An 85419-nucleotide genomic window follows, 5' to 3' on the forward strand; every position below is an offset into this window, starting at 1 on the left:
CGCCACGGTGCTGGTGAGCGCCCAGCGGCGGTAGCCGTCGAGCGCCATCGCCGACGAAGCGGCGGCCACGTAGTTGAGCAGTTGCGCCTGTTCGATCACCACGCCCTTGGGCTTGCCGGTGGAGCCGGAGGTGTAGAGCACATAGGCCAGGTCGTGCGGCGCGGCCGGCACATCGGGCGCCGAAACATCGAAGGCCGACAGGTCAATGCCGCCGGCCATGGCCACGCGCCATGCCGACGCATCGACATCCTGCACGGGCTCGGCCTGCAGCAGCAGCGCGGGCTTGGCGTCGGCCAGCACCGCGGCGCGGCGTGCCGCGGGCCATTCGGGTTCGAGCGGCAGGTAGCCCGCGCCCGCCCGCCAGGCTGCGAGCATCGCGACCAGCAGGTCGAGCGACCGCGGCAGCGCCAGCGCGACCAGCCCGCCGCGCTGCACGCCCTGCGTCCGCATCCAGTGCGCCATGCGGTTGATGCGAACGTCGAGTGCCGCGTAGCTCAGGCGTTGCTCGCCGTCCTCGATGGCCGGCGCATCCGGCGTCGTCCGCGCCCAGTGCGCGATGCGCTCGGCGATGCCCTGCGTGCCCACGTCCAGCCGTGCGCCGTCCAGGGCGAGCAGGGCCTTGCGTTCGTCGGCATCGATGAGCGTCAGGTCCTGCACTGGCGTTGCGGGACCGTCGGCCACAGCCTGCAGCAGCACGAAGAGCTGCTGCAACAGGCGTTCCAGCGCAGGCGCGGCATAGCGGCCCTCGTTGGCATGCAGCGCGAACACGGCACGCTGCGCCGACCATTCGACTTCGAGCGCAAGTTCGAAGCAAGGCAGCGGTCCCGGGCGCTGCGCCACTTGCCACGACGCAGGCAGATCGTCGGGCGTGCGCAGCGCGAAGCCAGCGGCGAGATGGGCCGCATCGGCCGCCGCATCGAGTACGCCGTATTCCTGCGCCTCGACGTGCGTGCGGGCCTGGGCCGCGAAACGCGCCAGCCAGTCGGCAAACGGCTCCTCGGCGCCGATCTCCACCCGCAGCGGCAGCACCTTCTCGTAGACGCCGATGGCACCCTGCATCACCTCGTAGTCGAGGCGGCAGTCGTGCTGCCAGCCGCCGGTGAAGCGCGTGAAGCCCGTGAGCCGCGCGAGCAATGTCCACCACGCGGCCTGGAGCAGCTCGGACACCTGCACGCCGTGCGAGCGGCCCAACGCTTCCAGGCGCGACAGCAGTGCCGGATCGAGCGTGCGCTCGACGACACGGCGCGCCGGAGCGGCCACATCGCCCACATCGCCCTGTCGCGCAGCAAGGCGCGGCGCGGCAAGCGCTTCGCCGCCGGCCAGATAACCCGCCCAGTAGGCGCGCCCCTTCACCGCGTCTTCCTCGTCGTCGTGCGCGAGCGCATCGCGCCACGCCGCGAACTGGGTGTACTGGAACGGCTCGGCGTCGGCCGTTCCCTCGTTGCCGTAAACCTCGGCAATCCGCGCGACCAACGCCGCAAGGCTGGCCGCATCGGCCGCCAGCGGATGGGCGGAAAGCGTCAGCCGGTGATGCGATGCATCGAGACGGTCCAGCCCGATGCGCACCACGCCGCCTTCTTGCGGCTGCATCGACGCATCGGCCTGCGCATGGCTGGCGGACAGCGTGGCACGCGGTTGCTGGCGCCATGCGAACGGATCGGCAGCATCGCGCATCGCCAGGCGCATCGCCTCATGCGCCTGCAGCACCTCGGCCGCCACGGTCCGCAGACGCGCCTCGTCGAGCGCGCCCTCGATCGTCACCGACACCGCAAGCGGCGGCAGTGCAGCGCCGCGGTGCATTGCGAGCACGGCGCGCTGCTCGGGGCTCAGCGGCAGAGCCGCCTCGAAATTCTCGAACCGGTCTTCCATCGTCATTCGCTCCCCACCGCTTCGGCGGCCAGCAGCGTCGAGCGCTCGAACATCGCGCCCATGGCCACGACGATCTTGCGCGGCCCTTCGTACGGGTCGCGCGCATGCGCCGCGAGCATGTTGTCGAGCATCACCACGTCGCCCTTGCGCCAGTCGAAACGCACCGCGCATTCCTCGTAGGTGCGGCCCACGATGGCCATGGTCTCGTCGTCGATCGGCGTGCCGTCGCCGTAGCAGACGTGGCGCGGCATGCGTTCGGCGCCGACCAGCGCGAGCAGGTCCTCGCGCACGTCGGCCTCCAGGCAGGCGGGATGATGCAGCTGCACCTGGTTGAAGAACACGCGTTCGCCGGTCAGCGGATGCTTCATCACCGCCGGGCAATGAGTGCGCGTCTGCAGCGTGTCCTCATCGAGCCAGCGCCATTCGATGCCGCCGGAAGCCAGCCGGGCTTCGACCTCGGTACGCTGGTCGGTCTTGAAGAAATCGCGCCAGCTCACGTCCAGGTGCGGCGTGAACGTGCGCACATAGGTCAGCGCCTTGCGCTCGAAGGCATCGACGATCTCTGCCGGCAGGCGCCGCAGCATCTCGCGGCAATCGACGATCGGCGTCGCGCCGCCCACGCGCGAAGGCAGCTCGCAGTAGAACCACTGCTTGCGAGGCCAGCGGTCCATGTGCGAGCTCTCGTTGTGGTACAGGATCATCTGCCGCTCGGGGTACGGCGTCGAGCGGTAGGTGCGGCGTCCGCCCTCCTTCTTGGGCAGGTCGCCGTAGCTGCCGTAGAGCTCGGGCTCAACGTTCTCGGCGAAGGCCTCGAAGTCCTGCGGCGTCTCCAGGCCGAAGTTGCGGAACAGCAGGCCGCCGTGGCGCGCCAGCGCGTCGTCGACGAAGCCGCGGTTCTCGCGCACCCAGGCGAGCGCGTCGAAGCCGGCGCTCTCGGGTTCGACAACGAGCGGGAACTGGCGCGCATCGGACAGGAACGAGGTCTTGACCTGCGCGCGCGATGCCTCGGCAATGCCAGCGGTGGCAGCAGGGGCAGCCGGCGGTCGGGCCGCGAATTTCTTGAGCTTGTCCAGCTTGCCGAGCTGGGGCGATGGCATCGGATTCATGGGAGATTCCTTGCGAACAGGTGTTGAAAAGAGTTGCTCGACCCGCGCCTCGGGCGAGATGACCAGTTGCCGCAGCAGCGCGCACCAATCGGCGGCCCAGCGCCGGATCGATTCGCTGCGGTAGAGGCCGGTGTCGTAGACCCACTCGGCGGTCCACTCGCGCGGCCCCTCGTGGATGAAAACAGCGATGTCGAATTTCGAATGCCGCACGCGCTGCGGCACGACATCGATGCGAAGCCCCGGGATCTCGAAGTGACCGGTGGGCGTGTTCTGCATCACGAACAGCATGCGCACCGGCGTGCCTTGGGCGCGGCCGAGGCCGGCCAGATCGAGGATGCGGTCCAGGGGAACGCCGCCGTGCGCCAGCGCCGATTGCGTGCCCGCATGCACCGCCGCCAGCCAGTCGGTGAAGCGCGCCGCCTCGTCGCGGCGCGAGCGCAGCGGCACCACGTTGACGAAGAAGCCCATGAGCTTCTCGAGCTCGGGGTGGTCGCGTCCCGCGACGTCGGTGCCGACGACGATGTCGTCGGTGCCGGCTTCGCGGTGCACCAGCGCGAGGAAGGCGGCCAGCATCACGGTGAAACGCGAGGTCTTGTTCGCCCGGGCGAGCGGCGCCAGTGCCTCCACCAGCGCGCCTTCGACCGGCACGCGCAGGCTGTCGCCCGCATGTCCGGCAACGCCCGGCAGCGGCGTGTCCACCGGCAGGCGCGAACCCTTCGGCGCGTTGTCGAGGTAACGCTGCCAGAAGGCGGCGTCCTGCGCGCGGGTGGCCTCGAGCATGCGTGCATGCCAGACCGCGTAGTCGGCGTACTGCACGCGCAACGGTGGCAGCGTCGAGGGAAGGTCGGCGCGCAGCGCCTCGTAGGCGGCCACGAATTCGCGCGCGAAGATCGCACCCGACCAGCCATCGAAGGCGATGTGGTGCACGCACAAGAGCAGCGCATGGCGTCCCGGGCCCAGGTGCAGCAGCGAGGCGCGCAACGGCGCGGCGTTCGCCAGGTCGAAGGGCTGGGCGACCATGGCCTCCAGCGCCGCATCGATGCGGGCGGCATCGGCCTCGGGTGCCACCGGCGAAAGATCGATCCACGGCAGATCGAAGGCCGCCACCGGTGCGATCGTCGCGACCGGTTCGCCGTCGTCGTTCTCGGGGTAGGCCATGCGCAGCACCTCGTGACGCGACACCAGCGTCTCGAGTGCGCGGCGCAACACGGCCGGATCGAGCGGCCCTTCGAAGCGCAGCGCGGTCGCCATGTTGTAGGCAGTGCGCGCGGCAACGTCCGACAACCTGTCGACAAGCCACAGGCGGTGCTGCATCGGCGACAGGGGCATCTGCCCGACGCGTGCCACCGGCATCAACGCCGGCAGCGATGCGCCCGCACCCACAGGCGCAAGGCGAGTGGCCATGTCGCGCAGCACCGGGTGATCGAACACCTCACGCAGCGGCAATTGCAGCCCCGCCCCTGCGCGCAGGCGCGAAACCAGTTGCGCAGCCATCAGCGAGTGACCACCCAACTCGAAGAAGTTCGCCTCGCGGCTCACCTCCACCGTGCCCAGCAGTTCGCTCCAGATGCGCGCCAGCGCCTCTTCGAGCGCGCCGCTCGGCGGTACGTGCGTGCCGGCATCGGCGGCCTGGATCGGCGGCAGCGCCTTGCGGTCGATCTTGCCGTTTGCATTGAGCGGCAGCGCCGGCAGCTTCATCAGCAGCGACGGCACCATGTACTCGGGCAGCGTGCGGCCGAGCCATTCGCGCAGCACCTGTGCATCGGCCTCCTGGCTGTCGCCCTGCGCGGTGCGCAGCGAGACATACGCCGCGAGCCGTGCGCCGCCGGCCGCCTGCTGCATCACCACCACCGCTTCGCGCACCTGCGGATGCGCGAGCAGCTGCGCCTCGATCTCTCCGAGTTCGATGCGAAAGCCGCGGATCTTCACCTGGTGGTCGAGGCGGCCGAGGTAGTCGAGCTGGCCCTGGCTGTTCCAGCGCACGAGGTCGCCGGTGCGGTACAGGCGCCCGCCGCCGGTCGCATCGAAGGGGTCGGCCACGAAGCGCTCCGAGGTCAGCCCCGGTCGCTTCGCATAGCCGCGCGCAAGCCCGATGCCGCCCAGGTACAACTCGCCCGCCACGCCGGGCGGCACGAGGTTGAGCGACGCATCGAGCACATGGGTCTGGATACCGGAGATGGGCTGCCCGATCGCGACCTGGCTGCGGCCGTCGTCGCGGCAGGTCCAGTGGGTCACGTCGATGGCCGCCTCGGTCGGGCCGTAGAGGTTGTGCAGCTTCGCCTGCGGAAGGCGCCTCAGCACCTCGTTCTGCGCCTCGGCGGGCAGCGCCTCGCCGCTGCAGACGATGCAGCACAGGCTGGTGCAGCTTTCCACATCGGGCTGCGTGAGGAAGGCCTGCAGCATCGAGGGCACGAAATGCAGCGTGCTCACGCCGTGCCGGCGAATCAGCTCGACCAGCCGTGCCGGATCGCGGTGGTCGCCCGGCGCCGCCACGGCCAGCCGCGCGCCGACCATCAACGGCCAGAAGAACTCCCACACGGAGACGTCGAAGCTGAACGGCGTCTTCTGCAGCACCGTGTCGCCGGGGCCGAGGCCATAGGCCTCCTGCATCCAGGCCAGCCGGCTGTGCAGCGCGCGATGCCGGTTGGCCGCGCCCTTGGGCTTGCCGGTGGAGCCCGAGGTGTAGATCACATAGGCGAGGTTCTCCGCGTCCAGCGCCACGGCCGGGTCGCTGTCGGGAGCGTCGGCCGCGTCGGCGGCATCGATGACCAGCACCGCCACGCCGGCGTCGGCGGGCAGCCGGTCGCGCAGGCGCTCCTGAGTGAGCACGAGCGCGAGCCCGCTGTCTTGCACCATGTAGGCGATGCGGTCGGCCGGATGCTCCGGGTCGATGGGCACGTAGGCAGCGCCGGCCTTCATGACCGCGAGCAGCGCGATCACCAGTTCGTTGCTGCGTTCCAGCGCCACGCCGACCAGGCTTTCGGGCCGCACGCCGCGGGCAATGAGCCGGTGCGCGAGGCGGTTGGCGCGGCGTTCGAGTTCCGCGTAGCTCAGTGTTTCGTCGCCGAAGACCAGCGCCTCGGCATCCGGGTGCGCCGCGGCGTGGCGCGCGATGAGGTGATGCACCGGCTCGGCCTCGCCATGGCTGTGCGTGTTGACGCCCCATGCCGCGAGCTGCGCATGCTCCGCATCGTCGAGCAGCGCGAGCGCACCCAGCGCCTGGCGCGGGTCGGTGGCCAGTGCGGCGAGCACGCGGTGGTAGTGGCCCGCCAGCCGCGCCATGGTGGCGGGCTCGAAGAGTTCGGCGGCGTAGCGGAAGGCGGCGCGGATGCTGCCGTCCTCGCGCTCGATGGTTTCCAGCGTGAGCTCGAAGGGCGCGGCGCGCTCCTCCAGGTCGATGCGCCGCACCGCCAGCCGAGGCCAGCCGCGCAGCGGGCGGTCGCCTTCGCCGAGGTGGTTGAACATGACCTGGAACAGCGGCAAGCCCGCATGGCCGCCGTCGGCGCGCAGCGCCTGCACCAGCCGCTCGTAGGGCAGCTCCTGGTTCGCCTGCGCCTCGAAGGCGGTGTCGCGCACCTGCGCGAGCAGATCCGCCAGCGGCATGCGCGCGTTCAGGCGCGCATCCATCACCACGGTGTTGATGAAGGCGCCGACGACGCCCGCGGTCTCGGGACGGCTGCGGCCCGCGACCGGCACGCCGACGCGGATCTCCTCCTGCCCGGTGTAGCGGAAGAGCACCGCATGGAAGGCCGCGAGCAGCACCATGAAGAGCGTGCCGCCCTGCGCGCGCGCCTGCTGCCGGAGTTCGCGCGCGAGCGGCGCGGGCAGGTCGAGCGCATGCTGAACCGCGCTGTAGCCGGACTGGCCCGAGCGCGGGCGGTCGGTCGCGAGGTCGAGCACCGGCTGGCTGCCGCCGAGCCGCTGTCGCCAGTAGGCCAGTTGCCGCGCGCCCTCTTCCCCTTCGAGCCACCGGTGCTGCCAGCGCGCGAAGTCGATGTAGCGGATCTCGGGCCCGGCCTGCGCCGCACCCTCCGGGTCAGCGGCGCCGTCGACCTGCTGCGCATAGAGCCGCGCCAGCTCGTCGAGGATGAGCTCGACGGTCCACGCGTCGGAGACGATGTGGTGCAGCATCAGCAGCAACTGGTGCTCGCCCTCTTTCATCTTCAGCAGCGCGCCGCGCAGCAGCGGGCCGGTCGTCAGGTCGAAGGGTGTGCGGCAGACCTGGAGCACTGCTTCGCGATGGCGCACCGCGCGGGTCGCCGCATCGAGCGTGCTCAGGTCGGCAAAGGGAATGTCGACGCGCGCGGCGGGGTCGATGCGCTGCTCGGGCAGGCCTTCCGCGCCGGTGCCGAACACGGTGCGCAGGCTGTCGTGGCGCTGCACCAGGCGATGCACCGCCTCCTGCAGTGCGGCCACGTCCAGCGAGCCCGAAAAGCCGAGTCCACCGCCGACGTGATACGCCGTGTTGCCGGCGTCGAGCTGCCAGAGGAACCATTGGCCCTGCTGCATGAAGGAGACCGGTGCGGCGCTGCCGTCGTCGGTGCTCTTGGCGATGCCCTCGCGCGAAGGACGCGGCGCGGTGTCGGCCGTCTCGGCCGCATCGTTGCCGTTCCCGCGTTTCAGGCGGCGCTGCAGCAGGCTCAGTTGCGCTGGCGTCAGTTTGGCGCGGCGCGCGGTGATGTCGTTGCCCTGGCTCATGATGGAAAACTCGCGGTGCTGCGGTCGAGGCGATCGTTGTCGTCGCCCTCTTCGCCGGCTTCGTCGTCGAGGCCGGCCGCTTCGATGTCCTCGATCAGCCGCAGCTCGACCAGTGCAGCCAGCCCGGCGACGGTAGGCGCCTTGAAGAAGGCGGCGGGCGCCAGATCCACGCCGTAGGCCTTGCGCACCTTCGACAGCAGGCGGATGGCGAGCAGCGAATCGCCGCCCAGTTCGAACAGGTTGTCGTTCACGCCCACGGGCGCGATGCCGAGCGCCTCGGTCCACAGTTCGGCGAGCCCCTCTTCGAGATCGCCTTCGGGCGCGACAAAAGCCGTCTGCAGCACCGGGCGCGGATGGCCGGCGCGCGCGGGCGCGGCGGCCTCGGGCTCGTCATCCATCGCATCCAGCAGGCCGAGAAGCGGGCGCAGGCGCGGCGCGAGCGGCGATGCGGACACCACGACCTGCGGCAGGTCGGGCCCGTTGACGATGCGCTCGAAAGCCAGCACGCCGGTGCGCTCGTCCAGGCCCATGCCCTCGGGCATGTCCTTGCCGGCCGCGGCGCCCACATCGCGCCAGGCATCCCAGTTGACCGAGAACACCGGCAGCGCCGACGAACGGCGGTGCGCGCTCGCGAAGGCGTCGAGGTAGTCGTTGGCCGCGGCGTAGTCGCTGAGGCCGAGGCCGCCGAGCAGCGTCGCGATCGAGGAGCAGAAGAGCACGAAGTCCAGCGGCTCCGAAGCCACCGCGTCGAGCAGTGCGCGCGTGCCCGCCACCTTGGGGGCGAACGCCGCCTCGACCTGCGCCTCTGTGCGCTGCGAGACCATGCCGTGGTCGGGTTCGATGACGGCGTGGACGACGCCGTTCACCGCGCCGAAGCGCGCATGCGCCGCCGCCAATGCGCTGCGCAGTTGGGCGGGGTCGGTCACATCGGCGGCCACGGTCAGCACCTCGATGCCGGCCGCCTCCAGTTCGATGAGTTGCTGCAGCCGGCGGCGCAGCGCCAGTGGCTGGTCGGCTGCTTCAGCAAGGCGCGCCCACTCGCTGCGCTCGGGCACGGGCGTGCGGCCCAGCAGCACCAGCCTGGCCTGCCATGTCTTGCCGAGGTGGCGCGCGAGCGCGAGGCCCACGCCGCCGAGCCCGCCGGTGATGAGATACACGCCGCCCTTGCGCAGGCGCTGCACGCCCGGCGTGTCGGCCGCGAGCGCTTCGTAGCCCTTGGTCCAGCGGTGCGGACCGCGGTAGGCGACGACGGCTTCGTCGTGCGATGCCGCCGCCTCTTCGGCCACACGGCGTGCGAGTTCGCTCTCGGCCGCGCTCTCGGGGGCCGGCAGCACCACATCCACGATGCGGCAGGCGATCGACGGCGACTCCTGGCCCAGCACCTTGGCCAGTCCGCGCAGCGTGGCCTTCTCGGGCGAAAGGGCCTCGGTGCCGGCGACGTCCTCGATGCCGTCGGCGATCACGGTCAGCGCCAACGGCGCGCGTTGCGATCCACCGGCGTCGTCGAGCGCCTGGGCCAGTGCGAGCAGGCTGAAATAGCCGCGCTCGAAGACCTCGGCCTGCGAGGCAGCGGGGCGGCCGGCGTCGAGGCTCCACAGATGGAACACCTGCGTCACCGCACCGGCCTCGGCTTCGGCCTCGTGCAGGAGCCGCGCATGGTCGGCGCGCTCGGCGGGCCGCAGCGTGTACTGCAGCGCGGCGGTGCGCGCAAAGGCCTTGCCGCGCAGCGCGACGACCACCTGCGCGCCCTGCGCACGCAGCGTGCGCGCGAGGCGGTCGGTGAAGCTGTTCGTATCGCCGAGGATCAGCGTGCAGCCCGTGCGGGCCGCTGCGAGCTGCTCGGCGCGCGGCGGCAGTGCCGTGCGCTTCCATGCGGGCACGTAGAAAGGACTTGTGGGCCCGGCTTGCACAGGCTGCTGCGAGGCTGCCGCGGGATCGACCCAGAACCGCTGGCGCTGGAAGGCATAGGTCGGCAATGGCACGCGGCGCCGGCTCTCGCCGTTGCGGCAGGCCGCCCAGTCGATGTCCACGCCCACGGTCCACAGGCCCGCCACCGCATTCGCCAACTGCGGCGCATTGCGCGCGAGCTGCTGCGGATGGGCCTGACTGGCCCAGATGCCGGCGGCCGAAGTGCTGTCGGCATGCAGCCGCGCGAGACCGGCGAGCGTCTCGCCCGGACCGACTTCGAGCACCGCGCGGCCGGGCGTCGCGAAGATCTCGCGCAGGCCGTCGGCGAAGCGCACCGCGCCACGCAGATGCCGCCCCCAGTAGGCAGGGTCGGTGGCTTCCTGCGCCGTGATCGGCTTGCCCGAAGCATTGGAGAGAAAAGGAATGGCGGGTGCGCTCCTCGGTACCCCCGCCACGACGCGCTCCAGCTCCGCGACCACCGGATCGACGAGACGCGAATGGAAGGCAATGGACACATGCAGGCGGCGCGGCACATGCTGCTTCGCGCGCAGCGCCTCCTCGACGCGCTCGATCGCCTCCACCGGGCCGGAGAGCACACAGAGCGCCTCGCCGTTCACCGCGGCAAGATCGCAGCCCATGGCGAGCCAAGGCGCCAGCTCCTTTTCGGGAAGCGACACGGCGGTCATCGCGCCCGGCACCACCGTCTGCAGCAGGCGGCCGCGCGCGGCCACGATGCGCAGTGCGTCCTGGAGCGAGAACACGCCGGCCAGGCATGCCGCGACATATTCGCCAAGGCTGTGGCCGAGCATCAGCGCGGGCTTGACGCCGCAGTGCATCCACCAGCGCGCCATCGCGTAGCCGACGACGAAGAGCGCGGGTTGCGCGAACTCGACGCGCAGCAGGCGCTCATTGGCGGCCGACTCCCCGCCCGCTGGCGGAAACAGCAGCGGCTGCAGGTCGACGCCGCTGTCCTTGCGCAGCAGCGCGAAGCAGCGGTCCATCTCGTCGCGGAACACGGTGCTCTCGCGGTAGAGGTCCGCGCCCATGAGCGCGTGCTGCGTGCCGCTGCCGGGAAACAGGAACACGACTTCGGGCGCCGTGGTCACGGGCTTCGGCGCGAGCGCGGGGGGTGCGGCGAGCATCTCGGCGGCCATCGCAGGCTGGTTCGCGACCACTGCGCTGCGCCATGCGAAGGGTTTGCGTCCTTCCTGAAGCGTGAAGGCGACGTCCGCCAGCGACTGCTCATCGCCGGATTCGCGCAGATGCACGGCCAGTCGCTCGCGGCCTTCCTTGAGCGCGCCCGCGTCCTTGGCCGACAACGGCAGCACCTGCCACAGCGATGCCTTGCCTTGCGCGGAGCGCGCGCGCGGCGCCTCTTCGAGCACCACATGCACATTGGTCCCGCCGATGCCGAACGAGCTCACGCCCGCGCGGCGCGGCGTGCGGCCTTCAGCCCAGGGCTGGCGCTGCGCGTTCACATAGAACGGGCTGTTCGCGAAATCGATCTGCGGATTGGGCTTCTTGAAATGCAGGCTGGGCGGCAGCACGCCGTGCTTGAGCGCCAGCGTGGCCTTGATGAGCCCCGCCACGCCGGCCGCCGCATCGAGATGGCCGATGTTGGTCTTGACCGAACCGACGGCGCAGAAGCCGCGCCGCTCGGTGTCGGCGCGAAAGGCCTGCGTGAGCGCCGCGATCTCGATGGGGTCGCCCAGCGTGGTGCCGGTGCCGTGCGTCTCGATGTAGCCGACGGTGTCGGCCGAGACGCCCGCGATCAGTTGCGCCGCGCGAATGACTTCGGCCTGCCCGTCGATGCTGGGCGCGGTGAAGCCGACCTTGGCCGAGCCGTCGTTGTTGGCCGCGGTGCCCTTGATGACTGCGTGGATGGTGTCGCCGTCGCGCAGCGCTTCATCGAGGCGCTTGAGCACGACCACGCCGGCGCCGCTACCGATCACCGTGCCGGCCGCATCGGCGTCGAAGGCGCGGCAATGGCCATCGGGCGAAAGGATCGCGCCGGCCTGGTAGCGATAACCGCCTTCTTGCAGCAGGTTGAGCCACACGCCGCCGGCCAGGGCCACGTCGCAGTCGTGGCTCAGCAGTGCCTGGCAGGCGGTGTGTACGGCAGTGAGCGAGGTGGAACAGGCGGTCTGCACGCTCACGGCGGGGCCGCGCAGGTTGAGCTTGTAGGCCACGCGCGTGCACAGCGAGCCGCTGCCGTTGCCGTTCATCAGGCCGAGCAGGTCGGCGATGCCCGTGTGCGCGCCGAGGCCGAAGGACGGCAGCAGGTTGCGGATCAGGTAGACGTTGGCGCCCTCGCCCGCATAGACGCCGACCTTGCCCGGCCAGCGCTCGGGATCGCAGCCGGCGTGTTCGAGCGCCGCCGAGGCGCATTCGAGAAACACGCGCTGCTGCGGGTCGAGGTTCTCGGCTTCGCGGGGCGTGTAGCCGAAGAAGCCGGCATCGAACTGGTCGAAGCCTTCGAACATCACGCCGGCCTTCACGTAGTCCGGGTCGTCCAGCAGGCTCTGCGGCACGCCGCGTTCGCGCAACTGCTCATCGGTGAAGCGCGACACCGATTCCACGCCGTTGCTGATGTTGCGCCAGAAGGCGTCTACGTCGTCGGCACCGGGGAAGCGGCCCGAGAGGCCGACGATGGCGATCTCCAGCCCGGTGGGTTCGGCGGATTCGTTGAAGGCGGTGGTCATCAATTGACTCTCTCTGCCACTTTGCGGCGTTGAAGCATGGCGGCGCGCTGGCGCAGCGCGCGGTCGTCGGCGGCGGCGGAAGATGCGGACGCGGCCTGGGCCCCTCCCTGCTCGATCCACTGGGCCAGCGACTCGACGGTGGGGTACTTGAAGAGATTGACCAGCGGCAGCGCGACCTGCAGCCGGTCTTCCAGCAACCGGTGCGCGCGGATCAGCAGCAGCGAGTGCCCGCCGAGGTCGAAGAAGTTGTCGTGCAAGCCGACCTGCTCGACCTGCAGCACCTCGGACCAGATGGCCGCGAGGGTCCGGGCGACATGGCCTTGCGGCGCTTCATAGGTGGCAGCGCGCCCCAGACCTTCGGGCTCGGGCAGCGCCTTGCGCTCGACCTTGCCGTTGGCGTTCAGCGGCAGGGCCTCCAGCACCACGATGGCCCTTGGAACCATGTAGTCCGGCAGCGTCTGGCCGAGGCTTTCGCGCAGCGCGGCCACGTCGACGGACTGGCCCGCATGCGGCGCGACGTACGCCACGAGCGATGCGCCCGCTGCGCCTTGCTTCGCCACGACGACGGCTTCGCGCAAGGTTGGCTGCGCGAGGAGTTGCGCCTCGATTTCTCCGAGCTCGATGCGGAAGCCGCGGATCTTGATCTGATGGTCGATGCGACCCAGGTACTCGATCTGGCCTTCGGCATTCCAGCGCACGAGGTCACCGGTGCGGTAGAGGCGCCCGCCGCTGCCGAACGGATCGGCCACGAAACGCTCGGCGCTCAGGCCCGGCTTGTTCAGATACCCACGCGCCAGGCTCACCCCGCCCAGGTACAGCTCGCCCGCCACACCACGCGGCACCGGGTTGAGCGCCGCATCCAGCACCCAGGTCTGCGTGTCGCTGATCGGACGGCCGATAGGCACCAGGCTCTGGCCGTCGTCGCGGCAGGTCCAGCGCGTGACGTGGATCGTCGTCTCCGTCGGGCCGTACAGGTTCTGCAGCGTCGCGCCGCTCAGGCGCCTGAGCGCTTCTCGCTGCGTCTCCGCGGGCATCGCTTCGCCGCCGACGATGATGTGCTTGAGGCGCGTGCTCGCCTCGATGCCCGGGTGCGCAAGAAACGCCTGCAGCATCGAGGGCACGAAGTTCAACGTCGTGATCTGGTGACGCTGGATCAGTTGCACCAGCCGCTCCGGGTCGCGGTGGTCGCCGGGGTTGGCGATCACGAGGCGCGCGCCCGTGGTCATCGGCCAGAACATCTCCCAGCACGAAACGTCGAAGCCGAAAGGCGCCTTGTGCAGCACGGTGTCGTCGCCGCCGAGGCCGTAGGTGTCCTGCATCCACGCCATGCAGCTGCGAAGAGCCTCGTGGCGCACGGCCGCGCCCTTGGGCTTGCCGGTGGAGCCGGAGGTGTAGATGACATAGGCGAGGTGATCGCCGTGCAGCGGCACTTGCGGATCGGCGTCGGATTCGCCGGAGACGTCGAGGCTGTCGACCTCCAGCCGGGTGAGGCCGGCACGCGGCGCGATGAGCTCGCGGGTGGCCCCGTGGCTCAGCAGCAGTTCGATGCCGCTGTCTTCCACCATGTAGGCCAGGCGCTGCGCCGGGTACTCGGGGTCGAGCGGCAGGTAGGCGCCGCCGGCCTTCAGGATGCCGAGGATGCCCACGACCATCTCGAGGGAGCGCTCCATCACGATGCCCACGCGCATGTCGGGCTGCACGCCCAGGGCGATCAGCCGATGGGCCAGCCGGTTGGCACGCGCGTCCAGCTCGCCGAAGCTGAGCGACGACTCGTCGAACAGCAACGCCGTCGCATCGGGTTGTTGCCGTGCATGCCGTGCGATGCTGTGATGCACCAGCTCCGCACCCGGCTCCTGCCGCGCGTTCACGCTCCACTGCGTGAGCTGCGACTTCTCGGGCGCAGCAAGCAGTTCGACATCTCCGACCGCGCGCCCCGCATCGGCGGACAGCGCATCGAGCACCGTCACGTAGTGCTGCGCCATCCGCTCGATGGTCTCGGGCTCGAACAGGTCCGCCGCGTAGATCACGTCGAGCATCAGGCGCCCGTCGGGCCGCTCGCGCGCTTCCAGCACCCAGTCGAACTGCGTCTGCAGATCGGGCAGCGCATGGTCGCTCACCTCGATGTCGCTCAACCGCTGCAGTGCGCGGTGATCCTCGAACAGGTGGTTGAACATCACCTGGAACAGCGGGCTGTGGCTCATGCTGCGTTCGGGCTGCAGATGCTGGACCAGCTGTTCGAAAGGTAGGTCCTGGTGCGCCTGCGCGCCCAGCACCGTCTCGCGGGCCTGTGCCAGCACCTCTGCAAGGCGGGTGCGGCCGTCGATCGGATTGCGCAGCACCAGCGTGTTGACGAACAGGCCGATGACGTTCTCGACCTCCACGCGGTTGCGGTTCGCAATGGCAGCGCCGACGCGGATTTCCTGCAGCCCCGTATAGCGATGCAGCAGCGCCTGCAGGCCCGCCAGCAGCACGACGAAGAGCGTGGAGCCCTCGGCCTGCGCGAGTCCGCGCAGCCGGCCGAGCAATGACGCCGGCAGCTCGAAGGCATGCCGCGCCGCGCTGTAGGCGGCCTGTGGCTTGCGCGGGTGGTCGGTGCGCAACTCGAGCACGGGGTGCTCATCGCCAAGTTCCGCACGCCACCAGTCCAGTTGGCGCTGCGCCTCGCCGGCCGCCAGCCATTCGCGCTGCCACACCGCATAGTCGGCGTACTGCACGCGCGGCACGGGAAGTGCCGCCGCCCTGCCCTGCAGGCGGGCCGCGTAGCCGGCTGCGAGTTCGTCGATCAGCACCTGCATCGAAGCGCCGTCGGAGACGATGTGGTGCATCACCACGGTGAGCACCTGTGCGTTGTCCGAGATGCGGATCAGCGCAGCACGCAGCAAGCCGCCCTGCGTGAGATCGAACGGCGCGGCCTTGAGGCGCCGGGTTTCATCGGCGAGGCGGCTGTCGCGTTCGCCGGCAGGCACGCCGCGCAGGTCGATCAGCTCCAGGGGCAGCGTGTCGGTCGGTTTGATCCACTGCGCGGCGATGCCGTCGCTGCCGGCGCGGAACACGGTGCGCAGCGACTCGTGGCGCGCGACCAGATCGTCGAGTGCAGCACGCATTGCGTCGGCCTGCAGCGCGCCGGTGAGGCGAAGCGCGCCGCTCATGTGGTATGCCGCACTGGTCGGATCAAGCTGCCAGAGGAACCACTGGCGCTCCTGCGCATGGGACAGCGGCAGCGCGTGCAGCCTGCGTTCGGGCGGCAACACGGCGATGGGCGCCGGGCGGGCGCGCACGCCTTCGGCGAGTTGCTTTCGCACAGCGGCCGCGCATTCACGCAGCCGCGGTTGCTCGAACACGAGGCGCACCGGGAAATCGACATCCCAATGCGCCGAGATGCGCGAGGCCACCTGGGTCGCGGTGAGCGAGCTGCCGCCACGGGTGAAGAAATGCGCATCACGCGCAAAGGGCTTCGCATCGGCCGGCCGCAGCACCTCGCGCCAGATGGCGTCGAGCGCGCGCTCGGTCTCGTCCAGCGCGGGCTCTTCGGCAGGCGCCTCGATGGGGCCGCCCTTGACGAATGCACCGCGCTCGTAGATCGCATAGGCGTCCGCGCTGCGATCGAGCCAGCCCGCGCGGCAGGCGCTGCGCTGCAGCTTGCCGCTGGTGGTCTTGGGCATGCCGCCCGGGTTGAGCAGCAGCACGGCCGACAGCGCTTCGCCGAACACTTCGCTGACCGCGGCGCTCAGCGCCTCGACCAGCACCTGCGGCGGCACCAGCTTCTGCATGCTGCGCGACACCTCGGCCGCAGCGCCGATGCCTTCACCGTCAGGTCCGCTGGCAGCGAACACCGCGACGCGCCCCTTGCGCACCGCATCCACCTCGGCCTCGATGACGCGCTCGATGTCCTGCGGATAGATGTTGTGGCCGCGGACGATGATCAGGTCCTTGATGCGGCCGGTGACGTACAGCTCACCATCGCAGACGAAGCCCAGGTCGCCGGTACGCAGCCAGCGGCGACCCGCGATCTCGACGAAGGTCTCGGCGGATTCGCGCGGCTTGCCCCAGTAGCCGGCGCCGATGCTCGCGCCGCTCACCCAGATTTCGCCGATGCGGCCGGGCTCGGCCACCACGGACAGCGTGGCGGGATCGACGATCTCGACCACGTGCTCGATCGCCACCGCGCCGCAGCCGACGAGCAGCGTGCCGCCCTCGCTGGGCGAGCCCTTGCCGGCGGCCAGGCCGTCGGCGTCGAAGCCGCGCGCCACCATGCCGGCGCCGCGCTGGCCGCCGGTCACGAACAGGGTCGCTTCGGCAAGGCCGTAGCAGGCATAGACCGCACCGGGGTCGAAGCCCGCGGAGGCGAAGCGTTCGATGAAGTCGAATTCGGTGTCGGCGCGCACCGGTTCGGCGCCGGTGTAGGCCACGCGCCAGCTCGATAGATCGAGCTTGGCAAGCTGCACGTCCTTCACGCGCTCCAGGCAGAGGCGGAACGAGAAGTCGGGACCACCGCTGAGCGTGGCGCGGTGGCGCGAGATCAGCTCCAGCCAGCGCACCGGGCGTTCGAGGAAGTATCGCGGCGACGTCAGCACCAGCGGGATGCCGCTGTAGAGCGGCTGCATCAGGCCGCCGATGAGACCCATGTCGTGATAAAGCGGCGCCCAAGAGACGAACTTGTCGTCGGGCCCGATGCCCATGCCGACCTGGATCGCATGCTCGTTGGCCATCAGGTTGCCGTGCGTGACGATGACGCCCTTGGGCGCCGAGGTCGAGCCCGAGGTGTATTGCAGGAAGGCGACGTCGTCGTCGGCCGGCTCGAAGGGCTGCCACGCGTCGGCGAGTGCAACATCGATCGTGTCGACGGCAACGATCTGCACATCGCCGAACTGGCTGCCTGCCGCCGACATCGCGGCGCTCAAGGCAGAAGACGTGAGCACGCAGCAGGCTTGCGAATCGGCTGCGACGCCGGCGAGCCGCGCCAGGTGCTGCGGCCGCGTCGATTCGGGCGGGAACACCGGCACCGCGATCACGCCGCAGTAGAAGCAGGCCAGCATGCTCACGGCGTAGTGGTCGCCGTTGTCGAGCATGACGAGCGCGCGGTCGCCCTTGGCGAACTGCTGCTGCAGGCGGGCCGCGAGCGCGCGCACGCGCTGCTCGAAGACAGCATAGGTGAAGGGCAGCTCGCTGTAGACGCCGTCGATCTCGTCGACCACGGTGAGCCAGACGTCATGCGGACGCCGTTCGGCCAACGCGCGCAGGTGCGCCACGAAATTACGCGGTTGCCGGCCGACGGATGCCGTCGCGAGCGGTTCGTTCATATCTACCCTTGATGCGCCTGAAGTTGCGCTTGATGAAGATGCGTCGGCAGACGCCGTGCGAGCGCCGCGAGAAAGACGGCCTCGTGTTGCCTGAGAAAGAAATGGCCGCCCTCGAACCAGTCGAGCGTGAATGCGCTGCCGGTCTCTTCGGACCAGGCCGCCACGGCCGGCACCTCGATGTCGTCCTGGCGTCCCGCGAAGGCATGGATCGGCAGCGGGAGCGGCGGCCAGGCGGCGACATGGACGTGGCTGCGGCAGACGCGGCGGTCGGCGCGCAGCGTGTCCAGCGTGATACGCATGAGTTCTTCGCTCGCGAACACCTCTTCGGGCGTGCCGCCCTGCTTGCGCAGTTCGGCGATCAGCGAGGCGTCGTCTTCGCCGCCGTCGAAACGTTCGGGGTCGCGCCGGGAAGGCGCCGAGCAGCCGGACACCAGCAGCGCGCGCGGCAACGGCCGCCGCAACGACTGAAGCCGGCGGGTCACGCCATGCGCGAGCAAGGCGCCCATGCTGTGACCGAAGAGCGCGAAGTCGCCGCGCATCGCGTCGGCCTGCTCGGTGCAGATGCGCGCGACCAGCGCATCGAAGTCCTCGACAAAGACTTCGCCCATGCGCGCGCCGCGCCCCGGCAGCTCCACCGGCACGATGCGGACCCACGGCGGCAGGAAACGCCGCCACCGCAGGTACATCGAGGCGCTGGCGCCCGCACATGGCAGGCACAGCAGCGCCAGGGGCGCCTGGGCGCTCATCAACCGGCTGCGGTTTCCGTGGCCGGTGCGTCCGCCTGTTGCTGCTGCATCCAATCGCGCAGCGACCTGGGCCGCATGTCGGTCCAGTGGCTCTCTACGTAGGCGAGGACTGTCTTCTTGTCGCCCTGGACGCCTTCCACGGCAGTCCATCCGCCGGGAACGGCTTTCCAGTGGGGCCAGATGGAGTACTGGTCTTCGTGATTGACCAGAACGATGAAGGCTTCGTCTTCGCGGTCAAAACAGCTCGTCGACATCGGTGCATCCTTGTTTGATTGAACAGAGAGAAAGGAGCGCACCGCAGCCGGTCGCGGACCGGACGGAATCTCGGCGCCCCTGCCAAGAGGACGCTTCAGAGGCCGATCTGTTCATTTTTCACGGAAGGACGGCGGGCGCCGTGGAGGCGCCGGGCCGGAACGCGCGCCGTGGGGCGCGTTCGCACTGGATGCAGGGGGTTATTGGCCGGTGGAGGGCCCGGAGTCGTCGTCCGGCGGCTCGTCGCCGAAGTCGTTGACCGGCGGGACGAAACCCGCGAGGAGCCAGAGTTGGGCCGCCTTGTCGTAGGCCCGGCGGTGCGCGGGGTCGGCGAGGAGCCAGGCTGTCATTTCAGTGCGCGCGGCTTCATCGAAGCTTTCGCCGTCGTGCTCGCGCTGCACCCAGTCCCATGCGGTATTCCAGATGGGATCGCCCGTTTCCTGTGTCATTCGTGAAGCTGTTCGCGTTGTCCGTCGAAGCCGGGGCTTGAATGAACCCGGCCGGTTCAACGCGCATTTTCGCGGGAAATCGATTCGATCCCGCGACGGAGAAAGCCGCGGCTACTGCGCGTCGCTTTCGAGCAGCAGGTGGCCGCACGACTTGATCGCGTTGGCGGCTTCGGCGATCAGCCCATTTACGAGGCCCAGCGCGCAACCCAGGCGCGTCGCGATCTCGCGCTGCGTGAGGCCTTCGAGGCGGTAGAGCTCGAACACCAGCCGTGTGCGGGGCGAGAGGCCGGCAAGCACTTTGTCGATGGCAGTGATCACCTGGCGCTCGCACAACATGCGGTCGGGCGTCGAAGCGGTTGTCGGCATGTCGAGCAGCTCCACGTCCACATCGAAGGTGCGATAGCTGGCTTCGACGCGGTGGCGGCGGCAATAGTCCAGCGCCATGTTGCGCACCACCTGGCAGCAATAGCCGATGGGACGGTCGGCCTGGCGCACACAGGGGCCGTCAGCGATCTTCAGGTAGGCGTCCTGCACGACGTCGTCGGCGAGGTCCGCCGTGTTGACGATCTTCCGGGCGACCCGCCAGAGCTGCGCCCGATGGGCGATGAAAACCTCTGCGAGCGAAGGCTCGGATGAATGCGGCAACGGCATGTTCAACACCTCTTCCTCCAGTTCCAGTGAGCGAGCCGGGACAGGCCGCAGGTCCGATTTACCACTTTCGATGTAACAATCGGAATAAGAATCATTGCTATTTATAGGCGGATTTTGAGGCATTTCCATGACCCTTCCGGATCGACACTCAAACAAACGACATGAGGAGCCCCGAGAAGATCCGCCGCGACAGATCGGATGGCCGGGCGATCCGCGAGAGAACGCGGAACCTGGCACAGGGGGCCGCGATAATAGCCGACTTGCGCTTCGAGCAACATTTGCACAACAAGATTGCGGCGAAGCGCTGCCGCCCAACATGCATCGCGCCGCCCTTCTCATTCCTTTGCCCGCGGGCGATATCCATCTCTGGCTCTGCCCTTACGGCGACTCCGGCGATCCCGCGCTCGACGCAAGCTATCGCGCACTGTTGACGCCGCAGGAACTGGCACAAAGAGATCGCTTCCACTTCGCGCGCGACCGGCATCGCTACCTGCTGACCCGGGTGCTGGTGCGCAAGATCCTCTCGCGCTACGCACCGATCGAGCCGCACGACTGGCGCTTCGCCAACGGCCCCTTCGGTCGCCCCCGCATCGACGACGACCCGGACGTCGAAGAAACACGCGGCCTGGACTTCAACCTGAGCCACACCGCCGGCCTCATCGTGCTGGCGATTGCCCGCAACATCGAACTGGGCGTCGACGTCGAGAACATCCGCCGCCCCGCCGTGCTCGAGGCCGTCGATCATTTCTTCGCACCGGCCGAGGCCAGGTCGCTGGGCGCATTGCCGGCCGCGCTGCAGCCACATCGCTTCTTCGAGCTGTGGACCTTGAAGGAAAGCTACATCAAGGCACGCGGCATGGGCCTGCAGATACCGCTCGACAGCTTCGCCTTTGCGCTCGATGTCCCGGGCGACGTCGGCTTCTCGCTTGCCGATCCGCACGGCAACGCGGCATGGCACTTCCAGCAACTGCAGCCCACGCCCGACCACATGGTGGCGCTCTGCAGTTCCCGCGACGCGCGCATCGTCTGCCGCGAAACCGCGCCGCTGCAATGGGAGCGGCCGCTCGAAGTCGCCACGGAGCGCGCATCTAAAATTCCGCCCCTTTCCCCGATCCCTCCCTCATGAACATCGTCGTCAACGAAGAACTCAAAGCCTATATCGATCCCATGTCTCCGGAGGAATACGCGGCGCTGGAACGCAGCATCCTCACCGAGGGCTGCCGCGACGCGCTGGTGCTGTGGGGCGACGTGCTGGTGGACGGCCACCACCGCTATGGCATCTGCCAGAAGCACGGCCTGCCGTTCCAGACGGTGCAGAACCCGCGCTTCAAGACGATGGAGGACGTGCACCTCTGGATGATCGATCAGCACCTGGGCCGGCGCAGCATCTCGGACTACCAGCGCGGCGTGCTGGCGCTCCGAAAGAAAGTCATCGTCGACGACCAACGCTCCCGCGCGCTGTCGGAAACGTCGTCGTCGGAAGACCCGCCTTTCGATGTCGACACGCCCGCCGGCGAATCTCCCGCCGACAATGCCAGTGCTCTGCCCCCGCCCGCGCCGCTGAACAGCCGCGAATCCATCGCCAAGGCCGCGCGCCTGAGCAGCAGCCAGGTCGTGATGATCGAGAAGATCCAGAAGCAGGCCGCGCCCGAACTGGTGGCAGCCGTGAAGTCGGGTGTGATCTCGATCAACACCGCTGCCGCCGTGGCAAGCCTCCCTGCCGAAGAACAGGTCTCCGCAGCGAACGCGGGCAAGGACGAGCTCAAGCAAGCGGCCAAGCGCGTGCGCGAGGCCAAGCGCAAGCCGCGCGAAGAATCGCCCGAGCCGGCATCGGACGATCAAGCCGCCAAGCCCGATACGGTCGAAGCGCTGGCGCAGCGCGTGGCCGAACTCACGCGCGAGAACGACGCCCTGCGCAAGCAGGTCGCCGATCTGCAGGCACAACTGGCGGAACAGCTGGCCGATTGACGGCGAGGCGCGAGCCCCGCCGACGCCTGTCTTACAACTGAATCTCGCTGATCTTCGCGCCCGACAGCGAGACGCCGGCCTCCAGGCCCACATTGGTCAGCACGAAGCCAACGACCGGTTGCCGGATCGTGTTGGTGTCGACACTGCCGTTAGCACCGATGGTGGCAACGGCCACCGTGGCATCGGCGCCAGCCGTCCAGCCCTTGCTGCTGCGGAACTTGTCGAGCGCGGCCTGCGTGGTGAACAGGTAGATCACCGCCTTCGATTGCGCGCCAGCCTGGAAGCCCAGCGAGCCCGCCGTGGTGCTGTAGTACGACTGCGTGCGGCCGTTCACGCGCAGTGCGCCGCGCCCGTATTCGGCACCGACGCCCAAGCTGGCGCCGACCACCGCCGGGAACACCAGCACGCCGCTCGACTTGGCGACCAGCTCGCGCGATCCCTTCACCGAGTCGTACAGCTTGGACAACGAGGCGTCGACCTGCGCGTCGATGGACGTGCGCGTGGACACGCTGCTGGCCTGGTTCTGCGGGCGCGTCGTGGTGCATCCGACAAAAGCCAGACTGCAGGCCACGACGACGGACGAGAACGCGAGGGTACGGAGGTTCATGGTGTTCATGATGATTCCTTTGCAAAAACATGGATCCGGCAGAAAAGCCTCTGCCTGCGGCGGCAGATCGATCCATGCTAAGCCGGTAAAAACACGAAGAATCCGATGTGGGAATACCGCCTACGCGAAGTCAGGCCGCGAGACTGCGCAGGCACCGGCCACGGTTGAAACCGGGGTTCTTGAACCCGTTTTTTTTTGCACCGCAGCATCGATCCCATGGGCCTCGTGGTCTTCGGCATCGCGATCTTCGCGCTGCGGGCCGCGACCAGTTGCTGGTGGCTCGCGCGCTACAACGCCGGTCCCGCGGAATGGCTGTGCCACAGCCTGGTCTCGGGCAGCCCGCAGGCAATGCGACGCCACGACACTGCAAGCGTCCGCGCCGACGCGCCCGTTCGACGAATCACCCGGCCAAGGCCGGCCCCGCTCAGGGAAGAGGCGTGATGCGGTCGGTCGCCGGCGGCGCGAGCGGGCTGTTCGCCTTGATGTAGGCCTCCAGCGCGTCCACGTCCTGGTCGCCGCCGAGCACGTCGGTGCCCTGGTTGAACACGGTGAAGTTGTCGCCCCCGGTGGCCAGGAAACTGTTCATCGTGACGCGATAGTTCGCCGCCGGATCGATGGCCGTGCCGTTCAGCGCCATGTTGCTGATGCGCGAGCCGCCCGGCGCCGAGAGGCTGTAGCTGTAGGTCAGTCCGCGCGAGGGCAGCAGCACCTTCGGCGCGGCCACCGTGTTGGAGCCGCTGTTGAACTGCTGCTCGAGCACCGCCTTGATCTGCGCGCCCGTCAGCGTCTTCACCACCAGGCTGTTGCCGAAGGGCTGCACCGCGAAGATCTGGCCGTAGGTAACGCTGCCGTCCTGTGCCGGCGCGAGGTCGGCACGCACGCCGCCGGGGTTCATGAAGGCGATCTGCGCGGCGCCCTTGCCGGCCGGGCTGGTGGCCGCCAGTTGCGCATCGGCGATCAGGTTGCCGAGCGCGCTTTCCTTCGACGCCACCTGCGTGCGCGTGGCCGTGGCGGTGAGCGAGCCCACGACGCGCTGCACCAGCGGCCCGGCGATCGCGAGGTATTGGCTGATGAGCGCGGCCACTTCCTGGTTCTTGCCGAACACGGGGTACTGGTCGGTCAGCGCGATGGTGTTCGCGCCGCTGGTGTAGGCCTCGCCCTGCACGATCACGTTGTCGGCGGTCTTGGCCGTCACCTTGCGGGTGCGGGTGTCGATGGTGAGGTTGATGTCGGTCAGCAGCGTGCCGTATTGGCCCGCGCTCGTCAGCAGGAAAGGCTTGGCCGGGTTGGTCTTGCCGTAGTCGCAGATGTACGAGCGGTGCGTGTGGCCCGAGATCACCACGTCGACCGCCGTGTCCAACTTGTTCAGGATCGGCAGGATGTCGCCGCTCAGGCCCGCGCAGCTCTTGTCGTTGTAGCCGACGGTGGTGGTGCCGCCTTCGTGGATCACCACGATGATGGCGTCCGCGCCCTGCGCCTTCAGTTGCGGAATCAGCGCATTGGCTGTGTCGGCTTCGTCCTTGAAGCTCAGGCCCGCAACGCCGGCGGGCGTCACGATGTTGGGCGTGCCCTTGAGGGTCATGCCGATGAATGCCACCTTCGCCGTGGCGCCGTCCTTGGTGAAGCTCTTCATGCCGGTGGCGGGGAACAGCGTGTTGCCGTCGGTCTTCACCGTGTTGGCCGCGAGAAAGCCGAAGTTCGCGCCCGGGAAGGCCTTGTTCACGCGGCAGGGTTCGAGCGCGGTGTTCTTGGCGCAGCCGCCGTTCTTCATGCGCAGCAGTTCGGTCTGGCCCTTGTCGAACTCGTGGTTGCCAACGGCGTTGAAGTCGATCTTCATCGCGTTCACGGCCTCGATGGTCGACTCGTCGAGGAACAGCGCCGACACCAGCGGCGAGGCGCCGATCATGTCGCCCGCCGACACCACCGCGTTGTTCTCGTTCTTCGCCTTGAGCGAGGCGACCGCCGAGGCCAGGTAGGCCGCGCCGCCCGCGGGGACCGGCACGGTGCCGCCGCCGGCGGCGGGTGCGGTGATCGACAGCTTGGGCGGTTCGAGGTTGCCGTGCAGGTCGTTGAAGGCGATGAGCTTCACGTCGATGCTGCCGGGCGTGGCCGGTGCGGGGGGAGGCGCCGGTGCGGGCGGAGGCGCCGGCGGCAGAAAGGGAAAGAAACTGCTTGAGCTGCCACTGCCGCCGCAAGCGGACAAGGTGGCCAGGACGACACTCGCCAGCGCGAGATGTTTCAGCGATGCATGCATGGATCTGCTCCTCCGTATTGGAATGCAGCGCATGCTGGCCACCCGACATGACGGCGGCGTGACCATCCCCTTGCCACGCGGGGGCTCAGAAGGTGTGAATGAATCCGGCGTGCCCGAGCAGCCCGCTCAGGCGCCCCCGATCAAGGCGCAAAGCGCAGCCATAGCTCGGGCTATGGCGAGCATTTGCAACGCCGAGCGGGGGTGTCTGGGCGGGATGAGCGGGCATGGCGGGTTCGTTCACACCTTCTCAGGGCAACGCCACCAGCTCCATCGAAACCCCGGGACCGAACGCAGTGCGCAGCAGCGTGCGAGCCTTGGCGCTGCGTTCGTCGGTGAGCGACTGCACCGCCAGCCACCCGTCCTTCGGCCGCCGCTGCAGGTGCCAGCCTTCCTGTCCCAGACGGATGAGTTCGGCAAGCGCCGAAGCGTCCGCCACCGGCAATGCGGTGGGCACGATATCGAGCCAGTCCACCACCTGGTCGGCCTCGCCGCCCAGCCGTGAGGCGGCCCCCTCGGCCAGCACGCGCTGCGTTGCCGCGTCTCTCACCTCACCTTGGAGGATGATGCCGTTGCCGTGCCAGCGTATCTCGAGCGGCGCGCCTGCCGCTTGCGAGTTTCCCGTCGTGAAGTGCCAGGCGACGGCCAGCACGATCAGGCAGGCAGCCGCCGATGCGATGAGGGCGGCTCGCAGATGAAGGCGGCGTGATGGTTCCAAGGCCGCGAGAGTGCCACGCGCAACGTGACATGGTTGTGACCGTCCCCACGTCGCATGTAGACTGATTCGATGACCCCCGAAGCCCTGCTCGCCCACTGCGACAACGCCGCGCTGTGGCCTGCCGACCGCCCCGCCCGCGGCCCTGCCGATGTTGCCGCCGCCTACCATGACGCGCTCGCGCTGCGAGCCCTCCGGCTCGCGCGCGGCGAGCGGCCGGTCGGCTACAAGATCGGTTTCACCAACCGCACGATCCGGCAGCGCTACGGCGTGTTCGGGCCGATCTGGGGTCCGGTATGGAACACGACGCTCATGCGTTGCGATGGACAGGGAACGGTGGACCTCACGGGCACCCTGCAGCCCCGCATCGAGCCGAAAATCGTCTTCGGCATTGCCGCGACACCGCCGCACGACGCCACGCTGGAACAGGTCTTCGGCTGCATCGATTCGCTGGCCGTCAGCCTGCACTGAACGGACCGATGCGGCCCGACCTCGATTCCCTCGCGCTCTTCCTGAGCGCCCTGGATTCCGGCAGCTTGTCGAAAGCGGCGGAGGAGCACCACATGGTGCTGTCGGCCGCGAGCCGCCGCATCCGCATCCTCGAGACCGAGTTCGGCGTGCCGCTTTTTCAGCGCACCTCCAAGGGCGTGACGGTGACCGGCGCGGGCGAGTCGCTGGCCATTCATGCCCGGCTGATCCTGCGCGACGTCGACCGCATGCGCGCCGACCTCTCGGACTATGCGCAGGGCGCGACCGGCCGCGTGCGGCTGCAGGCCAATGCATCGGCCATGGGCCAGTTCCTGCCCGACGACGTGGCGAGCTTTCGGCGCAGCTATCCCGAGATTCGCGTCGATGTGGAGGAGCACCGCAGCGTGTGGATCGTGCAGGCGATCCGCGACCGGCAGGCCGATGTCGGCGTGATCACCGGCGACACCGCGGACACGACGCTCAACTTCATTCCCTACCGCATGGACAGGCTGGTGGCCATCGTCCACCGCAAGCACCCGTACCGCAACCGTGAGGTGTCGTTCGCCGAGTTGCTCGACTTCGATTTCGTGGGCCTGGAGAACGACTCGGCCATCGCCCGCACCATCGAGGATGCGGCGGTCGCCGCGCGCAAGGTGCTGCGCCTGCGCGTGAAGGTCAAGAGCTTCGAGGCGGTGTGCCGGATGATCGAGGCCGGCATGGGCGTGGGCATCCTGCCCGAGGGCGCTGCGGCCACCTACCGCAAGGAAATGGGCCTGCGCTTCCTGAATCTGTCCGACGCCTGGGCGTCGCGCCGCATGTACCTCTGCACGCGGCAGGAGACGCTGACGTTTCCGCAGCGCCGCCTGGTCGATCACCTGCTCTCGCGCTACGTGCCGTAGCGCAAGGCGCAAGCGCCTTACTTCTTCAGCGCTTCCACCAGGTCGAGCACCATGCGATCCGGGCCGAAGGTGTCGATGCCGTGGGCCAGCAGCGTCTCGACGGCCTCTGCGATGCCGTGGCTCGCCGACGACTGCTGCGCCATGTCGTTGTAGTAGCCCAGGTCCTTCTTGGCATTGGCCATCGAGAACTTCAGCGAATCCGTGCTGCCCGTCAGCAGCTTGGGCTTGACGCGTTCCAGCGCCACGCCGTTGCCGCCGCCCTTGGCGAGCACATCGACGAACACATCGGGCGCCACGCCCGCGCGTTGCGCGCACGCCGCCGCTTCGCAGAGCAGCGCCACGGTGCCGAGCGACACGAAGTTGTGCAGCAGCTTCATCGCATGGCCCGCACCGATGCCGCCCACGTGCGTGATGTTCTCGGCAAAGCAGCGCAGCAGCGGCAGGCACGAGGCCAGCACCTCGGCATCGCCGCCCACCAGCAGGTTGAGCCGGCCTTCGGCGGCTTCCTTGGCCGTGCGCGTCATCGGCGCATCGAGGAACTTGCCGCCCTTGGCCTGCACGGCCTCTGCAACCTTGGTGGTGGAGTCGGGCACGGCGGTCGAGCAGTCGATCACCACGGTGCCGGGGCGCAGGCTCGCGAGCGCGCCCCCCTTTCCATCCTGGCCCAGCATCACGGCCTCGACCTGCGGCGTGCCGGTGACGCAGAGGATCAGCACGTCGACCTCCGCGGCCAGTGCCGTCACGTCAGAAACGGCGGTGGCGCCGGCCGCGAGCAGCGCGCCCACGGGCTGGTTGCCGGGGTGATCGAGGATGGTCAGCTTGTGGCCGTGCTTGACGATGTTCTGCGCGATGCCGCTGCCCATCAGGCCGACACCGACCAGGCCGACGCGGCGGGGCTGCTGTGCTTCTTGTGCGTTGTTCGTGTTCATGGGTTCACCCGTGTTTGATGGCGATGGTCTTGAGGGTCGTGAAGCCTAGCAGGGCTTCGAAACCCTTCTCGCGGCCGAAGCCACTCGACTTGACACCGCCGAACGGCAGCTCCACGCCGCCCGCCGCGCCGTAGTTGTTGATGAAGACCTGCCCGCAGTGCAGCTTGTTCGCCACGCGCAACTGCCGGCCGCCGTCGCGCGTCCACACGCCGGCCACCAGGCCGAAATCGGTGCCATTTGCGAGCCTGATCGCTTCGGCTTCGTCGGCAAAGGGCATCACCGCCAGCACGGGGCCGAAGACCTCGCGCTGCGCGAGTTCGCTGTCGGCGGGCACATCGCGGAACAGCACGGCCTCCTGGTAGTAGCCATTGGCCGATGCGTTCGGCGACACCGTGCCGCGCGCCGCCACCTTCACGCCGTTCGCCTCGGCGGTCGCGACCATGTCGCGCACCTGGCGGAACTGCTTTTCGTTGATGAGCGGTCCCATGTCCAGGTCATCGGCAGGCGGCCCCGAGCGCACGGCCGCAAAGCGCTCGGACAGCCGTCTCACGACCTCTTCGTAGACCGATTGCTCGACCAGCACGCGGCTGCCCGCCGAGCAGGTCTGGCCGGCGTTCTGGATGATCGCGTTGAGCAGCACCGGCACCGCCGCATCGAGGTCTGCGTCGGCGAACACGAGCTGCGGCGACTTGCCACCCAGTTCCAGCGTGACGGGGCAATGTCGCTCGGCCGCCGCGAGGCCCACGCTGCGGCCGGTGACGGTCGAGCCGGTGAACGAGATGTGGTCGATGCCCGGATGCGCGCACAGCGCCGCGCCTGCCTCCCTGCCGTAACCCGTCACCACATTGAGCGCGCCAGCGGGAAAGCCCACCTCGGTCGCGATTTCCGCCAGGCGCAGCAGCGAGAGGCTCGCGTCCTCGGCCGGCTTGACCACGCAGGCGTTGCCCGCGGCGAGCGATGCGCCCACGCTGCGGCCCGCGATCTGCATCGGGTAGTTCCAGGGAATGATGTGTCCGGTCACGCCGTGCGGCATGCGCACCGTCAGCACCGTGTAGCCACGCTCGTAGGGCAGCGTGTCGCCGTGCAGCTTGTCGCAGGCACCGGCGTAGTACTCGAAGTAGCGCGCAAGCGCGGTCGCGTCGTTGCGCGCCACGCGCAGCGCCTTGCCCGTGTCGCGGGCTTCGAGTTGGGCGAGCTCCTCGTGATGCTGCATCACCGCGGCGCCCAGCTTGGCGAGCAGGCGGCCGCGCTCGAGCGCGGTCGTCGCGCCCCAGGGGCCGTCGAAGTTCTCGCCCATGGCGCGGCGCGCGGCGCGCACTGCGGTGTCCACGTCGGCAGTCGTACCGCGCGCGATCTGGCCGAATTTCTGGCCGTCGCTCGGGTCGATCACGTCGATGGTGGCGTTGCCTTCGGACGCCACGCGGCGGCCGTCGATGTAGTGGGTTGCGTCGTTGCTCATTGAATCTGTCTCCTTGCGCGCGGTGCCGTGTGGGCATGCCGCGATGTCGTCACCGGGGTTCCGGCCAGGGGCGCTGTGCTTCGCGGATCTGCTCGAAGGCGCGGCTGAACTGCAGCACGCCCAGGTCGTCGAAGCGGCGGCCTGCGATCTGCAGGCCGATGGGAAGGCCTTCGGCCGAGTAGCCGCAGTTGATCGACGCGGCCGGTTGCTCCGACATGTTGTAGGGCACGGTAAAGCCGATGTGCTCCAGCGGCAGCATCGGGTCGTTGGTCGGCGAAGCATGATCCGCGGGCGCGGGCATGTTCGGCGACACCGGCGAGATCAAGAAGTCGTAGCCCTTGGTCGCCGCGATCGTTGCCGCGCGCGTCGCGATGAACTGGCTGTAGGCGTCGAAGATGTGCGCGCCCGAAAAACCGGCGGCGCTCTCGGCCCAGTCGCGGATGTACGGCAGGATCCTGGCGCGCTTCTCGGACGGCATGGCCTGGATGTCGATGCAGGAGCGCATGCGCCAGAAATGGTCCATGCCCTGCAGCATCTTCGTCGTCATGAAGGCCGGGATTTCTTCGATGTGCGCGCCGGCGGCTTCGATGCGCTTGGCGGCGCGGCGCACCGCCTGGGCGATCTGCGGATCGAGCGGCAGGCCGCACCCCGCGTCCATGTGCAGCGCCACGCGCTTGCCCTTGAGGAACGACGGGTCGACCTCGAAGGCGTTCCAGTCGATGGTGGGCGCGGGCAGTTCCGAATAGTCGCGGTCGTCAGGTTGCGCGACCGACGCCATCATCAGCGCCGAGTCGGCCACCGTGCGCGTCATCGGGCCGGCGCAGCGTCCCATGTAGGGCGTGCTCAGCGGAATGCGGCCGAAGCTGGGCTTGAGCGTGTAGATGCCGCACCAGCTGGCCGGCAGGCGCAGCGAGCCGCCGATGTCGGTGCCCACGTGCAGCGGACCGTAGCCTGCGGCAGCCGCCGCGCCGGCACCCGCGCTGGAGCCGCCCGGCGTGCGCGACAGGTCCCACGGGTTGCGCGAGAGCTCATGAAAGCTCGACAGGCCCGACGACAGCATGCCCAGGTCGGGCATCGTGGTCTTGGTCACCAGCACGGTGCCGTCTTCCTTCAGGCGGGCGGCGGGTGGCGAGTCCTGCACCATCGGCACGAGGTCGTAGGCGGCGGTGCCCAGCGGCATCGGGTCGCCTTCGGTCGCAAGGTTGTCCTTGATGGTCACGGGCACGCCGTCGAGCGCCCCGCGTGGCGTACCGGCCAGCCAGCGCGCTTCGGAGGCGCGGGCCTGTTCGAGCGCGCGTTCGGGACGAAACAGCCAGGTGGCGTGCAGTTCGGGCTCGCAGGCCGCGATGCGTTCGTTGACCGAACGCACCACGTCGACCGGGGAGAGTTCCTTGGCCGTGTAGGCCGCATGCAGTTCCTGCACGCTCAGCGCGTAGAGGGGTTTGGTCATCGCATCAACCCCACGAGATCGCGGCCAGGTCGTTCACCACGATCGGCATGCTGGCCCACAGGCCCTTGACCTCCTTGCGCGCGATGGTGGGAAAGACCGCCTGGTAGAGAAAGCCGTTGACCGCATCGGTCGCGAGTTGGCGCTGCGCCTCGGCCAGCAGGTCGGCGCGGCGCTTCTTGTTCTCTTCGTTCTGGATCGCAACGAACATGTCGCGGAACTTCTTCGAGTCGTAGCCCCAGTAGTAATCGGGCTCGGTGTACTTCACCAGGTCGAAGGGCTCGACATGCGCGACCATCGTGAGATCGAAGTCGTGCGCGCCGCCGAAGGTGCCGCTCAGCCATTGCGCCCACTCGACGTTCTGGATCTTCACCTGGATGCCGATCTGCGCCAGTTGCGCGGCGATCATCTCGCCGCCCTGCCGTGCGTAAGAAGGCGGCGGCAGCGTCAGGCGCAGTTCGAGCGGCGTCTTCACGCCGGCTTCGGCCAGCAGCCGTTTGGCCTTCTCGATGTCATAGGGGTTGATCGCGGTGGTGTCGATGAAACCCGGTGCGCCCATCGCATAGTGGCTGCCGATGGGCTTGCCGAAGCCGTCCGCAGCGCCCTGAATGATCGTGTTGCGGTCGAGCGCCGCCAGGATCGCGCGGCGCACGCGCACGTCGTCCAGCGGTTTCTTGCGGTTGTTGATGGTGAGGATCACCTTGCCGCGCGTGCCCACCTCCAGCACCTGGAAGCGCGGGTTGCCCTTGAACTGCGCGACCGAGCGAGTGCCCGCGCGCGGGAAGATGTCGATGTCGTTCGCCATCAGTGCGGCAGTCTGCGCGGCGGTGTCGGACATGAAGCGGAAGACGAACTTCTCGACCTTCGCGAGACCCGGATCGCGGTACGTCGGCGACTTGACCAGCGTGCACGAGGCGCCGCGCTGCCATGCGGCCAGCTTGTAGGGGCCGGTGCCGACCGGCGCGGTCGCATTCGTCTCGGAGCTCTTGGGCTCGACGATGCAGGCGGTGGACTGGCCCAGCATGAACGGCAGGTCGGGGTTCGACAGCGTGCTGTTGACGCCCACCGTGTATTCGTCGAGCACCACGGTGCCGATCTCGCTGAAGAAGCGCTTGTCCTTGTTCGTGCTCTTGGCGCCGCTCGCGCGGTCGAACGAGAACTTGACCGTCGCCGCGTTGAAAGGCTGTCCGTTCTGGAAGCGCACGCCGCGGCGCAGCTTGAAGACGAAGGTCTTCATGTCCGGCGACGACGACCAGCTCTCGGCGAGCATCGGCGTGACCGAGCCGTCGGCGTTGACCTTGGTGAGCGTCTCGAAGATGTTGTATTGCGTGATCTCGGCAATGGCCGATGCGGCGCCCGCGGTCGGGTCCAGGCCCGGCGGTTCCAGCGGCATGCCGATGCTCAACGTGTTCTTGCCCGTCTGCGCTTGCGCGAGCGGGAGGAAAGCGCCCGGGATCGCCGCGGCCATGGCGGTGCCCATGAGGGTGCGTCGCTTCAACATTCGATATCTCTCCAGAAGTAAAGGGATGACCGCGCGACTCAGGTCGCGGGCGTCTGCAGTACGGCGGACAGCAGCGTCCGCGTGTAGGGGTGCTTGGCGTGGCGGAACAGGTGGCCCGGTGCGCCCTGCTCCACGATCTGGCCTTTGAAGACCACGGCGACGTCGTCGCACAGGTGGTTGACCACCGCGAGGTCGTGGCTGATGAGCAGGTAGCTGATGCCGAACTGCTGCTGCAGGTCCTGCATGAGGTTGAGCACCTGCGCCTGCACCGACACGTCGAGCGCGCTTACCGGCTCGTCGGCGACGATGAGCTTGGGGCGCGTGATGAGCGCGCGTGCAATCGCGATGCGCTGTCGTTGCCCGCCCGAGAACTCGTGCGGGTACTTGTCCATGTCGGAGGTGCGCAGGCCGACGGCAGCGAGCGATTCGGCGGCGCGTTCGCGTTGTTCCTTCCGGGAAACCTCGGCCAGTGCTTCGAGCGGCTCGGCGACGATGCGTGCGACGGTCTGGCGCGGGTCGAGCGAACCATACGGGTCTTGAAAGACCATCTGGAAATCGCGGCGCGCCGTGCGCAGTTCGCTCTTGGACAGCGTGTGCAGGTCGCGCCCGAGCAGCTTCACGCTGCCCGAGGTGGGCGTATCCAGTGCCATCACGAGGCGCGCGATGGTCGATTTTCCCGAGCCCGATTCACCGACGATGCCGAGGCTGCGGCCTGCTTCGACCTTGAAGCTCACGCCGTTGAGCGCCTTGACGGTGGGCGGCGGCGAGAAGAGCTTTTCGCGCGGCAGGTCGTAGTGCCGAACGAGATCGGTCACCTGCAGCAGCGGTTGGGAGCTGGCGGAAAGGTTCATGCGGCGACGGCGTCCTGCGCAGCGATTTCCTCGAGACGCAAACAGCGCACGGCATGGCCGTCCGGCGCCATGATCAGCGGAGGCTTCGTGGTGTAGCAGGCATCGGCCGTGAAGCCGCAGCGCCCTGCGAACGCGCAACCGCGCGGCAGGTCCACGAGCTCGGGCACGCTGCCACGGATGGTGGCAAGGCGGCCGGTCCGCGGCGCACCGAGAACCGGCCGCGCCGCGAACAGGCCGCGTGTATAGGGATGCGAGCGCTCGGCGAACACGGCCTTCGTCGGGCCGCTCTCGACCATGCTGCCGCCGTACATCACGAGCATGCGCTGCACGCTGTTGGCGATCACGCCGAGGTCGTGCGAGATCAGGATGAGCGCCATGCCCATCTCGGCGACCAGGCTCTGGATCAGGTCCAGCACCTGCTTCTGGATGGTCACGTCGAGCGCGGTGGTGGGCTCGTCCGCGATCAGCAGGTCGGGGCCGCAGGCCAGCGCCATCGCGATGCCGATGCGCTGGCGTTGACCGCCCGAGAACTGGTGCGGATACGCATCGAGCCGAGAGGCTGCATCGGGAATGCCCACGCGTTCCAGCAGGCCCAGCGCTTCCTGTCGCGCCTCGGTTTTGGAAAGCCCGCGATGCAGCCGCAGCGGCTCGCCGACCTGGCGCGCGATGGTGTGCACCGGGTTCAGCGCCGTCATCGGCTCCTGGAAGATCATGCCGATGCGATTGCCGCGAATGCCGCACATCGCCTTCTCGGGCAGGCCGACGAGCTCCTGCCCGTCGAGGCGGATGCTGCCGCTGACCTTCGCGGTCGAGGGCAGAAGGCCCATGAGCGACATCACGGTGATCGATTTGCCGCAGCCCGACTCGCCCACGATGCCCAGCGTCTCGCCGCGCTCCAGGGAAAAAGAAATGCCGCGCACCGCTTCGGCGGGGCCGCGCTGGGTCTGCAGGCCGATGTGGAGATCGTTGACTTCGAGAAGAGGCATGGTTCAGCGGGCCCGTGCAAGGCGCGGGTCGAGCAGGTCGCGCAGACCGTCGCCGAGCAGGTTGAGGCCCAGCACCGCCAGTGCGATCGCCATGCCAGGGAACACGGCCAGGAGCGGTTGCTGGAACATGAGCGTCTGCGCCTCGCTGAGCATGCGGCCCCACGAGGGCTGGGGCGGCTGCGTGCCGAGACCGAGGTACGACAGCGCCGCCTCCGCGAGGATCGCGATAGCGAAGCGGATGGTGATCTGCACGATCAGCACCGCCGAGATGTTCGGCAGCACGTGCTGCATCGTGATCGAGAACGAACCCTTGCCGCAGGCACGGGCAGCGGAGATGTACTCGCGCGACCAGATCGCATTGGCCGAGGCGCGCGTGATGCGCGCGAAGGTCGGGATGTTGTAGATGCCGATCGCGACGATGGCGTTGACGATGCCGGCGCCGAACACCGCCGTCATCATGATCGCCGAGAGGATCGCGGGGAACGCGAGCGAGAAGTCGGCGAAACGCATGATCGCTTCTTCGACCCAGCCGCGCCGTGCGGCCGCCAGCAGGCCCAGTGCAGTACCGACCACAAGGCCGATGCCAACGGCGATGACGCCGACCAGGATGGATGCGCGCGCACCCACAAGCAGCAGCGAGGCCACGTCGCGCCCGAAGGCATCGGTGCCGAGCCAGTGCGCGGCCGAGGGCGACTGCATCTTGTTGGCCATGTCCATCTCGTACGGCGACCACGGGGTCCACACGAACGACACGAGCGCGGCCAGGAGCAGCAGCAGCGCGAGGACGGCGCCGATGACGAAGCTGCGGTGGTGTCGCGCGCGACGCCAGAAGCCCGGCACCGTGAGCGCGGCTGCGCTGGGAACCGCGGGAGCGGCGATGGTGTTCATATGTCGCTCGCCTTGATGCGCGGGTCGATCACGGCATAGAGCACATCGACCACGAAATTCACGATGACGACAAGCGCCGCGAGCAGCATCACGCAGTTGCGCACGACGACGAGGTCGCGGTTGCTGATGGCCTGGAAGATCAGCCGGCCGAGGCCCGGCAGGTAGAACACGTTCTCGATCACGATGGTGCCCGCGAGCAATTCGGAAAACTGCATGCCCATCACGGTGATGACGGGAATCATCGCGTTGCGCAACACGTGCAGCCACAGCACGGCGCGTTGCGACACGCCCTTGGCGCGCGCGGTGCGAACGAAATCCTCGCGCATCACTTCGAGCACGGCTGAACGCGTGATGCGCGCGAGGATCGCGGCTTGCACGACTGCAAGAGACAGCGCCGGCAGCAGCAGCGACTTCACGCCGCCCAGCACGCCCTCGCCCCAGCCATCGAAGCCGCCCGCGGAGAACCACTGCAGCTTCACCGAGAACACCAGGATCAAGAGAATCGCGAACCAGAAATTCGGAATCGCGATGCCCACCTGCGTCATGCCCATCAGGCCGACGTCGCCCATCTTGTTGTGACGCGCGGCCGCCGTCACGCCGACGACGAGCGCGAGCACGGTGGTGAGCGTCATCGCGAGCACGGCCAGGGGCACGGTGAGCGCGAGGCGTTCGAGGATGAGGTCGAGCACCGGCGAGCCGTAGGCGTAGCTGTCGCCCAGGTTACCGGTGAGGATGCCGCCGATCCAGTGCCAGTAGCGCGTCCACGCGGGCTGGTCGAGGCCCAGTTTCGTGGCGAGTGCAGCCACCGCGTCGGGCGACGCGTCGGGGCCCATGAGCATCTGCGCGGCGTTGCCGGGCAGGATCTCCAGGACGAGGAACACGATGACCGACGCGCCGATCAGCGTGCCGACCAGCGTTGCCAAGCGCTTGAGCAGGAAGAGGCCCATCTATCTGCCTTTATGCCTCGTGCAAAGCCGGGTCATCATCCGATGCAGCTGGCGACGGCGCGGCCCACGTCGACCGTGTTCGCCGTGCCGCCCATGTCGCGCGTGCGCGGGCCTTCGCCCAGCACGGTCTCGATGGCCGACATCACCGCGGCCGAAGCCTGCGCGTACACGGGGTCGCCGTTGCCGAGGTGGTCGAGCATCAGCGCGGCCGACCAGATCTGGCCGATCGGGTTGGCAATGCCCTTGCCCGCGATGTCGGGCGCCGAACCGTGCACCGGTTCGAACAGCGACGGGAACGCGCGCTCGGGATTCAGGTTGGCCGACGGCGCGATGCCGATGGTGCCGGTGCATGCCGGGCCGAGGTCGGACAGGATGTCGCCGAAGAGGTTGGAGGCCACGACCACATCGAACCAGTCGGGGTGCTGCACGAAATGCGCGCACAGGATGTCGATGTGGTACTTGCTCGTGGCGATGTCGGGATGGCGCTTGGCCATCTCGGCCAGGCGCTCGTCCCAGTACGGCATGGTGATCGAGATGCCGTTCGACTTGGTCGCCGCCACGAGATTCTTGCGCGGGCGCTTGCTCGCGAGCTCGTAGGCGTACTTGAGGATGCGGTCGACGCCGTGGCGCGTGAACACGGCCTCCTGGATCGCCATTTCGCGCGACGTGCCTTCGAAGAGGCGTCCGCCGACCGAGGTGTATTCGCCCTCGGTGTTCTCGCGCACCACGAGGAAGTCGATGTCGCCGGGCTTGCGATGCGCGAGCGGTCCGGGCACGCCGGGCATCAGGCGCACGGGACGCAGGTTCACATACTGGTCGAACTCGCGGCGGATCTTGATCAGGAGGCCCCACACGGCGATGTGGTCGGGTACCTTGTCGGGCGCGCCGACGGCGCCGAAGTAGATGGCGTCATGGCCCTTGATCCGGTCGTCCCAGTCGGCCGGCATCATGAGGCCGTGGCGCACATAGTGGTCGGAGCCCCAGTCGAAGTGATCGAAGCTGAATTCGATGCCGAACTTGCGGCTCACGGCCTCCAGCACGCGAAGGCCCTCGGGTACCACTTCGACCCCGATGCCGTCACCCGGGATGACGGCGATTTTGTGTTTTCTTTGCTGCATCGAATACCTGCTTCAAGACTGTTTCGCGAGCAAGTCTAGAAGCAGGCGGCGTGCCACCGGATGGGGGTTCGCACGTACTTTGCCTTGCAATTATAAGAAGTCTCTATGGCATGGCTTGCAAGGTAACTCGCCTTTTACCACGGGCAAAAAGGCGCCTCTACCTACGAATTTGGCGAAGGCCTTGAGCCTGAGCCGGACCAGACTTGAGCTGCTTTGAATGCGCTGGAATCCGGGGTCGTCGCGCTCGATGCATATGGCAGACCCGGAAAGTGAAAAGCCCCTGCAACTCATTGAGCTGCAGGGGCTTCTGACTGGCGGAGTGGACGGGACTCGAACCCGCGACCCCCGGCGTGACAGGCCGGTATTCTAACCAACTGAACTACCACTCCTGGTAGACAACGTTCACTCCTTGCGGAGCCGAGTGTTGACAACTCGTGCCTGCTTCACTTGCATGAAACTGGCGACCCTACGGGGATTCGAACCCCGGTAGCCACCGTGAAAGGGTGGTGTCCTAGGCCTCTAGACGATAGGGTCAAAACCTTAGGAACCGTGCTGCGATCAGCACTTATCTTCTTCTCGACACTTTGATGGTGGAGGTAAACGGGATCGAACCGATGACCTCTTGCATGCCATGCAAGCGCTCTCCCAGCTGAGCTATACCCCCTCTTTGACATTCAGGCTCTTCTTTTCAGAATTACCGTGTGTCGGTGTCGAGCCTCAAATTATAGACCGAAAAATCAGGCCCTTTTCAAACGCTCCACAACTTTTTCGCGAGAAAAGATGGCGAGCACCGAATCGAGGGATGGCGTCTGCGGTGTTCCCATCACAAGGACGCGAACCGGCATGGCCAGCACGGGCATTTTCACAGAATGCGCGGCCAGCACTTCCTTGATGGCCGCGGCAATCGAAACTTTTTCCCACGTCACGCCCGCAAGCTTCTCGGCGAGCGTCGCGATGACGGGCTTCACCGCATCGGTCACGTGCTGCGCGCGATCGGCTTCGCTCGGCGTCACGTCCGCATAGAACGCCGCAGCCCAGTCGGCCAGCGCGACCGTGGTTTCGCAGCGGTCCTTGAAGAGCGCACAGATGGCCGTGAGCCGGTCGTCGGCCTCGATGCCGCGCTTCTTCAGTTGCGCGGCCACGAGCGGCGCAAGTTCCGCATCGGCCTTCGCCTTGATGTACTGCGCGTTGACCCACGCGAGCTTCGCCGCATCCCATTGCGCGGGGCTCTTGGAGAGGTGCGAACCGTCGAACCAGCTCACCATCTGCTCGCGCGTGAAGAGTTCATCGTCGCCGTGGCTCCAGCCCAGGCGCGCGAGGTAGTTCAGCATCGCTTCGGGCAGGTAGCCGTTCTCTTCGTAGGCAGTGACGCTCACCGCGCCGCGGCGCTTCGAGAGCTTCTGCCCGTCGTCGCCCAGGATCACCGGCACATGGCCGAACTGGGGCAGCGGTGCGCCGAGCGCGCGGAAGATATTGATCTGCCAGGGCGTGTTGTTGATGTGCTCGTCGCCGCGGAACACGTGCGTGATGTTCATGTCCCAGTCGTCGACCACCACCGCGAAGTTGTAGGTGGGCACACCGTCGGGCCGCAGGATGATCAGGTCGTCGATCTCGCGGTTGTTGATGGTGATCTCGCCCTTGACGAGATCGTTCCAGGTCACGTCGCCTTCGGGCGGGTTGCAGAAGCGCACCACCGGCGGCACGCCTTCGGGCACGGGCGGCAGTACCTTGCCCGGCTCGGGCCGCCAACGACGGTCATACAGCGTCTTTTCGCCGCGCGCGCGTTGCGCTTCGCGCATCTCGTCGAGCTCGGCCGGCGTGCAGTAGCAGTGGTAGGCCGTGCCGGCCGCAAGCATCTGCGCGATGACTTCGCGGTAGCGCGCGAGGCGCTGCATCTGGTAGATCGGGCCTTCGTCGTAGTCGAGGCCGAGCCAATGCATCGACGCGAGGATCTGGTCGGTCGAGTCCTGCGTGGAGCGGGCCACGTCGGTGTCCTCGATGCGCAGCACGAACTCACCGCCGTGGTGGCGCGCATACGCCCAAGAATAGAGCGCGGTGCGGGCCGTGCCCAGGTGAAGGAAGCCAGTGGGAGACGGGGCGATGCGGGTGCGAACTTTGCCGGACATGAAACTCGATTCAGGTGTTCAGGGTGCTCAGGCCGCGCGAAAGGTCGGCCGTGATGTCGTCGATGTATTCGAGGCCGACCGCAACGCGGATCAGCCCCTGGCTGATGCCTGCCGCCTGGCGCTGCACTTCGGTGAGGCGGCCGTGCGACGTCGTGCCGGGGTGCGTGATGATGGTCTTGGTGTCGCCCAGGTTGGTGGCGATGCTCACCACGCGTGTGCTGTTGATCACGTGGAAGGCGTTGGCGCGCGCGGCTTCTGGCGTGTCGCCGACCACGTCGAACGACACGACCGCCCCGCCCTGCCCCGACTGCTGGCGCATGGCGAGCTCGTGCTGCCCATGCGATGCGAGACCGGGGTAATAGACACGCGCGATACCGGGCTGCTTCTCGAGCCATTGCGCCACGGCCAGCGCATTCGCGCATTGAGCCTTCATGCGAATACCGAGCGTTTCCAGGCCCTTGAGCACGACCCATGCATTGAACGGCGACAGCGCCATGCCGGCGGTGCGCACGATGGGACCGAACACGTCGACGATGAGCTTCGACGGACCGCAGATCGCGCCAGCCATCACACGACCTTGGCCGTCCAGATACTTGGTACCCGAATGGATGATGAGGTCGGCGCCCAGTTCGGCCGGCCGCTGCAGCACCGGGGTGCAAAAGCAGTTGTCGACCGCGAGCAACGCGCCCGCGCCGTGTGCCAATTCGGCGAGCGCCTTGATGTCGCAGACTTCCGTGAGCGGATTGGTCGGCGTTTCGGCGAACAGCAGCTTGGTGTTCGGCTTGATCGCTGCGCGCCATTCGGCCACATCGGTCTGCGAGACGAAGGTGGTCTCGACGCCGAACTTGGCGAACTCCTTGCCGAACAGGTTCAGCGTGGAGCCGAACACCGAACGCGAGCAGATCACGTGGTCGCCGGCCTTCAGCAGGCCCATGCACATCATGAGGATCGCGCCCATGCCGGTAGACGCGCCGATGGCCGCTTCAGTGCCTTCGAGCGCAGCCAGGCGCTGCTCGAAGCTGGTCACCGTCGGGTTGGAAGTGCGCGAATAGGTAAAGCCCTGCTCGGTGCCGGCGAAGCGGCGCGCCGAGGTTTCGGCATCAGGCTGCACGAAGCCGCTGGTCAGGAACAGCGCTTCGGAATGCTCGCCATGCTGGCTGGGCGCCAGCCCGGTGCGCAGCGCGAGCGTGTCGCGGTGCAGTCCGGGCGGCAGGGTTCGTTCGTCTGTCACTTCAGCTCTCACTCGCTGTGATTGGGGAGCGCGAGGCGCGAAGAATCTTCTTCGGTCTCTTCGATGCGGGGGCGGTTGCCGTTCATGCGCGAGATCGCATCGGTGTCGATGTCGCCGGTCACGTACACGCCGTCGAAGCACGAGGCATCGAAGCCGTCGAGCTTGGGGTTGAGCGAGCCGATAGCGCGCTTCATGGCATCGACGTCCTGGTAGATCAGCGCGTCGCAGCCGATCAGTTCGCGGATTTCCTCGACGGTGCGGTCGTGCGCGACCAGTTCGTCCTTGGTCGGCATGTCGATGCCGTAGACGTTGGGGTAGCGCACCGGCGGCGCGGCGCTGGCAAGGTAGACCTTGCGTGCGCCGGCATCGCGCGCCATCTGCACGATCTCGCGGCTGGTGGTGCCGCGCACGATGGAGTCGTCTACCAGCAGCACGTTGCGGCCCTTGAACTCGCTGGCGATCACGTTGAGCTTCTGGCGCACCGACTTCTTGCGCACGCCCTGCCCCGGCATGATGAAGGTGCGGCCCACGTAGCGGTTCTTCACGAAACCCTCGCGGTACGGCACGCCCAGCAGGTGCGCGAGCTGCGTGGCGCTCGGGCGGCTCGATTCGGGAATCGGGATGATCACGTCGATCTGGTTCGGGGGCACGGTGGAGACCACGCGCTTGGCCAGCGTCTCGCCCAGGTTCAGGCGCGCCTGGTAGACCGAGATGCCGTCGAGCACCGAGTCCGGACGCGCGAGATACACGAACTCGAAGATGCACGGATTCAGCGTGGGCGCCTCGGCACACTGCATCGAATGGACATTGCCTTCCAGGTCGATGAACACCGCTTCGCCGGGGTTGATGTTGCGCTCGAACACATGGCCCGAGCCTTCGAGCGCGACCGATTCGCTGGCCACCATGACGGTGCCGTCCTTCTCGTTGCGGCCCATGCACAGCGGGCGGATGCCGTAGGGATCGCGGAAGGCGAGCAGGCCGTGGCCTGCGATCAGCGACACCACGGCATACGAGCCGCGCAGGCGCTTGTGCATGTTCTTGACCGCGGCGAACACTTCGGCCGGATGCAGCGGCACACCGCGCGACGAGCGCTCCAGCTCATGCGCGAGCACGTTGAGCAGTACTTCGGAGTCGCTCTCGGTGTTGGTGTGACGGTGGTCGGTGGAAAACAGCTCCGAACGCAGCGCGTGCGCATTGGTCAGGTTGCCGTTGTGCACCAGCACGATGCCGAAGGGCGCATTCACGTAGAAGGGCTGTGCCTCTTCCTCGCTGTAGGCGTTGCCGGCGGTCGGGTAGCGCACCTGGCCCAGGCCCACGTTGCCCGGCAGCGCGCGCATGTTGCGGGTGCGGAACACGTCGCGCACCATGCCCTTGGCCTTGTGCATGAAGAACTTGCGTTCCAGCAAGGTCACGATGCCGGCCGCGTCCTGGCCGCGGTGCTGCAGGAGCAGCAGCGCGTCATAGAGCAACTGGTTGACGGGTGCGTTGCTGACAACGCCGACGATTCCACACATGAACGATTCCTCTCAGGGCAGGTAGCTTGCCAACTTTTCAGGCAACGCGGGTTTCAGGCCCTGCAATGCCGCATCGAGAACACCGGCACTGAGCGATTCGCGCCACCAGGCACTGTCGCTCAACACCAGCAAATGAACAACGACTGCCAGCACGAGCAGGGCCACTGCACCCCGCGCCGCACCGAAGGCAGCTCCCAAAATCCGGTCCACGGGCCGAAGGCCCACGACGGTGATCAGCTTGCGCGTAAGGGCCGCAACGAGCCCCACACCAAACGCCACGCCCACGAACACCAGCACGAAGGCCAATGGATAACGCCACGTCGCCTGCGGCTCGCCGAACGGCAGCCACGCCGCCACATCGGAAGCCAGCCACTGGGCGGCGATGAATGCAGCCACCCAGCCCGCCAGCGAAATCACCTCGAACACCAGGCCCCGAACGAGGCCGAACAGCATCGACACCACGATGAGCGTGACGGCGATCCAGTCGAGCAGGGCCACGACAACAGGCGCCCGCGTTTACAACGTGAGGATCGCGGCCGACAAAGACAAGCCCTTGACCTTTTCCGCGGCCTTGTCCGCCTCGGCGCGCGACGCGAAGGGGCCGACACGCACACGCGTGCGCTCGCCATCGGCCGTCTTGGCAACGTGAACGTAGGTCTTGAGGCCCGCGCGCTCCAGTTTCTGCCGGACCTCGCGCGCCTTGTCGGCATCGGCGAAGGCGCCGACCTGCACGATGAAGCGGCCACCAGCCTCGTCGGCGGCGGCGGGCTTGGGCGTTGCGGCGGCGGTGGTCACAGGCTTGCCTTCGAGGAGTGCACGGGCGCGCGCACCGTCGTCCGCGGAGGCGGCGGGCTTGGGTTCAGGCTTCGGCTTGGCTTCGGGTTTCGGTTCAGGCTTTGGCTTGGGTTCAGGCTTGACTTCGGGCTTGGGCTCCGGCTTTGGCTTGACCTCCGGCTTCGGCTCGGGTTTTGGCTCGGGCTTGGGTTTGGTCTCGACGGCAGGCGACGTGCTGGCCACCGGCTTGCCGGGGTCGATCACGGTGCCGTCGGCGGTCTCGGTGATCATGCCGCCGGCCGAGGAGGCGGCCGCCACGCGGGAACTGCTTTCGGGTGCGGGCGGTGCGCTGCTCGTCGCGGGAGGCGTGGCCGGTGCGGCGGGCACGGGCAGCGGCTTGACCTTGTTGCGGTCCGGGATCTCGATGGGGATGTCGACCGACACGGGCCGCGGCTGGGTATCGAACAGCAGCGGGAATCCGATCACGCCCAGCAGTACCAGCACCGCGGCGCCGAGCAGCCGGTGGCGCGCGCGACGACGCATGGTTTCGACACTTTCCGCTGGCACAGCCGCCGGGGCGCTGCGTCCTTCGTTGCCTTGTGGGCCGCGCGTGCGGAACTTGAAAAACGCCATGAAGTTCGATCCCTGAAGGAGTGCAGCGAAGTGATGCCAGATGGTGCGCGGACCTGTCGGTCAGCCGCCCGGCGACAGGTGTTTGGCTTGCAGCCGGGGGGTGCCGTTTTCGAGCACGCCACCCACGGTGAAGAACGATCCGAAGACCACGATTCTATCAGCGGGGTCTGCGTGCTCGATGGCCGCGCGCAACGCGTCCATGGGGCTTGCATGCACGCTGGCGGAGGCGTCGGCACGGGTGTTCTGCGCCTGCCAGGAGGCCTGCAGATCGGCCGCCTTGGCGGCGCGCGGCGTGGGCAGGTCGGTGAAGTACCAGCGGTCGATCAGCGGGCCGATACGCGCGAGGATCGGCGCGAGGTCCTTGTCGGCCATGACCCCGAAGATGCCGTGCGTGGTGGGGTAGAAGCCCATCGCATCGAGGTTCTCGGCCAGCGCGGCGACTGCGTGCGCGTTGTGCGCCACGTCGAGCACCAACGCGGGCTCGCCCGGCACGATCTGGAAGCGGCCCGGCAGCTCGACCATGGCCAGGCCGTTGCGCACCGCCTGCGCCGTGATCGGCAATTGCGGGCGCAGGGCCTCGAGCGCCGCGAGCACGCCCGCGGCGTTGATGAGCTGGTTGGCGCCGCGCAGCGCCGGATAGGCCAGCCCGCTGTAGCGCCTGCCGCGGCCCGACCAGCCCCACTGCTGCTTGTCGCCCGACACGTTGAAATCGGTCCCGAAGCGCCAGAGGTCGGCGCCGATGGCGTTCGCGTGGTCGATCACGCTCTGCGGCGGCACCGGGTCGCTCACGATGGCCGGCTTGCCGGCGCGCAGGATGCCGGCTTTCTCGAAGCCGATGCTTTCCCGGTCGGGCCCGAGGTATTCCATGTGGTCCAGGTCGATGCTGGTGATGACCGCGCAGTCGGCGTCGATGATGTTGACCGCGTCGAGCCGGCCGCCGAGCCCGACCTCGAGGATCGCCACATCGGGCTTTTCCTGGATCATGCAGTGCAGGATGCCGAGCGTCGTGAACTCGAAGTAGGTCAAGGGCATGTCGCCGCGCGCCTTCTCCACCACTTCGAAGCTTGCTATCAGTTTGGAAGCATCGACCGATTCGCCCTTCAGGCGCAGCCGCTCTTCGAAGCGCACGAGATGGGGGGACGTGAACACGGCGGTGCGGTAGCCCGCATGCGTCAGGATCGACTCGAGCATGGCGCAGGTCGAGCCCTTGCCGTTGGTGCCCGCGACCGTGATGACGGGGCAGCGGAATTTCAGGCCGAGGCGTCCGGCCATCTCCTTGGCACGTTCGAGGCCCAGTTCGATGTTCTTGGGATGGAGTTGCTCGGCGCGCGCGAGCCAGTCGTTAAGGGTTTCCATGGAGGCCGGCATTGTCGCCGACCTGCCGGGCGCGGCATCATGGCGGCCATGACAACCCTTTACGGCATCCCCAACTGCGACACCGTCAAGCGCGCCCGCGCCTGGCTCGACGAACACCATGTGGCCTACACCTTCCACGATTTCAAGAAACAGGGCGTGCCCGAGGCCGAACTCGACCAATGGCTGAAAAAGCCCGGGTGGGAGGCGCTGGTCAACCGCCGGGGCACCACCTGGCGCAAGCTGGACGAAGCCACGCAGAACAGCGTGGTCGATGCTGCCTCGGCCCGCGCCGTACTGCTGGCCAACCCTAGCCTCATCAAGCGGCCGGTGGTCAACTGGGGGCCGAAAACCGGCGTTACGACGGGATTCGACGCCGAAAACTGGGCTGTGAACGCCGTGTAAACGCCGGAACCCCGTCTCGCCGGCCGGCCTCCAAACCCGATCTGCAGGAGAGAACACCATGAACAGACACGTTTTTCGCACCCTCGCGGGGCTTTCGGTGATCGGCTTGCTGGCGACAGGCGCCAGCGCCGTGCAGGCCCAGCAGCAAGTGGTCCAGGCCCGGGTGATTTCCGCCACGCCGATCCGCGAAACCACCGGCAGCGACGTCAGCTACAACGTCACCTACGAATACCAGGGCCGCCAGTACACGACCCGCACCACCAGCCGGCCGGGCGCCACCATCCCGATCCAGGCCAGCGCCTACGGCGTGACCACCGCGCCCGTCCAGCCGCAGTCGCAGCTGCAGCCCTACCCGGTCGAGGCCAACAACGGCCAGCAGTACCAGCAAGACCCGCAGTACCAGGAACAGTACCAACAACAGGGCAGCGGCTCCCCGTGGGACAGCGTCGTGCCGGAACCCGGCGTCGTGGTTTCCAACGCGCCCGCACCGGTCTACGTGCAGCCGGCCCCGGTGTATGTGCCGCCCGTCTACGTGCAGCCCGCCTACACCTACCCGTATGCACAGCCCTATGTTTACCCGCCGGTCGGCATCTCGCTGAACCTGGGCTATTCGCGCGGCTGGGGCGGATATCGCGGCTACGGCGGCTACCGGGGCTACGGCTACCGCGGGTGGGGCGGCGGCTACCACGGCTGGCACCGTTGAGCCCCGGGGCAGCGGCCCGCGCCGGCCGAGCCCCTAAAATCGAGGACTTTTCCAACCCCTGAGGGGTGCGCCGCCTGCGCGGTGCGTCCTCGAATGCCGAACGCCCAGGCGCCGGCGCCACCCAATGACGACGACTACCGACACTCTGAACAGCGCCGCAGTGGCCACCAAGGCCAATGTGTATTTCGACGGCAAGTGCGTGAGCCACAGCCTCACGCTCGCGGACGGCACCAAGAAATCGGTCGGCGTGATCCTGCCGTCCACCCTCACCTTCAACACCGGCGCGCCTGAAATCATGGAAGGCACCGCCGGCAGCTGCGAGTACCTGCTGTCGGGCACCACCGAATGGGTCGCCTCGGGCCCGGGCCAGAAGTTCAACGTGCCGGGCAACTCCAGCTTCCAGATCCGGGTGACCGGCGAGCCTTACAGCTACATCTGCCATTTCGGCTGAACCGGGACCCTCACACCATGTCGACCATCCTCCAAAACGTTCCCGCCGGCCAGAAGGTCGGCATTGCCTTTTCCGGCGGCCTGGACACCAGCGCGGCGCTCCACTGGATGCGCAACAAGGGCGCGATTCCCTATGCCTACACCGCCAACCTCGGCCAGCCCGACGAGCCCGACTACGACGAGATCCCGCGCAAGGCGATGCTCTACGGTGCCGAAAACGCCCGCCTGATCGACTGCCGCGCGCAATTGGCCAACGAAGGCATCGCCGCGCTGCAGGCCGGCGCCTTCCACGTCACGACCGCGGGCGTCACCTACTTCAACACCACGCCGCTCGGCCGCGCGGTGACGGGCACCATGCTGGTGTCGGCCATGAAGGAAGACGACGTCCACATCTGGGGCGACGGCAGCACCTACAAGGGCAACGACATCGAGCGCTTCTACCGCTACGGCCTGCTCACCAACCCGAGCCTGAAGATCTACAAGCCCTGGCTCGACCAGGTCTTCATCGACGAGCTGGGCGGCCGCGCCGAGATGTCGGCGTTCATGCAGAAGGCCGGCTTCGCCTACAAGATGTCGGCCGAGAAAGCCTACTCGACCGACTCCAACATGCTGGGCGCCACGCACGAGGCCAAAGACCTCGAGCACCTGAACAGCGGCATGCAGATCGTGCAGCCCATCATGGGCGTCGCGTTCTGGAAGGACGAAGTCGAGGTCAAGCGCGAGACCGTCTCGGTGCGCTTCGAAGAAGGCGTGCCGGTCGCTCTGAACGGCGTGGCTTATCCCAACATGGTCGAGCTGATCCTGGAAGCCAACCGCATCGGCGGACGCCACGGCCTGGGCATGAGCGACCAGATCGAGAACCGCATCATCGAAGCCAAGAGCCGCGGCATCTACGAAGCCCCGGGCCTCGCGCTGCTGTTCATCGCCTACGAGCGCCTGGTCACCGGCATCCACAACGAAGACACGATCGAGCAGTACCGCGACCACGGCCGCAAGCTCGGCCGCCTGCTCTACCAGGGCCGCTGGTTCGACCCGCAGGCGATCATGCTGCGCGAGACCGCCCAGCGCTGGGTGGCGCGCGCCATCACCGGCGAAGTGACGGTCGAGCTGCGCCGCGGCAACGACTACTCGATCCTGAACACCGAGTCGCCAAACCTCACCTACAAGCCCGAGCGCCTGAGCATGGAAAAGGTCGAGGGCGCCTTCACGCCGCTGGACCGCATCGGCCAGCTGACGATGCGCAACCTGGACATCATCGACACGCGCGAGAAGCTGGCGATCTACACCCGCACCGGGCTGCTGTCGTCGAGCCAGGGCGCCTCGCTGCCGAAGCTCGCGAACGACGACGAGAGCGGCAGCAAGTAAGCCAGCGCGCTTTCACTTTCAATGACGAACGGGCCCGATGGGCCCGTTTTTCTTTGGTGCGCCGATCGCGTCGCTCAGTCGCCGCCTCCGCCGCAGCCCCCTCCGCAACCTCCACCGCCGTCGCCGCCACCGGAGTCCCCGCCTCCTCCATCGCCACCACTGCCCGATTCGCTGCCGCCAAAACCATCGGCATCGCCCGAACTGCCGCCATCCGACGAGGACTCGCCGAATTCGCTGCCGCACTGCGCGGTCGAGCCGTCGTGCCGGTCGACCGCCTTGCAATCGGGCACGTACGCGAAGCCGCCGGGAATCGCGAACTTGATGTCCAGCGCGAACAGCAGCGGCAGACGCGCTGGCTTGCGTGGATCGATGCTCTCTTCCTTGCACGACCAGTACCAGGTGCGGCGCAGACCGTCGTTGCGCTTGGGGTCCTTGCCCAGCACCTCGGCCGGACTGTGGTGCAGCATGCCGCCGAAGGCCGCCTTGCACCAGTTCTGGTAGCCCTGCGTGTGCAGGATGAATTCGTGCCAGGCCGTGTCGACCACCTTCGAAGGCATGGCGACGAACTTGCGGTCGCTGCGCAGGTGCGCCATGAAGAACTGGCGCAGGCCCCGCAACACGAGTTCGGCGTCGCGCCGGCTCAGTTGCGGATGGGCTTCCCGCAGCTTGCCGATCAGGAAGGGAGGCAGCCGCGCCTCTCGGATGAACTGGCGACGCAGGCTCACTTCGATGCGGCTCAAGAGCGCCGCAAAGCAGAAGGCCGCGATGAACAGCAGCGCCGATCCCCACCAGCGCGCCGGCACCAGGAACACCGAGGCGATGCCCGCCACGATGACGATCCGCTGCGCCCACACCAGCGCCGCGATGCGGCGTCGGTAGTTCAGGTGCAGGAAGTCGAGATCCATCGCCTGATCAAACCACCACCGGCTCGGGCTCCAGCCGAATGCCGAAGCGCTCGTACACGCTGGTCTGGATGGCCTTGGCCAACGTCATCACCTCGCCGCCGGTCACCGGGTTCTCGCTGCCGCCGCGGTTGACCAGCACCAGCGCCTGCCGCTCGTACACGCCGGCATTGCCGACCGACTTGCCCTTCCAGCCGCAGGCGTCGATGAGCCAGCCGGCTGCGAGCTTGATGCTGCCGTCGGCCATCGGGTAGTGAACGATCTTGGGGTCGCGCGCGATGATGTCGGCGCACTGCTCGGGCGTGACCGTCGGGTTCTTGAAGAAGCTGCCGGCGTTGCCCAGTACGCGCCAGTCGGGCAGCTTGGCGCGGCGGATGGCGCAGATCCAGTCGAAGACGTCGGTGGCGCTCGGCGTGAAGTTGCCGGTTTCTTCCATCTTGCGTTCGAGGTCGAGGTAGCCGACCACCGCCTTCCAGGGCTTGGGCAGCCGGAAGCGCACCCGGGTGATGAGCGCCCGACCCGCAAGGCCGAAGTCGTTCGGGCCGCTCTTCACATGCTTGAAGACCGAATCGCGGTAGCCGAAGGCGCATTGGGCCGAATCGAGCGTGAAGCTGCGGCCGGTGTCCAGGTCGATGGCATCGAGCGAATCGAAGCGGTCCTGCAACTCGACGCCATAGGCGCCGATGTTCTGCACCGGCGAGCCGCCCACGGTGCCCGGAATGAGCGCCAGGTTCTCGAGCCCCGGGTAGCCGTTGCGCACCATCCACTCGACGGCGTCATGCCAGATCTCGCCGGCACCGGCTTCCACGATCCAGGCCCGGGGTGTCTCGTCGACCAGCCGCAAACCCTTGATTTCCACCTTGAGCACCAGCGGCTTGACGTCGCCGGTCAGCACGATGTTGCTGCCGCCGCCCAGCACGAAACGAGGGGCGTCCTGCCAGTCGGGACCGGCCAGGAGTTCGGCAATATCGGCCTCGTCCGTGATGCGCGCCAGGCGCTGCGCGCGCGCGACGATGCCGAAACTGTTGTACGGCTGCAGGGGGACGTTGTGCTCCACGATCATGGGAGAATTGTCGCATTCAGCACCCGCAAGAATTCAGGAGAGCCCATGCCGTCTTTCGATACCGTCTGCGAGCCCAATCTGCCCGAAGTGAAGAACGCGGTCGAGAACACCGCCAAGGAAATCGCGACGCGCTTCGATTTCAAGGGCACCGCCGCCGCCGTCGAGCTCAAGGACAAGGAAATCACCATGATCGGCGATGCCGAGTTCCAGCTCGTGCAGGTCGAAGACATCCTTCGCAGCAAGCTCACCAAGCGCAGCGTCGACGTGCGCTTCCTCGACAAGGGCGACGTCCAGAAGATGGGCGGCGACAAGGTCAAGCAGGTCATCAAGGTCAAGAGCGGCATCGAGAGCGAGCAGGCCAAGAAAATCACCCGCATCGTCAAGGACAGCAAGCTCAAGGTACAGGCCGCGATCCAGGGCGACGCGGTGCGCATCACCGGCGCCAAGCGCGACGATCTTCAGGCAGCCATGGCCCTCATCAAGAAGGACGTGCCGGACATGCCCCTGTCGTTCAACAACTTCCGCGACTGATTCGCATGAAACCCCTCGCCCTTGCGACGGCAGCGTGTCTTCTGGCTGCCGTGGCGGCGGCGCACGCGGCAAGCTCGGTGATGCTCACCGGCACCATCGGCAGCCGCGCGATCCTGATCGTGAACGGCGCGCCGCCCAAGACGGTGGCCGTCGGCGAGAGTTTCCAGGGGGTCAAGCTGGTGTCGCTGCAGGCCGAGCAGGCGGTGGTCGAACTCGAAGGCAAGCGCGTCAACCTGCGCATGGACACGCCTGTGAGCATCGGCGGTGGCGGCGGCTCAGGCGGTGGCGGCAATCGCATCGTGTTGTCGCCCGACAGTCGCGGCCACTACATGACGCAGGGCGCCATCAACGGCCGCGCCGTCACGTTCATGCTCGACACGGGCGCCACCTCGATCGCGCTCTCGGCCGCCGATGCCGAGCGCATCGGCCTGGACTACAGCAAGGGCCAGCGCATCCAGATGAACACCGCCAACGGCGTGTCTCAGGGCTACAAACTGCGCGTGCAGTCGGTGCGCGTGGGCGATGTGGAGGTGTACGACATCGACGCGGTCGTCTCGCAACAGCCAATGCCCTTCGTGCTGCTGGGCAACAGCTTCATCAACCGCTTCTCCATGCGCCGAGACGCGGACCAGATGGTCCTTGAGAAGCGGTACTGACCGTCAGGCCGCAGCGGCTGTCACGACGATCTCGATCTTGTAGGCTGCATTGGCCATCTTGGCCTGCACCGTCGCGCGCGGCGGCGTGTTGCCGGCCGGAATCCATGCATCCCACACCTCGTTCATGGCCGTGATATCGGTGATGTCGGCCAGGAAGATCTGCGTCATGAGGATGCGCGACTTGTCGCTGCCGGCCTCGGCCAGCAGGCGATCGACCATGGCAAGCACTTGCGCGGTCTGGCCGCGGATGTCCTGCGTGGTGTCGTCGGGCACCTGGCCGGCGAGGTAGATGGTGCCGTTGTGAACGGCCGTCTCCGAGAGACGCGGGCCGACGTGGAAGCGGGTGATGTTTGCCATGGTGTTCTTCAATCAAGCCTTTTTCTTCGAGCCGAGTTTCGACTCCGTGCCGGCCGCGAGCCGGCGGATGTTTTCGCGGTGCCGCCAGACCAGCAGCAGACTCATGATGATGATCGCGATCAGCACCGTGCGGTAGAGCGGCCACGCGATGTTGCCGCCCAGCAGGTAGTAGGCCGGCGCAAAGAAGGCCGCCACCAGCGACGACAGCGACGAGTAGCGGAAGAAGACCGCGATGATCAGCCAGGTGGCGCCGGTCGCGAGCCCCAGCCAGGGCGCGATGCCCACCAGCACGCCCGCCGCGGTGGCCACGCCCTTGCCGCCCTGGAAGTTGAAGAACACCGGGTACAGGTGGCCCAGGAAGGCCGCAAGGCCCGCCACGGCCGCCACGCCATCGCCCAGGCCCCACTGCGCGCCGTAGTGCCGAATCAGGAACACCGGCAGCCAGCCCTTCAATGCATCGAGCACCAGCGTGGCCAGCGCCGCGCCCTTGTTGCCCGAGCGCAGCACGTTGGTCGCGCCGGGGTTGCCGCTGCCGTAGCTGCGCGGATCGGCCATGCCGAGCGCCTTGCTCACGATGACCGCGAAGGACAGCGAGCCGATCAGGTACGACGCCACGATGGCGATGAGGGACGGCAGGTGAAAGCTCAAGGGGCGCTCCGCGGGGGGCAGTTGTTTTTATCGGATGAAGACGACAGCGTGCGATCTTCAGGTCTCGGGCGGCGATTGGATCACAACGTACTGCTTGCGAAACTCGAAGCCCCGGTCGGGCCACTGCGCCACATAGGCGCGCAGCGCCTCGGCACCGGCGGGCCAGTCCTCGCCGTTGACGCGGCAATCGGCCTGCACCTCGCCTTGCGCATCGCGCGCGGCATAGAGGCGAAGGCCGTAGACGCCATCGGATTCAATCTGCGGCTTGTAGGCATCCCAGGTGTTGGTGAAGAGACAGCAAGGGCAGAACGGGTGCTCTTCTTCCTCGGTTGCCTTGCGCTCGGCCTGGTGCGCGACCGGTCCGAACAGCACGCGCCGCTGCCGGCTTTCGGCTTCGCCGCTCTTGGGCTCCCACTGCATCTGCAGCGACGTGCAATGGCCCAGCTCGGCGCGCAGCGCGTCCTTGAACACGACCAGGTCGACCTGCGCCCAGAGATCGAAACCCCGGGTCAGCGATGCCGCGATGTCGTCGCCATACGAATGTTGGAACTCGAAGGTGCCGGCCGGCAGCAGGCTGGCGTGCGCCACTTCGATGGTGGTGCAGGTGCGCACGCTCCCGTCGTCGGTAGGGTGGTAGCTCGCGATCTGCGGCCACAGCCAGAGCCCTTCATCGGGCAGGAAGAGCCAGCCTTCCCGTTCGCTCACCGCCTTGAAACCCCGCGCGGCCAGCGCTTCGAGCAGCAGCACGGAGAGGTCGAAGACCTCGGTCCACTGCTCCTGGTCGTTCTCGAAGCCGACTGTGAAAGTCGGCCCGCCGCCCTGGTTGGCCGTGCAGTGGGAAGGAAAGAAATCGGAGGGTGTCGACGTCATGGCGCCGGCTATTCTGCCAGCGCACATTTCACCGGCACAGCCCCCAGCAGCGCCACGCACACCTGCGGATCGATGCCGACGAGGTAGCCGCGCCGGCCGCCGTTGAGGACGATCTTCGGCAGCTCGAGGATGGTCGACTCGATGTACACCGGCATCTCGCGCCGCGTGCCGAACGGCGAGGTGCCGCCCACCATGTAGCCGCTGTGCCGCTGCGCCACCTCGGGCTTGCAGGGCTCGACCGACTTGGCACCGATCTGCCGCGCGAGGTTCTTGGTCGACACGGTGCGGTTGCCGTGCATCAGCACGATGAGCGGCTTGGCATCCTGGTCCTGCATCACCAGCGTCTTGATGACGGTGAACGGATCGAGCCCCAGCATCTCGGCGCCGCGCTGTGCGCCGCCGTGCTCCATGTACTCGTACGGATGCTCGGTGAAGGCGACCTTGTTCGCCCGCAGCAGTTGCGTGGCGGGCGTTTCGGAGACGTGGACTTTCTTGCCGCTCACGCCGCCGGGTCCCGGATGTCCCAGCGGATCTTGTCGATCTCGGCCAGGATTTCTGGCGACAGCGTGGTGCCGTACGCATCGATGTCCTCGTCCAGCTGCGCCAGCGTCCGCACGCCGATGATCGTGCTCGCCACCTGCCATTTGGTGTAGCAGAAGGCCAGCGCGAGTTGCGTGGGCGTGAGGCCGTTGTCGCGTGCGAGCTGGTTGTACAGGCGCGCGGCCTTCAGCGCGTCGGGGCGACCCCAGCGAAGCTTGCGCACCGACTCGTAGCGGGTGATGCGCGCTTCGGCGGGCGCATCGGGGCCGGTGATGCCGCTCTTGTCGTACTTGCCGGTGAGGAGGCCGTAGGCCAGCGGCGAATAGGCCAGCAGCGAAACGCCCAGCCGGTGCATCGTTTCGTCCAGCCCGTTCTCCACGCCGCGGCTCGCGAGGTTGTAGACGTTCTGCACCGTCGCCACGCGCGGCAGGCCGTGCTGCTCGGCCAGCCGCACGAACTCGTGCACGCCGTAGGGCGTTTCGTTCGACAGGCCAATCGCGCGGATCTTGCCGGCCTTCACCAGCTTGCCGAAGGTTTCGAGCTGCTCGTGGATCGGCGTCTGCGTCACTTCCTTGGCCGGGTCGTAGTAGATGTTGCCGAAGGCCGGCACATGGCGCTCGGGCCAATGGATCTGGTAGAGGTCGATGGTGTCGGTCTTCAGGCGCTTCAGGCTCGCCTCGCACGAGGCCACGATGTCGGCGGCCGTCATGCCCACGCCTTCGCGCACCCAGGGCGTGTTGCGCAGCGGGCCGGCGACCTTGGTGGCCAGCACGAGCTTCTGGCGCGCGCCGGGGTTGGCGGCGAACCAGTTGCCGATGATGGTTTCGGTGACGCTGTAGGTTTCCTGGCGGGTGGGCACCGAGTACATCTCGGCGGTGTCGATGAAGTCGACGCCGCACTCGAGCGAACGGCTCAGGATGGCGTGGGCGGTGGGCTCGTCCACCTGCTCACCGAAAGTCATGGTGCCGAGGCAGATCGGGGTGACGTGCAGGTCGCTCTGACCGAGTTGGATCTTTTTCATGCGCGGGATGCTACCGCCCTCCCCCGCAACGCGCTGGCCGCGCGGCCAAAGCCCGAGCGCGAGCTGTCGTCTGCCGGACTGCCCGAACGCGCCCCGCTCCTTATCATCGGCGCCCATGTACCAAGCCCTCCGTCCCTCGCGCAGCGAATTCGTGCCCGTGCGCAACCTCAGCTACCACGTACGCCTCTGGGGCCAGCCCTCGCCGGACCGCCCGCCGCTGGTGCTGGTGCATGGATGGATGGACGTCGCAGCCTCGTGGCAGTTCGTCGTCGATGCGCTGGCCGAGGACCGCTTCATCATCGCCCCCGACTGGCGCGGCTTCGGCCTCACCGACGGCGGCGGCGTCGACAACTACTGGCTGGCCGACTACCTCGCCGATCTCGAATGGCTGCTCGACCACTACGCGGGCGAAGGCGACGGCGCGCAGCCGGTCGACCTCGTCGGCCACAGCATGGGCGGCAACGTCGCGATGCACTACGCCGGCGTGCGGCCCGCGCGCATCCGCCGCCTCGTCAACCTCGAAGGCTTCGGCATGCCGTTTCGCAAGCCCGAGGAAGCGCCCGCCCGCTACGGCCAGTGGATCGACGAACTCAAGGGCTTGCACCGCGGCGAAAAGGCGCTTGCAAGCTACTCGGCCGTGGACGGAGTGGCCCGCCGCCTCATGAAGACCAACCCGCGCCTCACGCAGGACAAGGCCGACTGGCTCGCGAGCCACTGGTCGGCCGGCCACCTGCAGCCCGACGGCAGCACGCGCTGGCAGATCCTCGGCGAGGCGGCGCACAAGATCGTCAACGCGCACATCTTCCGTGTCGATGAAACCCTCGCGCTCTACGCGCGCATCACCGCGCCGACGCTGATGGTCGAGGCCTCCGACGACAGCCTGCACGGCTGGTGGAAGAACCGCTACACGCTCGATGAATTCCATGAACGCCTGAAGTCCGTGCCCTCGGTGCGCATCGAGCGGCTCGACGATGCGGGCCACATGCTGCACCACGACCAGCCGCAGCGCGTAGCGCGGCTGATCGAAGACTTCCTGGCCTAGCCTTTCCGGGTCGCGCGGCGCAATGCCGCGCGCGCCAGCAGCCGCGTGGAGTCGAGCGTCGGCAGCGGCGAATTCGCGTCGCTCATGATCAGCGGGATCTCGGTGCAGCCGAGCACCACCGCGTCGCATCCCTCTTCATCTTTCATGCGCTGCATCACGCGCTGGAAGGTTCCGATGGCCTCGGGCTTGAAGACGCCGTAGACCAGCTCTTCCATGATGATCCGGGCGATCTCGTCACGCTCCTCGAAGGTCGGACGAACATACTGCAGGCCGCGCGCCGAAAGCTTCTCGGGATACACCTCGCTGTCGGTCAGCCAGCGCGTGCCCGTGATGCCGATGCGGCGAAAGCCGCGCTGCACCGCTTCTTCGGCAACGCACTCCGCAATGTGCAACCAGGGCAGCGGCGAACGCCCTTCGATGAACGGCAGCGCCTGGTGGATGGTGTTGTCGGGGCAGACCAGAAAATTCGCGCCGATCTTCGCGAGCTTGTGCGCGGAGGCGAGCATCACTTCGCCCACGCCGCGCCAGTCGTCGCGGTAGATGTGTTCCATGTAGTCCGACAAAGACGGCGTGTGCATCGAGACCTCGGGATGCGCGTGCGGCCCGAGGAATTTCGCGCCCTCCACGCAAATGGTCTGGTAGCAAAGCGATGCGCCTTCGGCGGAGCAGCCGACGATTCCGATGTGCTGGGTCATGGCTGCATCCTACAAAAGGCGCCAAGCGATGTCATCGCCCCACCTGCCCTGCGATATCCGGCCAGCGGATATCCAAGCGCGCAAATCTTCGTTCGCACGGTGTGCACCGCCGCCTAGAGTGCCCAACTCCTTTTGCCGCCTCCGGAGTTGTCGTCATGCCCTCCCCTTCGCGCGCGCCGTCATGGCTGCGCCGCCTCGCCCCGCTGTCCGGCGGCCTCGCACTGAGTCTGCTCCTGCACGTTTCCGCCCACGCCGACGACCTGCGCGTGGGCTTCATGCCCGGCCCGTACCGCGACGCCTTCACCCATGGCATCGAGCCCCAGCTCAAGAAGCTGGGCTACACCATCAAGTACGTCGAGTTCAGCCAGGGCGTGCAGCCCAACGACGCGGTGGAGCGCGGGCAGATCGACGCCAACATCTTCCAGCACACGCTGTACCTCAACGCCACCAACAAGCAGCAGGGGTTCGATCTCGTGCCGGTGGTGCATGTGCCGACGCCGCCGATGGGCCTCTACTCGCAGCGCCACAAATCGCTAGCCGCGGTGCCCGACGGTGCGACCGTCACGCTGCCTTCCGATCCGGTCAATGCGGCGCGCGCGCTCAACATCCTCGCGGCCATCGGCTGGGTGACGTTGAAGCCGGGGGTCAGCCCGCTGAGCGTGTCGGAGCGCGACCTGGTCGGCAACCCCAAGCGGCTGAAACTGATTCCGCTGGAGGCTGCGCAGGCGCCACGCTCGCTGGCCGATGCCGACCTCGCCGCCGTGCAGGGCAACTTCGCCGTGGCCTCGGGCCTGAAGCTCACCGAGGCGCTCAAGCTCGAAGACATGACGCTGCCCTACGTGAACGTGGTGGCCGTCAAGCGCAGCAACGAGAACGCGAAGTTCGCCAAGGACATCGTGGCCGCCTACCAGTCGCCCGAGTTCCAGAAGTTCTTCAGGGCCAACCCGGTGTGGGCGGGCTACCGGCTGCCGGACTACTTCAGCCAATGAGCACCAGCAACGCAACACCGCGCAGGCAACTGCACCTCAACGTCAACATCCTGCATTCGGGCTTCGTGCCCTCGGCCTGGCGCCTGCCGGAGAGCGACCCGTGGGCGTTCGCCGACATCCAGCACTACATCCGCACGGCGCAGATCGCCGAAGCCGCCAAGCTCGATGCGATCTTTCTCGCGGACAACGCGGCCATCGTGGACCAGATCCACTTTCGCCCGATCACCGCACTGGAGCCCACCATCCTCCTGGCCTGCGTGGCTGCGGCGACGACGCACATCGGCCTCATCGCCACCGCCTCCACCAGCTACAACGAGCCCTACAACATCGCGCGCCGTTTCTCGACGCTCGACCACGTGAGCAACGGCCGCGCGGGCTGGAACATGGTGACCACGGCCGACCTGCCCTCGGCCCGCAACTTCGGCCTGGACACCACGCCCGACCACACGAAGCGCTACGCCCGCGCCTCGGAATTCGCCGACATCGTGAAGGCGCTGTGGGACAGCTGGGAAGACGACGCCTTCGTCGGCGACAAGGCCTCGGGCCGCTTCGTCGACCCGGCCAAGGTGCATGCGATCGCGCACCGCGGCGAGCACTTCGCGGTGCAGGGGCCGCTCAACCTGCCGCGTGCGCCGCAGGGGCATCCGGTGCTGGTGCAGGCCGGTGCTTCGGCCGACGGGCGCGAGCTCGCGTCGCGCCATGCGGAAGCCGTGTTCTCGGCCTCGCAGTCTTTCGAAGAATCACTGGCCTATGCACGTGCCCTGAAGACCCGCGCCGCCGAACTGGGCCGCGGCCCCGATGCGGTGAAGGTGCTCGCCGGCCTCACCACCATCGTCGGCGGCACCGAAGCAGAAGCGCGACGCCGCCGCGACGAATTGGTCGACCTGATCCCGTGGGACTACAGCCTCACGCGCATCGCCGGCACGCTGGGCATCACGCCCGACCGCCTGAAGCTGGACGAGCGCCTGCCCGACAACCTGCCCCTCCCGGGCAATGGCAACGGCAATCACACCTTTTTCAACGCGGTGGTCGCGGCTGGCCGCACGCACGGCTACACGGTGCGCGAGCTGATTCGCGAGCTCGCGGGCGGTGGTGGGCATCGCGTGATCGTGGGTACGCCCGAGCAGATTGCCGACGACATCGAGCACTGGTTCAAGGGTGGCGCGGCGGACGGATTCAACCTGATGCCCGATGCGTTGCCGCACGGGCTGCAGGATTTCGTCGACGGTGTGGTGCCGATCCTGCAGAAGCGCGGGCTCTTTCGGACCGAATACGAGGGGCGCACGTTGCGCGATCACCTCGGGCTGGCGCGGCCCGATGGGCGAGTGGCGGCGCAGCGGTTGGCGGCTTGAGCGTTGCTCTTCAGGGCGACGATCGCGCCGACGGGGTACCTTGCTCCGCGAATGTCCCCCGGGCTTCGCCCTCCTCCTTGATTTCGCTGCGCAAGGCACCCCATCGGCACGCTCGTTTTCAGAGCAGTGGTTGATCGGCCGTACACCAGCGACGCGTCCACGTGCGCAGGGCGTCGGGTGCTCCCCGCAGCGAAATCAAGGAGGAGGCCGCAGGCCGGGGGACATTCGCGGAGGGGAGTACCCGGCGGCCTGTGCACGCGCCCTGAACAAGGGCGGGGCGCTCACTCGTCGTCCGCGTCGTTCCCCGTCAGCGACAGCACTTCTTCGACAAAGGCCTCGAACAGCGGCAGCGCAGCCGGCAGCCCTTCAAGAGATTCCGCTTCTCCCGCATCGAAGAAATGCGGCTTGTCGGAGGGAATGGAAACCCACTCGCCCCCTTCGAACAGCAACCCCAGATACCCATCGGCAGTCGGCAGGTAGAACAGCCCCGCCCCATCGAGCGCGCGCTGTCCCTTCTTCGCCTTGTCCCGCCCCCAGCTCACGCCCTGCTTCGCAAGATGCTCGGTGATCCATCCGTCGCACACATGCGTGTCGCGCCAGTTGGCTTGGGCATCGAATACGGCGAGCACGGGCATGGGGCGTCCTTTGTCGGGGTCGGATTACTGCAGGAAGCTGGGCTTGGCGTAGCCCTGGAACTTGGTGTCGACCACCGTCTTGAATTCCTTCGAGTGGTAGGCCTCGACGATGTCCTTGGCCCAGGCCGAGTTCTTGTCGGCGGACTTCACCGCGACCACATTGAGGTAGTAGTCGGGCGTCTTCTCCAGCACCACCGCCTCGGTGAGCTTCAGGCCCGACGAGATCGCGAAGTTGCCGTTGATGATGGCGTACTCGGTGTCGCCCAGCGAGCGGGGCAGTTGCGCGGCCTCGAGCGGAATGAACTTGAGCTTCTTCGGGTTCTCGGCCACGTCCTTTTCGGACGCGCGGATCGGGTCCACGCCGGCCTTGATGGTGATGAGCTTGTTCTGCTCCAGCAGCACCAGCGCGCGCGCCAGGTTGCTCGGGTCGTTCGGCAGCGTCACGCGGTCGCCTTCCTTCACATCGGCCAGCGTCTTGCGCTTGGTCGAATAGATGCCCAGCGGCGCGATCGGGCCCTGCACCAGTTCGGCGAGGTCCAGCTTCTGGTCGGCCGAGAACTTCTTCAGGTAGACCTGGTGCTGGAAGAAGTTGGCGTCGAGCGAGCCCTGGGCCAGCGCGAGGTTGGGCTGCACGTAGTCGTTGAACTCGACCAGCTTCACCTTGTAGCCCTTCTTCTCGAGGATCGGCACGATGCCGAACTTCAGTTGGTCGTAGTTCGATCCGGCGGTGCCGCCGATCACGAGGTTCTTCTTGGCGTCTTGCGCCTGCGCCAGCGAGAGGCCGCCGAACGACAGCGCGACGAGGGACAGGGCGAGGACGGAGCGGCGCAGCAATGCGGTTTTCATGGAATGAGCAAAGAGAGGGAAAAGGAAAAAATCAACGCTTGTCCAGCCTGCGCGCCGTGGTGTTGCCCACGAATTGCAGGATCTGTACCAGCACCACCAAGAGCGCCACGGTGAGCACCATCACGTCGGTCTGGAAGCGGTAGTAGCCGTAGCGGATCGCCAGGTCGCCGATGCCGCCGCCGCCCACCACGCCGGCCACCGCCGAGTAAGAGAGAAAGCTCACGGCCAGCACCGTCAGCGCCAGCACAAGGCCCGAACGGGCCTCGACCAACAGCACGCGGCCGACGATCTGCAGTTCCGAGGCACCCATGGCATGCGCCGCCTCGATCACGCCGCGCGGCACTTCGCGCAGGCACTGGTCCACCAGGCGCGCCAGGTACGGAATGGCCGCGAACGACAGCGGCACCGCGGCCGCCAGCGGCCCGATGGAGGTGCCCGCGATCACCCGCGTGAACGGCACCAGCGCCACCAGCAGGATGATGAAAGGGAAGGAACGCACCGTGTTCACGAGCCAGTTCAGCACCAGGAACGCCGGCTTGTTCTCCAGCGACTGGCCCGGCCCCAGCAGGAACAGCAGGATGCCCAGCGGCCCGCCGATGAGCACCGCGGCCGAGAGGCCGATGGCCAGCATCATGAAAGTCTGGCCCGTGGCGGTCCAGAGCTCGGGAAGGATGGGGACGATGTTCTCAAACATAGGCCACCTCCTCGGCATTGCGGACGGATGAGGAACGCGGCTCGACCGGCAGGCGCGCCTCGCGCTCGCGGCGGCGCACCAGCTCGTCGATTTCGCGGCCCAGCGCGGTCTTGCGCTCTTCGCCCGACGCATCGACAACGGCGAACTGCTCGACCAGCCGGCCCTTTTCGAGGATGGCCACGTTGCGGCACAGCACCTCGACCACCGAAAGCTCGTGCGTCACGATCACGATGGTCACGCCGATCTTCTGGTTGATGTCGCGCAGCGTCTCGAGCAGCGCGCGGGTGGTTTCGGTGTCGAGCGCCGAGGTGGGCTCGTCGCACAGCAGCACCTGCGGGCGCGGTGCCAGCGCGCGGGCGATGGCCACGCGCTGCTTCTGGCCGCCCGAGAGCTGGGCCGGGTAGGTGTCGATCTTTTCGGCAAGGCCCACGAGGTCGAGGCATTCGCGCACCCGCGTGTTGATCTCGGCCTTGGAGTGGCGGCCGTGGATCTTCAGCGGGAAGGCCACGTTGTCGAACACCGTGGCGTTCTGCAGCAGGTTGAACTGCTGGAAGATCATGCCGATGTTCTGGCGCGTGTCGCGCAGCTCGCGGCGCGAGAGCGTGGTGAGGTCGCGCCCGCCGACGAGAACCTTGCCCGCATCGGGCCGCTCCAGCAGGTTGATGAGGCGCAGCAGCGTCGATTTGCCGGCGCCGCTCTTGCCGATCAGGCCGAACACGTCGCCCTGGTGGATGTCGAGCGAGAGCGACTGCACGGCATCGAACACCTCGCCGCTGGGCAAGGCAAAGGACTTCTGCACCGATTGAAGACGGATGACCGGCTGCTCCGCGTCGCCGCGGGCCGTATCAGGCGAATGGTTGGTCATGGAAAAGAGGCGCAGCCAGCGTGAAAGCCGGTCGCGGAGTTCGCAAAAAGGTGCCGAGTATGAAAAGAACGGCGCCAAAAGGGAACGAACAAATCGGCGCTTGCTTATGCACGAAAGCACATAAGCATTTCAAAACGCTGGCGGAGAACGCCATATCGATATGCGCATTGGTTCGTTCCAAAATGCGCCGGGCAATGCCACATTCGCGCCTTCATTTTTTGATTTCGCGCAACAACATGCACAGCAATTTCCGCCGCCGCACCCTGGCCCTTGCCGCACTGGCCACCGCACTTTTCGCCGGCAGCACCGCCTTCGCGCAGGACAAGAACACGCTCAAGGTCGGCGTCTCCGTCGGCAACGGCGAGCAGATCTTCGAAGTGGTCAAGAAGGTCGCCGCCAAGGACGGCCTGAACATCCAGGTCGTGGTGTTCAACGACTACCAGTTGCCCAACGCGGCGCTGGCTTCGGGCGACCTGGACGCCAACGCCTTCCAGCACCAGCCCTTCCTCGACAACCAGAACAAGGCACGCGGCTTCGACATCGTGCCCGTGGGCCTGACCATCACCGCGCCGCTGGGCTTCTACTCGCGCAAGATCAAGTCGATCGACCAGCTGCCCGAGGGCGCCTCGGTCGGCATCCAGAACGATCCGTCGAACGGCAACCGCGCGTTGTTGCTGCTGCAACAGGCCGGCCTCATCACGCTGAAGCCCGAGGCGGTGAAGAACAACAACGCCACGCCGCTGGACGTGGTGACCAACCCCAAGAAGCTCAAGCTGGTGGCGCTCGACGCGGCCCAGCTGCCGCGCTCGCTGGACGACCTGACCATCGCCTCCATCAACAACGACTACGCCGAGAAGGCGGGCCTGTCGCTCAACAAAGATGCGGTGATCAAGGAATCGCCCAAGAGCCCCTACGCCAACCTGATCGCCGTGCGCCGCGCCGACAAGGACAAGCCCTGGGCCAAGCGCCTGGTGGCGGCCTACCAGTCGCCGGAGGTGAAGAGCTTCATCGAGACCCAGTTCAAGGGCTCGCTGGTGCCGGCGTTCTGATCCGCGCGCGCGATAGATTTGTCCCTTGCCCCCTGTGCGCCCGCGCCGCGCCCAGGGGGCTTTTTGCTTTCTGGGCATGCGGTCTGCAGGTATCTTCCGGGCTCCAACAGATCACGGAGGGAAGAAACCATGTTTTCGAAACAGCGCCTCGCCACCGGTTTGGCCGCTTTGACGCTGCTCACCGCCGCCTCCACCACCGCCTTTGCCCAGCGCGCCACGGAGGCCAACCCCGGACAGATCAGCGTGACCGGCACGGCCGCCGTCCGCGTGGCGCCCGACGAGGTGTTCTTGACCATCGGCGTCGAGAGCCGAGACAAGAGCCTGCAGGCCACCACCCGCGACAACAGCGACCGCATCGCCAAGGCGCTGGCGGTCATCAAGCGCCACGGCGTGCCCGAGAAGAGCGTGCAGCTCAACTACATCCAGGTCGAGCCCGATTTCGACACCAACGTGAGCCGCATCACCCCCGTGGCCTACCGCGCGCACAAGAGCATCGGCATCAAGATCACCCGGCTCGACAGCTTCGAGCCCCTCCTGACCGACCTGTTCGCCGTCGGCGTCAACCAGGTCGAGAACATCGAGTTCCGCAATTCCGACATGCGCAAGCACCGCGACAAGGCCCGCGAACTGGCCGCGGTGGCCGCGCGCGAGAAGGCCGACGCCCTCACCTCCCAGCTTGGCGTGAAGCGCGGGCGGGCCGTACGGATCAGCGAAGACAGCGGCTGGCGCTGGGGCGGCTGGAGCGGCAGCTACCGGGGCGGCCAGAACCTGATGCAGCAGAACACGGTGCAGTCGGTCGGCAATTCCGGGGGCCAGGGCGGCGACAGCGCGGACGGCGACCTCTCGGTGGGCCAGATCAGCGTGACGGCCACGATCAGCGTCGATTTCCAGCTCGATTAGCCCCCTGATCGCACCGCAACGGCACCGGCCAAGGGGCCTTTGCCGCCCGTGAGAAAATGCCGGGTTCCCCCGAACACCAACCCTACACAGTCAGGACACCCCATGGACGCAGAACAGATCAACCAAATCGGCGCAATGCTCGCGGACCTGAGCGCCCGCACGGTCGATTTACGGAGGTATCTTTGACTACGATGCCAAAGCTGAACGACTGAGGACAGTCAACGCATCGCTCGAAGACCCGAACGTCTGGAACGACCCCAAGAAGGCCCAGGAACTGGGCAAGGAAAAGAAGTCGCTCGACGACGTGGTCGTCACGCTCGACCGGCTCACCAACGGCCTCTCGGACAACTCCGAGCTCTTCGAGATGTCGAAGGAAGAAGGCGACATGGACGGCTTGCAGTCCATCGCCGATGACGCCGCCGCGCTCGAAGCCGACATCAAGCAGCTCGAATTCCGCCGGATGTTCAACAACCCGGCCGACCCGCTGAACGCCTTTGTCGACATCCAGGCCGGCGCCGGCGGCACCGAGGCCTGCGACTGGGCCAGCATGCTGCTGCGCCAGTACCTGAAGTACGCCGAGCGCAAGGGCTTCAAGACGCAGATCGAAGACGAAACGCCCGGCGACACCGCCGGCATCAAGGGCGCGACCATCAAGGTCGAGGGCGACTACGCCTTCGGCCTGCTGCGCACCGAAACCGGCGTGCACCGCCTGGTGCGCAAGTCGCCGTTCGACTCCTCGGGCGGGCGCCACACCAGCTTCGCATCGATCTTCGTGTACCCGGAAATCGACGACTCCATCGAGATCGAGATCAACCCTTCGGACGTGCGCACCGACACCTTCCGTGCCTCGGGCGCGGGCGGCCAGCACATCAACAAGACCGACTCGGCCGTGCGCCTGACGCACATTCCGACCGGCATCGTCGTGCAGTGCCAGGACGGCCGCAGCCAGCACAGCAACCGCGACGTGGCGTGGAAACGCCTGCGCTCGCGCCTGTACGACCACGAGATGCGCAAGCGCCAGGAAGAGCAGCAGAAGCTGGAAGACAGCAAGACCGACGTGGGCTGGGGCCACCAGATCCGCAGCTACGTGCTGGACAACAGCCGCATCAAGGACCTGCGCACCAACGTCGAAGTCTCGGCCACGCAGAAGGTGCTCGACGGCGACCTCGATGTGTTCATCGAAGCCTCTTTGAAGCAAGGCGTGTAACCGATGACGTTGACGCACGGCAAGGTCGAAGCCTTCATCTTCGACATGGACGGCACCATGATCGACTCCATGCCCTGGCATGCGCGCTCGTGGGTGGAGTTCGTGGCGCGCCATGGGCTGAAGCTCGATGTGAGCGACATCCTCGCGCGCACCACGGGCCGCACCGGCGTCGAGTGCATGCACGAGCTGTTCGAGCGCAAGCTCTCCGATGACGAAGCCCAGGTGCTGGTGCACGAGAAGGAAGAGATCTACCGCGCCATGTTCAGCGACAACTTCACCGAGGTGGCGGGCTTCACCGCCTTCGCCAAGTCCGCCGTGGCGCGCGGCCTCAAGGTGGCGGTGGGCACGGCGGGCGACAAGCACAACATCGAGTTCGCGATGTCGCGCCTGAAGATGGACCCGCTGCCGCTGGCCATCGTCGGCGGCGACGAAGGCTTTTCGGGCAAGCCCACGCCCGCGATCTTTCTGGAAGCCGCGCGGCGCATCGGCGTGCCGCCCGAGCGCTGCATCGTCTTCGAAGACGCGCCCTTCGGCATCGAGGCCGCCCGCCGCGGCGGCATGCGTGCCGTGGCCGTGTGCAGCACCCATACCGCCGCCGAGCTTGCCGGCCCCCATGTGATTGCCGCGGTTCGCGACTACAACGAACTCGCCCATTCGAATTTTCTGGAGACCCTCGATGATGCTGCGTGATGCCCAAGGGCAACCCATTGCCATTCGCCGCGAAGACTATGCGGCGCCCGGCTACTGGATCGACACCGTCGACCTGACCTTCGACCTGGACCCCGCCAAGACCCGCGTGCTCAACCGCATGCGCCTGCGCCGCAACCCCGACGCGCCCATCCAGCCGCTGCGGCTCGATGGCGACGAGCTCAACCTCGCGCGCGTGCTCGTCAACGGCCAGGGCGCCTCGTTCCGCATGGAAGGCGACCAGCTCGTCATCGACGGCCTGCCCTACGCGGAAGAAGGCGACTTCGAGCTCGAGATCTTCACCACCTGCTGCCCCATCAAGAACACCAAGCTGATGGGTCTGTTCGTGAGCGAAGACACGTTCTTCACGCAGTGCGAGGCCGAGGGCTTTCGCCGCATCACCTACTTCCTCGACCGCCCCGATGTGATGTCGACCTACACCGTCACGCTGCGCGCCGCCAAGGCCGCGTACCCGGTGCTGCTGTCGAACGGCAATTTGGTCGAACAAGGCGATCTGCCCGAGGGCCGCCACTTCGCCAAGTGGGTCGACCCCTTCCGCAAGCCCAGCTATTTGTTCGCCCTGGTGGCCGGCAAGCTGGTGGCGCGCGAGCAGCGCATCACCGCCCGCAACGGCAAGGAACATTTGCTGCAGGTGTACGTGCGCGCCGGCGACCTCGACAAGACCGAGCACGCGATGAACTCGCTCATCAACTCCGTGCTGTGGGACGAAACCCGCTTCGGCCTGCCGCTGGACCTGGACCGCTTCATGATCGTTGCGACCAGCGACTTCAACATGGGCGCCATGGAGAACAAGGGCCTTAACATCTTCAACACGAAGTACGTTCTGGCCAACCAGGCCACCGCCACCGATGCGGACTACAGCAACATCGAAAGCGTGGTCGGCCACGAGTACTTTCACAACTGGAGCGGCGACCGCGTCACCTGCCGCGACTGGTTCCAGCTCTCGCTGAAGGAAGGCCTCACCGTCTTCCGCGACCAGGAGTTCAGCCAGGACCTGTGCGCCGACGCCTCGGCCCGCGCCGTGAAACGCATCGAAGACGTGCGCGTTCTGCGCACCGCCCAGTTCCCCGAAGACGCCGGCCCCATGGCCCACCCGGTGCGGCCCGACAGCTACATCGAGATCAGCAACTTCTACACCGTCACCATCTATGAAAAGGGTGCCGAGGTCGTTCGCATGATGCAGACGCTGGTCGGCCGCAAGGGCTTCGAAAAGGGCATCACCCTCTACTTCGAGCGCCACGACGGCCAGGCCGTGACCTGCGACGACTTCGCACAGGCCATTGCCGATGCCAACCCCGATTCGGAACTCGCCCGCCTCCTGCCCCAGTTCAAGCGCTGGTACAGCCAGGCAGGCACGCCCCGCCTTGCGGCGCACGGCGTGTACGACGCGCAGAACCGCAGCTACACGCTGAGCGTGGTGCAAAGCTGCCCGCCCACGCCGGGCCAGCCGACCAAGGAGCCCTTCGTCATTCCGCTGAACATCGGCCTGCTCGATGCCAACGGGCGCGAACTGCCGATCCAGCTCGAAGGCGAAAGCGACGTGACGCGCGGCACCCGCACCATCGTGCTCTCGCGTGCCGGCGAGCAACTCACCTTCGTGGGCCTCGACGCCGAACCCGTGCCGTCGATCCTGCGTGGCTTCAGCGCGCCGGTGATCCTCGACTTCGAGTACACCGACGCCCAGCTGCTCACCCTGCTGGCCAACGACCCCGACCCGTTCAACCGCTGGGAAGCCGGCCAGCGCCTGGGCCTGCGCGCCGCGCTGCAAGGCATTGCGGCCCTTGCCACCGACACCACCCCGGTGCTGAACGACGCCTACATCGACGCCATGCGCAGCGTGCTGCGCAACCCGCAGCTCGACGCCGCCTTCAAGGAGCTGGTGCTCACGCTGCCGTCGGAAACCTACATCGCCGAACAGCTCGACGTGGTCGATCCGCAGCGCGTGCACCTGGTGCGCGAAGCCATGCGCGCCCAGCTCGCCACCGCCCTCTTTGCCGACTGGGAGCAGGTGTACGAAGAGAACCACGACACCGGCGCCTACACGCCCGACCCGACCTCCTCGGGCCGCCGCGCGCTGGCCGGCATGGCGCTCAACTTCCTGTGCCTGGCGGCGCGCGCTTCGGGCGACACCGTCTGGCCCGGCAAGACGCTGCAGCGCTTCAAGGACGCGGGCAACATGACCGACCGCTTCAACGCGCTCAACGCGCTCGTGTCGTCGGGCCACACGCTCGCGGCGCAGGCGCTTGCACGGTTCCACGCCATCTTCAAGGACGAGGCGCTGGTCATCGACAAGTGGTTCTCGCTGCAGGCCGGCGCCAGCGACCGCGGCGGCGACATCCTGCCGCTGGTCAAGCAGCTGATGAAGCACCCCGACTTCTCGCTCAAGAACCCGAACCGCGCGCGCAGCGTGATCTTCAGTTACTGCAGCGCAAACCCTGGCGCCTTCCACCGCCCCGACGCGGCCGGCTATGTGTTCTGGAGCGACCGCGTGATCGAGCTCGACGCCATCAACCCGCAGGTGGCCGCACGCCTGGCGCGCGCGCTCGACCGCTGGAGCAAGCTGGCCGAGCCGTACCGCAGCGCCGCGCGCGAAGCCATCGCCCGCGTGGCCGCCAAGCCGGACCTCAGCAAAGACACCCACGAAGTCGTTACCCGCGCTTTGGCCGGTAACTGATCAAGCAGCAAGCAAGGAACACGAAAAGCACATGGCTCAACAACAGAAGATTTCCCTCACCCGCTACCTCGTCGAACAACAGCGCGCCGACGGCCTCATTCCCGGCCAGTTGCGCTTGCTGCTCGAAGTGGTGGCCCGTGCATGCAAGAGCATCAGCCAGGCCGTCAACAAAGGCGCGCTGGGCGGTGTGCTCGGCACGGCCGAGAGCGAGAACGTGCAGGGCGAGATCCAGAAGAAGCTGGACATCATCGCCAACGAAGTGCTCATCGAGGCCAACGAATGGGGCGGCCACCTCGCGGCCATGGCCAGCGAGGAAATGGACAGCATCTACGTGGTGCCCAACCGCTACCCACAGGGCGAATACCTGTTGATGTTCGACCCGCTGGACGGCAGCAGCAACATCGACGTGAACGTGAGCATCGGCACCATCTTCAGCGTGCTGAAGAAGCCCGACGACACCCCCGGCGTGCAGGAGGCCGACTTTCTGCAGGCCGGCACGCAACAGGTGGCCGCGGGCTACTGCATCTACGGCCCGCAGACCACGCTGGTGCTGACCGTGGGCAACGGCGTGGCCATGTTCACGCTCGACCGCGAGCAAGGCAGCTTCGTGCTGACGCAGGAAGACATCCAGATTCCGGCGGATACGAAGGAATTCGCGATCAACATGAGCAACATGCGCCACTGGGACGAGCCCATGAAGCGCTACATCGACGAGTGCCTGGCCGGCAAGGAAGGCCCGCGCGGCAAGGACTTCAACATGCGCTGGATTGCCAGCATGGTGGCCGACGTGCATCGCATCTTGATGCGCGGCGGCGTGTTCATGTACCCGTGGGACAAGCGCGAGCCCGAGAAGGCCGGCAAGTTAAGGCTGATGTACGAGGCCAACCCGATGAGCTGGCTGGTCGAGCAGGCCGGCGGCGCGGCCACCAACGGCAAGCAGCGCATCCTGGACCTGAAGCCCACCAAGCTGCACGAGCGGGTGAGCGTGATGTTGGGTTCGCGTAACGAAGTTGAGCGTTTGACCCAGTACCACGCCGAAAAGGCCTGATGAGGTGGCTATAATCTGAGGCTTCGCCGGTGTAGCTCAGTCGGTAGAGCAGCTCATTCGTAATGAGAAGGTCGGGTGTTCGATTCATCTCTCCGGCACCAAATTAAAAGCCCGCTGTCCTCAGGACGGCGGGCTTTTTGCTTTTGAGCTCAAGTTACGCGACGGGTGAGCCAAACGAAGCTAGATTCAGCCAAGAACACCACAAAGCACCCATCACGGGCTTGCAAAGCTAAGGTAGCATGCGCGCCAAAAGCCGGACGGAAGCTGATCCAACATGCAAGTAGATATTCAAACAGCACGACTTTGCGCGCGAGCCTTCACAAGGCCAACGATCGCAGCATTGGCTAACGGCAAGCCTCCAGCAGAAATATTTTCTTTTCTGAAAAATGCCAAAGGCATCGCGTCAAAATTCACTGTGGGTGAATTTTTCGCGGAGGCATTCAAAATAATTGAAAGCCATTATCGTAACGAATATTTCTTCAAAGCGGCAATTACCAATCGAATTGTGTTTGGTCGGCACAGCCCAAGAACTTGCTCTCTATCGGTTGAACTCCCAGTGGGAAATTCCATAGTTGATCTTGCAATATTCAACGGCACCTCAACGGCGTACGAAATAAAAACCAAACTTGATTCGCCGCGCCGCCTGATTACTCAAACACCCGATTACTTAAGAGTTTTTGATCGCGTATTTCTAGTTACTGCACCCGAGCTCAGCACTTACTATGCAGACGTTTGCGATAAGCGAGTTGGAATTCTTGCGTTAAATCACAGCGGCTCTCTCCGCATGATTCGAGAAGCATCGAGCAATACAGAGAGTCTAGATGCTCGCTCGATGTTTAGAGTCTTGAGAAGAAGCGAGTATCAGCCCGCCTTGGAAAAATATTTGCACAGGCCCATTGATCGCCCCAATGGCTTGATTGCGAGTCACTGCGAAAAATTATTCGAAAGCATTCCCAAATCAGACGCTCACGCTATTTACTTAGCGGCGATGCGCGCACGATTTACCAAACAATCTTTTGTAGACTTCATATCAACTTTGCCCAGCCACTTACGAGTCCTCGGCTACGCAACACCGTTAAACTCTGCTCAACAAAGTAAACTAATGATTTCACTTTCCAAGGGTTTTCAGCTAGATAATTGATTAATTTATAGGGCTAGGATTCCTCACTCAAAATGAGGAGTTGATAGATGTATAGCCCATATCTTTTCGCACGCGGATCGGAGTTACTTGCGCTTCGAGCTGTACTCGCTGAAGGGGGAGATCTATCGCGGCTCCTTCCGATCACTGAGCCAGTAGTCACCGATCTAGCGGCACTTCGTCGATGCATGGAAGCCTATGCCAAATCGAATCAACCGCTTGGTGTCGTTATAAACCCCTACCGCCATGAATTCAATGATGGCGGCGCTAGATCTGAAGCATTCAGGGCAGGTCTTCAAGATTTGTTTAGCAAACACCCAAACTTACTTCCCACCTATCGAGTTCATGCGGGGGTAACGATTGCAAAAGCGAAGAAGTTTTTCAACCTCTATAAAAACAGACCTGTTGTACTCGCATATCACAGTCCAACCTTAAGTCCTGCAGAATTGAAAAACTTGGCGGCAGCGCCAGAGATTATTTTCCACGTGGTAATGGACCAGTCGATCACTACCGATCAGTGGAGCGCAATCCCCTCAAAGAAAACAATTGATTTGCGCGATCATTTCAACAAACTACCGCGTAACGCAGATTATTCTGGTCGTGAATTTTTCACCGATCGCCACAAACTAATAGGGAAGAGTATTGCAGGTATCGGAGATTACGCTACCGTAGGTCGAAACTTGGACATTGGCGGAGGGCCTCCTGGAGCGATAGCAATACATCCGACTTATCGAAATAAAGCCGGCGATATTTGGATTGAGCATTTTGTATCAGACGAAACCGATCGAAGTGTTGGAGATATTGGCGCAAAGTTCCTAGACGCTGCTGGCAAACTCACCTTGGCCGTTGCAGATCGACCAAAGGAATTTGGCTTTAATTCGGCAATCTCGGAGTTTCAACGCCACGTAGAAGACGGAACTTTTCCGGGGCTAGGAAAAAACAAAGAGCATCAAATTCATCACCACATACGATTGATGCTGGAAACCATAGCGGACACTTAAGTCAGCCTCGAATGAATAATGCGCCGCAACGCTCAAAAAAGAGTTGGCGTTCAAAAAATTAATTCAGCCATTCTTTGAGCAGTTCATCAACTCGCTTTATAGAGCTGTACCCGGCTTGAATCAGGATATCGGCGATATCTCTCCCGCAAATAAAAACGATCGGATGCCGATCGCTCCGTACCTCTTCATAAGCCTGTCGAGCAATTACCGACGTCGTCACCAAGATGCCGAACTGCCGATGTCTGATACGCGAGATCAAGCGCGCGGTTTCTCGGACACCCACCGTATTTGCCGTCACGCCATTCGATGCAGGGCGATAGCACTTCGCCTCCAACGCGAACTCCGCGTAAACCGGGTCGCCGCTTAGTCCGAGCAAATATCTGCCTATCGCGTCCCGCCCACCATCGACGCTGCCTCTGGTGATCTCATCAATGATCACGCGCCGATCCGTCAGCTGATAAATCCGTGCAGCGAACGACTCGAAAGCGAGAGGCGAGTCTTTGAAGTGGGTCCAGACGCGCTCCAAGATCGCGGCTTTGAGCGGGGTGTCTGGCGTCTGCTCACTCTCCGTTCGGATCACCTTCGTAGGCTCAGAGGTCAGTGGGCTGTATGCGCCCGATTCAACCCAAGAGCGCCACGTACTGGGGGCGGTTGCCGAGGCGCTTTCTTGCGAGATGAGGCTGTCGATCCACGCGCGCGGAATGGTGGCTGCATTGAGCACAGTAAAGACCGCGCGGTAGTTCTGAAACCGTTCCCCCGAGGTTGTCTTCCACACGGCAACCAAGTCCTCCGTCATGGGGAGACCGGGAAACCCCGGCACGGCGAGCCCCTTGAATTGGACAGACCTACTGCTCTTCGCGGTTGGAGTCTTCGTGAAGACAAAGAAAGGCGGTAACTCCGCCCTCTTCGTTGCATCGCCGTGTGCCTTCTCGAACGCGGCCTTCAAAAGGAGATTCCCGCGCTTCGCCGTGTCATGAAGGTCGTGGCCCGGCGTGCGGTTGTCGCCGTAGTACACGAACTGTCCGGTATTCAAATCCAGGCGATCGGGCCAATCGCCTTCCTCGCCGCTCGAATAGAGCACGACGAATTTCTTCTTCACGCCCGAACCCGAAGCTCGAAAACCACCGAGATTGCCAACGCCAGGAAGGAGCTTGGAGATTGGGTCACTGCCGGTGTTGCCAGCACTCCCTCCCTCATAGATCGCATCCACCACAAGGTCGGCAGTCGGCAAGTCCTCGAAGCTGAATATGCGGGTCATGGTCAAAGCGGAGGTCAAAGGGGCAGCCAGAGCGGAGTCGAGAAGCCTGGCCAGAACCATTCCTCGCGATATGCCTGCAAGCATTAGATTTGACAATCTTGACCGATTTCGGGCCGCGTCCAGACTTTTCTCAGAGGGGAATCTGCCGATGGCGATTCAGCGCTAGATACACTCATTTCATGAAATCCCGTCTGAACGCTCGCGCCCAGCTCCGCACGGACTCGGGCAAACCAGGAGAACGCGTGTGACCGAGGAAGGCAGTTCAGGGCAAGGCGCCCTCCTCGTCGATGTCGCCCGACTCGCCGCGAAGCTCGATCAATTCGCCACCGAGCGCGACTGGGCGCAGTTCCACTCACCCAAGAATTTGGTGATGGCGCTGACGGGCGAAGTCGGCGAACTGAACGAGATCTTTCAATGGATGTCCGAGGCCGCTTCCAAAGAGGCCGGCCGAGACGCCCAAACCGCAAAGGCCGTGCAAGACGAGCTTGCGGACGTTCTGCTTTACCTCGTGCGCCTCTCTTCGGTCTTGGGCGTAGACCTTGACGCTGCAGTCCAGCAGAAGCTGAAGGACAACGCTATGCGCTATCCCGCAGACAAGGTCCGGGGCAGCAGCAAGAAGCACGGCCAGCCCGAAGCCGGCGAATCTAGGAAGGATTGACGTGATCGTCTACGAGGCCGACAAGAAGCAGTTTCTCAGCGACAACAACGACAGGGACATCGAAGACGTCATCCTCGCCAAGTACTTCAGCGCCACCGGCCGCAAGGTGCCAGCGGCAGAGATGAGGTCGTGGAAGGATTCACTTGGCTACATGTCGAAGGTCCTAAGCGATTCGGAAATCCCGAACGACGTCGGCGTGGCTGTAGAGCTTCATATCCCGCAAAGTTCCAAGCGCATCGACATCAGCCTGACCGGCCGGGGTCACGACGAGTCGAAGAACGTCGTGATCGTCGAGCTCAAGCAGTGGGACAAGGTGAAGGCCTCGACCAAGGACGCACTGGTGAGCACCTATCTTGGTGGAGGACACCGAGAGGTCGTGCATCCCTCGTACCAAGCGTGGTCCTATGCCTCGTTGATGGAGGGCTTCAACGAAGCCGTCTATTCCGGGGGCATCTCGGTTCAGGCTTGCGCGTACCTCCACAACTACGAACGCGATGGCGTCATCGACTCGGACCACTATGCCGGCTACATCGCGAAGGCGCCGCTGTTCCTCCGAGGCGAGTCCGAGCGAGGTTTGCTACGCAACTTCATCAAGCAGCACATCAAGTTCGGCGACCCGAGCGTGCTCTACGAATTGGTGAATGGCCGAATCAGGCCATCGAAGGCGCTCAGCGACAGCCTTGCGGGCTTGCTGAAGGGAAACGCAGAGTTCATCTTGATCGACGACCAGAAGGAGGTGTACGAGAACATCCTGGCCGCAGGTCGAGCTGCATCGAGCGCGAGCCCCAAGGTGGTGATCGTCGAAGGCGGGCCGGGGACTGGCAAGACCGTCCTTGCCATCAATGCACTCGTCACTCTGATGACCGCTGGTTTGAACTGCAAGTACGTCTCGAAGAACGCCGCGCCGAGGCGCGTCTACGAGACCAAGCTCGCCGGCACGATGACGCGCACGCGTTACTCCAATCTCTTCACGGGCTCTGGTGGTTTCATCGACACGCCCGCCGACCAGTTCGACGTGCTGATCGTGGACGAGGCTCATCGCCTGAACGAGAAGAGCGGCCTGTATGGCAACCTGGGCGAGAACCAAGTCAAGGAACTCATCGCCGCCGCCAAGTGCACGGTGTTCTTCATTGACGAGGACCAGCGCGTGACGCTGGGCGACATCGGCACCAAGAAGACCATTCGCGACTTCGGTATCGGCAGGGGCGCGGAGGTGTCGGAACACGAACTGGCATCTCAGTTCAGGTGCAGTGGTTCAGACGGCTACATCGCATGGCTGGACGACACGCTGGACGTTCGACCGACCGCGAACAAGACGCTCACTCCCGCCGAGTTCGACTTCAAGGTTTTCAGCACGCCTGACGAGCTTCACGCATCGATCACGGCGAAGAACACGTCAGGCACCGCGCGTGTCGTGGCCGGCTATTGCTGGCCGTGGACCAGCAAGAAAGACCCGAGGGCCTTCGACATCGTCATCGGTGACTACCGCAAGCGCTGGAACCTCGATGTCGATGGAAGCCTGTGGATCATTGCGCCGAACTCGATCAACGAAGTCGGCTGCATCCACACCTGCCAAGGGCTGGAGGTCGACTACATCGGGGTGATCATCGGGCCGGACCTGATCGTGCGCGATGGAAACGTCAACACCGTGCCAGCGGCACGAGACCGGTACGACAAGACATTGCGCGGCTACAAGGTTCGGGCCAAGGCCGATCCTAAAAAGGCCGCTGCAGAAGCCGACCTCATCATCAAGAACACCTACCGCACGTTGATGACGCGAGGCATGAAGGGGTGCTACGTCTACTGCAGCGACGAAGAGACCGCAGCTTATTTCCGCGCCCGGCTGTCACCCGGTGCGATAGCTGCGGTCCCGGCATGAGGATCGGAGATGGGGGACGATGCCCACCGCGATCCTTCAGGCCTTCTGCTGATCTAGCGCCTGGAGTCTCTTCAAGAGTTGTTGCGTGAGCCGGGCGATGTCGTCCGCCAAATCCGCCCCAATCCACATGAGGTTGCCTCGATGCCTCGCCCCAATCGCCTCGAACAACTCCTGCTCATCCCCGTAGCAGCAGTGCAGCAGAGATTGCAGTTGGGTCAACTTGTTCTCAAGAATGTCCGACGCGTCCGGGCCCCAAGTTGCGTCGTGGGAGGTGGGCGAGTTTTGCCCGGCGATAATTCGATCAGCCATTTGATGTGCTTTCCTGCAAAGTTAGTGCACGTTGATTGGTCAGACGGCCATGGTGTTAGCGCACCTTGGCCGTCGCCTTTTCTGCCTCACATCGACATCGCTGCGGTGTGCATTTCGATGTCCCGCCGTGAGGCGCGGCGGTCGACAAATATAAGAACAGAAGCGCTTCAACGGAGCACTTGCGCAGCGAGCAAATTGCGCATCGCGCCAACTTTGCCCACATCGGCAAACCAAAACAAAATGCCTTCCGTCGCGGCAATAAACCGGCAATGAATCGACCGACATGCAAGACGCACTCATCACCCCCGTCAGCCCCGCCACGCATCCCGCATTGGGCACAGCGCTCAAGCGCTGGCGCCTGCTGCATCGCGTGAAGCAATCGCACGCGGCCGAGCTCTTCAACGTCAATCAATCGACGATCTCGCGCTGGGAGTCCGGCACGCAGGCGATGGAGCCCGCCGAGCGCGCACGCGCCGAGGCGCTGTTGTCGGCCCGGCTCGATGCGGCCGCCGACCACGCGCTGGCCAGGCTCGTCAACGAGAGCCCGCGGCCGGTGCATCTGGTGTGCGACATCACGCATCGCCTCTTGGCCTCGTCCGCGCGCAGGGCCGCCGAGTTCGGCGCGCCGCTCTCGCTGCTGCTGGGCCGCTCGCTCTGGCGCTATGCCACGCCGGAAATCGCGGGCAAGGAGGCGATGCTCGACGGCATCGGCTGGCGCGATGCGCTCGCGCCGCCCTCGCTGGAGTTCGCGACGGGCACCAACAGTTCGCCGCTCGTGCCCATTGCGCAGAGCCGTTGCCGATGGACGCGGCTCACGCTGTCCGATGGGACGTCGGCGCGGTTGGTCGAAACGCTTTGATGATGATGACGATGATGTTGACGATGACATGACGCCGATGGCGGCACTGCCTGGAGGGGCGGGCCGCGGGCGCCCGGCCCTTCATGGGGATGCTGCAAACTCCTCGCTTGCGGCCTCGTCCGCCCGTCGTCTGCCCCTCACCCATCTTCCGGAGCCCGCATGGCGTCTTCTTCCTCGTCTCCTCTCGCTGCCCCGCATCCGCACTACGACCGCCTGATCGCCGCCGCCCGCGCCCTCCCCCCGCTGCGCGTCGCGGTGGTCCACCCAGTCAACGCGGTGTCGCTCGAAGCGGCGCTCGCCTCCGCCGCGCTGGGCCTCATCGCGCCGACGCTGGTCGGCCCGCGCGCAAAGATCGAGGCCGCGGCACGCGAGGCCGGCGCCGACATCTCGCACCTCACCATCGTCGATGCGCCGCACAGCCACGCCGCGGCCGACGCCGCCGTGGCGATGGCCCTGCGCGGCGAGGTCGATGCGTTGATGAAGGGCAGCCTGCACACCGACGAGCTGATGGGCGCGGTGGTGCGGCGCGAGGGCGGGCTGCGCACCTCGCGGCGCATCAGCCACTGCTTCGTGATGGACATTCCGGGCCACGCGCAGCCGCTGGTGATTTCCGACGCGGCGATCAACATCGCGCCCACGCTCGAAGAGAAGGTCGACATCGTGCAGAACGCCATCGACCTCGCGCATGCGCTGCACATGCCCGCCGTGCGGGTGGCGATTCTCTCGGCCACCGAAACGGTGAACGCCAAGGTGCCCTCCACGCTCGACGCCGCCGTGCTCTGCAAGATGGCCGACCGCGGCCAGATCACCGGCGCGCAGCTCGATGGGCCGCTGGCCATGGACAACGCCATCGACGCCGAGGCCGCCCGCATCAAGGGCATCGTCTCGCCGGTGGCCGGCCGCGCCAACGTGCTGATCGTGCCCGACCTGGACGCGGGCAACATGCTCGCCAAGAGCCTTACCTTTTTGGGCGGCGCCTATGCGGCGGGCATCGTGCTGGGCACGAAGGTGCCGGTGATCCTCACGAGCCGCGCGGATTCGGAATCGGCGCGGCTGGCGTCGTGTGCGGTGGCGTCGATGCTGGTGAAGGCGGGGAAGGATCGGTTGATCAAGGCGGTGGGGTAGCAAGCAAGTCACCGTCCCGTCACGCATATCTCATGCGTGGACATCGCCCCATCGCCTGCCTACGATCTCCCGCGATGAACATCGAGCAACTCAAGGGCAAGCTCGCCTTCCTGCGCGAGGCGGAAAAACTCAAGGACGTGCTGCGCAGCGGCCGCACCTCCTCCGGTCGCGCGGAGAGCACGGCCGAGCACAGCTGGCGGCTGTGCCTCATGGCGATGGCATTTGAAGAAGAGCTGGCCGGGCTCGACCTGCTGCGCGTGCTCAAGCTGTGCGTGGTGCACGACCTGGGCGAGGCGATCCACGGCGACATTCCTGCGGTGAGCCAGGGCGCGCACCCCGACAAGAGCGAGCGCGAGCGCCGCGACCTGCTCACGCTGATGGCCCCGCTCGACAGCAAGCTGCGCGGCGAACTGCTCGCGCTGTGGGACGAGTACGAAGCCGCGGCCTCGCCCGAAGCCAAGGCGGTGAAGGCGCTCGACAAGCTCGAGACGATCCTGCAGCACAACCAGGGCGCGAACCCCGACGATTTCGACTACGCCTTCAACCTCGGCTACGGCCGCAAGCACACGGGCACCGCGCCGCTCTTCAGCGCGCTGCGCGAACTGGTCGACGACGACACGCGGCGGCGCATCGTGCCGCTGCTGATTCGCGAGGAGCGGCCGGCGGATGCGGCAGCCATCGAGCAGGTGACCGTGGCCGCGTTCGCGAATGCGGCGCACACGAGCCATACGGAGCAGTTCATCGTCAACGCGCTGCGGCGGGCGGGGCAGCTCACGGTGTCGCTGGTGGCGCAGGTGGGTGAAGAAGAAATCGTCGGGCATGTGGCGGTGTCGCCGGTGTCGATTGCTTCTTCTTCAGCGGCCGAGGGCTGGTATGGGCTCGGGCCTATCTCGGTGTTGCCGGGGCGGCAGGGCCAGGGCATCGGGGCAAAGCTGATGACGGCTGCGCTGGCCCGCCTGCAAGAGGCGGGTGCGGCGGGGTGCGTGGTGCTGGGCGATCCGGCGTTCTATGCGCGCTTCGGCTTTGTCGTGCGCGCGGGGCTGGTGTTGCCCGGCGTGCCTGCGGAGTACTTCCAGGCGGTTTGTTTTCGCGGCGCGTGGCCCACCGGCGATGTGAGCTATCACGAGGCCTTCAACGCCACGCAGTAGCCGCCGCGCCGATCTACGCGTTCCTGCGCAGCCATCGCCTGCGGCGGCTGCCCGAGCGCCCTCAGGAACATGCGTCGCATGCGCGCTCCTTGTCCGCGAGCAGGGCCGAGTGCTGCATTTGCCCGCCGCCTTGGTGCGGGAGCGAATTGCGGATTTTGGCCCCTCACAGGCAAGGCCTGAAAGCGCGTCACGGAGCACGCAGCAAGCTGGCGCAAGCACACTCAAACGTGGCGAAAAACACACGAAATATGTTTCATTAATGTAAGTAACAGATGTTTTTAAGGCATTTATCACACTAAACTTACACTTTTGAAACAACTCCACGTGGTCGATGCGCGCTTTTCTATCGCTGTATGCAGGTGCGCGTCGCCTCGGTCTGGTGCTTTGCTGTGGCGCCATGCTCCTCGGCTCGAACGCCTCGGCTGGCCTGAACGAAGTCGGCAAGGCGCCGCCCAGCGTTCATCGGCTGAAGTTGTTTGTTGATCCGCAACTGGCCGACGACATCGGTGCCGCGGAAGCGGGCCGGCGCCTGGCGCAGTACGTGGCCGACGTCAACACGGTGTTCACTCGCGAGACGGTCCGCAGCTTCGTCTTTGACCCGGTCAACGACCTTCAGCTGATAGCCCCGGCCGCGGCCCCGCAATGCAGCCACAGCGGCCTGGTGAACGGCGAGATCGTGGTGTGCATCTCGAAATCGACCAAGGGCTACAGCCACGGCGGGCTCGCTGCGAGCTGGACCTTTCCGCAGAAGGGCGTGGCCTGGAACCTGAACTGGATCGCGATTCACGACCCGCTGCGCCTCTCGCGCGCCATCACCAAGGCCGCGCCCGAATCCACCGAAAAAGACTACCTGGGCCGCCAGCTCAAGACGCTGCTGCACGAGCTGGAGCATGTGTTCGGCGCCGGCGCGGGCGAGTACTACAACGCCTCGGCAGTGAAAGACACCACCGGCACCGCACCGCAGGCCGACCTGGCGCTGATGAGCGACACCGACCGCTACTGGTGGACACGCCAGAGCTGGCGGCTCGACCCGCTGCTGGGCACGGTGTTCGAGCAGCGGCGCGACCCGGCGACGAACCGTGTCATCACGCTGAACATGATCCGCTTCACGGAAGGGACCAAGGCCAACATCAACACCGACTGGAGCGACTGGCCGAAGTACGGCACGTCGAAGTTCATGGCGGGCACGACGGCGACGCAGGTGCGCATCACCGATCGCGGAACGGGCGCCGCATTGCCGGGCGCGCAGGTATCGGTGTGGCGCAATGCCGGCACGTCGACGGAGCAGCCGATGGTGTTGCTCGCGCAGGGCGTGGCGGATGAGGCGGGCCGCTTTGCGTTCGACTGGGCGTGCGGCTTCACCTGCTTCAACAGCGCGAAGTCGACGCTGTTGGTGAAGGCCTCGGCACCGGGGCGTTCGCCGACGGCGAGCTGGTTCACGATCTTTGATGCGTTCGAGCAGAAGGCGGTGAAGGGGCAATCGACGTTCACCATCGACATGTCGCTCGGCGGCGTGGACAACGTGCCGCCGACGGTGTCGGTCTCGGCGCCCGCAATGGCAACGCTGGGGCAGCCGGTGACCATCGCACCGGCCGTGGTGGACAACGTGGGCGTGTGGGGCGTGAAGGTGGCGGGGGCCGGTGGCATTCCGATCTGCACGTTCGAAGCGCCCCCCTTCACCTGTACATGGACGCCGATGACGCCGGGCATGCAAACGATTCGGGTGATCGGCGTGGATGCGGCGGGCAACTCGGCGATGGCGACTGCGAATGTGATGGTGAATGCGCCGACGGATATGGCGCCGCCGGTGGTGTCGGTGGCGGTGCCGGCGGCGACGGGGGTCAGTAAGACGACGACGCTTTCCGCTGCGGCGCAGGCGAATTCAGGGATTGCGGAGCTTCAATTCATCGTGGATGGCAAGACGCTGTGCACGGTGAAGACCGCGCCGTACACGTGCAACTGGACGCCTGGGGCGGCGGGGTACGCGAGCATCGAGGCGCGGGCGGTGGATGCGATGGGGAATGTCGCGAGCGTGTCGGCGAACATGCAGGTGAATGCGCAGGTCACGCCGTATCGGGCGTTGGCGATGAAGGATGGGGAGAAGGATGTGGCGGAGCAGTTGTTGACGCAGGCTGCTGCACCAGCGGCGGTGGTCGTGCCGAAGGTGCGGACGGCTGTGGCTTTGCGGGAGCGGAGTGGGTCTTGAGGGTGAGTGACCGGCCGCCCGCGCATCAGGTGGGTCAGTATCTGAAATAGAAGGTGCCGTATTCGCCGGGATCTCCGGGCTTGCGTTGCGCCTTCGATGTCTTGACCAGATCGATCTCGCCGGGGTTGGGCCAGCCAAGAGTTGCGAAGACCTTTTGCGCCAACCGGACGAAAGGCATCCACTTGCGCGCAAGGCTGATGGTCATGAGCCCGAAGAATGCGTAGGAGCCCAGAGCGGCATAGTGAAATCCTGTCGCCATCGTGGGAAGGAAATCCTCTGCCGTCAGGAAAACCAGAAATGCAATGAAAACCAGCCATATCAAAACGCCGAAGAACCACCACTTGACCGCATTTTTGATGTGCCGCGCTTTTCCCCGAGAGCAATGCGGATACAGCGCAACGATGCGGTCTACGGGTCTCGCGATGCCTGCTGTTTCATAGTGATCGTCTCGCCACTCGGCAACCACCTCAACCTGATCGCCCTCCTTGAACGGGCTTCGCCACACCCAACCCTTCACGGGCTTGCCATCGAGTTCGAACTCCACGTAATCGGCTTCTTCCTCGGTCGCCGTGGCATTGGCGGCCGTCGCAATAGCCTGTCCGCTCAGGCCCGCGATGCCGGCCGCGATGGCAACCACGCCGAGCGCCGTGCGGTCGCTGTCGGTGAACACGAAGCTCGCCTCGGCGCGCGCGCACCGGTAATGGGTGATGGTGCCGGTCAGCTTGACGAGGCCTGCCTCAGGCTGAGGTGTTGTTGTCATTGAAAACCCATTTCCTTCAACGTTTCGTGCAGCGCCTTGTCTTGCGCCTCGGCGGTCTTGTAGCCGCCAGTGCTGCGCTTCTTGCCGAAGGCCGAATGGTCGATCCATTTCTCCAGCGCATCGGGGGTGACCCACCAGATGATGACCTGAATCGCAAAGGCGCCAACGGTGATCCATCCGCCCACGGCCATGCCCAGGACGCGAAGACCGATGAAGGCGGCGGCGCGGGCGCCGACGTTGCGCACGGCAATGCCAATGACCGCCCTGCCTGTGATCCGGGCAATGAAGGGGGCAGAGTAGGTGAACGTTACGGCTAGCGTCATGACGCCCGACGCGATGCCCAGGCCACCTTTCATGACATACAGCCAATAGAGGGCCGAATAGCCGTCCTTGCCGCTCTTCCCTGCATCCCGCAAATCCAACCCGCCTCCAATGAACGAAGCGCCCGAGCTCAACACGCCACCCCATGTCTTGAGCGCTTGATACCCCCAACTCGCGTTGCCCATGCTCGGCAGGTTCTTGGCCACGGTGGCACCGATGTCGAACATGGCACTGGTGATGGCCATGCCCGAGGCCACCAGGCTGAACCAGCTCTTCATGTCGTTCTTCTGCTGGCAATCCGCCAGCAGCTTGGCGAAGTTCATGCCTTCGATGAGACCGACCACCAATGCCAGGCGCGCATCCTTGATGGCGCTGCGCGATGACTCACTGCCACTGCTCCTGAATTTCTGCCATTCGGCGCGCAGGGCATCGGCCTGGGCGCTCTTGATTTCGGGCGTGCCCGCGGCGAGAAAGGCACGTGCGGTGCGCAACCGCTTGAGGGTCTGTTCGCGCAGCAGCCCTTCGGCTTCGGCCTGCTTCAGGATCAGGTTGGCCGAATCGGCCGGGTTCACGAAGGCACGGATGCTGAAGATGTGCTGAATGATCTTCTCGCTCGCGTAGTCGGCCAGCTTGTCGATGCGGAAGTACCGAAACACCGCATCGCCCACGCTGATGGCGAACTTGTCGGTTCCGCGCATGTTGATGTGCTTGAGGCGGGCACCGAAGGCTACCGACCCCGCTTCCGATGCAGCCTTCGTGTTCCCGTCGAAGACGCTCTGCGCCTTCTTGTAGATATCGGCAAAGGCCTTGAGGCTCTTGTTGGTGTAGTTGACCCAGGTCAGCGTTGTGGCCAGGCTCTGGTGCTCCTTGTGCTGCTTGGCCTCCGCCAACGCCGCATCCAGTTCGGCCCTGGCGCTCTTCTGATTGAGCGCGACCACGCGCCACAGCAGATTGGTCTCGACCGACGCCTTGCATTCCCGGACCCAGGCATCGATTTTTTGCGCGCCCGCCTTGCATGAGCCGATGCCGAACATGGCTTCGCCAACGGCCTCCCCGAACAACAGGCCGTCCTCGATGTTCTGGCCGTGAAAGTCATTCAGGGTATCCAGGAGGAGCGGGGCCTCGAGCCAGTGAACGAGCGGAATCGTGCGGCGGTCGATGATGGCTGCCGCTTGCGCTTCGAACTGCTTGAGCTGCTTCTTGAACCTGTCGAGGGCCTTCGGATCGATCCGGTCCTGGTATTTGGGCCAAGCCTGCTCGCGTGCACTTTTTCCGAATGCATCGGCAGTCGCCGGTGCGGACTTTTTCAGGCTCGCAGTGAGAGCTCGCATCTGCTCCAGCTGACCGCGCAGGTATTCGTCGTCCGGCGAGTACTTCAGCTTTTCTTCCAGCTCCTTGATGCCTTCCTGAAGCGGCCCGTCTTCGACGCCTTTGCGGATGTATTCCTCCGCCTGCGTCTGCGCCCGATCCTGGATGACCTTCTTGAGACCGTCGTAGGTGTTGAGTGCATCGGCTTGCAGCTGGCGCTCGATTCCATACTTCTTGATCCACCCGGCCGCATCGTTTCGGAAGCCGTTGAGTTCGTGCGTGACGCCGATGGCATCCCACAGTGCCAAGACGTGCGGCTTGTTCGGCTTCTTCGGCGTGTCAGTACGCTGGCCGCGATTCTCCATGTGCTTGGCCGTCGCGTCGGCCATGCCGGTGCGCAGGTGCCAGGGATAGCGGGTGCTCATCTGCGCGAGCCTGGCCGCGCTGTAGCTGCCGTCTTCGTTGCTCAGGGGCGCGACATTGCTGTTGAATGGCAATGGCGCACTGGGCGTCGATGGCGCGTACTCCAGCACCGTTTCGAGTGTGGCCTTGTCGACGATCTGACCGTGGCTGTGCTTGGCACCGGATGCCATCACCGGCGGTTGAATGGTCTGCATGCGCTTGTTGCGCAGCTTGGTGTTGGTCTCGTACTCCTTGAGGGTCTCCTGGCTCCACTTGTATTCGCTGTAGGCGATCCAGGTGGCGCCGCACGACTCGGGCTTCTCGATCACGAGGTAGTGAACCTGCGTGTTCACGCTGCCGTGCCGCGAGCACGAGAGTTTCGGCGTACTTTGGGGCTGTGCGGATTGCGGGTCGGCTTGCCGAATCAGGCTGCCGTCCTCGCCCACTGCATAGCACTCCCACTGTTTCGATCCACGCGCGTTCTTGGCATAGAACAGGTAGAGAAAACCGGTGCGCAGGGTGCGCAATGCGTACTGGAAGTCATCGCCCAATGCCACGCTCGTCACCCGATCGCCACTGGCCCATGCCGGCAACGCGGGGTTGATGTTCTTGGGCACCACCGCATAGCGCACGGGCAGGATGGGCAGGCCAGTGGCCTTGCATTGCTCGCAAAGGTTGATGGGATTGGGTGGCATTGATTTCCCTTGATTCCTGAGAGGCCTGGCCTTGCCGTCGCTGCTGCGTGTCAGCTGGTGGCGACCAGAGCGCATTCATGCGCGATGCGCTGCCACGCCTGCTCGTCGATGTCGTCGACCAGGCCGGTGAAGTAGTCGTCTGCGTTGCGCCCTGCCAGCCTGGCTTGTACCAGCGCATGCGCATCGAATTGCGGATGGATCTCCAGCGCATACCGCGCATAGGCGGCCTGGTCGCGCCGATCGTTGAATCCGGCGGCCTGCGCACGGCGCACGGCGGCGTGCGCACCCATGCAGAGCTTGTCAAAGCGCTCGCCGACAGCTTGAGCCTGCCCCCATTCGCGAAGCGCCAGATTGAGCGGTCCGATGCAGGCGATGTCCTGCCACTGCGCGGGACTCAGCTGCAATGCGGCCGGCGCATCGCTTGTTGTTCCGGCCGCATCATTTCGCAGCGCCGTCAATCGGCCGGCCGGGTCGAGCAACCAGAAGGTCTCGATGGGGCCGAGCAAGGCACTGCGCTGAGTCGGCGCGAGAAAGGACCAGAGCCACCACAGCGTGGCGGGGTCCTGCAATCGCAGCCAGGTGGCCAGTCCAAAAGGCGACGGGTGCTGCAGCATGACCGACGCCAGATGCCGCGCCACCGTGGCAATCGACGCCCGGCTCGTCAACCATCCGGATATCCGGCGGCCCGTACCGGACTGCAATGCCTCGGGCGCCAATTCTTCGTACGCATCCTGGGCACTTTGTTCGAGCAACACACTGTCTTCGAACTGCGCAATGCACAAAGGCACCAGCACGGGGAAATGCGAGGGGTTCACGTTCGGATACGAAAGCCTGACACGGGTCTGCTCGATCTGCGAGTAACGCTCCCACAGCGCATCGTCTTCCGTGATCGGACGCGGCACCGCGTCGAGAAGCAACATGCAGTCGGCATTCGGCCTTGGATTGATCTGCGCATGCAGGTCGAGGCTGATTCGCGTGGCTTGCTCCAAGGTGTCGATCATCTTGGCTTCAGCCCAGCGTCACGGTGGGATCTTGCTGCGCCGCTGCACTCTCCACGCTGGGATTGCAGCCTTGATAGCTGGCCTCGCCCAACGAATTGCTGCTGCTGTCTCCCGCCGGCCCGACGAAGTTGTGCATCCCCCTGAACGTCACCTTCCCTGGTGCATGGATCTTGATGCTTGACCCTTCGAGCTTGATGTACGCCCCCGCGCTGGTCAGCAGCACGTGCGTGGGCGCCTCGACATCCACGTTCTTCGTCGTGCTGGCGATCGTCACCTTCTTGTCCGCCGCGATCTTCGTCGCGCCCTTCTGGCTCTGCAGCGTCACGCTGCCGCTGGCTGCATGCAGCGCAATGCCCCTCTCCTGGTTAGGTTCACCGCCCTCGCCAGCCTTCGCCCCCAAGGTGTACAGGCTCACCCCCTTGGCCACGCTCACCGCGATCTGCCCCTGCGCGGGCACGTCGATGTCCTGATTGGCCACGATGGCCGTGCTCTTGCCGCTGACGGCAATCGCCTCCTTCGGCGTCACGAAGCCGATGCCCATCGGCGCGCTGAACTGCAGGTGCGGCTCGCTGTAGGCGGTGACACTGCCCTGACCGCCTTCGGTGGTCTTGATCTCGCCCCCGCCTGATTGCGCCGCGCTGCCTTCCTGCGTCGCCCCCAGCACGTCGGCCACGTGCTTCAGTGCCTCGATGGCGGGCAGTTTGTCCGGTGCCTCTTCACCCTTGATCTGCGCCTTCTGCGTCTGCGCACTCTTGGCCAGCGAAGTGGCGAGTTCTTCGGCCTGTTTCGT

Annotated in this window: 72 protein-coding genes, 4 tRNA genes and 1 pseudogene (1 of these 77 only partly in view); 30 read left to right on the top strand and 47 right to left on the bottom strand. The window is 66.1% G+C overall.

Going from position 1 to position 85419, the window contains the following annotated elements:
• From J2W23_RS27425 to J2W23_RS27460, 8 genes are all read right to left on the bottom strand, one after another.
• Positions 1 to 1875, bottom strand: the 5' portion of a protein-coding gene (locus J2W23_RS27425; protein ID WP_307650999.1) for a non-ribosomal peptide synthetase. The gene continues 1233 nt to the left of window position 1, outside the view; 1875 of the gene's 3108 nt are visible here — the first part of the coding sequence; its start codon is at positions 1873 to 1875; the stop codon falls past the left edge of the window.
• Positions 1872 to 7673 carry a non-ribosomal peptide synthetase gene (locus J2W23_RS27430; RefSeq protein ID WP_307651000.1) on the bottom strand — a complete coding sequence of 1934 codons (5802 nt, stop codon included), beginning with the start codon at positions 7671 to 7673 and terminating at the stop codon, positions 1872 to 1874. The genes J2W23_RS27425 and J2W23_RS27430 overlap by 4 nt, the downstream gene beginning before the upstream one ends.
• Positions 7670 to 12283 carry a type I polyketide synthase gene (locus J2W23_RS27435; protein WP_307651001.1) on the bottom strand — a complete coding sequence of 1538 codons (4614 nt, stop codon included), beginning with the start codon at positions 12281 to 12283 and terminating at the stop codon, positions 7670 to 7672. Before J2W23_RS27435 ends, J2W23_RS27430 begins: the two co-directional genes overlap by 4 nt.
• Positions 12283 to 17583, bottom strand: a complete 5301-nt coding sequence (locus J2W23_RS27440; protein ID WP_307651002.1) for a non-ribosomal peptide synthetase — start codon at positions 17581 to 17583, stop codon at positions 12283 to 12285. The genes J2W23_RS27435 and J2W23_RS27440 overlap by 1 nt, the downstream gene beginning before the upstream one ends.
• A 2-nt stretch (positions 17584 to 17585) precedes the next feature.
• Positions 17586 to 18329 (bottom strand): thioesterase II family protein, encoded by a 744-nt coding sequence (locus tag J2W23_RS27445; RefSeq protein WP_307651003.1) that lies wholly within the window; start codon positions 18327 to 18329, stop codon positions 17586 to 17588.
• Complete coding sequence (locus tag J2W23_RS27450; RefSeq protein ID WP_176656154.1) at positions 18329 to 18583, bottom strand: MbtH family protein; 255 nt, start codon at positions 18581 to 18583, stop codon at positions 18329 to 18331. Before J2W23_RS27450 ends, J2W23_RS27445 begins: the two co-directional genes overlap by 1 nt.
• A 198-nt stretch (positions 18584 to 18781) precedes the next feature.
• Complete coding sequence (locus J2W23_RS27455) at positions 18782 to 19030, bottom strand: FecR/PupR family sigma factor regulator (protein ID WP_307651004.1); 249 nt, start codon at positions 19028 to 19030, stop codon at positions 18782 to 18784.
• Positions 19031 to 19141: 111 nt separating this feature from the next.
• Entirely contained in the window at positions 19142 to 19681 is a 540-nt protein-coding gene (locus tag J2W23_RS27460) for a sigma-70 family RNA polymerase sigma factor (protein ID WP_176657607.1), read from the bottom strand.
• Positions 19682 to 19997: 316 nt separating this feature from the next.
• On the opposite strand from J2W23_RS27460, the gene J2W23_RS27465 reads away from it, so the two are divergent.
• Positions 19998 to 20807 (top strand): 4'-phosphopantetheinyl transferase family protein, encoded by an 810-nt coding sequence (locus J2W23_RS27465; RefSeq protein ID WP_307651005.1) that lies wholly within the window; start codon positions 19998 to 20000, stop codon positions 20805 to 20807.
• Positions 20804 to 21649, top strand: a complete 846-nt coding sequence (locus J2W23_RS27470) for a plasmid replication/partition related protein (protein WP_307651006.1) — start codon at positions 20804 to 20806, stop codon at positions 21647 to 21649. Before J2W23_RS27465 ends, J2W23_RS27470 begins: the two co-directional genes overlap by 4 nt.
• A gap of 31 nt (positions 21650 to 21680) precedes the next feature.
• On the opposite strand, the gene J2W23_RS27475 is transcribed toward J2W23_RS27470, so the two are convergent.
• Complete coding sequence (locus tag J2W23_RS27475) at positions 21681 to 22265, bottom strand: BPSL1445 family SYLF domain-containing lipoprotein (protein ID WP_176656150.1); 585 nt, start codon at positions 22263 to 22265, stop codon at positions 21681 to 21683.
• A gap of 186 nt (positions 22266 to 22451) precedes the next feature.
• Between J2W23_RS27475 and J2W23_RS27480 the strand changes: the two genes are divergently transcribed.
• Positions 22452 to 22697 (top strand): DUF418 domain-containing protein, encoded by a 246-nt coding sequence (locus J2W23_RS27480; RefSeq protein WP_307651007.1) that lies wholly within the window; start codon positions 22452 to 22454, stop codon positions 22695 to 22697.
• On the opposite strand, the gene J2W23_RS27485 is transcribed toward J2W23_RS27480, so the two are convergent.
• Positions 22681 to 24510, bottom strand: coding sequence for a bifunctional metallophosphatase/5'-nucleotidase (locus J2W23_RS27485; protein ID WP_307651008.1), 1830 nt, complete (start codon positions 24508 to 24510; stop codon positions 22681 to 22683). The genes J2W23_RS27480 and J2W23_RS27485 overlap by 17 nt on opposite strands.
• A 247-nt stretch (positions 24511 to 24757) precedes the next feature.
• Positions 24758 to 25225, bottom strand: coding sequence for a hypothetical protein (locus J2W23_RS27490; protein WP_307651009.1), 468 nt, complete (start codon positions 25223 to 25225; stop codon positions 24758 to 24760).
• A gap of 69 nt (positions 25226 to 25294) precedes the next feature.
• Here J2W23_RS27490 and J2W23_RS27495 point away from each other — a divergent pair, with 69 nt between their 5' ends.
• Both J2W23_RS27495 and J2W23_RS27500 read left to right on the top strand, forming a co-directional pair.
• Positions 25295 to 25693, top strand: a complete 399-nt coding sequence (locus J2W23_RS27495; RefSeq protein ID WP_307651010.1) for a hypothetical protein — start codon at positions 25295 to 25297, stop codon at positions 25691 to 25693.
• A gap of 8 nt (positions 25694 to 25701) precedes the next feature.
• Positions 25702 to 26589 (top strand): LysR family transcriptional regulator, encoded by an 888-nt coding sequence (locus tag J2W23_RS27500; protein ID WP_176656147.1) that lies wholly within the window; start codon positions 25702 to 25704, stop codon positions 26587 to 26589.
• Positions 26590 to 26606: 17 nt separating this feature from the next.
• On the opposite strand, the gene J2W23_RS27505 is transcribed toward J2W23_RS27500, so the two are convergent.
• The 18 genes from J2W23_RS27505 to folC form a co-directional block, all read right to left on the bottom strand.
• Positions 26607 to 27518 (bottom strand): NAD(P)-dependent oxidoreductase, encoded by a 912-nt coding sequence (locus J2W23_RS27505; protein WP_307651011.1) that lies wholly within the window; start codon positions 27516 to 27518, stop codon positions 26607 to 26609.
• 4 nt (positions 27519 to 27522) lie between these two features.
• Positions 27523 to 28977, bottom strand: a complete 1455-nt coding sequence (locus J2W23_RS27510) for an aldehyde dehydrogenase family protein (RefSeq protein ID WP_307651012.1) — start codon at positions 28975 to 28977, stop codon at positions 27523 to 27525.
• A gap of 49 nt (positions 28978 to 29026) precedes the next feature.
• Positions 29027 to 30427, bottom strand: a complete 1401-nt coding sequence (locus tag J2W23_RS27515; protein WP_307651013.1) for an amidase — start codon at positions 30425 to 30427, stop codon at positions 29027 to 29029.
• Positions 30428 to 30431: 4 nt separating this feature from the next.
• On the bottom strand, positions 30432 to 31925 hold the full coding sequence (locus J2W23_RS27520; protein WP_307651014.1) for an ABC transporter substrate-binding protein: 1494 nt from the start codon (positions 31923 to 31925) through the stop codon (positions 30432 to 30434).
• A 38-nt stretch (positions 31926 to 31963) separates the two neighbouring features.
• Entirely contained in the window at positions 31964 to 32776 is an 813-nt protein-coding gene (locus tag J2W23_RS27525) for an ATP-binding cassette domain-containing protein (protein WP_307651015.1), read from the bottom strand.
• Entirely contained in the window at positions 32773 to 33762 is a 990-nt protein-coding gene (locus tag J2W23_RS27530; RefSeq protein WP_307651016.1) for an ABC transporter ATP-binding protein, read from the bottom strand. The genes J2W23_RS27525 and J2W23_RS27530 overlap by 4 nt, the downstream gene beginning before the upstream one ends.
• Before the next feature lie 3 nt (positions 33763 to 33765).
• Positions 33766 to 34650 carry an ABC transporter permease gene (locus J2W23_RS27535; protein ID WP_176656140.1) on the bottom strand — a complete coding sequence of 295 codons (885 nt, stop codon included), beginning with the start codon at positions 34648 to 34650 and terminating at the stop codon, positions 33766 to 33768.
• On the bottom strand, positions 34647 to 35597 hold the full coding sequence (locus tag J2W23_RS27540; RefSeq protein WP_013542725.1) for an ABC transporter permease: 951 nt from the start codon (positions 35595 to 35597) through the stop codon (positions 34647 to 34649). Before J2W23_RS27540 ends, J2W23_RS27535 begins: the two co-directional genes overlap by 4 nt.
• Before the next feature lie 35 nt (positions 35598 to 35632).
• Entirely contained in the window at positions 35633 to 36715 is a 1083-nt protein-coding gene (locus J2W23_RS27545; RefSeq protein ID WP_307651017.1) for a tartrate dehydrogenase, read from the bottom strand.
• Between the two features lie 312 nt (positions 36716 to 37027).
• A tRNA-Asp gene (locus J2W23_RS27550) sits at positions 37028 to 37104 on the bottom strand.
• A 69-nt stretch (positions 37105 to 37173) separates the two neighbouring features.
• Positions 37174 to 37249, bottom strand: a tRNA-Glu gene (locus J2W23_RS27555).
• A gap of 54 nt (positions 37250 to 37303) precedes the next feature.
• Positions 37304 to 37379: transfer RNA gene (locus tag J2W23_RS27560), tRNA-Ala, on the bottom strand.
• Between the two features lie 73 nt (positions 37380 to 37452).
• A complete protein-coding gene (gene gltX, locus J2W23_RS27565) occupies positions 37453 to 38841 on the bottom strand; it encodes a glutamate--tRNA ligase (RefSeq protein ID WP_307651018.1) in 1389 nt (462 codons plus the stop codon).
• Positions 38842 to 38851: 10 nt separating this feature from the next.
• On the bottom strand, positions 38852 to 40072 hold the full coding sequence (locus tag J2W23_RS27570) for an O-succinylhomoserine sulfhydrylase (RefSeq protein ID WP_307651019.1): 1221 nt from the start codon (positions 40070 to 40072) through the stop codon (positions 38852 to 38854).
• Between the two features lie 8 nt (positions 40073 to 40080).
• On the bottom strand, positions 40081 to 41586 hold the full coding sequence (gene purF / locus J2W23_RS27575) for an amidophosphoribosyltransferase (RefSeq protein WP_307651020.1): 1506 nt from the start codon (positions 41584 to 41586) through the stop codon (positions 40081 to 40083).
• Positions 41587 to 41598: 12 nt separating this feature from the next.
• Entirely contained in the window at positions 41599 to 42084 is a 486-nt protein-coding gene (locus tag J2W23_RS27580) for a CvpA family protein (protein WP_176656135.1), read from the bottom strand.
• Between the two features lie 18 nt (positions 42085 to 42102).
• Positions 42103 to 42993, bottom strand: coding sequence for an SPOR domain-containing protein (locus J2W23_RS27585; protein ID WP_307651021.1), 891 nt, complete (start codon positions 42991 to 42993; stop codon positions 42103 to 42105).
• A 60-nt stretch (positions 42994 to 43053) separates the two neighbouring features.
• Positions 43054 to 44361 carry a bifunctional tetrahydrofolate synthase/dihydrofolate synthase gene (folC, locus tag J2W23_RS27590; protein WP_307651022.1) on the bottom strand — a complete coding sequence of 436 codons (1308 nt, stop codon included), beginning with the start codon at positions 44359 to 44361 and terminating at the stop codon, positions 43054 to 43056.
• Between the two features lie 36 nt (positions 44362 to 44397).
• On the opposite strand from folC, the gene J2W23_RS27595 reads away from it, so the two are divergent.
• The 4 genes from J2W23_RS27595 (at position 44398) to argG (ending at position 47269) form a co-directional block, all read left to right on the top strand.
• Positions 44398 to 44751, top strand: a complete 354-nt coding sequence (locus J2W23_RS27595) for an ArsC family reductase (protein WP_176656132.1) — start codon at positions 44398 to 44400, stop codon at positions 44749 to 44751.
• 58 nt (positions 44752 to 44809) lie between these two features.
• Complete coding sequence (locus tag J2W23_RS27600) at positions 44810 to 45454, top strand: hypothetical protein (RefSeq protein WP_307651023.1); 645 nt, start codon at positions 44810 to 44812, stop codon at positions 45452 to 45454.
• 124 nt (positions 45455 to 45578) lie between these two features.
• Complete coding sequence (gene ppnP / locus J2W23_RS27605) at positions 45579 to 45905, top strand: pyrimidine/purine nucleoside phosphorylase (RefSeq protein ID WP_176656130.1); 327 nt, start codon at positions 45579 to 45581, stop codon at positions 45903 to 45905.
• Between the two features lie 17 nt (positions 45906 to 45922).
• Positions 45923 to 47269, top strand: a complete 1347-nt coding sequence (argG, locus tag J2W23_RS27610; RefSeq protein WP_176656129.1) for an argininosuccinate synthase — start codon at positions 45923 to 45925, stop codon at positions 47267 to 47269.
• Between the two features lie 74 nt (positions 47270 to 47343).
• Here argG and J2W23_RS27615 read toward each other — a convergent pair whose 3' ends face one another.
• Positions 47344 to 48174, bottom strand: coding sequence for a glycine-rich domain-containing protein (locus J2W23_RS27615; RefSeq protein ID WP_307651024.1), 831 nt, complete (start codon positions 48172 to 48174; stop codon positions 47344 to 47346).
• Between the two features lie 7 nt (positions 48175 to 48181).
• Positions 48182 to 49234, bottom strand: coding sequence for a UDP-N-acetylmuramate dehydrogenase (gene murB / locus J2W23_RS27620; RefSeq protein WP_307651025.1), 1053 nt, complete (start codon positions 49232 to 49234; stop codon positions 48182 to 48184).
• Between the two features lie 45 nt (positions 49235 to 49279).
• Between murB and J2W23_RS27625 the strand changes: the two genes are divergently transcribed.
• Together J2W23_RS27625 and J2W23_RS27630 are read left to right on the top strand one after the other, a co-directional pair.
• Positions 49280 to 49765, top strand: coding sequence for a YajQ family cyclic di-GMP-binding protein (locus J2W23_RS27625; RefSeq protein ID WP_176656126.1), 486 nt, complete (start codon positions 49280 to 49282; stop codon positions 49763 to 49765).
• A gap of 5 nt (positions 49766 to 49770) precedes the next feature.
• Entirely contained in the window at positions 49771 to 50421 is a 651-nt protein-coding gene (locus tag J2W23_RS27630; RefSeq protein WP_176656125.1) for a retropepsin-like aspartic protease family protein, read from the top strand.
• Between the two features lie 3 nt (positions 50422 to 50424).
• Here J2W23_RS27630 and J2W23_RS27635 read toward each other — a convergent pair whose 3' ends face one another.
• Genes J2W23_RS27635 through J2W23_RS27655 form a run of 5 tightly spaced genes read right to left on the bottom strand, consistent with a single transcriptional unit; the run spans position 50425 to position 53857 of the window.
• Positions 50425 to 50778, bottom strand: a complete 354-nt coding sequence (locus J2W23_RS27635; protein WP_013542745.1) for a RidA family protein — start codon at positions 50776 to 50778, stop codon at positions 50425 to 50427.
• 12 nt (positions 50779 to 50790) lie between these two features.
• Positions 50791 to 51426 (bottom strand): glycerol-3-phosphate 1-O-acyltransferase PlsY, encoded by a 636-nt coding sequence (gene plsY, locus J2W23_RS27640; RefSeq protein WP_307651026.1) that lies wholly within the window; start codon positions 51424 to 51426, stop codon positions 50791 to 50793.
• A 57-nt stretch (positions 51427 to 51483) separates the two neighbouring features.
• Positions 51484 to 52296, bottom strand: a complete 813-nt coding sequence (locus tag J2W23_RS27645; protein WP_307651027.1) for a DUF6348 family protein — start codon at positions 52294 to 52296, stop codon at positions 51484 to 51486.
• 8 nt (positions 52297 to 52304) lie between these two features.
• Complete coding sequence (locus tag J2W23_RS27650) at positions 52305 to 52799, bottom strand: aminoacyl-tRNA deacylase (RefSeq protein ID WP_176656122.1); 495 nt, start codon at positions 52797 to 52799, stop codon at positions 52305 to 52307.
• Positions 52796 to 53857 (bottom strand): aldo/keto reductase, encoded by a 1062-nt coding sequence (locus J2W23_RS27655; protein ID WP_307651028.1) that lies wholly within the window; start codon positions 53855 to 53857, stop codon positions 52796 to 52798. The genes J2W23_RS27650 and J2W23_RS27655 overlap by 4 nt, the downstream gene beginning before the upstream one ends.
• A gap of 115 nt (positions 53858 to 53972) precedes the next feature.
• On the opposite strand from J2W23_RS27655, the gene J2W23_RS27660 reads away from it, so the two are divergent.
• Entirely contained in the window at positions 53973 to 54899 is a 927-nt protein-coding gene (locus tag J2W23_RS27660; RefSeq protein ID WP_307651029.1) for an alpha/beta fold hydrolase, read from the top strand.
• Here the strand turns inward: J2W23_RS27660 and J2W23_RS27665 are convergent.
• The gene (locus J2W23_RS27665) at positions 54896 to 55594 is read right to left on the bottom strand and encodes an aspartate/glutamate racemase family protein (protein WP_307651030.1); all 699 of its coding nucleotides are present in this window, start codon (positions 55592 to 55594) and stop codon (positions 54896 to 54898) included. The two genes, J2W23_RS27660 and J2W23_RS27665, sit on opposite strands and share 4 nt — an antisense overlap.
• A gap of 155 nt (positions 55595 to 55749) precedes the next feature.
• Between J2W23_RS27665 and J2W23_RS27670 the strand changes: the two genes are divergently transcribed.
• On the top strand, positions 55750 to 56583 hold the full coding sequence (locus tag J2W23_RS27670; protein WP_307651031.1) for a MetQ/NlpA family ABC transporter substrate-binding protein: 834 nt from the start codon (positions 55750 to 55752) through the stop codon (positions 56581 to 56583).
• The gene (locus J2W23_RS27675; RefSeq protein WP_307651032.1) at positions 56580 to 57935 is read left to right on the top strand and encodes an LLM class flavin-dependent oxidoreductase; all 1356 of its coding nucleotides are present in this window, start codon (positions 56580 to 56582) and stop codon (positions 57933 to 57935) included. Before J2W23_RS27670 ends, J2W23_RS27675 begins: the two co-directional genes overlap by 4 nt.
• Positions 57936 to 58216: 281 nt before the next feature.
• Here J2W23_RS27675 and J2W23_RS27680 read toward each other — a convergent pair whose 3' ends face one another.
• From J2W23_RS27680 to J2W23_RS27695, 4 genes are read right to left on the bottom strand one after another with little or no spacing between them, the layout of a single operon-like run.
• Positions 58217 to 58570 (bottom strand): hypothetical protein, encoded by a 354-nt coding sequence (locus J2W23_RS27680; protein ID WP_307651034.1) that lies wholly within the window; start codon positions 58568 to 58570, stop codon positions 58217 to 58219.
• 24 nt (positions 58571 to 58594) lie between these two features.
• Positions 58595 to 59416: a MetQ/NlpA family ABC transporter substrate-binding protein gene (locus J2W23_RS27685; protein ID WP_307651035.1), complete on the bottom strand. Its 822-nt coding sequence runs from the start codon at positions 59414 to 59416 to the stop codon at positions 58595 to 58597.
• A 31-nt stretch (positions 59417 to 59447) separates the two neighbouring features.
• The gene (locus J2W23_RS27690; RefSeq protein WP_307651036.1) at positions 59448 to 60110 is read right to left on the bottom strand and encodes a methionine ABC transporter permease; all 663 of its coding nucleotides are present in this window, start codon (positions 60108 to 60110) and stop codon (positions 59448 to 59450) included.
• Entirely contained in the window at positions 60103 to 60975 is an 873-nt protein-coding gene (locus J2W23_RS27695) for a methionine ABC transporter ATP-binding protein (RefSeq protein WP_307651037.1), read from the bottom strand. Before J2W23_RS27695 ends, J2W23_RS27690 begins: the two co-directional genes overlap by 8 nt.
• A gap of 236 nt (positions 60976 to 61211) precedes the next feature.
• Between J2W23_RS27695 and J2W23_RS27700 the strand changes: the two genes are divergently transcribed.
• From J2W23_RS27700 to J2W23_RS27740, 9 genes are all read left to right on the top strand, one after another.
• Positions 61212 to 62024: a MetQ/NlpA family ABC transporter substrate-binding protein gene (locus J2W23_RS27700; RefSeq protein WP_307651038.1), complete on the top strand. Its 813-nt coding sequence runs from the start codon at positions 61212 to 61214 to the stop codon at positions 62022 to 62024.
• Between the two features lie 129 nt (positions 62025 to 62153).
• Positions 62154 to 62924 carry an SIMPL domain-containing protein gene (locus J2W23_RS27705; RefSeq protein ID WP_307651039.1) on the top strand — a complete coding sequence of 257 codons (771 nt, stop codon included), beginning with the start codon at positions 62154 to 62156 and terminating at the stop codon, positions 62922 to 62924.
• A gap of 102 nt (positions 62925 to 63026) precedes the next feature.
• A protein-coding gene (gene prfB / locus J2W23_RS27710) for a peptide chain release factor 2 (RefSeq protein ID WP_176656110.1) occupies positions 63027 to 64131 on the top strand; the annotation gives its coding sequence in 2 pieces (ribosomal slippage) (positions 63027 to 63107 and positions 63109 to 64131; 1104 coding nt in all).
• A 3-nt stretch (positions 64132 to 64134) separates the two neighbouring features.
• A complete protein-coding gene (locus J2W23_RS27715; RefSeq protein WP_307651040.1) occupies positions 64135 to 64821 on the top strand; it encodes an HAD family hydrolase in 687 nt (228 codons plus the stop codon).
• Positions 64808 to 67513 carry an aminopeptidase N gene (gene pepN / locus J2W23_RS27720; RefSeq protein ID WP_307651041.1) on the top strand — a complete coding sequence of 902 codons (2706 nt, stop codon included), beginning with the start codon at positions 64808 to 64810 and terminating at the stop codon, positions 67511 to 67513. Before J2W23_RS27715 ends, pepN begins: the two co-directional genes overlap by 14 nt.
• A 31-nt stretch (positions 67514 to 67544) precedes the next feature.
• A complete protein-coding gene (locus J2W23_RS27725) occupies positions 67545 to 68561 on the top strand; it encodes a class 1 fructose-bisphosphatase (RefSeq protein ID WP_176656107.1) in 1017 nt (338 codons plus the stop codon).
• A gap of 25 nt (positions 68562 to 68586) precedes the next feature.
• Positions 68587 to 68662: transfer RNA gene (locus J2W23_RS27730), tRNA-Thr, on the top strand.
• A gap of 173 nt (positions 68663 to 68835) precedes the next feature.
• Complete coding sequence (locus J2W23_RS27735) at positions 68836 to 69702, top strand: sce7726 family protein (RefSeq protein WP_307651042.1); 867 nt, start codon at positions 68836 to 68838, stop codon at positions 69700 to 69702.
• Between the two features lie 47 nt (positions 69703 to 69749).
• Positions 69750 to 70700 carry a sce7725 family protein gene (locus J2W23_RS27740; protein WP_307651043.1) on the top strand — a complete coding sequence of 317 codons (951 nt, stop codon included), beginning with the start codon at positions 69750 to 69752 and terminating at the stop codon, positions 70698 to 70700.
• Between the two features lie 58 nt (positions 70701 to 70758).
• Here the strand turns inward: J2W23_RS27740 and J2W23_RS27745 are convergent, their stop codons facing one another.
• On the bottom strand, positions 70759 to 71958 hold the full coding sequence (locus J2W23_RS27745; protein WP_307651044.1) for a restriction endonuclease: 1200 nt from the start codon (positions 71956 to 71958) through the stop codon (positions 70759 to 70761).
• Between the two features lie 244 nt (positions 71959 to 72202).
• Between J2W23_RS27745 and J2W23_RS27750 the strand changes: the two genes are divergently transcribed.
• Both J2W23_RS27750 and J2W23_RS27755 read left to right on the top strand, forming a co-directional pair.
• The gene (locus J2W23_RS27750) at positions 72203 to 72616 is read left to right on the top strand and encodes a nucleotide pyrophosphohydrolase (RefSeq protein WP_307651045.1); all 414 of its coding nucleotides are present in this window, start codon (positions 72203 to 72205) and stop codon (positions 72614 to 72616) included.
• Position 72617: 1 nt separating this feature from the next.
• Entirely contained in the window at positions 72618 to 74495 is a 1878-nt protein-coding gene (locus J2W23_RS27755) for a DUF2075 domain-containing protein (RefSeq protein ID WP_307651046.1), read from the top strand.
• A 36-nt stretch (positions 74496 to 74531) separates the two neighbouring features.
• Here J2W23_RS27755 and J2W23_RS27760 read toward each other — a convergent pair whose 3' ends face one another.
• Positions 74532 to 74804, bottom strand: coding sequence for a hypothetical protein (locus J2W23_RS27760; RefSeq protein WP_307651047.1), 273 nt, complete (start codon positions 74802 to 74804; stop codon positions 74532 to 74534).
• Between the two features lie 283 nt (positions 74805 to 75087).
• Here J2W23_RS27760 and J2W23_RS27765 point away from each other — a divergent pair, with 283 nt between their 5' ends.
• The 5 genes and pseudogenes from J2W23_RS27765 to J2W23_RS27785 all read left to right on the top strand — a co-directional run bounded on the left by J2W23_RS27765 (position 75088) and on the right by J2W23_RS27785 (position 80142).
• Entirely contained in the window at positions 75088 to 75663 is a 576-nt protein-coding gene (locus J2W23_RS27765; protein WP_307651048.1) for a helix-turn-helix domain-containing protein, read from the top strand.
• 159 nt (positions 75664 to 75822) lie between these two features.
• A complete protein-coding gene (locus tag J2W23_RS27770; RefSeq protein WP_176656096.1) occupies positions 75823 to 76788 on the top strand; it encodes a bifunctional enoyl-CoA hydratase/phosphate acetyltransferase in 966 nt (321 codons plus the stop codon).
• A 74-nt stretch (positions 76789 to 76862) separates the two neighbouring features.
• Positions 76863 to 77420 (top strand): annotated as a pseudogene (locus tag J2W23_RS27775) (HD domain-containing protein); the annotation flags it as partial.
• Positions 77421 to 77426: 6 nt separating this feature from the next.
• Positions 77427 to 77936 carry a GNAT family N-acetyltransferase gene (locus tag J2W23_RS27780; protein ID WP_444875753.1) on the top strand — a complete coding sequence of 170 codons (510 nt, stop codon included), beginning with the start codon at positions 77427 to 77429 and terminating at the stop codon, positions 77934 to 77936.
• 541 nt (positions 77937 to 78477) lie between these two features.
• On the top strand, positions 78478 to 80142 hold the full coding sequence (locus J2W23_RS27785; RefSeq protein ID WP_307651049.1) for an Ig-like domain-containing protein: 1665 nt from the start codon (positions 78478 to 78480) through the stop codon (positions 80140 to 80142).
• A 34-nt stretch (positions 80143 to 80176) separates the two neighbouring features.
• On the opposite strand, the gene J2W23_RS27790 is transcribed toward J2W23_RS27785, so the two are convergent.
• From J2W23_RS27790 to J2W23_RS27805, 4 genes are all read right to left on the bottom strand, one after another.
• Positions 80177 to 80902 carry a putative type VI secretion system effector gene (locus J2W23_RS27790; protein ID WP_307651050.1) on the bottom strand — a complete coding sequence of 242 codons (726 nt, stop codon included), beginning with the start codon at positions 80900 to 80902 and terminating at the stop codon, positions 80177 to 80179.
• On the bottom strand, positions 80899 to 83628 hold the full coding sequence (locus tag J2W23_RS27795; protein ID WP_307651051.1) for a T6SS effector BTH_I2691 family protein: 2730 nt from the start codon (positions 83626 to 83628) through the stop codon (positions 80899 to 80901). Before J2W23_RS27795 ends, J2W23_RS27790 begins: the two co-directional genes overlap by 4 nt.
• Positions 83629 to 83678: 50 nt before the next feature.
• Positions 83679 to 84629 carry a DUF4123 domain-containing protein gene (locus tag J2W23_RS27800; RefSeq protein WP_307651052.1) on the bottom strand — a complete coding sequence of 317 codons (951 nt, stop codon included), beginning with the start codon at positions 84627 to 84629 and terminating at the stop codon, positions 83679 to 83681.
• Between the two features lie 7 nt (positions 84630 to 84636).
• Positions 84637 to 85419: DUF2345 domain-containing protein (locus J2W23_RS27805; RefSeq protein ID WP_307651053.1), on the bottom strand; the 783-nt coding region annotated here is incomplete at its 5' end.

The sequence above is a fragment of the Variovorax boronicumulans genome (assembly GCF_030812215.1).
GTDB lineage: Bacteria > Pseudomonadota > Gammaproteobacteria > Burkholderiales > Burkholderiaceae_C > Variovorax > Variovorax boronicumulans_C.

Coding starts and splice junctions, on each gene's coding strand:
- J2W23_RS27430 (WP_307651000.1), bottom strand. CDS start 7,673: ATGAGCCAGGGCAACGACATCACCGCGCGCCGCGCCAAACTGACGCCA.
- J2W23_RS27435 (WP_307651001.1), bottom strand. CDS start 12,283: ATGACCACCGCCTTCAACGAATCCGCCGAACCCACCGGGCTGGAGATC.
- J2W23_RS27440 (WP_307651002.1), bottom strand. CDS start 17,583: ATGAACGAACCGCTCGCGACGGCATCCGTCGGCCGGCAACCGCGTAAT.
- J2W23_RS27445 (WP_307651003.1), bottom strand. CDS start 18,329: ATGAGCGCCCAGGCGCCCCTGGCGCTGCTGTGCCTGCCATGTGCGGGC.
- J2W23_RS27450 (WP_176656154.1), bottom strand. CDS start 18,583: ATGTCGACGAGCTGTTTTGACCGCGAAGACGAAGCCTTCATCGTTCTG.
- J2W23_RS27455 (WP_307651004.1), bottom strand. CDS start 19,030: ATGACACAGGAAACGGGCGATCCCATCTGGAATACCGCATGGGACTGG.
- J2W23_RS27460 (WP_176657607.1), bottom strand. CDS start 19,681: ATGCCGTTGCCGCATTCATCCGAGCCTTCGCTCGCAGAGGTTTTCATC.
- J2W23_RS27465 (WP_307651005.1), top strand. CDS start 19,998: ATGCATCGCGCCGCCCTTCTCATTCCTTTGCCCGCGGGCGATATCCAT.
- J2W23_RS27470 (WP_307651006.1), top strand. CDS start 20,804: ATGAACATCGTCGTCAACGAAGAACTCAAAGCCTATATCGATCCCATG.
- J2W23_RS27475 (WP_176656150.1), bottom strand. CDS start 22,265: ATGAACACCATGAACCTCCGTACCCTCGCGTTCTCGTCCGTCGTCGTG.
- J2W23_RS27485 (WP_307651008.1), bottom strand. CDS start 24,510: ATGCATGCATCGCTGAAACATCTCGCGCTGGCGAGTGTCGTCCTGGCC.
- J2W23_RS27495 (WP_307651010.1), top strand. CDS start 25,295: ATGACCCCCGAAGCCCTGCTCGCCCACTGCGACAACGCCGCGCTGTGG.
- J2W23_RS27500 (WP_176656147.1), top strand. CDS start 25,702: ATGCGGCCCGACCTCGATTCCCTCGCGCTCTTCCTGAGCGCCCTGGAT.
- J2W23_RS27505 (WP_307651011.1), bottom strand. CDS start 27,518: ATGAACACGAACAACGCACAAGAAGCACAGCAGCCCCGCCGCGTCGGC.
- J2W23_RS27510 (WP_307651012.1), bottom strand. CDS start 28,977: ATGAGCAACGACGCAACCCACTACATCGACGGCCGCCGCGTGGCGTCC.
- J2W23_RS27515 (WP_307651013.1), bottom strand. CDS start 30,427: ATGACCAAACCCCTCTACGCGCTGAGCGTGCAGGAACTGCATGCGGCC.
- J2W23_RS27520 (WP_307651014.1), bottom strand. CDS start 31,925: ATGTTGAAGCGACGCACCCTCATGGGCACCGCCATGGCCGCGGCGATC.
- J2W23_RS27525 (WP_307651015.1), bottom strand. CDS start 32,776: ATGAACCTTTCCGCCAGCTCCCAACCGCTGCTGCAGGTGACCGATCTC.
- J2W23_RS27530 (WP_307651016.1), bottom strand. CDS start 33,762: ATGCCTCTTCTCGAAGTCAACGATCTCCACATCGGCCTGCAGACCCAG.
- J2W23_RS27535 (WP_176656140.1), bottom strand. CDS start 34,650: ATGAACACCATCGCCGCTCCCGCGGTTCCCAGCGCAGCCGCGCTCACG.
- J2W23_RS27540 (WP_013542725.1), bottom strand. CDS start 35,597: ATGGGCCTCTTCCTGCTCAAGCGCTTGGCAACGCTGGTCGGCACGCTG.
- J2W23_RS27545 (WP_307651017.1), bottom strand. CDS start 36,715: ATGCAGCAAAGAAAACACAAAATCGCCGTCATCCCGGGTGACGGCATC.
- gltX (WP_307651018.1), bottom strand. CDS start 38,841: ATGTCCGGCAAAGTTCGCACCCGCATCGCCCCGTCTCCCACTGGCTTC.
- purF (WP_307651020.1), bottom strand. CDS start 41,586: ATGTGTGGAATCGTCGGCGTTGTCAGCAACGCACCCGTCAACCAGTTG.
- J2W23_RS27585 (WP_307651021.1), bottom strand. CDS start 42,993: ATGGCGTTTTTCAAGTTCCGCACGCGCGGCCCACAAGGCAACGAAGGA.
- folC (WP_307651022.1), bottom strand. CDS start 44,361: ATGCCGGCCTCCATGGAAACCCTTAACGACTGGCTCGCGCGCGCCGAG.
- J2W23_RS27595 (WP_176656132.1), top strand. CDS start 44,398: ATGACAACCCTTTACGGCATCCCCAACTGCGACACCGTCAAGCGCGCC.
- J2W23_RS27600 (WP_307651023.1), top strand. CDS start 44,810: ATGAACAGACACGTTTTTCGCACCCTCGCGGGGCTTTCGGTGATCGGC.
- ppnP (WP_176656130.1), top strand. CDS start 45,579: ATGACGACGACTACCGACACTCTGAACAGCGCCGCAGTGGCCACCAAG.
- argG (WP_176656129.1), top strand. CDS start 45,923: ATGTCGACCATCCTCCAAAACGTTCCCGCCGGCCAGAAGGTCGGCATT.
- J2W23_RS27615 (WP_307651024.1), bottom strand. CDS start 48,174: ATGGATCTCGACTTCCTGCACCTGAACTACCGACGCCGCATCGCGGCG.
- murB (WP_307651025.1), bottom strand. CDS start 49,234: ATGATCGTGGAGCACAACGTCCCCCTGCAGCCGTACAACAGTTTCGGC.
- J2W23_RS27625 (WP_176656126.1), top strand. CDS start 49,280: ATGCCGTCTTTCGATACCGTCTGCGAGCCCAATCTGCCCGAAGTGAAG.
- J2W23_RS27630 (WP_176656125.1), top strand. CDS start 49,771: ATGAAACCCCTCGCCCTTGCGACGGCAGCGTGTCTTCTGGCTGCCGTG.
- J2W23_RS27635 (WP_013542745.1), bottom strand. CDS start 50,778: ATGGCAAACATCACCCGCTTCCACGTCGGCCCGCGTCTCTCGGAGACG.
- J2W23_RS27645 (WP_307651027.1), bottom strand. CDS start 52,296: ATGACGTCGACACCCTCCGATTTCTTTCCTTCCCACTGCACGGCCAAC.
- J2W23_RS27655 (WP_307651028.1), bottom strand. CDS start 53,857: ATGAAAAAGATCCAACTCGGTCAGAGCGACCTGCACGTCACCCCGATC.
- J2W23_RS27660 (WP_307651029.1), top strand. CDS start 53,973: ATGTACCAAGCCCTCCGTCCCTCGCGCAGCGAATTCGTGCCCGTGCGC.
- J2W23_RS27665 (WP_307651030.1), bottom strand. CDS start 55,594: ATGACCCAGCACATCGGAATCGTCGGCTGCTCCGCCGAAGGCGCATCG.
- J2W23_RS27670 (WP_307651031.1), top strand. CDS start 55,750: ATGCCCTCCCCTTCGCGCGCGCCGTCATGGCTGCGCCGCCTCGCCCCG.
- J2W23_RS27675 (WP_307651032.1), top strand. CDS start 56,580: ATGAGCACCAGCAACGCAACACCGCGCAGGCAACTGCACCTCAACGTC.
- J2W23_RS27680 (WP_307651034.1), bottom strand. CDS start 58,570: ATGCCCGTGCTCGCCGTATTCGATGCCCAAGCCAACTGGCGCGACACG.
- J2W23_RS27685 (WP_307651035.1), bottom strand. CDS start 59,416: ATGAAAACCGCATTGCTGCGCCGCTCCGTCCTCGCCCTGTCCCTCGTC.
- J2W23_RS27690 (WP_307651036.1), bottom strand. CDS start 60,110: ATGTTTGAGAACATCGTCCCCATCCTTCCCGAGCTCTGGACCGCCACG.
- J2W23_RS27695 (WP_307651037.1), bottom strand. CDS start 60,975: ATGACCAACCATTCGCCTGATACGGCCCGCGGCGACGCGGAGCAGCCG.
- J2W23_RS27700 (WP_307651038.1), top strand. CDS start 61,212: ATGCACAGCAATTTCCGCCGCCGCACCCTGGCCCTTGCCGCACTGGCC.
- J2W23_RS27705 (WP_307651039.1), top strand. CDS start 62,154: ATGTTTTCGAAACAGCGCCTCGCCACCGGTTTGGCCGCTTTGACGCTG.
- J2W23_RS27715 (WP_307651040.1), top strand. CDS start 64,135: ATGACGTTGACGCACGGCAAGGTCGAAGCCTTCATCTTCGACATGGAC.
- pepN (WP_307651041.1), top strand. CDS start 64,808: ATGATGCTGCGTGATGCCCAAGGGCAACCCATTGCCATTCGCCGCGAA.
- J2W23_RS27725 (WP_176656107.1), top strand. CDS start 67,545: ATGGCTCAACAACAGAAGATTTCCCTCACCCGCTACCTCGTCGAACAA.
- J2W23_RS27735 (WP_307651042.1), top strand. CDS start 68,836: ATGCAAGTAGATATTCAAACAGCACGACTTTGCGCGCGAGCCTTCACA.
- J2W23_RS27740 (WP_307651043.1), top strand. CDS start 69,750: ATGTATAGCCCATATCTTTTCGCACGCGGATCGGAGTTACTTGCGCTT.
- J2W23_RS27745 (WP_307651044.1), bottom strand. CDS start 71,958: ATGACCCGCATATTCAGCTTCGAGGACTTGCCGACTGCCGACCTTGTG.
- J2W23_RS27760 (WP_307651047.1), bottom strand. CDS start 74,804: ATGGCTGATCGAATTATCGCCGGGCAAAACTCGCCCACCTCCCACGAC.
- J2W23_RS27765 (WP_307651048.1), top strand. CDS start 75,088: ATGCAAGACGCACTCATCACCCCCGTCAGCCCCGCCACGCATCCCGCA.
- J2W23_RS27770 (WP_176656096.1), top strand. CDS start 75,823: ATGGCGTCTTCTTCCTCGTCTCCTCTCGCTGCCCCGCATCCGCACTAC.
- J2W23_RS27790 (WP_307651050.1), bottom strand. CDS start 80,902: ATGACAACAACACCTCAGCCTGAGGCAGGCCTCGTCAAGCTGACCGGC.
- J2W23_RS27795 (WP_307651051.1), bottom strand. CDS start 83,628: ATGCCACCCAATCCCATCAACCTTTGCGAGCAATGCAAGGCCACTGGC.
- J2W23_RS27800 (WP_307651052.1), bottom strand. CDS start 84,629: ATGATCGACACCTTGGAGCAAGCCACGCGAATCAGCCTCGACCTGCAT.